Consider the following 111,773-nt stretch of genomic DNA (forward strand, 5'->3'; position numbering starts at 1 on the left):
ATCGAAAACCCTGCTCTGCCCATCGAAGCATGATCACCACACAAGCCCTGGTCACCACACCGACAGACCGGTCAGTGTCCGTGAGGTCCTGAAACATCAACTGTCCGACATGTCCTGAACTCAGACAGACGGTTAGAGCGAGGTGGATTCATGCGATCGTCGCAACATGCTCCTGTTAGGACAGTAGCTTGTTGAGTCGTTCGGCTGGGGTGTCCCAGTCGAGGGTTTTGCGGGGGCGGCCGTTGAGTTCGGCGGCCACCCTCGCAAGGTCTTCCCGGCTGTGTGTGGCGAGGTCGGTGCCTTTGGGGAAGTACTGACGGAGCAGGCCGTTGGTGTTCTCGTTCGAGCCTCGTTGCCAGGGTGAGTGCGGGTCGCAGAAGTAGATGTCGAGGTCGGTGGCCAGGGTGATCTGGGCGTGCTGGGCCATCTCGGTTCCTTGGTCCCAGGCCAGTGACCGGCGCAGCTCGGCGGGCAACCGCTGAATCGTCTTGATCATCTCGTCGGCGACGGTGGCGGCGTCTTTCCCGCCGGGCAGGTGCAGCAGCAGGCAGAACCGGGTCGAGCGTTCGACCAGGGTCCCGATCGCCGAACGATTGTCCTTGCCCATGATCAGATCGCCTTCCCAATGCCCCGGGATCGCCCGGTCCGCGGCTTCGGCGGGGCATTCGGAGATCGGGACCATCCCGGCGATCTTGCCCTGACGGGTCCGGCGCCCATCGGGCATCCGATGCGGCCGGCGGATCACTCGCCCGGTCCGCAAGCACTGCGCCAGCTCACGCCGCAGCACGCCCCGGCCTTGGACGTAGATGGCCTGGTAGATCGTCTCGTGACTCACGTGCATCCTCGGCTGGTCGGGAAAGTCCCGGACCAGCCTCGCAGTGATCTGTTCCGGCGACCACCGCGCCCGCAGATCCGCCTGCACTCTGTCCCGCAGCACCGGGTCCACGGCCAGCTTCGCCGGTTTCGGCCGTTTCGCCCGCAGCTCGGACAACTGCTGGGCACTGCTGGCCCGATAGCCCTGCCCGGTGCTATTACGGTCCAGTTCCCGCCCGATCGTGGAGCGATCCCGGCCCAGCCGGCGCGCGATCTCCGCTCTCGGTACTTCCTGGGCCCACAGGATCATGATCTCCTCCCGCTCGGCCAGCGAGAGATAGCGGCCCGACCCCGCCTTCGGCGCATTACTGATCACACCGCCAGCCTCGTCGAACCACCGTCTCCCGCTGGCCCGCGACACGCCCACAGCCACCGCCGCCCGCTCCACCGGCAACCCGGCCCGAACCCGGTCCCAGAACGCCACCCGAACATCCCGCGGCAACCAACGACGACGTATCCCAGCCATCACAACACCTCCACATCAGATGCTGCGACGACCGCTAGAACCCAAGCGATCCTTATCACTCACGACCCCTGCGCAAGGCCGGGTAAAGCGCCCGAATCGGACCTCTCGCCTCGCGCGGGAGTCCCTTGTGGACGGTCAAAGAACCGCGTGTCACGCCTGCCGTCGCACCATCTCGGCGATCCAGGCGGGCGCGAACGGCGACGTGCAGTTCGGCGGGGTCGGATAGTCCTTGAGCACTTCGAGGCGCTCCCCGATGCCGATCGCCCGGGCACGGTGCTCCGCGTGGTCGATCCCGATCTGCGCCAGGCAGTGGTTCATCGCCCACTGCAGGCGGTCCGGCGCGGTCTTCATCTCCGCTTCGATGACGTCGAGCAGCTTGGCGAGATCGAGACCGTCGGGCTTCTTCGCCACGCGTTCGGTGGTCAGGGCCCAGCCGGCGCTCGCGACCACGGGGTCCGGATCCGCGGACCACGCCAGGCGCAGCTCTTCGGCGTGAGGGTTCTTCTTGACCACGTAGTTCACGAGCCAGTCGTGCACCTTCGGAGTACGCGCCTCGCGCACCATGCGGTCCAGCTCGTCGCGGTCGAACGCCTTCGGGCGGCAGATCAGGAGCGCGAGCAGTTTCGCCGCCGTGTCGTCCGTTTCCCACAGTTCGCGCGCGAGGTCCTGCTGGGTTTTCAGCCGCTTCGCGATCGCACGAAGCTTGCCGAGGTTCACCCCGTGGTCGTCGCCGTGTTTCTCGTTCACCTGCCGCGCGCGCGGATCTTCGAGCGCGGCCAGTTCGGCCAGCACCTCGGCCGTCGTCGTCCCGGTCATCTGGCCAGCCTAGAGGCGCTCCGGGCGGACGAGCCGTCCACCCGGAGCGCCGCGACGTCAGCCGCGTCGGGCCAGTTCGTCGGCGTGCTCACGCAGGAGCGCGGCCACCCGCGGCCAGCCGACGTTGATCCGCCGGGCCCAGCCCCGATGCCGCTGCGCGAGCTCCCCCGAGTCGCCGTCCTGGACGGTCAGACCGGTGGCGAAACCTTCCCGGAGATACCCGCCGTCGGCGACGTCCAGGACGTCCCGGACCGGCTCCGGCGGCCATCCGCCGTCGGGAACGGGGGAACCGCTCGCCAGCAGGGTGCCGATCGTCCGGTCGCCGAACGCCGCCCGGCCACGTTCGGCGAACTCCGTACGGGCGCGCGAAACCCAGGCCTTGAGCGCGACACCGTCGAGACCCGAATCGGTGGCACCCGGCATGGTGCGCGTCTCGAAGATCGTCAGCCACGCGTTGACCAGTTCCACGCTCGGGGCGCCGTCGTCCGCGGGCTGGATCCGGGTGCAGAGCTCGACGAACGCGCCGGGGTCCTCGGCGAGGATCCGCTGGAGGCTCCGCGGTTTCCGGTGGTGTTTGAGCGCCGCGTGGAACCGCAGCTCCAGCCGCGCGACCGCGACGTCCGAACCGCCCGCCTCGGTCAGGTGGTCCAGCAGCGGCCCCACGTGCGCGACGGCCTTGCGGTCGGGTGCCTCGACTCCGTCGGCGGATGCCTGGAGCAGCACGTCCTCGACCAGGGACACGGGCAAGGACGGAGGTTCGGCGGCGCGCACGGCCAGCGCGAGTGCCTTGACCGCGGCCCACGGCCGTCGCCGCGCGAGTTGCGTGACGAAGAACGATTCCTGTCCTTCGGGGAGCGGCCACGGGCCGACGTGCGTCCAGTAGCCCTCGAGGACCGCGTCGTCGGCGGCTTCGAACAGCGCCGGCGCGTGCTCCACCGGAATGGCGAGGAGATAGTCGACCAGCCTGTCCTGCTCCTTGAGCTGCGTCGCGATCCCATGCCGCCACTCTTCACCCTGGCGCCGCGCCATCTCGCCCGCCCAGCCCGCCGCCCAGTCCTCGCGCCCGAGTTCCGCGAGCGCGTCTTCCTGGAGGTCGTCCCCGGCGACCTGGGCCGCGACCACTCCGACCAGCCTGGGAAGAGCGCTTTCGGCGGCGAGGGCGCTCAGCCCGGCGGCACCGTGTTCGCGCAGGACACCCCCGACCGCGTCCCGGCGAAGACGCCCGATCTCGGCGTCACGCGCGTCCGGGTCGAGGGAGTCTCCGCCGTCCAGGTACGGGTTCCCGCCGAACAGCAGGCCGTGCCGCCCCGGGTTGACCGCGGGCTCGACCATTTCGGCGCAGGATTCCAGCCACTGCAGCAAGTCCTCCGGCAGCGTCCAGCCCGCGCCGTCGTGGTGACGATGCTCGGCGATCACTCCGGTGAGCAGGCCCCACAGGCGAAGGCGTTCGTCCGGCGAGAGCCGTTCGGCGTCCAGCCTCGTGAAGGCGTCCACGACGCGATCCCACTGCGCGCTGTTCAGCTCGGGCAGCCGCTCGAAGAACTCGCACCACCGGTGAGGCCGTTCCGCCAGGGCCGACAGCGCCGAGGCGAGCAGCTCGTCTTCGAATTCCGGCCCGTCGGCGACGGCGACCGGCGGCGCCGGGACCGTCCATTCGAGACGGACCTGGGGCCGCTTCGGGCTCGCGAGAAGGTGTCCGCGCGGGCCGCGCAGCAGCGCGAGGGCCAACCGCCAGCCCGCTTCCGGCGACCGGCGGCCGATCGCCTTGACCAGTTCGGTCCGCTGACCGGCGGGCAGGTCGAGATACGGGTACCAAGGCTGCACCAGGGTGATCAGGGATTCGAGCGGCTGGTCACCGGTCTCCCGGCCGGGCCGCGTCAGCTCGGCCAGCAGTGAGACCACCATCGGCAAGGCGTCATCGGACCAGCTGACCGTTTCCAGCGCCGCGATCAACCCGTCGGAAGTACCGCTCAGTGGTGACGGGTCGCTGGTCAGCGCGTGATCGACGGCGCCGAGGAACTCGTGGGGAGCGGCTTCCGCGAGCAAGGGCAGCACGTCCGCGAGCGACCGCCAGAGCACGCCGTCCGCGTCGTCGTTGGCTTGACCGAGCAGCTCGCGGACGAAACGCGTGGCGTGGTCGGCGCACGCGACTCCACCCGACAGCGTCGTCTCCCCCTCGGAGGCCAGCAGCGCCGCGCTCCGCGCCAGCCCGTGCCGCAGTTCCGCCGACCACTTCCGCCCTGGCTCCCGCTCCGTGAGCACCTTGACGGCTTCCTCGTGCCAGCGCCGCAGATCCTGCGCGCCGAGCCTGCCGTGGAGCAGCGCCCAGGCATCACGCGGATCCGCCAGCCGCACCGTGTCCCCCGACCGGGCGAGCAAGGGGTCGTCGCCTGCCTCGGACCTGGCGAAGAAACGCGTGAGCTCGTCGATCTCCCGCCCGGCGATCACGGCGATCTCGTCCAGATCGTGCCGCGATCCCGCCGACCACCGGCCGATCAGCAGGAGCGGCGCGGCGAGATCGCGCTCCAGCGGGTTCACCCACTTCGGGAGATCACCGGCGACGGTCAGTTTCCGGCGCAGGGCGCCGAGGCTCAGCCGCGCGATGTCCGCGTAGGCCGTCGCGTCGGCGGGCGGAACCCCGGCCGCGGCGAACGTCTCGGCCGCCTCGTCACGGGGAATCCCGGGCAGTTCCAGGAGATCGGCACCGTTCCGGTCCGGCGTTCTCCGCACGACGACGACATGCCCGCCACCGGTGTCCTCCCCCACCTCGACACCGTCCACCACGGCGACGAAAGGGCCCTCCAGGTCGCGGCAGTGACGCCAGCCCTGCTCACTGGACACACGGACCGCGCGAAGCCCCGGCCGCTGGGCCGCCGCCGCGGTCGCGACGAACGCCGCGGCCTCGGTCCGGCTGCCGGCGTAGACGGGCAGGATCGACGGCGCGGCGTCCAGCCAAGCGCAAAGCCGGTCCATTTCTCGGGCCCGGCCGAGCACCGGGAGTGTCTCGGGCAGGACGGGACGCGTCTCGTTCCGCCAGGATTCGAGCCACTCCCCCAGGTCTTCGAGACCCTGGACGATGCCGATGCCCAGCTCCGGGGCGATCCGGATCAGCTCCATGACCAGCCCCGCGATGTCCTGTTCCGCCGTGCGACCGCCGAGCCGCCGGTACCGCAGGCGGGCGAGCCCGGCGATTTCGGACGGCAGTTCGCTTTCGGCGGGCATGACGGTGTCGTCGACAAGGACCGGGACGATCTTCTTCCCGAGCCGCAGTGCTTCGGCGATCTCCTCCCCGACTCCGTCGTCCAGCCCCTCGGCGCCGATCGGCACCACCAGGACGGACGCGGAGCCGCCGGACCGCACGACCCGGTCCCTTCCGAACACGTGACCGAGACTCCGGCCGAGACCGTCACCTTCCCGGGCGGTGATGAAGATTCCTGCCATGATGCGAAATCCTTTCCAGCGAGCACAGTGGATGAGGCGTACGGGCGGTGTTTCACTCGGCTTCGCGGCGGGCGCGGGCGAGCACCTCCTCGACGCTGAGCGGGCTGGCCGGATGGTGGGTGAGGCACAGCGGGGTGGTCACCCGCTGGAAGCCGAACGCCTCCCCCGACACGTAGAACTGGGCGCGTTCCAGCCGCGAGATGTCGTCGACGGGGCTGCCCTTGGCCCTGGCGAGTTCGTTGGCGGCGGCGATCTGGGCCGGGCTGTTGAGCCTGCCGAAGAACTGCGTCATCGCGTTGCCGACGACCTGGTTGTGCAGTCCCTTGGGCGCCTGGGTGGCGAACAGCAGTCCCAGGCCGTACTTCCGCGCCTGCGAGGCGAGCACGATGGTGCTGCGGGTGCTCGCGGTGAGCGTCCCCGACGCGGCGAGCATCTGCGCCTCGTCCATGACGAAGAGGGCGCCGAGTGGCCGGTCACCCGCCGGATTCCGCTTGGCCCAGGCGAAGAGCTCCATCTGGAGCTGGTTGACGAAGTTCTGCCGCTGTTCCTCCGAAGGCAGCCCGACGAAGCTGACGACCGAAACCCTCGCTCGCTTGCCTTCCCCGGGAGCGAGCAGGAGCGCCGGGTCGACGGGCACGCCACCGCCCGCCAACAGGGGATCGTTGACCATGGAGGCCTTCAGCAGCTCGGCGAGCTCGGCCGCCCGCCTCCTCCCGTCGTTCAAGGTGCTCACCCCGTCGGGCAGGTCTTCGAGCACCTCGATGAGTTCGGGCAGGCTCCGTGACCCGGTACGGGCGTGGTGCACGACCGCCTGCCGCAGCACCGCGAGCCCGACGGTGGTCTTCGCCGTGCCGCCGGTCAGCTTCACCTGGGGCGCGAGGGTCGCCACCGCGACCTCGACGGCCGCGTTGAACTCGTCCTCGTCGTCGAGGACACCGGCGAAATCGGGCAACGGCTGGAACGCGAGCGGCCGCCCGCCCGCTCGTCCCGGCGTCCACACGACGACGTCGGTCTCGGCCAGATACCGCTTGGCGAGCTCGGCGTCGTCGGCTCCCCACGCCTCGGGCGGCTCCGGCCAGGCGTCCCCGAGCCGGGCGAGGTCGTTGTTCGGATCCAGCACGATCGCCGAAACGCCCTGCAGCGCGCATTCCTCCACGATCCGCCGCAGCAGCACCGTCTTCCCGGATCCCGAACCCGCGAACACCGCGGCGTGCTTGCGCAAGGCCGCCAGTTCGATCCGGACCGGTTTCCCGCTGCCGGTCACGACGCCCAGGGTGATCTCCCCGTCCGCAGACGATGTTCGAGCCTCGTCGGGCGCGGATCGGGGAAGGGGCTCCGGCAGGACTTCCGCCAGGAGTTCCGAGCGCCCGGCGGGGCGCCGGTCGACGAGCCACTCGTGGAGTTCCCGGCTACCCTCGGCGAACATCTCGTCCAGTGCCCAGAACGTGCGAATGTCCGCATCGGACAGTTCGCGCGCCCGGCCACCGTCCTTCTTGAACGCCTTGAGTTCCGCTTGGGTCTTGACACCTCGCGACCAAGCCAGATTGCGGATCACGACCAGGTGCCTGTTCTCGGCTCCCTTTCGCACTCCGGCCGCCGAACGCGCCTTGCGGAAGCGGTGCAGCACGGCGACGGGATTCGGTGCGGCGATGGCGCGGAACGCCCAGTGCTCCTCCAGATCGGAGGCCTCGTCCACCGTGCGGGTGAGCCAGGCGTGCAGTTCGTTCCGGTCGCTCTTGGCCCCGTAAACCCATTCCAGGTTGTCGTCGCCGACCTCGGTGATCCATCCCCGGAGTGCCGCGGCCAGCAGGCGGGGCATCACCTGGTCCTCGACCTTCGCGTCGAGCAGAGCGGACGGGTCGGCCTCCGAGCGGAGCTCCTCGAACCGTTTGTCCAGCTCGGCGAACCGATCGGCGGCCATCGCCGGACGCGGCGGCCCGGCCGATCGCGCCCCGCCCTCGTCGAACGTGGTCAGCTCGGCGATCCGGCCGGCGCGGACGCAGGCGTCGATGTGCGCGCCGATCCGCTTCAGCACGTCCCGCGGGGACATCTCCTCCCACTCCCCGTCGAAAGCGGACGGCGACACCGGCCAGGTGGGGTGCGGCGGCACGAAGTTCATCGCCTCGTAAGCGACTCCGAGACGCTTCTCCACCAGCGCCCTGCCGACTTCGGCATCCCTCACCCTGCCGAGGATCAGGGCTTCCCGGAAGCGATCCGGAACGGTGTCGGTGGCCTTCTCCTTGAGCAGTTCCCACGTGCCGGGGAGGCAGGCGAGCACCGTCATGGTCCGTTTCGTCGTCTCCCGCAGCCCCATCAGCCCGTCCGCGATCTGCGCGACGAGCAGGTCTTGTTCGTCGCTGTCCCGCACTTTCTGGAAGCTCACGGCGGAACGGGCCACCAGGGTGTCGAGCTGGTCGACGGCGATCACGATCGGGCCGGTGAGCGCGAGCAACCGCGTGATGTTCCTGACCTGGGTCTTCGCCGACTTGGGGTCCGACCGGATACCCCATTTGCGGCGATCCCCGGACTTCGACTCCGGGAACACGCCGAGGTAGTCGTCCCCGACGTAGTTCTTGTTCGGATCCTCGCTCGCGTAGAGCACCAGCGCCCGTGCCGTGTCGGCGCATTCCCTGGCGACGTCCCGGTCGAAGGCGCGCAGACCTTCGACGAACGTGTCCACATCACCCCTCGACAGCCCGCGCCCGTCCAGGATCTTCTTGGTGACGTTCGCGTCGATGCTCGCGCGGAGGCAGACGCGCCGGAGAAAGCTGGTGAGCTGCGGTACGCCGGAGCCGTCGAGCCGCGAAAGGCCCCGGCGCATCGCCTCCGCGGTGTTCTCCCAGAACGCGTCGCCCGCCGTGAGGTCGTTGAGGAAGAAGTAACCGCGGGCACCATGGGCCTGTTTCCGGACCAGACCGAGCAGGTGGGTCTTGCCCACGCCCTTCTTCCCTTGGAGGACCAGCCCGATCGGGCTCGGGCCGTCACTGGCGACGGCCTCCTTGATCCCCGCGCTGACCTGCGTCAGGACGCCGGTGTGCAGACCGTCGACGTGATACGGCGAATCACGCCACACGTGATCGGGTGTGTCGGCCCAGTCGAAGCGCAGCGCCGCGAGCGCGCTCAGCTCGTCCATCACGGCGCCTCGATCGAGATCAGGTGGTTGTCCTCACCACCGACGCGGACCGCCGCCGCGTGGTCCGCGGCGGTGAGCGCCTTGCGGTTCGACTCCGGCACGAGGTCCGCCTGCCCCGAACGGCTGAGTTCCTTCAGCACCGCGTCGACGTCCACAGTGGACGCTTCGCCGAGCATCGGGCGCAGCTCCACCAGCGCGACCCAGTCCCGGGGCGAACGGGCGAGTTTGCGGTAGGCGATCCGGATCCGGGTCTCGATCTCCTCTGCCGTCACTTCGACCTCGGGCATGAAGAGGTCGGCGAGCCGGAGTTTCTCCCGCCGCAGGTGTCTGCCGAGCCCGCCGAGCACGACGTACAGGGCGCTGCCCAGGCTGGTCCGGGGCAACGGCGGCTCTCCCGCGCTCAGTTCCTCCTCGCACCAGGCCCAGCCGCGCTCGGTCAGCTCGTGGAAATAGGGACGGCCGCGCTGTTCGCTGGCCACCAGGTCGAGGCCGTTGAGCTGACGGCGTTCCTTGCCGTCGAGGGCGAAGCCCACGATCTCGCGCAGCTCCGGGTTCGACACCTCGCGGGCGACCACCATCAGCGCGAGCATCGCCGCGATCTGCTTCTGTCCCAATCGATCCGTCATCCGTGATCCTTCCGTACCTGGTTGCTATTGATCGAGGAATCCGCTGAATCCTTGGCGCGTCACCCTGGCCTCCGAGGTCCGCACGGCCCACTCGATCGCCGTGCGGGTGTCGGGCGGCGCGAGCACGCGGCGTTCCGGATTCGTTTCGGTCGTGCGGGTCCGCGTCACCGACATCAGTTCCTGGGCGAGGTCCTGTACCCGCTCCCGGTCCCCCGCGCCGATCGCGATCTGCAGCTCGGCGACGATCTCGTCCACCAGCCCCCACATCAGCGGGCGCAGCCGGGCGTGCGCGGCCTGCCGGAGCACGCCCGCCACGTCGAGCTCACCCGGATCGACGAGCGCCGTCGTTCCGGTGAGCTGGTCCACCAGGCTTCGGGCGATCTCCATCGGCCCGCGGGACGGGCCGAACTGGAGATGCCGCAGATTGCCGACGTAACCCGGCAGGGTGTTCGGCTTGGTCTCCTCGGTGAGCACCGGGACGACGCGGCGATCCTGGCCGAGCGTGCGGTGCAGGAACAGCTCGACCTCGGCCGACTGCCACCGGCTCACCTCCCGGTCGACGATCAGGCACAGATGTTTCGCGTCGTCCTCGGCCTTCTCGAGCATCGACCGTTCGCCGGAGAACGACAGCACCGGCCGGACGCCGAGCTCCACCAGGTACTTCATGAGTTCCTCGGCGAGCCGCATCGTCGGCCTGGTCGTGCTGACCCGGACGTCGTGGGCGAAGGTGTGCTTCTCCGCGCGGACCGCGGCGACGTAGGCGTCCCGGTTCTCCGCGAGCAGATCCGTCCGGTCGAAGTCGTGCGCGACGACCGCCGCGACCGTCTCCAGCGCGAAACTGATCTGGTCGGCGGTCGGGCTGAGTTCCGTCATCACCGGGAGCTGCTCGCCGAAGGTCCAGAACGAGACATACGGCAACGTCAGATGACGGGACATCACGTCGGGAGAGACGTCGCGGTCGAGCCAGCTGCGGAACAGGCCCTTGGTCTCTTCGAGACAGATGCGGCGCCACTCCTCCGAGCGGGCGTACTCCTCGCGGGCGTCGAATCTGGACAGTACCGGGAGGACGGTCAGCTGCGGCCGGTCGTAGGGCATGCGGTCGCGGGCGGCGTTCGCCCGGTCGGCGATCTCGACCGCGCCCCGCATGCTCTGCACGTTCGCCGTGAAGAGGACGACGAGCCGGTCCGGCAGATGGGCGGTGCAGATGCCCCCGATGTCGGAGATCCCGGTGCGGCTGTCGATGAGGACGTAGTCGTAGGCGGCCGTCCACTGTTCCCGGCACAGTTCGAGGTAGTCGCCGAAACCCTGTTCGTACAAGGCTTCCCAGTCGAGGTCCTGCACTCGCCGGACGTAGGCGTCGTCCGCCCGGCCGGCGGTGATGACGTCGAGCTTCACCTTCCCGGTCAGCCGCGTCGTATGCGCGCCGGGACGGAGCCTGCCCTCGCGGAAATCGTCGATCAGGTCCACGACGCCGCCCGACGGGGGCGCGCTCATCATCGGCCGGAAGTAGGTGTCCAGCCCGGGCGCTTCGAGGTCCCAGTCCAAACACAACACCCGGTTTCCCCAGCGTGCCAGGAGAACGGCGATGTTGGCCAGGGTGAAGCTCCGCCCGACGCCGCCCTTGTAGGAGTAGAAGGTGACCACGGTTCCCGGCATGGGTCAGAACCTCGGCAGCTTCGACGGCCTGGGCGGGTCGGGTGGCGGCGGCGTTTCGACCGGCCACTCGGGAGACCACGGCGGCGCCTGCGCGATGACCTCCACCAGGTCCTCCACCATCAGCGCCAGCTCACGGTCGAAGTCGAGGTACTCGGGGGTGTTCTGGTACTGCGGATGGGGTTTGTTCCAGTCCCGGAAACTGTGCATACGACGTTCGCGGGCGTAGCCGGGAAAGTTTTCCGAGTCACTGAAGATCACCGGATAGATCAACCTGCCGGGCTTCGCCGAGCCGCTGCAGGCGACGATTTCCTCCCGTTTCGCCATCGTGTGCCATTCGGCGAGGCACCACTCGTCGCGAAAGTACTTCGGGGAGCAGACCGGGATCAGGATCCGGGCGCGCTGTAACGCGTCACGAGCCGCTTGCGGCCACCTTTCTCCGACCGGAACGCTGTCCTCCAGAAATATCTTGACGTCATAGTCGACATTGTCGTCCAGAAGTCTCTGCAACCGAGGGTGGAAGTGATTCCGGACCCAGTCCGGGGCGTCGCCACCGCCGCGGCGATAGCTGATGAACACGTCGTACTCGTACACGAGCGCCATCGCCCCTTCGCACCCCGATCCATTTGACAGCACCGATCGTAGGGGTCCACGACGCCTTCGAAAAAGGTACAAAAACACGACAAAAACTGGACACCGAAGCGCGCACGAGCCCGAAAACGACAGAAAGATGACAAGCGGGCGACAATGGGTGCCCCAGGGTCTTGGGATCGCCGAGAATGCGACCCACCCGGCGGGCCGGGTTCCTTCGACCGACAGGAGTTCCGATGGCCGACAACGAGCCGCCGCACGTGTTCGTCACTTACGCACATGATTCACCGGAGCACAAAGAGCGGGTCCGCCTCTTCGCGGAATTCCTGCACGGCAGGATCGGCCTCGAAGTACATCTTGATCAATGGGACGACGGCGAACGCCGCGACTGGTCATTGTGGGCGTTGGACCACCTCGACACGGCGGATTTCGTGGTCGTCATCGCTTCGCCGGCGTACAAACGCCGCGCCGAGGGCAGGGCGGCGTTCGACGAAGGCCGCGGCTCCCAGTTCGAGGCGGCGCGGATCCGCGACCGGATGACCAGGAATCTCGGCGGCGAGATCAAACGGATCCTCCCGGTCGTGTTCTCCGGGCAGTCCGTCGACGACATCCCGAACTTCCTCAACCCGCACTCCACCACGAGATACCCGATCGAGGTGTTCACCGAGGAGGGGGTGGAGGATCTGCTGACCGCGATCACCGGCAGGGCCCGGCACCAGCGGCCCGAACGCGGCCGATGGCGTGGCGGCGCGACGAGCGGGGCCGGACCAGGCAGGACGTCGCTGGCGACCGGCCTGGAATGGCGCGCGTGCAGCAGCGGCATCCGCACGGAAGGCGCGCGGATCAACGACATGCAGTACTCGGACAGCATCGTCCTGCGCGCGGCCGAGCGGCTCGCCTTCGTCGAGGTGAGCCTCGGAATGACCTACCGGCGGCTGACCGCCGTGGTCGGTGTCCTCGACGACGCGGTCGAGCCCTTCCAGGTCGGGCACTTCCGCGTACTCCTGGACGGGAGACCGTCACCCGAAGTCAAGGTGGCGCTGGGGAAACCGGCGGAGATCGACCTCGACGTCACCGGTGTCCTGACGCTCCGGCTGGAATTCCACCGTCCGGGTACGACGGAGAGCAGGTGGCTCCCGGAACTGGCGTGGGGCGACCCGGCCGTGGAGTAGCCGGTGAGGACGGCTTCCGCTGGCACCGGGAGTCACGGCACGGCCGACGTCCACCAGCCCCACGATGTTGCGAAAGCCACTTTCACAACCTTCAACGTTGCGAAAGTGGCTTTCGCAACACGCGCGGGAGTAGCCGTCCCGCCCCTCAAGAGAAGTCCTCCTCCTTCACCAGTTCGCGAAGCTTCACCAACGCACGGTGCTGTTTGACCCGCACGTTCCCCGGAGTCAGCCCGAGCGCGGCGGCGGTCTCGGTGGCGGTCAGCCCGACGACGATCCGCAGGGTGAGCACCTCACGCTGCAGCTTCGGCAGCAGGGCGACGAACCTGCCCAGCCGGGCGCCGAGGTCGACGCCGAGCGCGTGGTTTTCCGGCTCGTTGCGGGCGGATCCGGCCTCCGGCAGTTCGGCCACGGGGTCGGATCGGTCGCGGGACACCACGCGGAAGGCGTCGGCCACCTTGTTGGCCGCGATGGCCCGCACGAGGTAGACGAAGGAGCCGCCTCGATCTTCGTACCCCGGCAGCAGTGTGAAGACAGCGAGGCAGACTTCCTGCGCGACGTCGTCGGCCGACAGGTAGGAGAGGTCGCGGCCGCCCATCCGCGCGCGGCAATAGCGCACCAGCATCGGCTTCACGACGGCCAGCAGCGCGTCCACCGCGTCGGGGTCGCCGGTCTTCGCCGCCGCGACGAGTGGATCGAGCGCTTCCTTGGTCAGGCGGCCCGACGGGCGCGGCAGGGCCGCCAGCGCGCGGTAGCCCCGGAGTTCGCCGTCGATCGGGCGGGTGTCGAGGGTCGGCATCGGTTCAGCCCCTCACTTTCGCGGTGGAGTCGAGCCGACGGACCTGCGCGAGAAAGGCGTTCATCCGCCATCGCAGGCTGTACGCCTTCGCCGTGTCACCGAAGAGCTTCTTCTTGTGGAGGATCGCGGCCAGCTCACCGACCGTGCGCCCGTCCGCCTCGGAGATCTCGAGGGAGATGCCCTGCCGGACCCGGTCGAACTCCGGCGAGCGGGCGATCATCGGATTACCGTCGTCCGCCACGGACCAGCCCTTCCCCGCGATCTTCTTCTTGAAGACCTGGCGCAACTGCTGCCCGCTCAAGGCCGTTTCCACCCGCCGCGGCCGGAACCCGTGTCTCTTGAGGGCGGCGTAACCCAGGTACAGAACGGCGATCACGAGGAGGATCAGGGCGACGGCCGTGCCGTTCCCCTCGGTCGTGGTGTCAGTGGCGATTCCCATGCTCTCTCCCGGGCGTTCGCGGTCCGAATGCCCGGTAATCGAGGAGCGCGGTGGCGGCGTTGCGGAACGGAGTTTGTTGTCCTCGTTTTGTCCGTTGCCGGAATACGCGAAGCGGGCAGATCAAGGACAGTTGTCCCGGCCGCGCGACCATCGGTAGCGAAATCGTTCCCGGGATCGATCCCTGCGCTGGCGAACCGGCACGATCACTGGGAGCGAGCGCTGATGATGGATCGTTTCGATGTCTTGTTGTGTTTCACCGCGGCGGATACGGACGGCGTCGCGCGGATGGGCGAGGTCGAAGCGGCTCTTCGCGACGCCGGGCTCCGCGTTCTCCAGGACACGGTCGTCGACGGGATCACCCGCGAACTCGCCGACGCACTCGCGAATTCACGGGTCGTGCTCGTCCATTACTCGCGGGCCGGCCGTGTGCATGTCCTCGATCCGGATGCCGGCGGCGAGCACGGGGATCCGAGGGACCCGGCGGCTCTTGTCGAACTCGTCCTGCGCAAGGTGGCCCACCGTCCGCGCGGCGGCGGGAACCGGCTGATCGGACGGTATCGGGAACTGTCGGCGATCCATCACGGCCTGCGTGCCCGGCCGGTCCTGATGGTGCGCGGGCTGCCGGGTGTGGGCAAGACCGCGCTGGTCGAACGGTACGCCGACCTCTTTCGGGACGCCTTCGACGGCGGTGTGCTGCGGCTGGGTCCTTTCGGGCATCACGCTCCCGAAGAGGTCCTGTCCCAGTTCCACCTCGCGTTGGCTCGCGCGGCCGGGGATCGGCTGGGCACCGACCTGACCGGAATGGACTTCGACCGGCTGCGCGCCCACATCGCCGAGCGGATCGGGGCCGCCGGTCACCGCGTTCTCGTCCTCATCGACGACGTACCGGCGGGACTCCCGCCGGACGTGCTGGACCGGCTGCTGCTCCCCACGCCCGAGGTGTCCACGGTGCTCACCTGCCGGACAGGGCAGTCTCCGTGGGACGTCGAGACGCTGGACCTCGCCGGGTTGTCACCGGCTGAAGGTCTCAGGTTGTCCGGCGAGCACCGCGCACCGGCTGACGACGCCGAGCGACAAGCGGTCCTCCGGCTCATCGAGCATTGCGACGGGCATCCGATCACGGTGCGCGCCAACGCTTCCCCGGGTGCCGATCGCTCCGGCTCGCGTCCGGACACCGCGCCGCCCGCCATCCGTGTCCTGCTCGCGGACCGCGGACCGATCGCCGCCGGGATCGTCCGGCTGGGCGGGCTACTGGCGCCGGTCCCCTTTCCGCTCGGTATCGCCCGTGACGTTCTCGGCGCCGGACCTGGCCTCACGGAAGCCATCGACGAAATGCTGACTTGGGGCCTTGCCTCCCTTGTGGACGGTGGGCTGCGGCTGCAACCACTCGTGGCGGAGGTCGCCGGTGCCGGGCCCGATCCGGGAACACTGCCGGAGTCCGCGGCGGAATCCCTGCTGCGCCTGCTTTCCGACGACCACGCCGGATACCGGGACTTCCTCCTCCAGCACGCCCGTTTTCTCGCCGAGCGCACGTCCCCGGCGTACCGGATCCGGCTGCTTCGCCCGATCGCGGCCGCGCACGAACGGCACCTGGACTTCTTCGCGGCGGGTGAGATCCACGCGATGATCCTGGCCACCGAAGGAGCGACGAGCACGGACTTCGTGGCGGCGGCACGGGTGGAGATCGCCTGCGGTCTGTTTCCGGAGGCCGCCGGGCACGCCCGGCACGCACTGCTGTCGGCGGACGACGACGACGAGCGGTCCGTGGCCGGGCTGGTCGCCGCGCAGGCGTCCGACTGCCAGGGCGACTACGCCGCCGGTGAGCGGATGTTCTGGCACAGACCACCAGGCCAGGGCGAAACCCGATTGCCCGCGATCGTGGCGAGCGCGCAGGCCTTGCGCCTGCGGGGGCGCCCCAGGGAGGCCATCACGGCTCTCACCGCGATCCTGCCGGAGCTCCATGCCTTGCCGAACGGGCAACTGCGCGAAGAACTCCTGGCGTCGGCACTGCTGGAATACACGCGAGCCCTCCTGCTCGACGGCCGGCCGCGACCGGCACGCGAGGTCGCGGCCGAGGTGGTCGCGGCCTTCCACGCCGCCGGCCGGACGCGGCACTTCCGGTGCACCGAAGCCGAATTGCTGTGGGCGGAGGCGACGGTCACCCTCGACCTGCGAGACCTTCACGCGGACCGCACCACGCTGCGCGAACTCGCGAACGGCTACGGACGACGCCACGGACCGGCGAGCGCGCCGGCCTTGACGGCCGCGGCCATGGCCGATCGCGCACTGCTGATTGCCGGACAGCCGGAGCAGGCCTTGCGCGCACTGAGCGCGACGGAGCGAACCGTGGTCCGCGTTCTCGGCGGTGACCACCGGCTCCGCTACCGGATCAGGCACGGCATCGCCCTGGCGCACGGGCAGATGCGCGAATTCGGCCGCCAAGCCGAACTCCTCGAAGAGATCCTCCAGCCACAGATCCGGCTGCTGGGCACGACCCATCCGGAAACCCTGGAGAGCAGGCTCGACCTCGGTCTCGCGCTGGCCTTCAGCGGGCGCGACCGGGACCGGCGTGCCACGGAACTGGTCGACGGCGCCGCGGACGACATCGTCGCGACGCTCGGGAGCGCGACCGATCTGTCCGAGAAGGCGGTCGCGGCGCAACGGGTGCTGCGGCACAAGACGGTCGCGGCGTGGCCTGCCGGGTGGTCTTGATTCTCTGGTGAGGGAAGGTGCCGGCAACGGCCGTCAGAGACCGCACCACAGAGGAGCTCAGGCCCCGCTCGACGGCCGCCAGCGCACCCCGTAGGCGAAACCCGGTGTCAGATGCCGGAACTGGACGTGGACCTCGCCGGAAGCGTCCGGCGTCAACGGGAATCCGCGCGCCGCCTCGTCACTCGCGTCGTCCTGGAAGACCCGTTCGAGTTGCACGACCTCCACCGGGATCGGCAGGGCGAACCGGACGTGCAGGTCGAACAGGTCCACCGGGTGCCGGGGAACGCAGACGAAATGCGGATGCCTGAATTCCGCCCGGAACCGCAAGGCGATTTCGTGTTTGCTCGACCGTTTGAGCGGTCGGGGCAGCCGTAACGCCAGCCCGACCCGATCGGTGGACTCCATCATCCGGCCGGTCAGCCGTCCACCGTGGAACACGTCCACGCGCAGATCGTCGCTGCCGATGGCTTCGCCGCGGTAGACCGAGTCGGTCAACGTCAGCGCGAGATCCAGTTCGGCGATGTCGTCGGCGTCCGCGACGATCCGGCGGGATTCCAGGACCTCCGGGACCGGCTGGTCCAGCGCCACCGCCACGCGCAGCTCCTCCGTGTGCCACCTTCGGCTGGGCTCGGCCGCTTCGCCCTCGTCGGATTCGCTTGTGGACGCCACGGCGACCTCGGCGAGCCGATCGATGCCTTCGTCGATCCGGCGGCGGGCCGTCCGGTCGTCGCGTTGCAGATGCCTGGCCAGCCAGCGCACCCGATCCTGGTAGAAGGGGTGCACCGCCTCCGGATGCAGCCCGAGCGCGGCCAGCACCGCGGTGCCCAGGTCCTCGGGCAGCGAACGCGCCCACCCGGACAGGCTCTCGCCCAGCGCCCGCCGGATCGCCGCGTTCCCGTCGCCCCCGGACGCGCCGCAGACCGCGCGCAACGCGGGGCCCGCTCGTTCGGCGAGCTGTGGTGCCGCAATTCCCCTGCCCCGCCGAAGCAGCTTCAATTCGACGGCCAGGTCCGCAGCGCTGACGGTCACCAGTCCTCCCCTAGTGGTTCGAGCACGGTCGTCAATAGTCGTCAGCCCGGCGGCCCGTGTCCAGCCGATCGCGGCCGTGTAGCGCCGATCGTTATTTTGGGTTTTCCTTTCCCGCTCATACGGGAAACAGGAAACTCCTTGTCGCTCACGGACCGGCGACGCATTCTTGGTGAGCCGCCCCAATTAGCGGCGAATAACACACCAACCAGCGGTTTTCCCGCGTTGTCGAGTGCTGCCCGGACGCGCATACCGAAGGAGTCGAAATGCAGGTCATGTGCTCGTTTTCGCTGCTCTTACGGCTGGCTTTCTGGCTGTGGGTGGTCGCGCTCGTCCTCGGGCTGGCAATCGGCAGCGCGCCGGAAACCGCGCCCGCGAACCCGGTCTCGCCCGCGGTCGCCACACACGGAAAGGAGGTGGACTGACATGCAGACCCACGCCATCGACCTGATTCTGGCCCTGCTCGGCCTCGTGTTCGGCTGAGGACACGGGTGACCGACGACATGAGATGCCTCTGCGTCCGGCGGCCGGGTCCGCGGATCCGGCCGCCGGACGGAGGCCGCTGCCGAAACACCGTCCACACGGCCATACTGATCCTCCGACGAGGGTGGGGGCCGATGAACGAGAGAGCCACATTCGGAGCGGAGCTGAGACGCCGCCGCAAAGCGGCCGGCCTTTCGCTCACCGAACTCGCCGCTCGCACCCACTACAGCAAGGGTTACCTCAGCAAAGTCGAAACCGGGCTTTCCGCGCCGAACGCGGCGCTCGCCGCTTTGTGCGAAACCGAACTCGACGCGGAGGGAGAACTGCGACCGCTGCTGCCCGGTGAACCCGCGCGGCGCAGGACGCGGCCGGACGTCCGGCCGTCCGGTCTGCCGCCGGCGACGTCCTCCTTCACCGGCCGGGCGGGCGAGTTGCGGGCGATCCGCACGGCGCTCGAAGCCGACGGCGGTGTCTGTGTCGTGTCCGGCATGGGCGGTGTCGGCAAGACGGAACTCGCGGTGCGGTGCGCGCACCGGCTGGAATCCGGATTCGCCGACGGGTGCCTGTTCGTCGACCTGCGCGACGAATCCGGCGAGCCCGCCGCGGTGCACGACAGGTTGCTGCGCGTGCTGGGGGTTCCCGCGGATCGTGTCCCCGCCGACCCCGCCGATCGCGCGGCGCTGTACCGGTCCCGTCTTCGCGGCCGCAGCCTGCTGCTGGTGCTCGACAACGCGGTCAGCGCGGCCCAGGTGCGCCCGCTGCTTCCCGCCGAGCCGAAATGCCGGGTGCTGATCACCAGCAGGTCCAGGTTGAGCGCGCTCGACGACGCCGTGCACGTCTCCCTGGACATGCTGCCGCTCGCCGCGGCGGTCGAACTTTTCACCACGGTCACCGGTCTGCCCGCCGGAACCGCCGTCACCCGGGTGGTCCAGCGGTGTGCCCGGCTCCCCCTCGCGATCCGGATCGCCGCGGCGCGGCTTCGCGCGCATCCGGCGTGGGATGTCACGGAACTCGACCGGCGCCTGGCGGACGAAACGGCCCGCCTCGGCGAACTGGACGACGGTGAGCGCTCGCTCGCCGCCGCGTTCCGGTTGTCCGTCCATCAGCTGAGCGCCGCCGAGTCGAGACTTTTCGGGCTGCTCACCGTCCATCCCGGCACCGATGTCGACATCCATACCGCGAGCGCGCTGGGCTCGCTTTCGTTCCGGGAGACCGATCGGCTGCTGGACCGTTTGCACGAAGCCCATCTGCTCACCCAACCGGAGGCGGACCGCTACGGATTCCATGACCTGTTGCGGGCGTTCGCGACCGAATTCGTACTCACCGACGCGGAGGACGGAATGAAAGCATTCAGCAGGCTGGCCGCTTTCGCGGTACGGACCGCCGCTCAGGCCGACAAGGAACTCACGCCGCACCGCTTCGTCCCGGAAATCGACTTCGCCCCGGGACTTCCGGAACCGGCCAGGCTGGACGACGGCGAGATGGCGATGTCCTGGTTCCGCGCCGAATGGCCGGGTCTGGTCGCCCTGTGCCGGGCCGCGCGGGACCGCGGCGAGCACGAGCGATGCTGGCAGCTCGCCTTCTTCCTGCGTGACTACTTCTTCGTGGCCAAACTCTGGGATCCCTGGCTGGAAACCCATCGGTGGGCGCGCGCGTCCGCGGAGGCGATCGGGGACCTGTGGGCGCTCGCCACCACCACGGCCAACCTCGGGGTCGCGCACGTCGATCGCGGCGACCTGGACGAGGCTTCGGCGTGTTACGGCGAAGCGCTCGCGCTGTTCCGGCGGATCGGCGACGGGCACGGGGAAACCACCACGCTCGCGCACAGCGGCTGGGCCGAGCACTACCGGGGCGACCACGAAGGCGCCTTGAGGGATCTCCGGCAGGCCCACGCGTCCTACGTCCGTGACGGCAACCGCCGCAACGCCGCGATCACCGAACGCGGGATCGCGCTGGTGCTGACCGCGCTAGGGCAGGCCGTCGAAGCCGCCGCGCTCGCCACCGGGACGTTGGCCGTCTTCGACGAACTGGGCCTGGATCTCGACGCCGCGATGGCCCTCAACTGTGTGGGCTGGGCCTGGTACAACGCGGAGCGCCACGACCTCGCCGCCTCGGCCTATCGTGCCGCCGCGGACCGGGCCGAGGCCTGCGGGAGCCGGTACGAGACGGCGCGCGCGTACGTCGGCCTCGGCAATGTCGCGGCCGCCGAAGGCTCCGCCGAGAGGGCGGCCGACCTGTGGAATCGAGCCGACGAGGTCCATCCCGACCTCGATCAGGTCATGGTCGGCGAAGCCCGGGCGCGGAGGGCGTGACGACCTGCCGGGCACCGCTCATCCGGCGTGCCGGGTCACGAGGCTGCTACGGTTGACCAGTCGCGGTTCAGACACCAGCCGCCGGGTCCCTTCTTCTGGGTCCGGCCTGTCCACCGGGGCAGTTGCCGGCCCCCAAACCGGCAAGGAGTCAACTTGACCGACTACCGCGTTCCCGCTTCCAGCCCGCCCCTGTCGACGCGGAGATTCGTGTCGCCGCTCGACATTTCGATCACCGCCTCCGCCGAGGACACGGTGGTCGCCGTATCGGGTGAAATCGACCTTGGCGTCTCGGACGACCTGCGCCGGGCACTGGACGAGGAGCTCCGTTTCAAGCCGTCGGCGCTGATCGCGGATCTGTCCGCGGTGAGCTTCTGTGACTCGTCCGGCTTCACGGTCCTGGTCCAGATCCGGGCGAAGGCCGAGGAAGCCGGAGTTCCGTTCATCCTGGTCACCCAGGAACGGGCCTTGCTGCGTCCGATGGCGCTGCTCGGCCTCGACGCCGTCTTCACCGTGCACCCGACCCTCGATTCGGCACGGGACATGCTCGTTCGCTGACCGGCTGTCATGATGGGCGGTTGTGACGAGTGACAAGGTCTCGGGCTTCCGTATCGGCGGCCGTCCGCTGGCGGAACGGCTGACCGAAACCCTGCCGTCGCTCGCGAAGACGATGCTCGCCGAGATCGTGTCCCGGATCCCGGAGTACGGCCTGCTGCCCGCCGAAGAACTCAGCGGCGACATCACCCGGGTGATCGAGCAGAACCTGCGTTCGTTCATCGACACTCTGCGCACCGGGTCCACGCCGACACGGGCGGAACTCGACTTCCTCCGTGAGTCGGCGGCCCGGCGCGCGGAGGAGGGCATCCCGATCGACATCGTGCTGACGGCGTACCACATCGGCATCCAGGTGGTCTGGGCGTCGCTGACGCGGGACGCGCGTCCGGAGGAGGTCGGCGACGTCCTGGCGGTCAACGCGCTGACCCTGCGCTACCTGGAGGTGGTCACGCCCGCGGTCGGCGCCGGATACCTCGACGAGCGGCAGACGATGTTCGACGACGAGCGGTCGGCGCGGCACACCCTGCTTTCCGCGCTGCTCGACGGTGTGCCCGCGGAGGTCATGGCGGGACAGGCCGGGCTGCGGCTGCCGCCGTGCTACCTCGTCCTCGCGGCGTCGGTCGGGGCGCATCCGGACGAGGAGGTCGACGGGGTCGACCCGCTGGTCGCCGGACGGCGGAAGCTCCGCCGGCTGCGGGTCGAACTGGAGCGCCAGATCCGGGGCACCGTCCTGACCTCGCTCACTCCTGAAGGCGGCATCGCCCTGCTACCGCACGAAACCGCGGCCTGCGACCTGACGACTCGCGACTGGTCGTGGCTGGAACGCGTCCTCGCCGACGTCGCCCGTACGACGGGCGCGGAGGTCGTCGCCGCGGTGGCCGCCGCCGAACCGTCCGGCGTGCCCGCCGCGGCCCGGCTGGCGCAGGACGTGCTCGCGGTCGCCGTCGGATCCGGACGGCCACCCGGGCTGTACCGGCTCGACGACGTCCTGCTCGAATACCAGCTTTCCCGTCCCGGTCCCGCCCTCGACCGGCTGGCCGCCAGGCTGGCGCCGCTCGACGGCAACGAGGAACTCCTGCAGACGCTGGAGACCTTCCTCCGCCGCGGAGGGCGACGGCAGACCGCCGCGGCCCTGCACGTCCACCCCAACACGGTCGACTACCGGCTGCGCCGGATCGCCGACCTCACCGGGCTGGATCCCACCCGGCTGGAACACGTCGCCCTGGTGAGCGCGGCGCTCGCCGCTCGCGCCACCCTCTTGTGACGTGTCACCAACGAGCGCCTACAAGACGTTCAGATTCTCGCCGTCACGGAGGTCGAGCAGCCGGCGGGCGCAACGGCACTCGCCGGGGAAGATGAAGAGGAGCGTGTGCTTCTCCTCGGCGAGCAACTGCGCTCGTTCCAGCACCCGGATGCCCGTCGCGCCGAAGAACTCGAGTTCGGACAGGTTGAGGATCACCTTGGTGCCGCTGCCGTGGAGCCGCTGACTCAGCATCTCCCACAGCCTCGGCGCGGTGCCGAGGTCGACCACGCCGTTCGCCTTGACCACGGCCGTCCCCGTGGTCGGCCTGCTCACGTGCAGCCGGAGACGGCCGGGGGCTTCACGTGCCACCTGGTAGGCGCGCTTCTCGTCAAGCGCGCGGGGCGTTGACAAGGAGGTCATGACTGGAAGTACCCCGGCACCGCGTCCGATGAAACGGTCGCTTACTCCTTCGCGATCTCCTTGTTCACGCCGCTCGGGCCTTCGTACTCCCGGTCGGGCAGGTTGCGCAGCAGGTCGAGCGTCCGATCGTCGGCGCCGTTGACCTCGGCGGCCCGGACGAGATCGTCCCTGCCCGCCGGGTAGTCGACACCCGAGAGGCACTTCTGGATTTCGATCGGGTTCGCTTTGCTCACGGTTTCTCCTCGCTTCCGATGGGCTGTCCCCACGGCGTACCCGGCGGGCGGCCGGGGAAACGCCGCGCTTGAACGCCGGGGAAAGCGGGTATCACCAGCGCGTCGGAGGTGATGTTCCATGTCCGCTGCACCAAGCGGCACCGGGCCGGTCGTGACCGGTTTCGACGGGTCGCCCGAAGCCCGCCGCGCCGTCCGCTGGGCGGTCGCCGAGGCGAACACCCGCGGCCTGGGCCTGGTCCTCGCGTACTGCACCCGTGACCGGCTTCCCCCGCCCGGCTCGGATCCGGTCGCTACACCGCTGAACGAAGCGGTTCCCGAGGCCGCCGACGACGCGGCGGAAGTGGAGCCCGCCCGACGGCAACTCGCTTCGATGGCCGAAGCCCTCAAGCGCTCCGATCCCGACCTCGACGTCCGCACGGTCGTCCGCGGCGGCACGCCGGAGCAGGTCCTGACCTCGGTCGCCGACGAGGTGGACGCGGCGATGATCGTGCTGGGTGAATCCCACACCGGGTTGTTCACCAGGGCGGTCCTCGGCTCGACGGAGTCCGGCGTGACCAAGACCGCCGGACGTCCCGTCGTGGTCGTGCGCGGGGACGAGCCGCCGCCGGGCGGGCCGGTGATCCTCGGTACCGACGGCTCGGAGCAGAGCGCGCAGGCGGCGGGGTTCGCGTTCGACTTCGCGGCCCGTCACGGGCTCACCGTGCACGCGGTCCACGTCGCGCGGATGCCGATCTGGGGGCCGGCGAGCGAGCCCCTGCTCGGCGGCCCGGTACTGGATCCGGCGCCCGGCCTCCCCCAGGAGGTCGCCGACGAACTCGTCGCCCGGCAGCTCGAGCCGTGGCGTGAGCGCTATCCGGATGTCCCCGTGGAGACGGTGCACGGGGTGGGGCCCGCCGCGCAGGCGCTGACCGTGCAGTCCAGTGAGGCCGCGCTGCTGGTGCTCGGCCGGAGCGATCACGGCGATCTCCGGCGTCTGCTGCTGGGTTCGGTCAGTGACGACGCGTTGCACCACGCGCACTGCCCGGTGGCGGTGGTCCGCGCTCAGCCGGTCGGCTGAGCGCCGAGCGTCACGACGAGGTCAGTTCTCCGAGTGTCCGCTGGGAAACGCGCAGTTCGGCGGCCAGCAAGAGGCCGCCCGTGCGCGCCTGCGCGAGCGCGTAGCCGACCTCGGAGACCTTGTCCCAGGCCTCGCCCGGCGTGTCCCCCGCGCCCACTTGGCCGGCCAGCAGGCTTTCTTCGAGCTGCTTCTGCAAACCCGGCAGGACGTTGGCGAGGTCGTCGGCGAGCCGCTGCAACGCCCCGATGGTGCGGCAGAGGTCGGCGGGCGTGGCGGGCTCGTCGTCCCGCAACCTGCCGTACAGGTGACGCACGACGGCCCCGGCCTGTGCGGCCAGCAGGTACGACGGCTCCTCCGACTTCGGTCTCATGCCCTGAAGTACCCCGCGCACGACCTGCGAAAACAAGTTTGTGCCGAGAGGGCCGGGGGTATCAGCGGTTGTGAACAAGGACGCGCTCACCTTCGGGGTCGAGGAAGAGTTCTTCGTGGTGGACCGGGCCGGTCATCTCTCCCCCGCGGGCGACGCCGTCGTCGACGCCGCGGACGAGGACGAAGAAGAGGGCGAACTCCAGCAGGAGCTCACCCGCTCCCAGGCCGAATCGGCCACCGGTATCTGCACGACCCACGACGAGGCCGAGCGGCAGCTGACGGCGATGCGGGCGGAACTGGCCAAGGCCGCCGCGCGGCGCGGTTGCCGCCTCCTGCCCAGCGGCAGCGCGCCGCTCGCGGAGACGGATTTGCCCGCCATCACCCCGAATCCACGCTACGAACGGATGTCCGAACATTTCGGGGCGACCGCGCGGACGTCGCACACCTGCGGCTGTCACGTCCACATCGCCATCCCGGACCGGGAAACCGGGATCCGGGTGATCAACCACGTCCGGCCCTTCCTGCCCGCGCTGCTGACCGTGACCGCCAATTCCGCCATCTGCGACGGGTACGACACCGGGTACGCCAGCTGGCGTTACCAGCAGTGGAATCGCTGGCCTTCGGCCGGTTCGCCGCCGCTGTTCACCTCGCTGGACCACTACGAAAGCGTCGTCGACGCCTGGCTGCGGGCGGGCGCCATCCTCGATCGCGCGATGGTCTATTGGGACGTGCGGCTTTCCGAGAAGCAGCCGACCGTGGAGTTCCGGCTCGGCGACGTCGCGGCCACCCCCGGTGAAGCGGTTCTGTTCGGCGTGCTGATCCGCGGGCTGGTCGGCACGATCCTCGCGGCGGAGGAGCACCCGCCGAGCCTGTCCAACGAGGTCCTTCGGGCGCAGATCTGGCGGGCGTCGCGGGAAGGCCTCTCCGGCCGCTGCCCGCATTTCCGGACCGGTGATCTCGCTCCGGGGAGCGAGGTGCTCGACGACGTCGTCACCTTCGCGGCCAGTGCCCTCGAAGAGACGGGTGACCTCGATTTCGTCCGCGACGGCTGCGCCCGGCTCGCCGCCGAAGGCAGCGGCGCGGACCGCCAACGGGCCCGGTTCGAGAAGAGTCGACGCCCGGAAGACGTCGTGGACCTCCTCGCCGTCAAGCCGTAACTCGTGAGTTACGCCTCCGATCACGCGAGATACGCCTTCAATCACGCGAGTTGCGGCTCGGCGCACGTGTGGTCAGTTCGGGCGGGCGGCGCAAGGGGCCCCAGTCCGCGTCGTGCCGGGCCCGGTCCCGCAAGAGATCGCGAGCTTCGCCGAGGACCGCGGTGGAGATCCTTCCGACGGGTTCGGGATCGGTCAGCAGGGGCTCGTTGTCCGGGCCGGAGCCCACGATCCGGCCCGCCAGCACCCAGGGTTTGGTCTCGCGGCGGCGTTCGTGCCGAAGGTGGCAGTAGTCGTAAAGCCGCCTGGCCAGCCAGAGTTCGAGTGGCTGGTCGCGCCACCAGGGTTCGGGATCGAGGGGGTTCACCGACAGTCCCGGCAGTTCCGCGCCGGTGAGTTCGTCCCGGCTCGTGCCGGGCCGGTGTTCGGGCGTCGGCGCCCAGCGGACGTACAGGCCTTTCCGCCGCCGGACCAGCGCGGCGAGCTCCCCCAAGGAGTCCAACTGCTGCATCGAGCGCTCCCCAACGAAGGATGGACACGGTGACCGGCGCGCCGGCGTCCCTGCTCCGCCGGGGCTGCCCACGCCGGTCCACCTCACGGCCGGCGGACGTACAACCTCGCTGCACCGGCCGTTGCCTTCCGGTTACCCACTCTTCACCCGGCTACACCGCTTTCACCAGCGCTCGATCCACGAGATGCGCGATGCCCTCCAGCGCCAGCCGCGCTTCCGGGATCGAGGCCAGCATCCACGCGTGGATCATGCCTTCGTACTCGTGGTAGCTCAGCGGTACGCCCTGCTCGGTGCACAACGTGTGGAGGCGGCGGGCATCGGACAGGAGGACGTCCTTGGTTCCGATGTAGACGGTGAGTGCCCCGAGCCCGGAAAGGTCGCCGGACAACGGGCTGAGCCTGGGATCGGTGCGCGGCAACGGTCCGCTGTAGAGCCTTGCGGCCTCGTTCAGGCCGGTGAGCGCCAGGTACGGGTCGCGCTCGTCCAGCGCGGGTTGCGCCGGATGACTCATCGTCAGGTCCAGCCACGGCGACAGCAGGACGGTCTCCTTGGGCACCGGCCTGCCTTCGTCCCGTAGCGCCTTGGTGAGCGCCAGTGAGATCCCCGCGCCGGCGGAATCGCCCATCACGATCTGGTCCTCCGGGTCGACACCCGCGGAGAACTCGTCGTAGGCGCGGCGGACGAACGCGGTGGTCTCCGGGCACTGGTGTTCCGGGGCCAGCGGGTAGATCGGCACGGTGACCGAGCAGCCGGTGCGGTCGATCAGCCGCCCGAAGAACCGCCAGTGGTCGTGCTGGATCTGGTGCACGTAGGCGCCGCCGTGGAAGTACAGCACCTTCCTGCCGTCCCCGCCGCCGGGCGGCTCGATGGTGTAGCAGGGTCGTCCGTCCACTTCGGACCGCCGGACGTCGAACCTGCGCCTGATCGAGCGGATCGGCCCCTGATCCCCCTTCGCCTGGCTGCTTTCGATGCTCCGGCGGAATCGGTCGAGCTCGGCGTAGGTGCGCTTCCGGTTGGTGAGGCGCAGCCACGCGAGCAGCGACTTCGCCGGGAGGCTCGTCTTAGACCAGGTCACGGGGTACCGTCCGATGCCAGTTGCGGGAGAACGTCCTTCGCTCCCCTTCGTATGCGTCGAGCTGCGCGTCGATCACGAACTCGGTGGGAGTGCAGGAAACGCGGGTGCGGGTCTCGGACCTCGCTTCCCAGTCACCGCGGCCGAACGTCATCGACCACGACGTCTCCGCCACCGGGGAACAGAAGTCGTCGGCCACCCACGAGTAGCACTCGAAGACGTTCCTGGTGACGTCGAGATCGATGTCGTCGAACCGGACCTTGCCCTCGTTCTTGACGATGTCGAGCGAGGACCGGTAGTCGATCAGGTCACGCGAGACCGTCCAGCGCTGCTCGCCGGGCTCGATCTGGGTGGCGGGCAACGGTTCCGCGCCCTCGGGTTCGCCGAACGGCCGTGCCGGGACCTCGTCCGCCTCCGCCAGCGGCCGCACCGGCAGCGTGAGCGTGCTCTGTCCGGTGTGGACGGTCACCATCGCCGGTTCCGGCGGCGGCCACGCCAGCGGCCAGTACGACGACGAGATCGACAGCCGGATGCGGTGCCCGGCCGGGAACGCCTGTGCGACGGCGTTGAGCTCGACACGCACCCGGTACCGCTTGCCGGGTTCCAGCGGCTCCGGGTCTTCGTGGCCGTCCCGGTGGGTCAGGTTCAGCAGCCCGTAGGTCACGCGGGTGGCCCTGCCGTCCGGCGCGACGTCCGACAGCCGGACGGCCACCTGCGCCACCGGTTTGTCCGCGGAGACCTCCAGATCCACCACCGGCGACCCGAGGATTTCACACGGCTCGGTGAGTTCGTCGGTGTCGAAGACGAGCGAACCGCCGTCCTCCTCCCGCTGGTCGTACGGCAGATCGGGTGGGGCGCTGTAGGAAGCCCACTTCCCGGCGAACTGGCCGACCGACAGCGGCGACTCCACCGACAGGTTCTCCACCGGGACGTCTTCACCCGGCCGGGCGAGCCGGTGCCGGGCGAGCCGGTGCTCCGACGGGTGCACATGCGGCGACGGCCAGGACGGCTCGCCCACCCAGCGGCCGGGACGGTCCTCGTACGACGTCGACGGGGGCACGCTGTCCTGCATCCAGGTCTGGAGCATCGGCCCGTCCATGACGCCGTTCTCGACGTCCTTCAGCCAGTGGTCCCACCAGCGGACCAGTTCCTGGAGATACCCGATGGCGGGGCCGGGCCGTCCGAGATGCGGGTACTTGTGGGACCACGGCCCGATCAGCCCGCGCCGGGGCACGTCGAGGTTGGCCAGCAGCCGCGAGACCGCGTTCGAGTATCCGTCCGCCCAGCCACTGGAGGCGAGGACGGGCACCTGGACGTCGCTGTAGTTCTCGCAGACCGACGCGTGCCGCCAGTAGTCGTCCCGGCGCTGGTGGCTCAGCCATTCACCGGCCCAGAGGCTGCAGTTCTCCAGCCGTTCGTGCCACAGCTCGCGCCACCGCTCACCCGCCAGCGCGGGGTCGGGCGGCAACGTGGCGTAGGCGAACATCGTGGAGGCTTCGGCGACGTTGTCCGAGAGCAGGCAACCGCCCATGTAGTGCATGTCGTCGGAGTAGCGGTCGTCGGTGAACGACGAGATCGCGATCGCGGTCAGGCTCGGCGGTTTGCGCGCCGCCACCTGCAAGGCGGCGAATCCGCCCCACGAGATCCCCATCATGCCGGTCCGGCCGGAGCACCACGGCTGCGCGGCGATCCACTCCAGGACGTCCTCCGCGTCGAGTTGCTCCCGTTCGAGGTACTCGTCGGTGAGAACGCCCTCCGACTCCCCCGAGCCGCGGATGTCGACGCGGACACAGGCGTAGCCGTGCCCCGCGAGGTACGGGTGGTGCACGGAGTCCCGCACCGAGGTCAGGTCGCGGTGCCGGTACGGGATGTACTCCAGGATCGCCGGGACGGGTTCGCCGTCCGAAGCGACCGGCCGCCAGATCCGGGCCGACAGTCGGACGCCGTCGGAGACCGGGATCCAGACGTGGTCCTCCTCGGTGATCTCGTACGGCAGCGAAGCCACCGTCCGCATGGGCTATCCCTCCTCGAAGTCGAACCGCAGCGCCTCGACGCACCGCCGGTACTTGCTCTCCATCTCCCGTTCGGTCTGCGCCGCCACGAAGATGTGCGCGAGCTCGTAGCTGTAGCTGTCCTGCTCGGGCAGGTCGGAGAGCCGGATCCCCTTCTCGGCGACCGGCTCGATCTTCACCCCGGGGATCTCCGACTCCAGGTCCGCGATCTCGCCACGGGTGGGCACCCGGGTGACCAGTCCGTCACGGAAGCGGCGGTAGTACCACTTGCCCGCGATCCGGTAGTCGCCCCGGTTCCGCCGCGTCCGGGGATCCTGGCCGAGGCCGAGCTGGACCATGATCTGGTGGTTCGCCACCCCGTCGACGTATTCGAACAGCTCCGCGTGGGACTGCGAATGCCGCGGGTTGATCTCCAGCAGGCAGGCCTGCCCGGATTCGGGGTGGCAGAAGAACTCGATGCTGAACGTCGCGTTGTCGAAGCCGATCTGCTCCATCACGCGGACGGAGATCTCCTTCATCCGCTCGACGGCGTCCTCGGGCAGCTGCGACGGGTACTGATGCCGCTGGAACGAGGCGGTGTCGGGGTAGTTGATCGAATCGAGGACACCGTAGACCGTGACCTGTCCTTTGTAGACATAGCCTTCGGTCGCGGCCTGCACACCGTTGAGTTCGCCTTCCGCGAGACAGGCCGCTCCCCCGGCCTCGGCCACCTCGGTGGGAAGATCGACCGTGGCGAGAACGCGTTCGAAAGGCTTGCCGACCCTGTCCACACCCGCCCGGATCTCGGCGACGGCCTTGTCGAACTCGTCCTCGTCGGCGACGTGGAAGGCCAGCTCCGACGAGAAGGACTTCACCGGTTTGAGCCACATGGGGTAGTCGACGCCTTCCGGCGGCCGGGGATCCTCCTCGTCCAGGTCGACGATGCCGAACGCCGGCACCTCGTCGATCACCTTCGACTGTTCGAGGCGGCTCCAGTACTTGTGCTCGCATTTCAGCACGGCCTCGAGCGGAACACCGGGGAGACCGTACTTCTCGCACAGCATGGCCACCATCGTCGAAGACGGGAAATCCCAATAGCTGACGATCGCGTCGATCGAGCCGTCGAAGGAGTCCAGCTGCTGCTCCGCCTTCTCCACGAGCTCCACGATCGGGATCTCGCCGTGCTGGAGTTCGTCGGGTGACAGCAAGGCATGGAAGCGATACCGGTCGGCGCCGGGGATCCGTCTCAGCACCTCTTCGTTGCTGTCGTCGAGGCCGATGACGAAGATGTTCTTTTCCTCTGTTGGGGGCCTGGAGGATGTGGTCATAGGCCAGTGCTACCCGCTCCGAAGTCCCGGAAAACCCTGGTTTGCCCCGCTCGCCGCCCGGGAATCCGGCGGTCATGACGGAGTTGCCCGGAACGCGTTCACTGTGGCTCGACACCGCTCCCGCTCCCGACCGCACCGGAACGCCGCTGCCGTCGGAAGTCGACGTCGCCGTGCTCGGCGGCGGTATCGCCGGACTCACGACGGCGTACCGGCTGGCGCGGGCCGGGCGCTCGGTGCTGGTACTGGAAGCCGGCCGCCTCGCGGCGGGGGTTTCCGGCCACACCACGGCGAAGGTCAGCACCCAGCACGGGCTCAAGTACGCCACGCTGGCGAAGACCAAGGGCTCCGAAGCCGCCGCGACGTACGCGTACACGCAGGCGGCCGCGTTGGACTGGATCGCCGCGGCCTCAGCCGAACTCGGTATCGAGTGCGGTTTCACCCGCGCCGACGGTTTCGTCTACACGACCCGACCCGGAACCGTCGAAAGCCTCGAGCGTGAGGCGGAAGCGGCCGCCGAGGCCGGTCTCCCCGCGTCCTACGTCACCGAGGTCGACCTCGACGTGCCGGCCCTCGGCGCGGTGAAGTTCGCGTCACAGGCGCATTTCCACCCGCGCCGGTGGCTGCTCGGCCTGGCGGCCGAGATCGAACGCGCGGGAGGGACGATCGTCGAGGGCGTGCGGGCCGAGGGGATCGACGAACTCGGCGGCACCACGGTGCGCACCAGTTCCGGCGACGTCCGGGCGGGCGAGGTCGTGGTGACGACCCACTACCCCGTGTTCGACCGCGGGCTGTTCTTCGCCCGGCTCGACCCGGTTCGGGACCTGGTTGTCGCCGGGCCGGTCCAAGACAACCGGCCACCGGAGGGGATGTATCTCGACGCCGACACCCACCACTCCGTGCGGAGCTACCTCAAGGACGGCGTCCCGTACGCGGTCGTGGGCGGCGAGCACTACCGTGTCGGCGACTCCGTCGACGTCGAAAGCCGCTACGAGCGGCTGGCGAGCTGGGCGAGCGAGCACGCGGCCGTGCACCGGGTCACCCACCGGTGGTCCGCCCATGATCTGTCCACTTTGGACTCCGTACCGTACGTCGGCCGCTATCACCCGGCGAGCCGTCACCTCTGGGTCGCCACCGGCTTCGGCCAGTGGGGCATGACCGGCGGCACCGCGGCCGGGCTGCTGCTCGCGGATCTCCTCACCGGACGCGACAACCCGTCGGCGAGCCTGTACGACCCGAACCGCTTCGACCTCCGGTCCGCGATCTCGTCCGTGGAGAACAACGCCACCGTGGCGAAGTTCCTGGTCGGCGACCATCTCAGCGCGCTGCGCAAACCCGCCGCCGTGGACGAGATCCTGCCCGGCGAGGCGAAGGTGACCCGTGACGGCGGCGAACTCGTCGCCGCCTACCGCGATCCGGGCGGCGAACTGCACGCGGTCGGCGCCCACTGCACCCATCTGGGGTGCCTCGTCGCGTTCAACAACGCGGAGAAGACCTGGGACTGCCCTTGCCACGGTTCGCGGTTCGGTCTGGACGGGTCGGTGATCCAGGGGCCGGCCGTCCGCGCGCTGCCGAAGAAGCGGGAGCGGTGATGACCGGGATCGGCATCGAAGAGGAGTTCCTGCTGGTCGATCCCCGCACCGGGGTGAGCTGTCCGCGGGCCGAGGCCGTGCTCGAACGGCACCGGATCTGCTGTCCGCTGCCGGACGGCGCCGCCGCCCACCGGGAACTGCGGCCGACGCAGATCGAAGCCGCCACCGGTGTCTGCGAAACCGCCGACGAGCTGTACGAACACCTGACCGCCGGGCGCCGCACGCTCGCCGAAGCGGCCGCGGGCGAGGACTGCGCCATCATCGCCGCCGGCACTCCCCCGCGTCCCTCGCCCGAGCGCGACTACGGTTCCGACGACCGGTTCGGCAAGGTCGACGCGCTGTACGCGGGCGTGGTCAAGGCGTACGAGGCCTGCGGGTGTCACGTGCACGTCGGCGTGCCCGACCGGGAGACCGCGGTCGCCGTCGTCAACCACCTGGGTGAATGGCTGCCGACGCTGCTGGCGCTGTCGGGCAACTCGCCCTTCGAGGGCGGCCGCGACACCGGCTACGAGAGCTGGCGGATGGTCGAGCAGAGCCGGTTCCCCGGTTCCGGCGTCGCACCGTACTTCGTGGACGCCGCCGCCTACGAGGAGCAGGTCGGACGGCTGGTGGACTGCGGTGTCCTCGTGGACGAGAACCAGACCTTCTGGCTCGCGAGGCCGTCCACGCGATGGCCGACGGTCGAGGTCCGCGCCGCCGACACCGCGTCCACAGTGGACGAAGCGGTCCTTCAGGGCCTGCTGACCCGCGCGCTGGTGCGCACCGCCCTCGCCGACCTGGACCGCGGTGTGGAGGCCACGCCGCTGGATCCGCAGATCGCCGCCGCCGCGGTGTGGTCGGCCGCGCGTCACGGTCTTTCGGGACCGGCCGTCGACCCGGTGGCGGGAAAGCCGGTCCCCGTCGGCGACCGGGTCGCCACGCTGCTGGCGCATATCAAGCAGGCGCTGGAGGACACCGGTGACGCGGGCCTCGTCCGCACCCTTCTCGGGCAGCTGGAACGGGAGGGCACCGGCGCCGAACGGCAGCGCCGGGCCGCCGCCGACGGCGAGATCGCGGTCCTGCGGATGCTGACCGAAGAGACGGTTCCGCACGCCTAGACCGGGTACTCCCGGGGCATGACGACGATCGACCGTGAGGTGGCCGCGAGGCTGCCCGAGATCCGCGGCCCGCTCTCGGCCGCCGTGGTGGACACCCTGGCGGGTGGCCGCCGTGACGACTTCGACCTCGAGACGGCGACCGACGCCGATCCGTTCGGTGAAGACCTGCAGCTGGCGCTGCACGTCTGCTACGAGCTGCACTACCAGGGCTTCGACGGCGTCGACTCCGCATGGGAATGGGACTCCCGCCTGCTGGGTTTCCGGGCCGTTCTGGAGCACGCGTTCCTGGACGGGGTCCGCGCCGCCGTCCCCGGCGGGGACGACGTCGGCGGGCTGCTGGACGAGTTGCTCGTCGAACCGGTCGACGGCGGCGGCGTTTCGCACTTCCTGCGGGACGAGGGCGAATGGTGGCACGTCGAGGAGTACTTCGCGCATCGGTCGATCTACCACCTCAAAGAGGCCGACCCCCACGCCTGGGTGATCCCGCGGCTGCGGGGCAGGGCCAAGGCGGCACTGGTCGCCGTGGAGTTCGACGAGTTCGGCGGCGGGCGTGCCGAGCAGGCGCATTCCCGCCTGTTCGCGGATCTGCTGACCGCGGCGGGCCTGTCCTCCGGGTACCTCGCCTACCTCGACCACGTCCCGGCCTCCATGCTCGCGACGGTGAACATGATGTCGCTGTTCGGCCTGCACCGAAGCCTGCGCGGCGCGCTCGTCGGGCACTTCGCCGCCGCCGAGATCACCACCGCGCCCGCCGCCAGGCGCATGGACCAGGCGCTGGAACGCCTCGGCGGGCCAGCCGAATGCCGGTACTTCTACACCGAGCACATCGAGGCCGACGCCGTGCACGAACAGGTGCTGCGGCACGACGTCGTCGGCGACCTGCTCGACCGGGAACCGGAACTGGCGGCGGACATCGCGCTCGGCATCCAGGCCACCGACCTGCTGGAGGGCCGGCTGACCCGGCACCTGCTCGGCGCCTGGTCCGCCGGGGAGAGCTCACTCCTGAGGCCGCTGCACCCCTTGCCGTGAACGACGGCGGTGACTGGTGTCGCAGAACGGGTAGCGCTTGCTGCGGCGGCAGGCGCAAAGGGCGACCACGAAGCGATCCGAGGTCACCGTTTCGCCGTCTTCGGTGACGATCTCGACCGGCCCCTCCACCAGGAGGGGCCCGCCGGGTTCGATCCGGACCCTCGTCTCACGGCCGGTCGGCACGGATCACCACCAGTTCCTCGTGGCGTTGCTCGGCGCCGATCAGACCCGCCGCTTCGAGGAAGGCCGCCCGCGCCCGCATGACGGGTCCGAAGGGGATCGACCGGGTGGCGACCACCGAAGGCGTCATTCCCGCCGCCCGCAACTGCTCCAGCGACTTCTCGGGGCCGGCGACCGCGGAGTGGACCATCATCAAGTAGCCGCCCGGCGCCACCAGGGACGCCGCCCCGGCGCACACCTGGTCGAGCACGATCCGGCCGTCCGGCCCGGCGTCCCACGCCCGTGCGGCCCCGGCCGCGGGCACCGGCGACGGCACATACGGCGGGTTCGCCAGCACGACGTCGAACGGCCCGCCGCGCGCCGCTTCGGCCAGGCCGCCACGAAGCGGCCTGACTTGGAGCCGGCGCAACCGCGAATTGAGCCAGACCGCGGCCAGCGCCCGCCGGGAGATGTCGACCGCCGTGACCGAACCCGCGCCGTGCGCCGCGGCAGCAAGCGCGAGAGCGCCGGTCCCGGTGCAGAGGTCGAGAACTCTTGCCCCGGCGGGCATTCCCGATGCACTCAAGGCGCTCGCCAGCATCCAGGTGTCGTGTTGCGGGCGGTACACCCCCGGCGGCCGCAGCAGCCATGGCCGCGCCGGGACGAGTGGAATCGCTGCTGCGTTGGAGATCGCGGTCATGTCCCCTCCGGGTTCGCCGATGTTGCTCCCGGCTACCCCTGCCGGGTGGTGCCAAACGTCCACAATGGCCTGCGATCCGAGGATTGGACGCGCTCGGAACGGGGTAGCCGCAGGGAAACGACCGAAGGAGGCCCCGGTGGAGAAGAAGGCCGACCCCGGCGAGAAGCAGGACGAGGAAGAACGCGAAGAGGTTCGCGGGGAGCAGGGCACTTCGTCCGGCGATCCCCACGACGACACCGACCCGCAATCTGGCTGAGCCGGTGCGCGGAACTCCCCCGGGCCGCCCGGCCGGGGGAGTTTCGCTGCGTCTCCTAAGGGGTATCCGGCGGGCTTGTGGTGGAACGGAGGCGTTTCCGATGAATCTGCGTACGACAGGCTTTCTTGTGCGACCGGTGGTGCTGGTCATCGCACTGGTCCATCTCGTCTTGGGTGTGCTCGGCTTCTTCTTCCTCCCCGAGGCGAACCAGGCCGGCGCGAACACTCTGTGGATCTTCAGCGCGACCGGGATGCTCGACGTCATCCGCACCGTGCTCGGTGTGCTCGGTCTGGTCGCGGTGTTCAAACCGTCCGCGATCCCGGCCTACTGCTGGCTGGCTTTCGTGGCATTCGCGGGTTTGACCGCGTTCGGGATGCTCTCCGCGGGGACCGACACGGCCGGTGACGCCGTCAACTTCAGCTGGGCCGACAACACCCTCCACGGGCTGACCTCGCTCGCCGCACTCGTGGTGGGCATCGCCGCCACTCGCGTCTCGCGGCGAGAGCAAAGTAACGCGGCGGAGAACGTTTAGTCCGTCCACAACGGGCAACTTGGCGGGTATGACGAAAGAGGCCCCGCTCCGGATTCTCCTGTGGCACGTCCACGGGTCCTGGACCGAATCCTTCGTGCAGGGCGGCCATCACTATCACTTGCCGTTGCTCGCCGAGGGCGGGCCGTGGGGACGCGGTCTCAGCGGCCGCGACTGGCCCTCCGCCGAGGAGACCCCGGTCGACGATCTGAAAGACCTCGACTTCGACGTCGTCGTTCTCCAGCGGCCCGAGGAGATCCAGCTGGCGGCGCGATGGCTGCGCCGCCGACCCGGCAAGGAACTGCCCGCCGTCTACGTCGAGCACAACACGCCCCGGGAACACGCGGCCACCACCCGGCACCCACTGGCCGATCGGGACGACATCCCGCTGGTCCACGTCACCCATTTCAACGAACTGATGTGGGACTCCGGGATCGCGCCCACGGTGGTCGTCCCGCACGGGATCCCCGATCCGGGTGAGCGTTACACCGGGGAACTCCCCCACGGCGCCGCCCTGATCAACGAACCGGCGAGGCGTGGGCGGATCACCGGAACCGATCTGCTGCCCGCTTTCGCGGAGATCGCGCCGGTCGACGTGTACGGCATCGGCAGCGAAGACCTCGAAGGCCGTCACCCCGCGGTGAATCCCGGCGGCGACCTGCGCAGCCGGGAGCTGCACGCCGAGGTCGCCCGGCGCCGGGTCTACCTGCACACCGCCCGGTGGACGTCGCTGGGGCTCTCGCTGCTCGAAGCGATGCACCTCGGTATGCCGGTCGTCGCACTGGCGACCACCGAAGCCGTGCTCGCGGTTCCGCCCGACGCAGGCGCCGTCTCGACGGACATCGAGGTGCTCGCGCGGGCCTACCGCGAATTGATCCATGAACCCGATTTCGCCGTACTGGCGGGGAAATCCGCGCGCGAATTCGCTTTGAGCCATTACGGGCTCGACGCGTTCCTCGACCGCTGGAACGCCCTGCTGACCGAGGTGACCGCTTGACCACGCCGATCGCGGCGGGAAGGAGTCCGATGAGGATCGCGATGGTTTCCGAACACGCCAGCCCGCTCGCCGCGCTCGGCGGAGCCGACGCCGGGGGCCAGAACGTCCACGTCGCCGAGCTCTCCGCCGCGCTGAGCAGGCAGGGCCACGACGTCACGGTCTACACGCGCCGTGAGAACCGCCGCGTCGCCGCGACGGTCGAGACGCCGGACGGCTACCGCGTCGTCCATGTGCCGGCGGGCCCGGCGAGGAAACTGCCGAAGGACGAACTGCTGCCGCATATGGGAGAGTTCGGCCGGGTGCTGCGCTCCCGCTGGGCCAAGGAGCGGCCGGACGTCGTCCACGCGCATTTCTGGATGTCCGGCCTGGCTTCGATTCTCGCGGCGAAGGATCTCGGCATCCCGGTGACCCAGACGTTTCACGCGCTGGGCGTGGTGAAACGGCGCTATCAGGGCAAAAAGGACACGAGCCCGCCCGACCGGATCCGACTCGAACGGATGATCGCCAAACAGGCCGACCGGGTGATCGCGACCTGCTCGGACGAGGTCTTCGAACTCGTGCGGATGGGCCTGCCGCGGTCCCGCGCCTCGGTCGTCCCCTGCGGAGTGGACCTGACCGAGTTCACCCCGGACGGCGAGTGTGCTCCCCGCACGGCCCGGCAGCGGATCGTCAGCGTCGGCAGGCTGGTGCCGCGCAAGGGTTTCGACCTCGCCATCGCCGCGCTGCCGTCGCTCCCGGACACGGAACTGGTCATCGCGGGCGGCCCGGACTCCGGCCCGCTCGCCGAGGCTCCGGAAGTGCGGCGGCTCCGGAAGATCGCCGACCGGGCCGGCGTCGCCGATCGCGTGCACCTGCCGGGACTGGTGTCCCGCGAGAACATGCCCGCGCTCCTGCGCTCCGCGGACGCGGTGGTCTGCACACCTTGGTACGAACCGTTCGGCATCGTGCCGCTGGAGGCGATGGCGTGCGGCGTCCCGGTCGTGGCGACCGCCGTCGGCGGGCTGACCGACACCGTCGTCGACGGCGTCACGGGCCTGCTGGTCCCGCCTCGCAGCCCGAAGGAGCTGGCGGGAGCGTTGCGGCGGCTCCTCGGCGACACTTCGGCGCGCGAGTCGTTCGGGATCGCCGGGACCGACCGGGTGCGGGCGCGGTACTCGTGGGACCGGGTGGCCGCGGACACCTTGCGCGCTTATGGGCGCGTTTTGAGCGGGGAGACGGAAGTGGCGACTGCCGCTTCGCCTTCCTGACCCTGCTTCTGTGCGCGGCACTCATGTCGCGAAAGCCACTTTCGGGACATCAGACGTCGCGAAAGTGGCTTTCGCGACGTGCCCCGACCTGTCCCGGCCCCCGCCGACGTTGCGAAAGCCACTTTCGCAACGTTAAAGGTTGCGAAAGTGGCTTTCGCAACACCGACCGAGAAGGTGTGTGGAAATAGAGACACTGAACGTCCCTATTCCCACACACCCGTCACGCTAGGCCACCCAACAGGCCATTTGCCATACGCTGAGTCATTCTCATCCGTGATCGGTGCCGCATGCGCCCCCTCGAAGCCTGGGCGCGAGCTCGCGACACCGGCGAAGCGAACCGGCTCACCCCACATACCGGCGCGCGACCGACTTCCGCTGCGACTCCTCCAGCAGCACCAGCCCGCGCTCCACCCCAGCCGGCACCACCGCCCGTTCCCGCAGCACCCACGGGATCCCCCGCACCGCTTCCGCCACCGCCGCGAAGGTGGCCCGGTCGAAGGGCGCCGAACGCAGTACCGCGACCATCCGGCGCACGATGCTGCCGAGCGGACGGCGCAGCCACAAGGTCCACAGCGTGTTCCGGATGCCGAGCTGACGGCGCCGCCGCGGATCGCGGACGGCCGAAGGGGCGTGGTGGATCACCATTTCCTCGTCCCAGCACATCCACCAGCCCTTGGCCGCGAGGTCGAGGGCGAACAGCTCTTCCTCTCCCCCGAGCCACATCCGGTCGGAGAAGCCGCCGACGTCGTGGAACGCGCGGACGCGGACGGCCGACAGGCCCGCCATGACGCCCAGCAGCGCCGGGCCGGGCAGCCAGTCCGGGCCGGGGACCGGGGAGTGCCGCAGTTCCGGGGTGATCGGGTCCTCGGTCAGCGACGGTTCCACCAGGCACCGACCGGTCACCACCCCCAGTCCGGGGTAGGCGTCGAGCTGCTCGACGGCGCGCCGCAGAGACCCTGGCTGCCACCGGGTGTCGTCGTCGCAGAAAGCCACGTATGGCGTCTCCACCTCACGGACGGCGAGATTGCGCGCGACCGCGCCGAGGTTCCGCGGCGAGCGGATCACCCGGATCGAGGGGAACCGGTCTTCGACGGTGTCCGCCGTGCCGTCGCGGGAAGCGTTGTCCACCACCACGATCGGTGCCGCGTCGGGCAGCGCGGTCATCGAGCCGAGGGTCTCCAGCAGTTGCTCGCGCCGGTTGTGCGTGATCACCACGACCGTGATCCGGTCCGTCACTTCATCCTCCATGGGCGTGTTCCAAGACACGGATGCGGCGCTCCACCGAAGCGGGCAGCCGTTGCCGGTCGGCGAGCGCACGGGGCAGCCGCCGGAGCACCCCGGCGAGCGCGCCGAGCACGTGTGGTTCCCGGGGAACCCTGGCCAGTGCGCGGAATCCTTCGGCAAGACACCGGCGCACGGGCCGTCTCATCACCGTGATCAGCATCCGGTTGCGGAGTTCGGCGCGCTCGCGCCACGACGGCGACGGCCGCACCGGCGACGGGTGGTGGTGTGCCCGCACGTCCTCCGCGTAGCAGAGCCACCAGCCGCGCGCCGCCAGGTCGTAGGACAGCAGCCGCTCCTCGGCACCGAAATGCAGCAGGGGGTGGAAACCCGCGGCCTGCAGGTAAGCGGTCCGGCGGACGACCGCCGAGCAGGCGAGGAAGCCGAGCACCGCCGGTCCGGGTAGCCCGTCGGGCCTGCCGAGCGGGCTGGCGGCCATCAACGAGACGACCGGGTCCTCCCGTTCTTCCTCCCCCACCAGGGTTTTCGCGGCGACCAGGCCGACGTCGCCGTGGGTGTCGAGGATTCGCTCGGCCTCGGCGAGCGCATCGTCCGCCCACCAGGAATCGTCGTCGCTGAAGGCGACATACGGCGTCCGCGCCACCGCGACCCCGAGATTCCGCGCGGACACGCCGATGTTGCGAGGCAACCGGACGACGCGCACACCCGGGAAAGCGTCGGCCATGGCCGCGGTGCCGTCGGACGAGCCGTTGTCCACCACCACGATCGGCGGTGGTGGTCGCAGCGCCGTGAGCCGCCGCAACGTCCGTTGCAGTTCCGGTGCCCGATCGCGGGTGGCGATCACCACCGTCGTCGCGGCCGCGCTCATCGCACCGGCCGGGTCTTGAGCGCCTTCACCATGTCCCGCACGAGCCGGTCGTCACCGGGCAGCGCGCGCAGCGCGGCCACCGCCCGGCCCTGCACCGAGGAACACCAGCGCCACCACGAGTCGAGCACTTCCCGATTGCCCGCTTCCTCGGCCGGGACGAGGGCGGGCCAGCCCAGCGCGTCGGCCTGGGCGGTGACCTTGCCGCCGCCCTGGACCGGGTCGATCGCCAGCGCGGGCACTCCCGCCTGAAGAGCCAGTACCAGCCCGTGCAGCCGTGTCGTGACCACGACGTCCAGATGCGACAGGATCGACGTGAACTGGTCCGGCGTCTCACAGCGTTCCCAATCCGACGCCGCCAGCCTCGTGTCGAGCGGCACCCGGGCGCAGTCCACCCCGGCGATCCAGTCCTTCACCGAGGCGTGCACCGCCTCATGGCGGCCGGAGTCGCCGTACTCCCGCTGTTCCGGCGCCAGGATCACCCCCGTCACCAGCACCGTGTCGGTCGGCACGCCGAGGGAGAGATCCGGCGTGCCGACCCCGTCGTGGTCCCGCGCGAAGACCTGATCGAAACCCGTGACCGTGTCGTCCTCCGGATCGATCACCGACACCCCGACGGCGATCCGATGGCAGTGGGCGAACCTGCGGTGCACCTCGCGCACCTGCCTGCCGTGCGCGGGCCCGCAGACGAACACCACGTGGCTGTACCGTGCCGGATCCACCTCTTCGTAGTTCACGTCGCCCGGCCGGTACACCGGGCTCCACGCAAGATCGTGCGGAAGCCCCATCGTCGACAGCGCTTCGTCGACCCTGCGCATGCTGAGAACGTCCCCTGCCGTCGCTTCGCCGTGCCGGAAGCTCGCCCAGCCGATCACCAATGCACGCATATCCGAGGCTTACCCGGCATCTCCCGATTCACACGGTTTTTCCGGCCCTCACCGCGGGTAGCCGGTCGCCATGAACAGAGTGCTGGTGACCGGGGGCGCGGGTTTCGTCGGGTCGCATCTGTGCGAACGTCTGCTGGACGCGGGCACGGAGGTCGTCGCGGCCGACAATTTCGCCACGGCCGTCACGGCCAACGTGGCGCATCTCCTCGACCGTCCGGGGTTCCGGCTCCTCTCCCGTGACGTCACCGGGCCGATGAGCGCGCCCGGCCCGTTCGACGCCGTCTTCCACCTGGCGTCGGCCGCCTCGCCCCGCGACTACTTCCGTCTTCCGCTGGAGACGCTGCGCGCGGGCTCGCACGGCACCGAGCGGGCGCTGGACATCGCCGAACGCGACGGCGCCCGATTCGTCCTCGCCTCGACGAGCGAGGTCTACGGCGATCCGCGGGAACACCCGCAGCGCGAGGAATACTGGGGGCACGTGAACCCGATCGGACCGCGCAGCGTCTACGACGAGGCCAAGCGGTACGCCGAAGCGCTCACCTCGGCCATGCGCCGGGAACGGGACGTGAACACCGGTATAGCCCGGATCTTCAACACCTACGGCCCGCGTATGCGCCCCGACGACGGCCGCATGATCCCGACGTTCATCGGCCAGGCACTGGCGGGCGAACCGCTCACCGTGACCGGTACCGGCGACCAGACCCGTTCCCTCTGCTACGTCGACGACACGGTCCGCGGTCTGATCGCGCTGGCGGACTCCGACGTGCCCGGTCCGGTGAATCTGGGCAATCCGCACGAATTGACCGTGTTGCGGATCGCGGAGGAGATCCTGGCCGTCACCGGAAGCGCGTCGCGGATCGAGCATATCGACGCGGCGGTCGACGATCCGGCCCGCCGCTGCCCGGACATCTCCCGCGCCCGCCGGGAACTCGGCTGGGAGCCGGAGATCCCGCTGACGGAAGGACTTCCGCGCACCGTCGCCTGGTTCGCGCGGCCGCGGTCCGGCCCGTACCCGGCCGCCGGCGCCTGACCACCAGGCCCCGAATCCCCGGAGAGACGCTTCGCTCAGTAGCGACGTCCTGGGCTTTTGCGCCGCGTCGTTTATCACCGACTGCACCGGGTAGCGCTACGGGAGTAAGCGCGGGTCACGGCCCGCATCCCCGACCGGAGAGGTGGCCCGGTGCGCATACTCGGTGTCAACGCCGTTTTCCACGACCCGGCGGCGGCCCTCGTGGTCGACGGCGAAATCGTGGCCGCGGCGGAGGAAGAACGGTTCAGCCGTCGCAAACACGGCAAGCGGCCGGTGCCGTTCTCCGCTTGGGAACAGCCGGCCGAAGCCGCCGCGTGGTGCTTGGCGGAGGCGGGAATCTCCGCGCGGGATCTCGACGCCGTCGGCTATTCGTACGATCCGGCGCTCGTCGAGCCGGGTCTCGCGGGGCATGACGGGAAGAACGAATGCCTCCGCACGGACTTCGCCCGCCGGGCTCCCGCGTTCCTCAAGGCGGCCTTGCCGGGGCTGGATCCCGCGACCGTCCGGTTCGTCCGGCACCACGTCGCGCACGCCGCCTCGGCCGCACTCGCCGCGCCGTTCGAGGACTGCGCGGTGCTGGTGGCCGACGGCCGCGGCGAGAGCACGTCGTATCTCGCGGGCGAGTACCGCGACGGCAAGTTCGAGGAGCTCACCGAGCAGCGGCTCCCCCATTCGCTCGGGCTGATGTACGAGGACCTGACCGAGCATCTCGGGTTCGCCCGGTCCAGCGACGAGTACAAGGTGATGGCGCTGGCCTCCTACGGGAAGCCCCGGTTCCTCGACCGGATCGCGGAAAGCGTGCACACCAACGGAATGGGGTTCCGTACCGATGACATCGACTGGGCCTCGTTCGCGCCCGCCGTCGAGCCGGGGCAGGAACCCGGGCAGGTCCACGCCGATCTGACCGCGAGCGTCCAGCGCTGCCTGGAGGACGTGCTCCTCGAACTCGCGGCCAAGGTCCACGAGCACACCGGGCACACCGACCTCGCGATGGCGGGCGGGATCGCGCTCAACTGCGTCGCCAACACCCGGCTCCACGCCGAGGGTCCGTTCGACCGGATCTGGGTCCAGCCCGCCGCCGGTGACGCCGGCACCGCGCTCGGCGCGGCGCTGCAGCTCGCGGCCGACTTCGGTGAACGCGGCGACCCGATGACCGGCGCGGACCTGGGCCGCGGCTTCACGGACGACCAGCTGGAGAACGCGCTCAAGACCGCGAACGTGCGCTACGAACGCCCGGACGACGTCGCCGAAGCCGTCGCCGAAGCGCTGGCCGAAGACCGGATCGTCGCCTGGTTCCAGGGCCGGTCCGAATTCGGCCCGCGCGCGCTCGGGCACCGGTCGCTGCTCGCGCATCCCGGGCACGAGGCAAATCTGGAACGGCTGAACGACGTGAAGGGCCGTGAACAGTTCCGCCCGGTCGCCCCGATGGTGCTCGCCGAACGCGCGGGCGACCTCTTCTCCCGCGGCCCGCTTCCCAGCCCGTACATGCTCTTCGTGCACGACGTGGCGCAGGAGTGGCGGAATCGCATCCCCGCCGTCACCCACGTCGACGGCACCGCCCGCGTGCAGACCGTCGACGCCGCCGCCGAACCGCTCGTGGCGAGGATGCTCGGCGCGTTCGAACGGCGTACCGGACTGCCCGCCGTGGTCAACACCAGCCTCAACACCGCGGGCAGGCCGATGGTCGATTCCCCGCGGGACGCGCTGGAGTGCTTCGGTTCGGCCCCCATCGACCTGCTCGCCCTCGGACCTTTCGTGGTCCGCCGTCCCTGACCTTGGAGGTGTGTCGTGATCGAAGAACACTTCGCCGCATTGAGCGAGGCCGCCGGGAAGTCCGCTTCCTGGTCGCCGAAGATCCGTGACTGGGGTGAGCATCTGGCCACCGTGCTGTCGTCCGGCGGACGGCTGCTCGCGTGCGGCAACGGTGGGAGCGCCGCCGAAGCACAGCACCTCACCGGCGAGCTGGTGGGCCGCTTCCGCAACGACCGGCAGCCGTTCTCGGCGATCGCCCTGCACGCGGACACCTCCGCCGTGACGGCCATCGTCAACGACTACGGCGAGCACGAGGTCTTCGCCCGGCAGGTGCGCGCGCACGGCCGTCCCGGCGACATCCTCGTCTGCCTTTCGACCAGCGGGGGCAGCCAGAACGTCGTCGCGGCGGCGAAGGCGGCCCACGAACTGGGCGTGACCACCTGGGCGATCACCGGCCCCTCCCCCAACCCGCTGGCCGCGCTGTGCGCCGACGCGATCCCGGTGGAGGCGCCGTCGATGGCCACCGTGCAGGAGGTCCACCTCGCGCTCGTGCACGCCCTGTGCACCGCGTTCGACCACGCGCTCGGGGTGCCCACGTGAGGCCGCTGGTCGTGCTGGGCGACGCGCTGCTCGACGTCGACGTCGACGGCACGTCGGATCGGCTCTGCCCGGACGCGCCCGTCCCCGTGGTCGACCTCGCCCGCGAATGGCGGCGGCCGGGCGGCGCCGGGCTGGCCGCGTTGCTCGCGGCGCGGTCCACCGCCGAGGTCGTCCTCGTCACCCCGCTGGGTGGCGACCAGGCGGGCCGGACCCTGTCCGGGCTGCTGGAGCGCGAGGTCCGGGTGGTGCCGATGCCGTTGTGCGGCACCACCGTCACCAAAACCCGCGTGCGCGCCGCCGGGCAGTCGCTGGTCCGTCTCGACAGCGGTGACGGCAGGGCGGAGTACTCGCCGCTCACCGCCGACGTCCGTGAAGCGCTGCGCTCGGCGGGCGCGATCCTCGTCGCCGACTACGGCCGCGGCGTCACCGGCCATCCGGAGATCCGCAAGCTGCTCGCCGAACTGGCGGGCACGATCCCGATCGTCTGGGATCCGCATCCCCGCGGAGCGGAGCCGGTGGCGGGCATCCGGCTCGCCACCCCGAATCTCGCCGAAGCCGAGCAGCTCACCGAGTCCCACGCCGACGCCGAGAACCTCGCGAAGCAGGTGCACTCGCTCTGGAAGGCCGACGCGGTCTGCGTCACCACGGGTTCCCGCGGCGCGGTGCTGACCGAGGGTGGCTCGTGCACGACGTTCCGGCCGCCATCGGGCGTCGTCGCCAAGGACACCTGCGGCGCGGGTGACCGCTTCGCGTCCGCGGTCACCGCCGCGCTGCTCGACGGGGCGTCGATCGCCGACGCGGTGGCCACCGGGGTCGAGTCGGCGGCCCGGTTCGTGGCGACCGGCGGTGCCGCCACACTGTCCACTGTGGACAATGAACCGCGGCCGGAGACCGGCCACCACGGAGCTTCGGCGTTCGACGTGGCCGCGCGGGTCCGCGCCCAGGGCGGCAGGCTCGTCGCCACCGGTGGCTGTTTCGACCTGCTGCACCCCGGCCACGCGAGTCTGCTCCGGCAGGCGCGCGCTTTGGGCGACGCCCTCGTCGTCTGCCTCAATTCCGACTCCTCGGTGCGCGGCCTGAAAGGACCGGGGCGGCCGATCGTGACCGCCCGCGACCGTGCCCGGCTGCTCACCGAACTCGCCTCGGTCGACGCCGTCGTGGTGTTCGACGAACCCGATCCCGCCGCCGTGCTGGACCGCCTCCGCCCCGACGTCTGGGTCAAGGGCGGCGACTACGCGGACACGGAGCTCCCGGAAAGCGCCGTCGTGCGCAGGCACGGCGGCGAGATCGTCCTGATCCCGACCATCCGCGGCTATTCCACCTCCCGGCTGGTGGCCGCGGCGGAAGGAGCATGATGCGCTCACTCGGCAACGTCCTGATCACCGGCGGCGCCTCCGGACTCGGTGCCGCGACCGTCGAAGCCGTCCGCGAAGCGGGGGGTACTCCCCTGGTCATCGACCGTGTCCCACCGACGGCCGACGTCACCTTCGTCCAGGCAGACCTGGCCGATTCCGCCGCGGCCGCGAGCGCCGTGGACGAGCTCGCCGAACGGGCGGGCGGACTCGACGGCGTCTTCACCGCGGCCGGGACCGACGCGTGCGGCGCGCTCGACGAAGTGTCCACAGAGGACTGGGAACGCGTGGTCCGGGTCAATCTGCTCGGCACGGCCGCGGTCGTCCGCGCGGCGCTGCCCCATCTCCGGTCGAGCCACGGCACGGTGGTGACCTGCTCGTCGACGCTGGGCCTGCGGGTGGCCGGGGACGCGAGCGCCTACTGTGCCTCGAAATTCGGCGTCGTCGGCTTCACCAGGGCACTCGCCATGGAGCTGGCGGGCCGGGTCGGGGTGACGCTGCTCGTCCCCGGCGGCATGCACACCGCGTTCTTCGACGACCGGGCCGAGCAGTACAAGCCGCCGCCGGACGCGAAACTCAACCAGCCCGAGCACGTCGCGGCTTCGGTGGTGTTCGCGCTCTCCCAGCCGCCCGGCTGCGAGGTCCGCGAACTCGTGGTGTGCGCTTCGGAAGAAGGGTCCTGGCCGTGACCGGCGGCATCCTCGTGCTGCGCGCCCTCGGCCTGGGGGATCTGCTGACCGCGGTTCCGGCGCTGCGGGCCCTGCGCCGTGCCTTCGACGGCGAGCGGCTGGTGCTCGCCGCGCCGGAGAACCTGCGTGACATCGTCGAACTGATCGACGCGGTGGACGAGTTGCTCCCGACGGCCGGGCTCGGCGAACTGTCGTGGCCCGGCGAGCCGCCGCGACTGGCGGTCAACCTGCACGGCCGCGGCCCGGAGAGCATCCACGACCTGCTCGCCCAGGACCCGCTCGAACTGATCACGCACCGGCATCCGGACTTCCCCGGCGTCGACGGCCCGGACTGGCCCGCCGAAGCGCACGAAGTCGACCGCTGGTGCCGTCTGCTCGAGGCCGCCCGCATCCCGGCCGATCGCACCGATCTCGCGCTGCCACCGCCGCCCGGACCCAGCCCGGCGGCGGGCGCGGTGGTGATCCACCCCGGTGCCGCGTTCGCCGCCCGGCGGTGGCCGCCCGACCGGTACGCACGGGTGGCCAGGGAACTCGCCCGGCAGCACCGGGTGGTCGTCACGGGAAACGCGGCGGAAACGCCGCTCGCCCGCGAGATCGCCGAAACGGCGGGACTGCCCGCCGAGGCGGTGCTCGCCGGCGACGCGGGACTCGCCGAACTGGCCGCGACCGTGGCCGAAGCGCGGCTGGTGATCTGCGGCGACACCGGTGTCGGGCATCTCGCGACCGCGTACGGGACGCCGTCGGTCCTGCTGTTCGGGCCGACCCCGCCGCGGCTCTGGGGCCCGCCTCCGGAAGCCCGGCAGCATACGGTCCTCTGGGTGGGCGACGTCGGCGATCCGCACGGCGAAGCTCCGGACCCCGGGCTGCTGCTGTTGCGCGAGGAACGTGTCCTCTCCGCGGCCGAAGAGCTGCTGGCGACGGAGGCTTCCCGTGGTTGAGCGGGTGGGGGTGATCGGCGCCGGCTACGTCGGGCTCACGAGCGCCGCGTGCTTCACGCATCTGGGGCATCAGGTGGTCTGCGTCGACAACGATCGGTCCAAAGTGGACGCTTTACGGCGCGGCGAGGTCACGATCGTCGAGCCGGGGCTCGCGGAACTCGTCCAGGACGGGCTGGGCCGCGGACGGCTCCGGTTCACCACCGAGCCGGACGAACTGTCCGATGTGGACTTCGTGTTCCTCTGCCTGCCTACCCCGGAGGGCAAGGACGGCGCCGCCGACGTCCGGGTGCTGGAAGAGGTCGTGACCACGCTCCCCGGCCTGCTGCGGCCCGGCTGTGTCGTCGTCACGAAGTCCACCGTTCCGGTCGGCACCGGCACCAAGCTGGCGGAGTTGCTCGGACGGCCGGATCTGCCCGTGGTGAGCAATCCCGAATTCCTCCGCGAGGGGCACGCCGTCGAGGACTTCCTCCAGCCCGACCGGATCGTCCTCGGCTCGCTGCCGGAGAACCGGGCGCCCGCCGAACGGGTGGCCGCGTTGTACGGCGAGGCGAACGCGCCGGTGTGGTTCACCGATCCGGCCAGCGCCGAACTCGCGAAGTACGCCAGCAACGCGTTCCTGGCGCTGAAAGTGTCCTATGTGAACGTCCTCGCCGAACTCTGCGAGCACTACGGCGCCGACATCCGCGACGTCGGACGGCTCATGGGGCTCGATTCCCGGATCGGCCCCGCCTTCCTCGTGCCCGGCCCCGGCTGGGGCGGCTCGTGCCTGCCCAAGGACACCGCCGCGCTGCTGCGGACCGCCGAACACGCGGGCGTCGACTTCGGCATCCTGCGTGACGCCATGAAGGCCAACGCGCGCCAGCGGGCGGCCGTCGTACGGAAGATCCGCCTCGCGATCACCGGGGTTTCGGACGGCTCGCTCTCGGGCATCCGTATCGGGCTGCTCGGACTGGCGTTCAAGGCGGGGACCGGGGATCTGCGCGAGTCCCCCGCGCTCGCGGTCGCGCGGGAGCTCGCCAGGAGCGGCGCGGTGCTGACCGCGTACGACCCCGGCGTCGAGTCCGTCGAACCGGACATCGTCCAGGTCGTCGACGACCCGTACCTGGTCGCGAAGGACGCGGCGGCGCTGGTCGTGCTCACCGAGTGGCCCGAGTTCCGCGAGCTCGACTGGGACCGGCTCGCCGCCGCCACCGAACGCGCCGTCGTCGTCGACGCCAGGAATCTCCTGGACCCGGCGACCGTCGGCGAAGCGGGCTTCACCCATACGGGGCTCGGTACCGACCCGAACAGGAGGACAGGATGACCCAGCCGTTGAAGGCCCTCGCACTGGTGTGCTCGCTCAAACCGTCCCCCGCGCCGTCGAGCAGCGCGCTGATCGCCCAGCAGCTGCTCGACGAACTGGCCGGGCACGGCGCCACCGGTGAACTCGTGCGCGTGGTCGACCACGACGTCAAACCCGGCGTGGAAGGCGACATGGGCGACGGCGACGCCTGGCCGGGGATCCGCCGGAAGATCGCCGCCGCCGACATCCTGCTGATCTCGACGCCGACCTGGGTCGGCCACATGTCCAGTGTGGCCCAGCGCGTGCTGGAACGGCTCGACGCCGAACTGTCCGAAACGGACGACGAGGGCAGGCCCGCGATGTTCGGCAAGGTCGGCGTCACCGCCGTCGTCGGCAACGAGGACGGGGCGCACAAGATCACCGCCGACCTGTTCCAGGCCCTCAACGACGTCGGTTTCACCGTGCCGGCCCAGGGCGGGACCTATTGGAACGGCGAGGCGATGAAGGGCGGCGACTACAACGACCTCGACGAAACGCCCGAAGCGGTCGCCTCGACCAACGCGACTCTCGCGCGCAACGCCGTCCACTTGGCGAACCTGTTGCGTGAGAAGCAGTACCCCGCTTCCTGACTCAAGGTGTGAACCACGCCACGGCCGGGTACCCCGTTTCCGTGATCGTCAAAACCCTGGCGTTCGGTGTGTGTTTCCTGCTCGCCGGCTGTACCGGAGCGAGCGGGCAAGAGCCGGTGAAAGAGGCCGCCGCGCGGTTCCTCGGCGCGCTCGCGTCGGGTGATCACCGCGCGGCGTGCGCGCTGCTGGCACCCCGGGCACAGGAATCCTGGGCGCCGGAAAGCTGCGAACGCGGCCTCGCGGGCGCGGACGTCCCGGACGGAACACCCGAGACGGTCTCGGTCTGGAGCGAAGAAGCCCAGGTGAAGACCGCCCGCGACACCCTCTTCCTGCACGAATCGTCCGCCGGATGGGTGATCACGGGCGCGGGCTGCCGTCACCGGAACGAACAGGTCTACGACTGCGCGGTGGGTGGACCGTGAAAGCGCGCCCGGTGTTCACCGTCTACCTCGTCTTCGTGGTGGCCGTCCTAGGCTATTGCGTCCTGCTGGGCCTGCTCCACCGGTGAAGGAGGCGGATGATGCGGCGCTTTCTCCGGGACAACGCCCTTTCCCTGGCGTTCGGGCTGCTGTTCCTGCTGAGCCTCGCGGGGCAGGCGTTCGCGGGCCTCGCCGACTACAACGACCGGCGGCTCAGCCACGCCGCCGAACCGATCGGCCTGCTCGATTACCTGGCGTCCGCGGACTTCGCCGTAGACGTCGCCGAAAACTGGCAATCGGAATACCTGCAGTTCTTCCTGTACGTGTTCGCGACCGTGTGGCTGCTGCAACGCGGCTCCCCCGAATCGAAACCGGCGGGCCGGGTCGGCCTGGAAACGGACGAGGACCAGCAGGTCGGCAGGCATTCGACGGCCGATTCACCGAAATGGGCGAGGGCGGGCGGCTGGCGCACGGGGATCTTCTCGATGTCACTCGGATTGGTGATGCTGGGACTGTTCCTGCTGTCCTGGCTGGCCCAGTCCGTGGCCGGGATGAGCGCCTACAACGCCGAGCAGCTCACCGAATTCGGTGATCCGGAGTCGTGGTTCGGCTATCTGGCGTCATCGGACTTCTGGAACCGCACGCTCCAGAACTGGCAGTCGGAATTCCTCGCCATCGGCTCGATGGCGGTGTTCAGCGTGTACCTGCGCCAGCGCGGCTCCCCGGAATCCAAACCCGTGGGCGCGCCGCATCATGTCACCGACGAATCCGGGTGATTGAACCGCGTGGAACGGGTATCCGTGCGGCGTCGGACTGACGACCCGGACAGGAGTGTCCATGACCACCACCACGAAACATGACCTCGTCTCGGTGATCACCGAAGACCACCGAGCCTTCGAACGGATCTTCAAGGAACTCGAATCCGGCAAGGGCGGCGATCAGCACCGCAAGGATCTCGCGGACCACGTGATCGCCGAACTCGTGCGGCATTCGATCGCCGAAGAGCAGCACATGTACCCCGCCGCGCGGAAGAACCTCCCCGACGGCGACAAGGTCGCCGACCACGAGATCGAGGAACACGCCGAAGCCGAACGCGTGATGAACGACCTCATCGGCCTGGAGCCGACGGACAAACGGTTCGACCAGCTGGTCGGCAAGCTGATCGAGGACGTCCGGCACCACATCGAAGAGGAAGAGAGCGACCTGCTGCCGAAACTGCAGGCCGCCTGCTCGCCGGAGGAACTGCAGGAGCTGGGCGAGAAGGTGTTGCGGGCCAAGGAGATCGCCCCGACACGGCCGCATCCCGCCGCCCCGGACCGGCCGCCGGCGAACCGGATCCTGGCACCGGGGACGGCGTTCATCGACAAGATCCGGGACGCGCTGACGGACCGCGCCACCTGAGCTTTCCGGTGGGGTGGCGGTTCTGGTGGGGTGTCGCGAAAGCCACTTTCGGGACGTCTGATGTCCCGAAAGTGGCTTTCGCAACATGCTCCGACCCTTGTCCCTCAGGTGGGCGGCGAGAGTTTCCGGCCGCCACAGGGGTTGCGAAAGCCACTTTCGCAACGTTGAAGGTTGCGAAAGTGGCTTTCGCAACGTCCGGCGACAGCGCGCGCGGCTCCACCCAGGACGGCCAGCGCGTGAAGGCCCCCTTCCCTCGGCTGAGCCGAGGGAAGGGGGCCTTCACGCGCAAAGCAACCTCAGAGCTCGGCAGGAACATCCCGCACCGAGGATTCGGGCAGTTCCCCCGTGAGCGCGAAGTCCACCCGCCGCGCCACCGAAACGGCCTGGTCCGCGAACCGTTCGTAGAACCGCGCCAACAGCGCCACCGAGATCGCGGGCGCGACGCCGTGCGGCCAGTCCGGCTCGGTGACCAGCGTCATCAGTTCCTCGTACAGCGCGTCGACACGCTGGTCGGACCGGGCGAGCGAGTGGAAGACCTCCGCGGTCGGTCCCTCGATCGCCGCGCCGAGGTCTTCCGCCATCGAGCAGACGAGCCCGGCCATCTCGCCGAACCGGCCGGCGAGCGCGTCGGGGACGGCGAATTCCGGCGCTCGCGCGGCCTGGTCGGCGATGTGCTGGGCTAGGTCGCCCATCCGCTCCAGCCGGTCGGCGCAGTACACCGCCGCGAGCACGGTCCGCAGGTCGCGCGCGACCGGCGCCTGCAGGGCGAGCAGTTTCTGGGCGGTCTCCTCGCACGTGGTCCGTGCCGCGTTCAGTTTCGCCTCGACCGCCGCCAGTTCGGTGGCGGCTTCGGCGTCCCGGTCGAGGAAGACCCGGTTCGCGAGGCGCAGTTCCTCGCAAGCCATGCCGCACATGCTCGACAGGAGCTCGCCGAGGACGCTCAGTTGACCATGGAATCGATCCCTCATGTCAGCACTTTCGCAGGTTCGAGGACGTACGTCGCGTACGCCGCGCGGATCACCGGCTGGGCGACGTTGCGCACGGGGACGCCGCCCGGGCTGACGCCTTGCTCGCTGCCGTAGTGCGCGTGCCCGTGCACGGCGAGCGCCACCTGGGCGTCGTCGATCGGCTCGCACAGCAGGTACGACCCCAGGAACGGGTGGATTTCCGGTGGTTCGCCGTGCAGGGTGCCGGGGATCGGCGAGTAGTGCGTCAGCGCGACGGTCACGTCGGGCTCCTCGTGTTCGAGCCCCTCCAGCGCGGTGCGCAGGCGCTTGGCGGCCGCCATGGTGTGTTCGACGAAGTCCTTCATCTCGCGCTCGCCGAACCGGCTCGCGCATTTGCCCGCGAACCCGCCGCCGAAGCCTTTCACCCCGGCGACGCCCAGCTTCCCGCCGTCCAGTTCCAGGGTGGTGGCCGAACCCTCCAGAACGGTGATTCCGCTTTCCGCCAGCAGCCCGCTGACGGCTTCCGCCTCGTCCGAGTGATAGTCGTGGTTGCCGAGCACCGCCACCACGGGGACGTCGAGCCCGGCGAACTCGTCGGCCACGACCCTCGCCTCTTCGACGCTGCCGTGCCGGGTGAGGTCGCCCGCGAGCAGCAGCACCTCGGCGTGTTCGGCGATGTTGTCCAATGCCGGCCGCAGCAGGCCCCGGTTGTCCTCCCCGAGGTGGACGTCCCCGACCGCGGCGACCCGGATCACCGGATCTCCTCGGCGTGCGACGGCTCGCGGACGTCCGCCAGCCGGACGTCGTTGTGCACCAGCTCGGCCGCGATGTGTTCGCAGACGACCGCCTCGATGTCGGCCTTGCGGTTGGCGCAGGGGACCTCGCCGCTGAGCCGGACCTGGTCGCCGCGCACGGTGACGTGCACGCCGAGTTCGGCGGTCCTCGGATCCTCCGCCAGCGCCTTGGTCAGCCTGGCGACCAGGTACTGTGGCGCTTCCTCGGGCATCGGAAGCTCCTTTCCGTCGATGATGGACAGTGCCGCGAGCAGGGTCAGGAACGACCAGGCGTACGGCGATTCGGCGGTCTCCTCGGCCACGCGGTGCCAGTCGACCTGCTCGCGGAGGTCACGGGCGATCCGCAGCAGCGGCCCGAAATCGCAGCGGTGCGGGCTGAGCACGAGCATCTTGTCGACGAGCAGGTCGGTCCCGTTGAGCACGGGGGCGGCGGTCGCCCCGACCCGCATCAGCGAGGCGCGGTCCAGCATCTCGTCGGTGACCGGCCGATGGTTGGGCCGGAAGATGAGGTCGACGAGACAGTCACCGTCGTAGACCTTGGTGAGCCAGTCCTCGGGCGGATGCACCCGTCTCAGCCCCGCGGCTTCCAGCGCGCTCGCCGCTTCCTCGATGTCCTCGTGCTTGAGGAAGAGGTCGACGTCGTGATCGGACGGCGGGCCGCCCCGCGCGTACACGGCGAGACCGCCCGCGACGGCGAACCGTACCGAAGTTCCATCCAAAGTGGACACGACCTTGGTCAGTGTGTGCAGCAGTTCCTTCTCGTTCACGGCCGCTCCCCCACTCCGGTGGCCAGTTCGTGAACCCGGCCGACGTCCGGTTTCAGCGGCTCGGTCGGGAACCCGTCGCCTTCCCGCAAACCCTTGAGGAACGCCTCGATCGCCTCCTCCGACGAGTATCGCGGCGTCCAGCCCAGCTCTTCCCTGGCGCGCGTGCAGTCCATCACCGGGAGGTGCAGCACGGCTTCGAAGAGCCCTGGCGTGGCCGGAATCAGGTGCAGCGACCAGGCCGCGGCGAGCGCGTTCCGGACGAAGGAGGCCGGGACCTTCACCGGCCTGGCACCGAAGATCCGTGCCAGCGCGCGGGTGTCCAGCACCGGGTCGGCGGCGATGTTGAAGGCGCCCTTGACGTCCTGGAGCGCGCAACGGCGGTAGGCGTCGGCGACGTCTTCGATGTGCGCGGTCTGGATCCTCAGTTGCGGGATGTCCGGAAGGATCGGGACGAGCGACGGCCTCAGCAGTTTGCCCGGAACGAGCGGCCCGCCGAAAAGGCGGCGCTGTTCGGGCGCCGCGGCCTTCTGGAACAGGAATCCCGGACGCACCCGGACCACCCGCATCCTGGGATGACTGCGGTCGAAAGCCTCGAGAACCCGTTCCACATAAGCTTTTTCCCGGGTGTACGCCGCGGTGGGCGAGCCGTGCGTCGGCCAGTCCTCGGTCACCGGATGGTCGTCGTCCCTCGGCGAGTACGCCCCGATCGACGACGCGTACACCAGCGACGGCACCCGCATCGCCTGCGCGGCTTCGAACACCCGGATCGAACCCAGCACATTGGCCCGCCAGGTGACCTCGGGCCGATGGGTGGGCTGGAAGAGCCAGGCCAGGTGGATCACCACGTCGGCGCCGTCGAACACGGCCCGGAGGTCGTCGCGGGCGACGTCCGCGGTGACGAACTCGGTCTTCGGGCTCTCCCAGCGGCTGGGGCGCCTCGCCAGTCCGACGATCGAGCCGACCTCGGGGTCGGCACCCAGCGCGCGCACCACCGCCGTCCCGACGTTCCCGGTGGCGCCGGTGACCACGATCCGCTTGCCACTGCTGCTCATGGGTACGGTTACCCACCGTCGCCCCGGCTTAATCGGCACGGAGCCGCTGGACGAGGCGGCGGGCGGGCAACGCCATCGCCCCCAGGCCGACCGTGGTGGCGACCTCGTCGGTGGGCGTGACGAGCAGGTGGTCGATCTCGTCGAGCAGCCTGCGGCATCGATCCAGTTTGTCCGCGTCACCCGAACGGGCCACCTCGGCGAGTGCTTCGAGCAGGTCGCCGACCACCCCGCGCGCGTACTCGCCGGGATGCCGGAACGGCTGCTCGCTCTGGGCGGCCTCGCGGACGCCGTCGATCAGCTGGGCGAGCGGCTGCCACAGGGAAATGAGGTTCGACAAGGGTTCCTCGCGGATCTCACGCCGTCCGCGGAGGTTCAGATACCGGCCCTCCCGGGTCCAGCCGATCGCGTCCTCCGCCTCCGCGGCCAGGCTTCGGACGTCCCGAAGGCGGCTGTCCAGGGCGTCGGTCACCTCGCCGGCGCGGACCAGTTCCGCGGTCTCGTCGAGGAGGTCGGCGATCGCCGCGGCCAGCCGGGAGGTCGCCGCCCGCAGGCGTTCGCCGTGCAGTGGCGGCAGGACCACCGCGTTGAGGACCGCGCCGATCGCCGCGCCCAGCGCGGTCTCGAGCAGCCGGTCGGCGAGCAGGACCGGTTCGGTCGCGCTTCCATACGAGATCAGCAGCATGCCGGTGATGCCGACCCACACCCCGGAATCGCCGAACCCGCGCCATGAGCCGATCAGCAGCCCGGTGAAGACGGCCAGTCCGAGCGCGACCGTCACGGACGGGACGAGCTGACCGGCGCCCGCCGCGAGCAGCACCCCCACGCTGACCGCGCCGACCTGCTGCGCCCAGCCGCGCAGGGAGCGGTAAACGGTGGCCTGTACCAGGAACACCGCGGCGTACGGCGCGAGAAAGGGCTGCGGCAGCCGCAAGACCGACGTCGCGACGATCCACGCGATCACCGCCGCGGCCGTGGCCTTCGTGGTCTGGATGAGACTCCGGCGTTCCTCCCCCGGAACCCGGAACGCCCTGGCGACCCAGGCGAACGGAGCCGTCCAGCGCATCAGAGCCCCGGAGGCGCCAGGTGGACGACCTTCGTCTGGGTCATCTCGTCGAGCAGTTCGGGCCCGTAGCCGTAACCGCTGCCGCTCGCGCCTCGCGGATGGGCGGCTCCACCGGGCGCGCCGCCGAAGACGTTGTTGATCTTCACGGTCCCGACCGGGAGTTCGCGCCATGCCCGCTGCGCGTGCGCCATCGAGGAGGTCAGCACCGTGGCGGCGAGACCGTACTCGCCGTCCGCGGCCTGGCCGAGCGCCTGCTCGAAGTCCGCGACCACTGTCACCGGCGCGACGGGGCCGAATGTCTCCTCGCGGAGAATCCGCATCCCGGAGGTACATCCGGTGAGGACGGTCGCCGGGTAGAAGGCGCCGGGACCGTCCGGCACGACGCCGCCGACGAGCGGATCGGCGCCTTGCGCGATCGCTTCCGCGACCTGGGCATGCACACCCTCTCGGTGACGCCGGTCGACGAGCGGCGCCAGTTCGCGACGACCCGCTTCGGAGACCAGCGCGGTGAGGAAGGCGTCCGCGACGTCCTGGTGCACCAGGATCCGTTCGACCGAGACACAGATCTGCCCCGAGTTGGCGAACGCCCCGGTCGCCGCCTGCTCGGCCGCCCAGACCGGATCCACCCCGGCGTCCACGACGAGCGGATCGTTGCCGCCGTTCTCCAGCAACGCCTTGGCACCGGTCCGCGCCGCGCTCGCCGCGATGGACCGGCCCGCGACGGTACTGCCGACATGCGCGATGACGTCGACGTCCGGGTGGGCCGCGAGTTCGGCACCGACACTCCCGTCACCCTGCACGGTCTGCAGCACACCCTCGGGAAGCGCCTCCGACAGCACGTTCCCCAGCCACGCGCCGGTGTGCGGGCACCGTTCACTCGGCTTGTGCACCACCGTGTTGCCCGTGACCACCGCGGCGCCCAGCAGCCCGCAGGCCACGGCGACGGGGTCGTTCCACGGCGTCAGCGCCACGACCACGCCCCGCGGTTCGGGCACCATCAGGTCGGTGGCCGACGGATCGCCCAGCAAAGACCGGCCGCGGTGCACCGGGCCCAGTTCGGCGTACTGCTCCAAGGTCCCCGCCCCGGCCAGGACACCTTCCTCGGCCTCGTCGCGAGGCTTTCCGGTCTCGCTCTCGATGAGAACGGCGAGTTCACCCGCGCGCTCCCGGAGCGCCCTGGCCGCGTCCTTCAGCGCGATCCCGCGTTCGGCCGCCGGCGTGGCGGCCCAGTCCGGCGCCCGCCTCTTCGCCGTGGCGATCGCCGTTTCGACGCCGTCGGGGGTCGCTGCCTTGACGTTGCCGACGAGCCGGTCGTCGGCGGGGTCGCGGATCTCCAGCACGGCAGGCCGGTCCACCGTCGTCATTCGCACCTCCTCGAAGTCTTTCGCAAGCCGGTTACCCGGTGTCGTTTCGCCGAAACAGTGCCGGGGTAGCCGCGAGGGAAACCACCACCGCGAAGGGGCGAGATCTGTGGCACAACATCGAGAGGACGCGAAGGACGAGCAGCTGGGCGCGAACCGCGTGGATCCGGAGCGGTCCGCGCTGACGACGCAGCAGGGTGTCCGCGTCGATCACACGAACGACTCCCTGACCGCCGGAGCCCGGGGGCCGACGCTGCTGGAGGACTTCCACGCACGCGAGAAGATCACGCATTTCGACCACGAGCGCATCCCCGAACGGGTCGTCCACGCGCGCGGCGCGGGCGCCTACGGCTTCTTCGAGGCCTACGACGACGCGCTGGCCGACTACACGGTCGCGGAATTCCTCACCAGCGGCGAGAAGATCCCCGTGTTCGTGCGGTTCTCCACCGTCGCCGGTTCGCGCGGTTCGGCCGACACCGTCCGCGACGTCCGCGGCTTCGCGACCAAGTTCTACACGCGCCAGGGCAATTACGACCTCGTGGGCAACAACATGCCGGTGTTCTTCATCCAGGACGGCATCAAGTTCCCCGACTTCGTGCACGCGGTCAAACCCGAACCGCGCAACGAGATCCCGCAGGCGCAGTCCGCGCACGACACCTTCTGGGACTTCGTGTCGCTGCAACCGGAAAGCCTGCACATGGTGCTCTGGCTGATGTCCGACCGCGCGCTGCCGCGCAGCTACCGGATGATGCAGGGCTTCGGCGTCCACACGTTCCGGCTCGTCAACGCCGCCGGTGAGGGCACCTTCGTGAAGTTCCACTGGAAGCCCGTGCTCGGCACGCATTCCCTGGTGTGGGACGAATGCCAGAAGATCGCGGGCAAGGACCCCGACTTCAACCGGCGCGACCTGTGGGACGCCATCGAGGCCGGGCAGTACCCGGAATGGGAGCTGGGCGTCCAGCTGGTGGCCGAGGACTCCGAGCACGACTTCGACTTCGACCTGCTGGACGCCACGAAGATCATCCCCGAGGAGCAGGTGCCGGTGCGGCCGGTCGGGCGGATGGTCCTGGACCGCAACCCCGACGACTTCTTCGCCGAGACCGAACAGATCGCCTTCCACACCGCGAACATCGTCCCCGGCATCGATTTCACCAACGACCCACTGTTGCAGGCGCGGAACTTCTCGTACCTCGACACGCAGCTGATCCGGCTCGGCGGCCCCAACTTCTCCCAGCTCCCGGTGAACCGGCCGATCGCTCCGGTGCACACGAATCAGCGCGACGGGTACGGGCAGCAGAACATCCACAAAGGACGGACGAGCTACTTCCCGAACTCGCTCGGCGGCGGCTGCCCGGCGATCGCCGACTCCGGTGTCTTCCGGCATTACACCGAAGCCGTGGCCGGCCACAAGATCCGGGAACGCAGCGAGAGCTTCAAGGACTTCTACAGTCAGGCGACGCTGTTCTGGAACAGCATGTCCCAGGTCGAGCGCGAGCACATCGTCGCCGCGTTCCGGTTCGAACTCGGCAAGGTCGAGGACCGGGAGGTCCGGGCGCGGACCGTCGCCGAACTCAACAACGTCGACCACGACCTGGCGGCCCGGGTGGCCGAGGGGATCGGCGTGAGCGTGCCCGCCGCTCCGGCCACTCCCCACCACGACCGCACGTCCCCCGCGCTTTCCCAGCTCAACCAGCCCTCGGTCGCCCCGACCAGCCGGAAGGTCGCGGTGCTGGCCGCCGACGGGGTGGACACGGTCGGCGTCGGCCGCCTGGTCGAGGCGCTGACCGAGCAGGGCGCGATCGCCGAGGTCCTCGCGCCGACCGAAGCCGAACTCCGGCCAGGCGGTGACGGAGACCCGCTGCGGCCGGACAGGCAGCTCAACACCATGGCTTCGGTGCTCTACGACGCCGTCGTCGTCCCGTGTGGCCCGAGCGCGATCAACGTCCTCGAACGCGACGGATACGCGGTGCATTTCGTCGCCGAGGCGTACAAGCACGGCAAACCGGTGGCCGCCTTCGGCTCCGGTTTGGACCTGCTGCGCCGGGCCGGGGTGACGTCGAAGCTGGCCGACGACACCGAAACCCTGATCGACCAGGGCGTGGTGACCACCACGGCGGCCGAGGCGACCCTGCCCGACGGCTTCTTCGCCTCGTTCCTCGCGCAGCTGGGCGAACATCGCTCGTGGGTGCGGAAGACCGACGCGATCCCGGCGTGACCGGAGTTTGCGGCGGTGGCTCCCGGGTACCGGAAGAGGGTGAGCGACCTCGACTACACGATCGTGATTCCGACGACCGGCCGGGAGAACCTCCATACCCTCCTGGCCGCGATCGAAGCCGCCGGGGAACCCCGGCCCGCGCGGATCGTCGTCGCCGACGACCGGCCCGGCGGCGACGAACTGCGGCTTCCCCCGTCCAGCACGGAAATCGAAGTGGTCCGCTCCGGCGGACGCGGTCCCGCCGCCGCCCGTAACGCGGGCTGGCGGCGCGCCCGGACCGAGTGGATCGCCTTCCTCGACGACGACGTGGTGATCGGCTCGGACTGGCCGCGGAAACTCGCCGAAGACCTCCTCCCCCTCGGGCCGGAGACGGCGGCGTCCCAGGCGAGGCTCGTCGTGCCGCTGCCACCGGACCGCCGTCCGACCGACGACGAGCGCGGAACCGCCGGGCTGGAGACGGCCCGGTGGATCACCGCCGACATGGCGTACCGCCGGTCCGTGCTCGCCGAGGTCGGCGGCTTCGACGAGCGTTTCCCCCGCGCCTACCGGGAGGACTCGGATCTGGCCTTGCAGGTCGCCAAGGCGGGTTACCTCATCGCGCGCGGTGAACGCGTCACCGTCCATCCGCCCAAACGGTCGGGGCCCCTGGCCAGTCTCCGCGCCCAGCGGGGCAACGCCGACGACGCGCTCATGCGGCACAAGCACGGTGTCCTCTGGCGACAGCAGACCGGAGCGGGACACGGACGGCTCGAACGGCACGCGCTGGCCACCGTGAGCGCGGCGAGCGCCGTGGCGCTGTTCGCGCTGGGACGCCGTAAGGCCGCGGCCGCGGCGGCCGGAGTGTGGGCGGGAGTGACCGCCGAGTTCGCCGCGCGCCGGATCGCCCCGGGGCCGCTCACCCCGGGAGAGGTGTCGCGGATGCTGCTGACCAGCGTCCTCATCCCGCCCGCGGCCTGCTATCACCGGCTGCGCGGGGAACTGCGGCACCGGCTGTCACGGCGGCCGCAGGCTTTGCTGTTCGACCGGGACGACACCCTCATCGTCGACGTGCCCTACCTCGACGATCCCGACGGCGTCCGCCCCGTGCCCGGCGCCAAGGAACTCCTGCACGGCATCCGGGCGGCGGGGATCAGGATCGGCGTGGTCAGCAACCAGTCCGGGGTGGCGAAAGGACTCATCACCCCGGATCGGCTGGCCGCCGTGAACGCCCGCGTCGAACAGGTCCTCGGTCCGTTCGGCACCTGGCAGGTCTGTGTGCACGACGACGGCGACGGCTGTGCCTGCCGCAAACCCGCGCCGGGGCTGGTGCGCCAGGCCGCGGAGGCGCTCGGTGTGGACGTCCGCCGTTGTGTGGTCATCGGCGACACCGGCGCCGACGTCGACGCCGCACTCGCCGCCGGAGCCCGCGGGATCCTCATCCCGACCGCGCGGACCAGGCCGGAGGAGATCGACCGCGCCCGTCGCCGGGCGACCGTCGCCCGGGACCTCGCCGAAGCCGTGCACCTGGCCGTCGCGGGCAGCCGATGAACGTGCTGGTCGCGAGGATGGACAACCTCGGCGACGTCCTGCTCGCCGGCCCGTGCGTCCGCGCGGTCGCGGCCGGGGCGGACCGGGTGGTCCTGCTGACCGGGCCCCGGGGCCGCGCCGCGGGCGAACTGCTGCCCGGAGTGGACGAGGTCATCAGCTGGTGCGCGCCGTGGATCGACCCCGAGCCGCCGCCGGTCACCCAGGAGGACACCGACGCGTTCGTCCGGCACCTGCGCGAGTTCTCCTTCGACGCGGCCTTGATCTTGACGTCGTTCCACCAGTCCCCGCTCCCGCTGGCGCTGCTGCTGCGGATGGCGGGCGTGCCGTGGATCGGCGCGGTCTGCGAGGACTACCCCGGGTCGCTGCTGGATCTGCGGCATCGCGTTCCCGGTGATCCGCCGGAGCCGGTCCGGATGCTTTCCCTGGCCGAGGAAGCCGGCTTCTCGTTGCCGCCCGGCGACGACGGCGGTCTCGCGATCCGCGAACCACTGCCCCCGGTGGACGGGCTCGTCGGCGATGAGCGTTACGTGGTCTTCCATCCGGCCGCGTCGGTCCCGGCCAGGCAGCCGTCGGCCGATCGGTCGGCAGCGATCGCGCGGGCGCTGTCGGACGCCGGGCACCGCGTGGTCGTGACCGGGTCACCGTCGGAAAGCACGCTGACCAAGGAAGTCGCCGGGGACGCGCTCGACCTCGGCGGCCGCACCGGACTGGCCGAACTGGCGGCCGTACTCGCCGGGGCGGATGTCGTGGTGGCGCCCAACACCGGCCCCGCCCACCTCGCGGCCGCCGTCGGGACGCCGGTGGTCTCGCTGTTCGCCCCGGTCGTGCCGGCGTCGCGCTGGGCGCCGTACGGCGTGCCTTCCGAAGTGCTCGGCGACCAGCACGCGGCATGCAAAGGCAGCCGGGCGCGGGTCTGCCCCGTGCCCGGCCATCCCTGCCTGGACCGTCTCGCGCCTGACGCGGTCGTCGACGCCGTGGCGCGTCTCAGCCGGGTGTCGTCTCGCCGCCCAGCGCGGCGATGACCTCGCCGCTGTAGTACGACGAAAGCCGGTTGGACGCCAGGAAGACGTACGACGGCGCGAGGTCGTCGGGATGCGCCGCCCGCTCGAACGGGACCTGGAGACCGAACTTCTCCACCTTCTCGGGCGGGAAGGTCGACGGGATCAGCGGTGTCCACACCGGACCGGGCGCGACACAGTTGATCCGGATGCCGCGATCGGCCAGCGCCTGCGCCATCGCATACGTCCAAGCGTGCACGGCGCCCTTGGTCGCGGAATAGTCGATCAGCGACTTGTTGCCCCGCAACCCGTTCACCGAGCCGGTGTTGATGATGACCGACCCCTCACCCAGATGGGGCAACGCGGCGTTGGTCACCCGGAAGAAGCTGTGGATGTTCACGTCGAAGGTATGCGTCCACTGCTCGTCGGTGAGCTCCTCCGGGGAGTCGACCGGCCACTGCGTGGCGACGTTGTTGACCAGGATGTCCAGGCCGCCGAGCTCCTTCACGGTCCGATCCACGATCTCGCGGCACTGCGCCGCCTCGGCGAGATCACCCGGTAGGAGGAGACACTCGCGGCCTTCAGCGCGTACGCGTTCCTCGGTGTACTTCGCGTCTTCGTGCTCATTGAGGTAGGCGATCGCCACGTCGGCGCCTTCCTTCGCGAAGGCGATGGCGACCGCGCGGCCGATCCCGGAGTCACCGCCGGTGATCAACGCACGCTTGCCCGCCAGCAGCTCGCGCCCCTCGTAGTCCTCCATGGAGTCACGGGGCGGCGGGTCCATTTTCGACGTCACGCCCGGTGGCTCCTGCTGCTGCGGCGGCCGTAACTTTTCTGCCATCGGTTCCCTCCCGTCGGGTGCTTTCGCCGAGGGTTACCCGGATGGCCGCTTTCTCGAACATGCCCGGTCTCGTGCCCCGGGCGGGATGTCGCGAAAGCCACTTTCGGGACGTCTGATGTCCCGAAAGTGGCTTTCGCGACATGGTCACCGGCCGGGCCGAGCGTTGAGAAAGCCACTTTCGCAACGTTGAAGGTTGCGAAAGTGGCTTTCGCATCACCCGCTGCCAAGCGCGGTTTCGCGTGACTAGACGGACGACACTCGTGACTGGACGGACGACACGCGTGTCCAGACGGACGACTCACGGCGGCTCCCGGCCGCGCGTCGTGTCGTCCGCCGGATCACGCGTGTCGTCCATCGGATCACGCGTGTCGTCCGTTAGGTACGGGTGGTCCGAGAGCCTTCAGTGCACCCGCCGGTCCGCCGCCGTCCCCCGGTACCGGATCGTCCACAGGCTGCGCCGGATGTACGTCCGCTGCAACCACCGGTCCCGCCCGTTGTGCCGCGCGAAGAACTGCGACCGCGCGTGCAGGCCCTTCCGGTTGTTGATCAGCAGCGCCGTCCCCGGCTCCAGCTTGACCTGGTGCGCGACCTCGCGGCAGATCCGCTGCAACTCCTCCAGCGTCTGTTCCGCTTCGACGGTCTCCCCCACCACGCCGTTGGCCGAGATCGCCACTTCCGGGGAATCCGCCGGCCCGGAGATGACCGGCACGAGGTCGGAGAGCACGTCGGCCCCGTTGGCCACGTCACGCACGTAGCTGCCGGGCGCGTTGAGCCGGAACAGCGGGCGCCGCAGGACGTCGAGCACCTCCGGGTCCAGCGCGGCCGAGATGTCCCTGCCGTCGGCGTAGTAGGTGACGGCTTCCTTGTTCCCGTCCTGGCGCACGCAGTTCAGCACCAGGAAGTCCGGATTGGACACGTCGTAGCGGCCCACCTCGTCGTGCACGATGTCGTTGTGGAAGTTGAGGAACACGTGCGAGCTCTGGTTGGTCTGGCTCCGCGCCCCCGCCGAGACCGGGACGACGTCGTGCACGAGCCGCCCGCTCTTCTCGGTGGTGAACCCGACGGGCTCGCCGAGCAGCTGGCTCAGTCCCAAAAGGACGGTCTCGGCGACGAACGTCTTCTTGTCCTTGCTGGGTTCGCCGTCGATCGGCGTCTCGGGCAGCTCCGGGTCCACCGGCAGGTTGCGCACGAGCGCGACGCCGGGGGTGTCGACGTGCCTGCCGAAGTCCAGGATCGTCTGCGATTGGTCGATCGGCAGCTTCGAGAACGCGACGCGGAGCATCGCCAGCGAGCGGTCGATGTCGTCGACGGGGTTCGGGAAGGACCGCAGCTCGCTCCCGATGGTGTCCCGGACTTCGTCGTCGAGGACGACCTCGGCGAAGGTGCTGACTAAGGTTTCCTTGCTGGTCATGGTGTCCTATCCACTTTCCGCCGCCGCTGGACCGGCGGTCTCGTCTTGAACTTGGCGATGAAGGCGAGCGCGGGGGCCGTCGCGATCGTCGACACGAGGGTCATGATCACGAGCATCGCGAACACCGCCGGGCTGATCACCTTCAGCTGGAGGCCGACGTTGAGCACCACCAGTTCCGTCAGTCCCCGGCAGTTCATGAGCGCCCCGAGCGACAGCGATTCGCGCCAGCCGACACCGGTCAGCCGCGCCGCCGTGGTGCTGCCCGCCCATTTCCCGAACACCGCCACCGCCGTGATCACCACGGTCCACAGCCACAGCGATCCGGAGCCGAGCAGGCTGAACTCGGTGTGCAGCCCGGTGTAGGCGAAGAACAGCGGCAGCAGCAACGTCAGGGTCACGCTGCCGAGCTTCCCGGCCGCGCGGGTGACGACCGGATCGTTCCTCGGCGCGATCACCCCGAAGAGGAAGGCGCCGAAGATCGCGTGGATGCCGATCTCGTTGGTGGCCAGCGCCGACAGCATGACCCCGCCGAGCAGGATCGCGAGCACCGCGGACTCCGGCACGCGGGTGAGCGCCTTCGCCAGCAGCGGCCGGACGACGTAGAGCATCACCACGACGAACGCCAGCGTCAGCCCGACGGTCAGGAAGACCTCGGACGGCGTCCCGCCCTGGCTGACGGCCACCACGACGGCCAGCAGGCACCACGCGGCGACGTCGTCGACGGCGGCGCAGGTGAGGGCCAGCGCCCCCAGCGGCGTCTTCGAGAGGCCGCGGTCGGTCAGGATCCGCGCCAGCACCGGGAACGCCGTCACGCTCATGGAAACCGCGATGAACAGCCCGAAGGCGAGGAAGCCGACGTCACCGCCGAAGGTCGGGTACATGCCGAGCGCGAGCACGATGCCGCAGACCATCGGCAGCGCGATGCTGACCTGGCTGACCGTCACCGCGGTGAACCCGCGTGCGCGCACCGCGGCGAGATCGATCTCCGAACCGACCAGGTACATGAAGAAGATCAGGCCCAGCTGCGAAAGGATGTTGATCGCCGTGACCACCCCGCCGGGGAACAGCCAGCCGAACGCGCCGGGCCAGACGAGCCCGAACAGCGACGGTCCCAGCAGGATGCCGGCGACGATCTCGCCGATCACCGCGGGCTGGCCGAGCCGCCGGGCCAGGACGCCCGCGAGGTGGCAGGCGCCCAGGATCACCGGCAGCGCGACCAGCAGGCGTGCGTAGGTGTCGGGCCCGCCGCCCGCGGCCTTGGCGCCCGTGCTCGCGACAGGCGCGTAGGCCGACCCCAGGCCGAGCACCACGACGACGACCACCGCCGGAACCGCGATCAACGCCGTCCCGACGACGATCCGGCGCAGCGTGGTGCGCCCGCCCCGGTCCCGCACAGCCGAATCCATCGAGTCTCTCTCCCTAACCGGCACGCAGTTCCAGCGTGCAGCACTTGACACTGCCGCCCGCCTTGAGCAATTCCGACAGGTCGGCACCGATCGGTTCGAAGCCGTGTTCCCGCAACCGCGCGGTCAGCGCGGTGGCCGCCTGCGGCAGCACGACGTGCTTGCCGTCGGAGACGGCGTTGAGGCCGAAGACGGCGGCGTCTTCTTCGGAAGCCAGGATCGCGTCGGGATAAAGCTCCTTCAGCAGCAGACGGCTCTCCTCGGCGAACGCGCCCGGGTAGTACATGACCGTGTCGTCGTCGAGGACGGCGAGCGCCGTGTCGAGGTGGTAGTAGCGCGGGTCGATCAGCGTCAGCCTGGTCACCGGACGGCCGAAGAACTCGCGCGATTCGTTGTGCGCCTCCGGGTTCGTGCGGAACCCGGTACCGGCGAGGATCGTCTTCCCGGCGACGAGGTAGTCGCCCTCCCCCTCGTTGACCCACTGCGCCTGCCGCACGTAGCGATATCCGTTGCCCCGGAACCACTTGAGATACGCGTCGGACTCGCCCGCCCGCTGCACGTGATGGAACCGCGCCACGAGCACCTGTCCGTCGACCACGGTGGCGCCGTTGGCCGCGAACACCATGTCGGGCAGGCCGGGCAGCGGTTCGAGCAGCTCGACACGGTGCCCCAGGTCGACGTACAGGTCTCGCAGCCATTCCCACTGCGCGATGGCCAGCTCGGTGTCCGTCGGTTTCTTCGGGTCCATCCAGGGATTGATCGAGTACTCGACGTCGAAGTACGTCGGTCTGACCATCAGGTAGTGCCGTTGGGTGGCAGTCCGTGACACGCTTCCTCCACGCGATTCTGTGCTACTTCTGGGTTTCGGAAAGTTTGACCTCGATCTTCCCGGCGAGATCGTTGGCGTTGCGCATGGCTTCGTCGAAGGACGCCCCGAGTGCGCCGATGCCGCCGAAGATGTTGTTGCCGAGCGGCGGGCGCTTGATCAGGTCACCCGGCTTGGCGAAGATCTTGAGGTAGTACAAGGAGGACGATTCGTTCACCGCGGGCGGGACGTCGATCGAGGCGATCACACCCCCCGGGCAGATCAGGCACATCGCGGCGGTGTGCAGCCCGGTCGGGCTGAAGTGCCCGACGTCCGGCCGCACCCCGCGGGAGACGTCCATGAGTCCCTTGATCGGGTCGTATCCGGCCGAAAGCCGGGCCATGTGGTCGAGTCCCCCGCCGCCGGGACGAACGGCGATCTCCAGCAGGAACGGTTTGCCCTGGTGGAACCGGACCTCGGCGTGCAGCGCGCCGCGCGTGAGCCCTTGCGCCCGCACTCCCGCGGTCACCACCGCGTGCACTTCGGCCACCTGCTCGGCCGTGAGCGACGTGGGCGCGTGGTGCACGTCGTCGTCGAAGGTCTCGCCCTCCGAAGTGACTCGGTCCACAATGGACCCGAGGTAGACCTCGTCGTCCCAGGCGACCGCTTCGATGAGGTGCTCGTGACCGTCCAGAAAGGACTCGACGAGCAGGCCGTGCGGGCCGAGGTCCAGCCCTTCGGCCTCCATGTTGTACCAGGACATCCCGTCGATGCCTTCGCGTGCCTGCGCGTAGCGCTCCCGCATCTTCTCTTCGTCGTCGACCCGGAAGACGAAGTTGCTGGCCGCGCCGAGGGTCGGCTTGAGGATCACCGGATAGCCGAAGTCCTCGGCGGCCCGCAGGGCCGAGTCGAGGTCTTCGACGAACCGGAAGTCCGGATGCGCGGCCCCGCCCTTTTCGTGCGCCTGCCGCATGATCAGCTTGTTCCGGCTGGTCCTCGCCGCGTCGACGCCGATACCGGGCAGGCCGAGCGCTTCGGCGACCGCGGCGACCAGGACCACGCCGGACTCGGAGAAGGTGAGCACGCCGTCGAACGACTCCTCGGCGTGCCAGGCCTTCGCGTGCCGGATCAGGTCGTCGATGTGGTTGCTGCCGGCGATCCGGTAACGCTCGGACGGCCAGAGATCCTCGGTCCCGATCCCGTTGAGCACGTACAGCACGCCGCCGAAGTCCTCGATCTGCTGATACCGGGGCAGGTAGTAGTAGGAGTTCTGGCTGGCTTCCAGCGCGAGCAGTTTCACGACACACCTCGTAGGGCAGGACGGATCGGGTGGACACCGCCCGCTCGCACGAGCGGCCGGTCGAGCGGTTCGAGTCCGGTCGGGACCGGGTCGGCGCCGGTCAGGCGCGCGGCCAGGGACCGGGCGATCAGCGGGGCGAACTTGAACGACGAGCCGCCGCACGCCGCGTAGGTCAGGACCCGGTCGCCGAGGACGGCGAGCATCGGGCCGAGGGTGGAACGCCGGGCCAGGTAATGACAGTCCCGGGTGTCGACCAGCCAGTCCCGGCGGAAGCCCGGGATCAGCGTGGCGAACGTGTCGATCAGATGCTCACGCCACCACGAGGGCACCGTGGCGCCGCCGATCTCGTCGACGACGCGGCACGCGCTCGCGGCGCTGAGCTTCAACGGTGTCCCGGCGACGGGCGGCACCAGCCACGCTCCCCCGTCGGACCCGAGCGACGTGATCGCCGGGGTCGCGGCCCACGCGGCGGCGTCGGCGGGCGGGACGTCGCAGTAGAGCATCGTCTGCCGGTGCAGCACGAGTTCCCTGGACAGCGCGGGGGCCAGCAGTTCCCGGGACCAGGGGCCCGCCGCCACCAGGACGGCGTCACCGCGGAGGGTCCCGCCGTCGGCCAGCCGGACCTCGGCCCGGTCGGCGTCGATCCCGGCCACCTTGCGATGCGGATGGAGTTCCGCGTTCGCGTGCCATCGCAGCCGCGTGGCGCACGCGGTCAGGACGCGATCGGCGAGCAGGACCCCTGCGTGCGACTCGAAGATCGCACCCGTCCCGGGCACGAACCCGGCGTGCGGGAATTCCGCGGCGAGTTCGTCGGCGCCGAGCACTTCGGCCTTCGATCCCGCCGCGGACAACAGATCCCGCGCGGCCACCGCCTCTTCCGGCGGCATAGCGGTCAGCGCGCCGACCTGTTCGTAGAACGACGTGGACAGCAGGTGTTCGAGCTCGATCCAAGCGTGATGCGCGCCGACGGCGGCCGCCGTGGTGGCCGGGTCGCCGGTATGCAACGCACGCAGCACGCGGTGCCGGTCGAACGAGGTCGCGCCGGAGAACGGGATGTCCGCCTGATCGGCGAGCACCACTTCGTGCCCGGCCGACACACACTCCAACGCGGTCAGCAGCGCGATGACACCACCGCCCGCGAACACGACGCGCATGGTCTTCCCCCTCCGGGCGAGACTTCTTTCGGGCACCACGAGGTACCCGGATGCCACTGCTGGGTGGTGGCATCCGGGCCTTGCCCCCGTCGGGCAAGGATTTCAGGAGGCGCGCGGGGTCACGAACGTGTCGTTGATGACGTAGCCGTCGAGGCCGTACGTCTCCCCGTACTCGATGAGATCGCTGGTGCGGTTGAGGAAACCGCGCCCGTTGTTGTTCAGCGACGTGTTGCACAGCACGCTGAACCCGGTCTGCTCACGGAACGCCTCGAGCAGGTCGGTGATGCCGGCGTTGCGCTCCCGGGTCACCGTCTGGGTGCGCGCGGTGCCGTCGACATGCGTGATGGCCTTCAACTCGTCGGAAGTGACGTGGTTGAAGTACAGCATGTACGGGTCCTGCACCGAACCGACGAACCACTGGGGGGCGTCGGATTCCAGCGCGATCGGGGCGATGGGGCGGTAGTCCTCGCGGCGCTTGATCTTGTTGAGCCGCACGGTGGTGTCCACGGTGAACGGCGCGGCGAGGATCGACCGGTTGCCCAGCGCCCGCGGGCCCATCTCGTACCGGCCGCGCGCCCAGCCGATGATGTTGCCGTCCTTGAGGTACTTCGCGACCTCGCTCGCCACGAGCGGCCGCGTCTCGTACTTGGCGGGATCCGGGACGACGTCCTCGACGAAGTTCTCCCCCGCGTAGACGTCCCATTCGATGGTCGCCTGCCCGGTGTAGAACCACTGCGCGTCGATGGCGGTGCCCAGCGCGGAACCGCTGTCGTTGGGACACGGCGGCACGAACACCGACGAGAACAGGCCGCTCTCCCGCCACAACCGGTTCCAGTCGCAGTTCAGGCCGCAGCCGCCGGAGATCAGCAGCGGCAGGCCTTCGGTCAGGTTCTTCTCGGCGTAATCGTGGAACCGGCCGAAGATCGCCTGCGAGTGCTTCGCCGCGGCGTTGCGGTATTCCTGCGACCAGACACCGGCGTTGTACAGATGGGACCAGGACATCTCCTCTTTGGACAGACCGAGGATGATGCCGTCGCGGTCGAGGATGAAGTCGATGGTCTTCTGCTCGTCCGGCGTGAGCGGGCCCGGTTCGGCGAACCCGGTCAGCGCCATCTGCTTGCCGGCGTCGTTGAACCGGAACTTCCCCTTGCCCAGCGGGAAACCCGGGTCGGCCAGCGCGAAGAGATAGGCGTACTTCGCGCCGGGGTCGGTCAGGACGTGCTGCAGATGCGTGGCCTCGCCGCGCTCGTCGATCCGGTAGAAGTCACCGATGTTCCCTTCCCACACCAGGGAGTAGTACGCCTGGCCGGGCGCCGCGGGGGCCATCCCGAGGGAGGTGTAGATATGCGAGCGCTCGTGGGTCGAGGAGAAGTACCGCACGTCCTTGCCGAAGAACTTGCCGGCCTCGTCGGAGATCGCGCCCTCGCCGACACCGAAGTATCCGGTGCGGGACGGCGGTTCCACCGAGAACTCCCCCTTGACCCAGCCGCCGAGCGCGACCACGTCGGGCTGCCTGTCGAGCATGCCCGCCGCGCGCGCCATCAGCTCGCCGGTGATCCGGTCGTAGCGCGGGTAGTTGTCCTTTTCCGACTCCAGCGCGAACAGCAGCTTGCCGTCCTCGATCGCCACGATCCCGCCATCGTGACCCTCTTTCATCGACAGAATCAGCATTGTGTCACCGAATTTCGCTCGCCTTCATTCGTCGACTCATTCAAGCCGCGCGGCCCGTTGACCGGAAGCGCCGCGCGGGGAGAACAATCAACCTTCGGACGAGCCGCCCGGCAGGGTGCGCACCGCCTCGTGGCGCAGCGATTCGAACGCGTTCTTGCGCGTCCGGCGGCCCGCCATCGAGACGGCGGCGGCGAACGGGCCCGGTTCGCGTTGCCGTTCGGCGGCGAACGCGCTGACCAACCGGGACACCGCGTAGCGCCCGGCGACGTTGGCACGCTGGAGAAGTCCGGCGTCCACCACGGATTCGAGGAGTTCGTCGGCGGTCTCGATCATGATGCCCATCGCGGCGGCGATGCCGATCGAGGTCGTCCAGCCCGCGCCGCTCTGCCCGAAATGCTGGATGGCCTCCCGTTCGGTGGGCGAGAGATGTTCGTACGCCGCCGAGAACCGGTCGCGCACGTTGACGTCACCGACACAGAGACTGTCCATGAGCCGTTCGCGATCGGCGAGCTGGCCCGCGGTGTACGCGATCGCCCATTCCGGGCGCGCGGCGATCTTGCGGCCGACGATGTTGACCGCCAGCGGAAGATCCCCGCACAGTTCGGCGATCGTGTCGGTGGCGTCGTGCTCCGCCCGCACCCGGCCCGGTCCGGCGATTCGGCCGATCAAGGCCAGCGATTCCTTGCGGGAGAACGTATCGAGCTCGATACGGTTTGTGTCCTCCAAACCGAGCAGCCGCGCGCGGCTCGTCACCACGACCTGGCTGTGCGGGGCCTGGCCCAGCAGCGGCCGCACCTGCCCCTCGTCCCGGACGCCCGTCAGGAGCACGAACAATCTGCGTTCCGCCAGCAGGGACCGGTACAGCCCGATCCGCTGCATCGGATCGTCGGGCACCAGATGGGCGGGCACGCCGAGCGCGCGCAGGAACCCGCGCACGATCCCGTTGGCCGACCGGCCGCCGGAGCCGCTGTCACCCAGATCGGCGTACAGCTGCCCGTCCGGGAAGTCCGCCGCCACCTCTTCCGCCAGCCGCAAGGCGAAAGCCGTCTTCCCCACCCCGATCGGGCCGCTGACGAGCAACGGCACCTTGACCGGTCCGCTCGCCCCGATCATCTCGGCGGCGTCGGCCAGATCCCTTTCCCTGCCGACGAAAGTCCTCGACGCCATCGGCAGCTGGGCCGGACGGGCGAGGCGGAGGACGCCGGTTGCCGTCGCATGCGCGCCGTCCGGCGGAGCGTCGGACGGCGCGGGCGCGCGATCCTCCCGTGTCTCGGCGCCGGCCCCCGGCTGCCCGGCGACGCTCCGCCAACGTCGTTCCCACACCGCACGGTCCCCACCGCACGCGGAGACGAACGCCAGCGTCACGGCGAGCGTCGGCAAGCGGTGGCCGCTCGCCGCGCTGGACAGCACGGAAGGTGCGAACAGTGCGGTCCTGGCGAGTTCCCGGTAACTCGGGTTTCCCGCCCGGTTCCTCAAAACGCGCAGATCGTGAGCGAATGCGGCGATCGGACCAGTGGAGCCGTCCAACGGTCGCTCGGGTCTGCCCATGCCCTCTCCTCCCCTGGATGGGGTAACGCAATCGCGCTGCGTGACCGCCATCCTTGTGGCCTTCCTGGCCACAACCCTAAAGGACCAATGAACCATGCAGCAGATACAAATAGGTGACTCAATGTACAAAGTCCAATAGGCGGACGCGGAAATTCACCCCCTTGGTGGCACCGGATAGGGTTCGCCCATGTCTGACCCCCTACCTCCACTCGCCGAACTCCGGCGGGCCGCCGAAGTGTTCAACGGCTTCGCGAATGTGGACACCTCTTGGCTTCGGCTCCTTGAGGAAACGCGGTCCGCGATCGACCTGTCACAGCCCGCGCATCGCACAATTCTTCTTCGCTGGCTGAACTCGTGGGGATGCCGTATCCGGTACCCGCGGGACGGTGAACCCGCCCCCTTCGACGACGGCGTCCGGGCCTGGTGGGAGACCTGGGGCACCACGCTCCCATCGGCCGATCTGGCCGGCTTGACCGACGCGGAGATCGACACCGCCGCGAAGGCCTACGCGGATCTCTCGGGTGTCGTCGTCTCAGCGGGACGGACGAGGCGTACGCTGGGCCCGACCGCCGCGGCCAAGGCGCTGTATGCGTTGCGGCCCAACACGATCATGCCGTGGGACGCCGCCATCGCGGCCGCCCTCCACGGCGCCCGTGACGGCGCCGCGTTCGGCGCGCACCTGCGGCTCGGCCGCGCGTGGGCCGCCGCGGTGATCGCCGAGACGGGGGACGGCGGGACGGGAATCCCCGCACTGGTGGGCAGGCCCGTGTCACTGGCGAAGATCCTCGACGAATACCTTTACGTCGCCTTCACCATGGGCGCCAAGGGTGACTGGGGAACAGACAGCGGAGAATGGTGGAAAAATGGTAACCGGGGATGACGTCAGACGGATCGTTTCGGACCTGCCTCGCGCCTATGAAGCGCTGGTCCGCGACCGAGCGAAGTTCCGCGTGGGGCGAATCGTGTTCCTTTCGCTCTCGCCGGACGAAACCGTGATGGGATTCGGCTATCCCAAAGAGGAGCGGGAAGCGCTCGTGGCCGGCGAGCCGGAGAAGTTCATGATGCCGATTCCGTCCGATATGCGCTATCAGTGGGTCCGCGTCCGGCTGTCCGCGATCGATTACGAAGAGTTACGAGAACTCATCGTCGACTCGTGGCGAATGTGCGTCCCGAAGAAGGTATGGACGGAATACCTGGAAAAGAACCCGAGCTGAACTACTCCTTTCGGCGTGCGCCGTTCAGCCCCCTCGCTTACCCTTTTCGGTCGCGTGAATTCGCCTCTCGGGCGATAAAGCGGGTAGAAATCCGGTGCCGCCTCGGCCCAGGGCCGTGTCCGAAGACGCAACACGCGTGCTTGGAGGCGTAACTCGCGTGTCTGGAGCCGCAACACGGCCAGTGCGAGAGTTACGCCTGCCGCAGGCCAAGCCGGGCGCAGCCCGCAAGAACAGGAAGGCCCCCTTCCCTCGGCTGAGCCGAGGGAAGGGGGCCTTCACGCACGAAACGACCTACTCGGCCACCTCTTCGATGGCGGAGGTTCCACGGGAGCCGGGGTTCCCGTACCGCTCCCACACCTCGTTCAGCCGGATCCGCCCGTCCGGCAGGAACTCCGGCGTGTTCGTGCTGTGCCCCGCGATCACCTGACCACTGGCCAGCACCATCGTGTAAGCCATGTCGATCGTCCCGTCCTCACCGCACTTCCCGGTGAGCGACCCGAGCCGCACACCGCCGCCGGTCAGCTCGGCCCACACCAGATCGTCCTTCTGCCGGTACAGGGTCACCGGCGCGTTCGGATCCGTGCTGACCTTGCGGAACCGTTTCCCGTCGTAGTTGATCATCCGTTCTGCTCCGTCCGAGTCGGGAACCAGAGGTCGTCCGAGGTGAGATCCGCGAGGTCGTACTTCCCGAGCGCGCTGGCGAGCAGCCGCAGTTCGAGTTCGAGGCAGCGCACCAGCCGCACGAGCCCTTCGGTCGCGTCCTCGTCGACGGCGAGCAGCGCCGCCCGGCCGAGGCCGACCGCCGAAGCGCCCATCGCCAGGCATTTCAGCGCACGGGCCCCTTCCCAGATCCGTCCCGACACCAGCAGCGACGCGTCGTGTTTGCCGACCCGGCGCAGGCATTCCACCAGCGGCAACCCCACCTGGTCGAGGAAGACCGACGGCGCCCAGCCGGTGCCGCCCTCGGCACCGTCCACGGTGACGGCGTCCGCTCCCGCCGCCCACGCGACCCGCGCCGCCTCGCCGACGTCGCGGCCGGGGTGCAGTTTCACCCAGGCGCGCGCCCGCGGGTAGTTGTTGCGCATCAGGTGGATCTGCTGGCGCAGGATCTCCCCGGTGAAGGTGCCGGGACTGCTGGACCGCAGCACCATGGCCTGATCCTTGCCGAAGGCTTCGTCCACTGTGTACTGTTCCGCGATCTCGCCGGCGGCCGTGCGCGAGAGCACGGTCATCCCGCCGAGCCCCGGTTTGGCGCCCTGCCCCACCTTGAGCTCGAACGCCAGCCGCCCGGTCTCCAGCAGTTTCGTCGCGGACGGGTCGCTGTAGACGAGGTTCCACACCTCCGCGTCGGCGTCTTCGGTGCTCTGCTGCACGACGACACCGCCCAGCCCGTCCGGCACGGCACCGGCGTACGCGCGGATCCGGCCGAGCAGGCCGTCTTCAGCGCTTTCGCCCATCCGGCCGTATCCGTGCATGGGCACGACGTTCTCGCCGATCACCATCGGCATCCCGAGCCTGCCGGCCTGCTCGCTCGCGGCGATCCCGAGCCCGCTGCCCGCTACCTGCGTGGACCCGAACGCGCACAGGAACACCGGCGACGGCGCGGTGAAGCCGCCGAGGACGGTCGACAGCCCGACGTCGCCGTACACCGGTTCACGCGCGAGGTCGAACATCTTCTCCAGGCGCCGCGGGACGAACACCGGCGGCACGATCCGCGCGCGGTCGAGTTCGTCGATACCCGGGTCGGCGTCCGCGCCGAACAGCGACCGGCCGTATCCCGCGACGTCGGGGAAGATCGCCGCACTGCCTTCCCGCGCCCTGGCCCGGATCGCGTCTTCGGGAAGCTGCCGTGCGGTGATCACGGCGTCGCGATCCCGGGCAGCTTCGGGTACGCGTTCGCCTGCCAGATCGCGTCCAGCCCGGCGATGTACCGCGTCACCCGCTCCAGCCCCATCCCGAAGCCCGCGCTCGGCGGCAGTCCTTCGCGCGCGAGGTCGAGGTACCAGGCGTACTTCGCCGGGTTCTCCCCCGTCTCCCGCATCCGCTCGATCAGCCGCCGGTACTCGTGCGTGCGCTCGCCGCCGCTGCAGAGTTCGCCGAACCCGTCCGAGGCGATGAGGTCGAAGTTCCGCAGCACCCCCGGTTCGGTGCTGGACTCGCCGTCGGTGAACCCGCGAGACCCCTTGGGGTAGTCGACGATGAAGAACGGGCGGTTCGTCTGCTCCGAGATGATCCGCTCGCCCTGCCAGTCGATCTCGGCGTCGGCGCTCTGCCCGTGCTGCAGGCCTTGCAGCCGCGACACCGCCTCGCGGTGCGTCATCCGCTCGAAATCCTCTTCCAGCAGCGCCGTGAACGCTTCCGGATCCCGCCCGAGGGTGGCGAGGTCCACTTTGGACTCTCGCAGGGTGTGGGCGACCACGTGCCGGAGGAGACCCTGAGCGACGTCGAGGACCTCCTCGCGGCTCGCCCGCGCGACCTCGACGTCGATCTGGGTGAACTCGACCAGATGCCGTCCGGTGGTCGAGGTCTCCAGCGGCTCCAGCCGCACGTTCGGGGCGACGTAGAAGATCTTGTCGAACGCGAGCAGCGAAGCCTGCTTGTACAGGATGACGCTGGTCATCATCTTGTACTTGTGCCCGTAGTAGTCGACGTCGACCTGCTTGGCCCCGCGGCATCCCGGGTCGGTGACCGGCCCGATCAGCGGCGGTTGCAGTTCGACGAACCCGTTCATGCCGAGGTACTCGCGGGTGCCCGCGGTGATGCTGTTCTGGACGCGCAACGCCGCCTGCGTCACCGGCGACGTCAGATGCTCGCGGGTACCCGGCGGCAGCGCCGCGGCCGATGGTGCGGTCATGTCCTACTCCCCTGTGTCAGTCGGTTCACGGGCTCGATTCCCGGCAGCCCGTACTTCTCGTCGAACGACCGCTCGACGTAGCGGAGTGCGTCCAGCAGATCGCCCGAGGTCATCCGCCGTTCCGCGGGCAGGTCGACGAGGTCGCCCAGCGGCATCGCGCCGATCCGCTGCCACTCCAGGCGGCCGCCGGCGTCCAGCCGTCCGCGCGCGCGGCCCGCGTTGTCCGGGTGCAGGCAGAACGGGACGTCCAGCTGACCCCGCGCGAACGCCGTCACCAGCGCCCTCCCGAGGTCGGTGTGGAGCGAAAGAACGTTGTCCACCAACGCTTTCGCCTGCGCGTAAATGCCGGTGTCGCCGAGCCTGCCGATCCGGGACACGCCCCGCGCGGCCTCGGCGGCGTGTTCCAGCGCGGTGACGTTCTCCGCCACGGTCGGCAGCCGGTGGGCTTCGGCGGTGGTCTTGACGATCAGCCTGCTGGCCCCGGTGCGGGCGGCCAGCCGCGCGGACTCCGCGATCAGCTCCAGCGCGCCGCCCGGTGTCCTCGGGTGGACGCCCATGTAGCCGTAGATCACCACATGCGTCCGCGCGTGCGGCACGTATTCCCCGATCAGGGCTTGCAGCGCGGCGACGGCCTCCTCGTCCTGACCGGCGTGCGTCTGCTGCGCGTAGCTGAAGGACAGACAGCGGATCCCATGCCGCCAGAAGAACATCCCTTCCAGCACGCTCAGCGCGACCAGCAGCGCCGGCGGGCACAGCTGGCCCATCATGCAGCCGCCGAAGGTCTCCAAGTGCGGCTCCAGTTCGGGACCGCGGGCCTCGGCCAGCGTTTCGCACGAGCGCCGCCAGTTGTCGACGGCCGCCGAAAGCGGCATCCGGCTGTACGGCAGGCAGTACGACACCGGTCCGCCCTCGGTCGCGTGCAGCCCGAAGTCCAGCAGGGACCGGACGATCCGGCGGGGATCCGCCGAACCGTGCCGGACCTGCACCGGGAAATCCCCGGTCAGCACGCCGTCGAGCAACGCCGTCGTCGTCGCGGGATCGTGGTCGACGAGCGGGTACCCGTTGAGATCGGCACCGGCCGCCAGCGCCGCGCGGGCCGCCTCGTGGTCGCCGACCCTGGTGTAGCTGTCGATCGTGATCGTGCCGACCGTCGCGGCCCGCGCCGCCCTGGTCGCCAGCAGTCCCCTGGTCATCCGCCCCGGATCCGCGAAACCCATCCGGGGCTGGACGACCAGGTCTCCCCTGGCGTGATGGCGCGCGACCACCTCACCGAACGAATGTCCCCGCCGCGGGGTGAGCACGCTCATCCTGCACCCAGTGGGACACCAGGGGCGCGCACCGACAGGGTGCGGAGGAACGTCCGGAACGGGGTCAGCCCGCCGGAGTCCTCGAACACCGCGTCGAAACCGGCCTCCAGCAGCCGCACCGCGTTGCTTCCGCCCGTGACGTCGAGCTTCCCGCCGATGACGACCGGCATCGTGACCAGCTCGGCCCGCGCGCGGAAAGTTTCCATCAGCCGGACGCCGTCCTGGCGGCCGTGCCCGTTGAGGCTGCTGATCACCAGCAGGTCCGGCCGCCGGGTGACGCATTCGCGCACGATCGTCGCGTCCGGGACGCAGGCACCGAGGTTGGTGACCCGGCAGCCCAGTTCCTCCAGCAGCAGCTCCAGGTACACCAGGTTCCAGGTGTGCGCGTCGGACGAGAGCCCGGTGACGAGCACGTCGAGACCGGCGGCCGGGAGCGTGGACTGGACGGCTTCGATGGTCATGGTGCGGCGCTCTCCCTCTCTCCTCGGTCCGGCCGCACGTCGATCTCGATCAGCGCGACCGCCTCTTCGGCCAGGCGCGAGGCCTCAGCCGGGCTGTCCGCGGTCACCATCAGATCGCCGACGCGGTCCCACGAACTGCGCAGCCCGTCGAACCGGTCGCCCGCCGAAACCTCGACGTCGCACAGGAACACGCCTTCGGACTGCGACGCCTTTTCCACGCCGCGCACGTCCTCGATCAGGCCCGGTTCGATCGAGAGGAACCGGACCGCGGCCCCGCGTTCGGCCTTGCGCGGCAACACGTCCGCGACCGGCTCGTCCTTCATGACCGAGAAGTAGGCGCGGTTCAGCTCCACCGGATAGGCGCGCTGGATCAGCTCGATGATGCCGTCGCCCGCGAACCGGCCGGCGCATTCGACCAGGTACGGGACGCCGTCCGAGACGATCCATTCGCAGTGGACGATCCCGGTGCGGAACCCGGCCGCGCCGGTGAGCCGGCGGGTCTCCACGGTCAGCGTCGCGGTCAGCTCGTCCGAAATGTCGGCGGGGACGATATGCGCGAGCTCGATCGGACGCGGCCCGGGGAACAGCCGTTTGCCGGTGACGTTGGCGAACAACGGCTCGCCGTCCCGCAACAGCATCTCGACGCTGTACTCGTCGCCCTCGACGAAGCTCTCGGCCAGCATCTTCAGTTCCATCGCGCGGTCCGGGACGAAGATCCCCTCGTCCTGCACGACGCAGTTCGCCCACGCCTGCTCGGCTTCCGCCGGATCGGTGAGCACCTGCGTCCCGACCGACGCCTGCCGGTTCGCCGGCTTGAGCACGGTCTTCCCGGGATGCCGCGCCATGAACTCGCGGACCTGGTCCGGGCTTTCGACGCGCGCCGACGCCGGATTCGCGATCCCCGCCGCCCGGCTGACCAGGCGCAGCACCGCCTTGTCCCGCAGGATCTGCGCCGCGCCGAACCCCGCGCCCGGCAGGCCGTAGCGTTCCGCGAGCCGGGCCGCGAACGGGGTCGCGTACTCGGTCAGCGGGACGACGGCGGCCGGGTCGAGGTCGTGGTGGACGTGGTAGAACTCGTCCGCCTTGCCGGGCAGGTGGAATTCCCACTCGATCAGCTCGCGCACCAGCGCCGAACCGGCCACCGTCTTCCGTGCGTCGCGTTTGCGGATGACGTCGGGTTCTTCGACGAAGATGACCGACCCGTCGGGCTGGAAGTCCTTGATGGACGAACCCAGCGCGGCGGCCACGAACCCGACCAGCACCACCGGCCGCGTCATGACTCGTCCCGCACGTAGTACCAGTTCTCCGGGTTGATCAGCCCGTACGGGTTGATCGGCGAGAACCCGCGCAGGTTGCCCGCGACCTCGAACAGCCGCCGCGGGAACGTCGGCATGAAGATCACCGGGGCCTGGTCGGCGATGTACTCCTGGTACTCGTAAAGCGCCTCGAGGGAGTCGGTGGTGACCGTCTTCGCGATCAGCTCGTCCGCCTTGGCGTCCCGGTAGTTGCTGAAGTTGCAGGCGGCGCCGCTCTGGAACAGGTTCTCGCCGGTCGGATAGTTGTAGACCCAGCCGCCGCCCCAGCAGGACAGCTGCCACATCCGCTTCTCACCAGGTCCGTCCTCCGCCACCAGGACCGACCCCATCACCTCTTCGAGGCGGATCTCGATCCCGGCCTTGGCCGCGTCGTCCCGGAACTGCGCCATGAGCCGCGCCAGGGAGGGCCGCCCTTCCCAGTAGCGCAGGGAAAAACTCAGCTCCGTGCCGGCCGGGATGCCCTCGCCCGCTTCACCGGGGCCGGTGCCTGGCCTGACGCACACCGCGGGCGAAGCGCTGACGTCCCAGCCGTTGTCGGCGAGCAGCTGCCGTGCCTTCTCCAGGTCGAACGGCCAGAACCCGCCGCGCTCGGCGATCTTCGGCGACACGAGGTCGCTCTTGGGCAGCACCGGGATCGACCCCGTCTGGCTCCAGCCGTAACCCTGGTAGACCTCGCGGGCCCCGTACTCCTGGTCGAAGCAGCTCTGCAGCGCCTGCCGGACGTAGGGCTGCCTGATCAGGTTCCCGGCGACGGTCGGGTTGCTGAAGTTGACCGCCATGAAGTTGATGTTGAACAGGATCTGCGGTTCCAGCTGGAAACCGTCGCCGAGCGGGTTGGGCCCGCCCTTCGTCGGGTCGCCGTCCGGCTGGACACCCATTCCCGGCGGCAGGAAGCCGACCTGGACGTCACCGGACTGCAGCAGCTCGTACTGCTGCTCGTCCGACGTCGTCGACACCTGGCGCAGCTCGTCGAGATGCGGCGGGTTGGGCCCGCTGTAGTGCTCGTTCGGGACGAAGGTGACGACGCCTTCCTCGGTGTAGCTCTTGAGCCGCCACGGCCCGTTGACGACACTCCACACAGGACTGTCGGCCCAGCGCGTGCGGTGCGAGTTGTCCTCCTCGACGACGTCGCCGTTCTCCGCCATCAGGAACTCGTAGACCGCTTCCGCCTGATCGATGTCGTGTGTCGCGTCGGCCGGGCCGTCCGCGGTGCGGTCCCACGCCTTCGGCATCGGCGTGATCATGGTCAGCTGGTTCAGCAGCACCCAGTTCTTCGAGTACGCCTTGTCGAAGGTGAAGCTCACTGTGTCGTCCGCGACCTTTTCGAACGACACCAGATTGTCTGGGAAGTAGCCCTCGGAGTAGGCGCCGAACCTCGGCCCCTTCACCTTCAGCATGTTCATCCAGAAGATGACGTTGTCCGCGCAGACCGTCTCGCCGTTGGACCACTTCCACGGTTTGATCCGGACCGTGCAGGTGCGGCCGGTCTCGTCCCACACCGGCGCCTCGCCGACGCTGAGGTCGTAGTCGATCTCCGGCGCGCCGTCCCGGCCCAGCCAGTAGAGCGGCCGGTACATCAGCATCTGGAACTCGTAGAGGCTCCGCACGCCGAAGCGCTCGCCCGGGGTGAAGGGGAAGATCACCGCGGGCGGGAACCCGGGCAGGCAGGCCCAGGTGGCGACGCCACCCTTGATCGGCTTTTCCGTCATGACTTTCGTTTCCTCCGCTCGTCGCCGCGCTCAGGCGGCGGTCGCCTCGAGAACCTCGGCCGGCTGCTTCTTCTCCTGTGCCGACAGCGGTTTCGCCAGACTGAAGTAGGTGCCGATCACGATCGCGCCCTGCAGGATCGCCAAACCCCAGAAGGCGTAGGGCACCGCCGTCGCGTCCGCCAGTGAGGACAACGCGACCGTCGCGCCGACGCCGAGCCCGAGGCCGACGGCCTGAGTGCCGCCGAAGATCCGGCCGACGCGGTCTTCCGGGCTGGCCCGCATCAGCAGCGTGCGGGCGGCGATCCGGCCCTGCGCGAAGCAGAATCCGGCGAACGGGATCGCCGCCATCAGCGCGATGTAGTGCAGTGGCTGGATCGCGAGGCAGATCAGGTTCCCGAGCGTGCCGAGCACGGCCAGATGGATCCCCTTGAACCGCTTGCTGACCTTGCCGTACGCGGCGGCGCCGACGATGAACCCGACCCCGGCCAGCGCGTCGACCACACCGATCATCCAGGCGCCCTGGTCGAAGGTCTGCAGGATCAGCGTCGTCAGGATGACGTTGGCGACCATCAGGCCGATGTTGCCGTTGGCGTACAACAGCGCGAGCCGCTTGATCGGCTGGCGCACGGGGACTTCGACCGGCGCCGACGGGTCGGTGGCCGTGGTCTCCTCGGTCACCGGCGCCTTGGCGGGTTTGCGGCCGATCGCGTAGACCAGCACGGCCGACAGGACGAAGCTCAGCGAGTTGAACACGAACAGCGGCGTCGCGCCGAACCAGATCACCAGGAAGCCCGCGAGCGAAGACGCCAGCAGCATCCCGGAGTTGCTCGCCATCTCGAAGTGGGAGTTGAACTTCCCGAGCCGCTCGTCCCGGATCCGTTCCTTGATCAGGCCGTTGCTGGCGGGCATGAACAACGCCGCGGTGCAGGCGAGCATGAAGTTCGCTATGTAGGAACCGAGGTTCGCCGGACCGCCGATCCACAGCCACACCGGCAGCGCGAACGCGGTCATCGCGCTCACCAGGTCCGCCGCCACGCACAGCATCCGGCGATCGACCTTGTCGACCAGCTTGCCGAACATGACCGCGAGCGCGACCTGCGGGATGGACACCGCGATGAACAGCCAGCCGACCGCCAGGGTGGTCTGTTCGGCGTGGAAGACCAGGATCGCGGCGGCGGTGATCTGGAACGCGTTGCCCGCCGTGGTGATGAATCCCGCCGGGACCAGCAGGCGTTCGGCGAGCCGGGAACTCCGGGCCGCGTCGGTGGAGAGGGTGCTGTCGAGTGACATGGGGTGTCAGACCTCGCTCGTCGGAGGGAATTCCAGTGGTGGCACGGTGAAGGCCGTGGTGTGCGTGACGTCGAAGGCGGCCGGGGTGATCCGCGGTTCGAATCCGCCCGCTTCGGCGGCACGTTCGGCGAGGTCGATCAGGATCGGCGAGGCACAGCCGATCAGCGCCCGCAGTTCGAGGAACAGGTCACCCAGCCGCGCGCGGAGCATCTCCTGGTCGAGGTTGCCCTTCAGCGTGCGTTCCGTCGCCGAGCGCAGGCGTTCGACGTGCTGCACCACCAGATCGGCGGCACGGCTGAGGCTGAAGTCCTCGAGTTCGTAGTTCAAGGCGAACCGGGAGACCATCGCCGCCGCGCGTTCCGTGGCTTCGGTCGACACCGGGAGCGAGCCGTTCTCGCCGCCGACCTCGGCGGTGAGTTTCGCCAGTGTCTCGGCGAGTTCGTTCCAGGGCGTGACCAGCCGCTCCCCCGCGACCTTCTCCAGCGCGGCACGGGAGAAGTTGGTCCGCGCGAACTCGGGGGCGGTGAGGTTGAGGTGGAACCGCGCGATGTCGCGGGGCACCTCGGCCGCCAGGTCACGGGCCCAGACCACGTGTCCCTTGCTGGTGGAGAACTTCTCGTTCTCCAGCTCGTAGAACTCGTTGACGAGCAAGGTGTCCGGGAGGACGTAGCGGCCTTCGAGGGCGATCAGCTCGGCGACGTGGACGACACCCCAGGTGAACAGCGGGTCGAACCCCATGAACACCACGACCCGCGCGTCGTTCTCCGCGAGCCAGGCGTCGTCGTCGGCGACCTTCGGCTTTCCGTTACGCCGCAACGCGTACTCCGTGCAGTACATCGAGGCGGGCATGCCCTCGACCCAGGCGTTGAGCCGTTGCCCCGGGGTCTGGAGGAACGGCGCCGGCAGGCCCCATTTCACCGGGTACGTGATCGCGAAGTCGGGCAACGGCCCGGACAGCAGTTCCCGCATCAGCCCGAGCACGTGCGGCCGCCACGCGGGACCGCGTTCCTCGTAGTAGGCGAGGAGTTGCTCGCGGTACTCCGACACCGGGAAGACCATGATCTCGGTTTCGCGGTAGGTCACCTCGTCGGCCGGATCGAGCACCGAGTACGGGTCGATGAGCGCGTCGAAGTCGATCGGATGCCCGCACCCCTCGCAGAACCCGCCGCGGCTGTCGGCGAGGCACGTCGGGCAGCCACCGCCGACGAAACCCTCGACCAGGAACTCGCCCTTGCTCTCGCTGTAGGGCAGCCGCACCTTGCGCAGGCGGAGCTTTCCCTTGTCGTAGAGGCGTTTGACGTAGTCGTAGACCAGCGCCTTGTAGCCTTCGTCGGTCGGCGAGAACCCGTCCACCTCGACACCCATCGCCTTGAACGTGCGCTGGATGTTCTCGGTCGACTGCTTCACCAGTTCGGGCGGCGTCAGCCCGACGCGGGCCGCGCTGGTGACGAGGTAGGTCTGGCTGTCGTCGGTGCAGGAGGCGAACACGGCCTCGCGGCCCGCCGCGCGCAGGTATCGCCGGTGCACGTCGGCGCCGAGGTACGGGCCGGCGATATGCCCGACGTGCAGATCCCCGTTGGACGTCGGCGGACCGCCGATGATCACCACCGGTCGTTTGTCGGCCATGGTCACGCCCCTGCCTGGTCGGACGCCTGCGCTGCGTGCCGGGCGGCGAACTTCGCCGTCATGTCGGAGTCCCACCAGATCGCGTACATCTCGAAGTCCTCCGCACCGTCGTTGAGGATCCGGTGCTCGGTGCCGGGCCGGTGGAACTCGATGTCACCGGGTTTGAAGGCGCGGCGCTCTCCCCCGGACTCGACGACCGCTTCGCCGTTGACGGCGATGAAGATCTCGTACTCGTGGTGGGAATGCGCACCCGTCGCGCCGTGCGCCGGCACCGTCACCCAGGCGCCTTCGAACGGCGCGTTCAGTGCCGCCCACGGCAGGAGCCGCTGGCCGTAGGCGCCGTTCTCGAAGACCATCTTTTCCCGCTCAAGCGGACGGATCTCCATGACTTTCTCTTTCTTCTCGGTGGTCAGCGGGTGGCGACGATGGGGGCGGTTTCCGAAGTCGGCTGTGGTGGCACCGAAGGGTTTTCGCCACGATGGGCGAGGATGTCCTGCAGGATGTCGTTGGCGCGCGGGGCGAGGACGCTCAGCAGCGAGTCCGCGATCCCGTGCGTGGCCTCGTTGACGCCCTGGAGATACACTGCCGCGGTGGCGGGCTGGTCGATCTCCAGCCGGTAGTCGCGGGTCACCTTGATCTCCGACAGGCCGATCGACTTCGCGATCTCCTGGACCATCCTCGGCATCTCCGGCGAGAAACCGGTGCCGAGCAGCACGAGATCGGTGCGCAGTTCCTGGATCTCGCCGGTGCGCCGGTCGGTCAGCTCCAGCACGATCTCGTCGCCCTCGTCACGGGCGTCGGTGATGTCGTTCATCGTGATCATCTTGAGCCGGGAACGGCCGGAAAGACGGTCCAGGTAGACGGAGCGATAGAGCGCGTCCATCGTGCCCGGCGCCAGCCCGGAGTAGTTCGTGTGGTGCATCTCCTTGAGCATCTGCTCGCGGGCTTCCGGCCGCGCCTCGAAGAACTTGTCCACATGGGACGGGAAGAACAGCTCGTTGTTGAACTTGCTGCTCTCGTAGTAGTTCAGGCCGATCGAGCGCATCACCATCGTCGGCTTGCATTCGGGCAGATCTGCCTGCACCGAGCCGAACAGTTCCGCCGCGCTCTGCCCGGCGCCGATCACCGCGACGCGGTACGGAAGGTCCTTGCGCAGCTTGGCGATCCTCGGCAGGTACTGCGTGCTGTGGATGACGCGATCCTGGTTCACCGTCCGGAGCAGGTCCGGGATCCGCGCGTCCCGGCCGGCACCGACCACCAGGTACCGGCTGCGGATGACCTCGCCGTCGGCGACCCGGGTGTCCCAGCCGGTGAGCGTTCCGTCCGTCCACACGGGAGTGATCTCTTGGCATTCGCGGCCGCGCTGCAGGTCCACCAGGGAAAGCGAGTCGGCCGTCCACTTGAGATAGTCGGCGAGCTCCACCCGGTACGGGACGAAACTGCCCATGTTCACGAATTCGTTGAGCCGGTTCGTGGCGTGCAGGTAGTTCAGGAACGAGAAGCGGCTGCGCGGGTTGCGCAGGGTCACCAGATCCTTGAGGAACGAGACCTGCGACAGCGCCTCCGGCAGGAGCATGCCCCGCTGCCAGGAGACTTCTTCGTCTCGCTCGAGCAGGACCGATTCGCGGGCCAGGCCGGGCGCGAGCTCTTCCAAAGCCACTGCGAGCGCCAGGTTGGACGGTCCTGCTCCGACTGCGAGCAGCTCGACATCACGGTTCGCCATTTGTTTGCTCCGCCATCGTTGAGAGTGCTGGGAAGGTTGTGCTGCGGTGCCGGTGCGCGGTCAGGCGCCGGCGGCCACCGAGGGCAACAGGGGATGCGCGGTCAGCCGGACCTGGGCCATGGCCTTGTCCAGCACCGCTTCGCAGTCGTCGGGGTCGGTGCCCGCGCAGATCACGTACGCGTGCCGCGAGATGAACTCCGCCGGCGGCAGCCGCATCCGCGCACCCGGCTCGACGAGTACGTCGGCGGCGAGGATCCCGTTGTCGCGAAGGGAATCCGGGACGGACACGGACTCGACGACGCAGTCCTGTTTCGGGTAGCCGAACCGTACGCCGACCCACCGGGGTTCGGCCTCGTGCGGCAGGTGCGGACGCATACCGAGCGCGACGTCGACCGCGGCCGCGCCCGGGTCGACCCCGGTCGCGAACTTGGCGAGCAACGGGATCAGGTCCCCGCCGAGCCTGCCGTTGATCTCCACGATCACCGGTCCGCGCGCGGTGAGCTTGAGCTCGGTATGCGTGATGCCGTACCGGAAGTCGATCGCGCTGTGCGCGCGGGTCAGCGTCGAGCGCAAGGCCGGGTCGGCGAGCAGTGCGTCCGCGGAGCTGACCAAGTGGCCGAGCTCCTCGAAGTACGGATGCATGCCGACCGTCTTGTGCGCCACGAACATCGGCGTGTACTCGCCGTCCACGACGGCGCCGTCGACGCTGATCTCCGGACCGCTCAGGTACTCCTCGACCAGCGCACCGCCCTTGTAGGCCGGGGAGCCGCCGAAGCTGGCGTCCTCCGCGGTCCGGAACGCCTTCCGCACCGCCTCGGCGTCTTCCGCGAGGCTGACGCCGATGCTGGCCCCGCCCCCGCGCGGCTTGACGACGACCGGATACCCGATCCGTTCGGCCACGCGGACGGCCTGATCGTCGTCGTGCACGAACCCGAACTCGGGCTGTGCGACGCCGGCCGCGGTCAGCGTCCGGCGGCTGAACCACTTGTCACGGCAGCCTTCGATCGCGGAGATCCCGGCACCCGGCACCCCGAGTTCGTCCGCGACATGCGCCGCCGCCACGATCAGCGCCTCGTCCCAGGACACCACGCCGAGCACCGGCGTGGTCGCGTTCAGCGCCCGGGCCGCGGCCAGCACGGCGTCCTGGTCCCGCGTGTCCAGCACCGTCGCGCCGGTGATGTAGCGCTCCTGCCAGGTCGGCTCGGTCCCGGTGAACAGCCACAAGGGATGCCGGTGCCCGGCCGACGCCAACAGGTACTCCCGGTACGGCCGCATCCCGCAGCCGATCACCAGGACAACACCCTCCGCTGAGCTCATTCCCTCTCCCCACCAGCCCGTCGCTCCGTCGCGGGCTACTACATCCCGGGGGCGGGTTGACCGGAACCCTTGATTCGGGAAGAACAATCAACGGGATACGTGGTGAGGAGGGCTTCAGAGGGCCGCTTCGTAAGCGGCGGCCAGGCGCTGCAGCACGCCGGGACCGTCCTTCTCCGGTGCCGGCTCGCCGAGGTGGACGACCCGCAGTTCCGCCATGAACTCCGACCACAGTTCCGGCCCGCCCGCGGCGAGCAGTTCGGCCCGAACCCTCAGGCGCTCGGTCGTCGGACGATGCTCGAGACCCCAGGAACCGAGGTGCGCGAACACGGGCACCAGCTGGATCGACGCCTCGGTCAGGCTGTACGCGGCCCGTTTGCCGGGCCCGGCGTCCTCGCGGGTCAGCAGTCCTGCCTTGACCAGCCTCTTCAACCGGTCGGCCAGGATGTTGGACGCGATCCCCTCTTCGGACCCGGCGAGCAGCTCCCGGAAGTAGCGCCGGGTGCCGAACATGATGTCCCTCAGCACGAGCAGGCTCCAGCTGTCGCCGAACGCCTCGACCGCGGCGTTGATCGGGCAGCCGGAACGGGCGGGTTCCGCCATCCCTTCACCTCCGCAAGAAGTGGTTGCAATCCACCATCGGCCACTTTACCGTGAACCAACCGATTGCAGAACGCAAGCACTAGGAGGCCGGGATGTTCGCACCACAGACCGCGGACGGGAAAGTGCTGTGGCACTTCACGATGTCCCTCGACGGCTTCGTCGCGGGCCCGGGCCACGGCATGGACTGGATGACCGGCGTGACCTTCCGGCCGGACCTGATCGACGAATACGCCACGACCACCGGCGCCGTCCTCGGCGGCCGCGACGGCTGGGACGCCTACCCCGACCCGAGCGGTATCTACGGCGGCGCCTGGAAAGGGCCACTGTTCGTCCTGACCCACCACCCCGAAGACGCCACGCCTACGGACGGGGTGACGTTCTTGAACTGCGGCGTGGAAGAAGCCGTCCGGATCGGGCTGGAGGCCGCGAACGGGAAGAACCTCGAAGTGTTCTCGCCGGACATCGGCCGTCAGCTGCTCGCGCTCGGGTTGATCGACGAGATCGACCTGCACATCGCGCCGGTCCTGCTCGGCGACGGCATCCGGCTGTACGACAACCCCGGCGGGGCGCCGATCCACCTTCACGGACTCGGCCGGGAGGACCCGCGCGGCGTACTGGACGTCCGGTTCCGGGCAGCCTGATCACGTGCCCCGGTCGCGCGTGATCAGACGGACGACACGCGGCAGATCCCGGCCGCAGTCGTGTCGTCCGTCCAGACACGAGACATCGCCGGTACTGGACTTCTCGAGCGGCAAGGACGGTCAGAACGACCCGGACCACTCACGACCGGGCGCGAATCCCTAGGACAGAACGACGTTCACCATCCACGAGATGCCGAACCTGTCGATACAGGCACCGAATTCGTCTCCCCACATCTGCTTTTCGAGAGGAACCGAAACGGTGCCGTCGGCGGAGAGCTTCTCCCAGTATCCGCGCAATTCCTCGCCGTCGTCGCCACTGAGGCTGATCGACACGTTGGTGCCCGGATTGTGCTCCATTCCCGGCGGCGTGTCCGACGCCATGATCGTGTAGCCGCTCGGGGAATCGAGCTGGCTGTGCATGATCTGGTCCTCCGCCGGCGTTCCGGCCATACCGGACTCGCCGAACGTATTCAGCGTCAGTTCCCCGCCGAACACCGACTTGTAGAACTCCATGGCCTGCCGGGCATCGCCGGCAAAGCTGAGGTAGGGATTGAGACGGGAAGCCATGGGAACGCTCCTTCTGGTCGGGTCACGAGCATCCTGACAGACGCCTCCCGGCGCGACAACGGCTGGACTACCGCCGGGTGAATTCCGTCGCGAACCAAAAATTCAACCCTGTTCACCGAATGCGGTGAGCGATTTTCCGAATGCCGCTTCAGGGTCCCGTATGCCCGCGTTCCGGATCCACTCGACGACGGCTGATGCAGCTCGATCTACGCGCCGGCTCGAGGGCAGCCGACCAGCGGCAGGGTGGGTCGCGAAAGCCACTTTCGGGACGTCAGATGTCTCGAAAGTGGCTTTCGCGACACGCTCGGACGGGGCGGCGGCGAGCACCCACCGCGGAGCAGGGTGAGCAGGGTTGCGAAAGCCACTTTCGCAACCTTCAACGTTGCGAAAGTGGCTTTCGCAACCCCTCCCAGAGCGCACCCCCCACCGCCGCGACCCGAAGAAGACCCGAAGGGCCCCTTCACCGCGTCAGATGCGGCGAAGGACGCTTTCACCCCACCCAACCCATCGACAACCGAGAGCTACCGATTGACTTTCGATAGATAACGCGCGAAACTCGATGCATGATCACAGGGCAACGGGCGGTCGCGCCTCTCCGAGTGTTCCTCGTGCTGCTGTTCGGGGTCCTCGTCCTCTTCCAGACGATGTCCCTGCCGGCGCAGTTCGCGTACCTGGCGCGGCATGACCCCGAAATGGCGTACCTGCGCTGGCCCGCGACGGCGATCTCCATCTTCTGGGTGCTCTGCGTCCAGGCCGTGATCGTCGCCACCTGGCAACTGCTGACCCTGGTCAAGAAGGACCGGATCTTCACCGAGGCGTCCCTGAGATGGGTCGACGCCATCGTGTGGGCGATCCTCGCCGGCTGGGTGGTGCTGGCGGGCGTGTTCCTCTACGTCGGCTTCAACGCCGAAGACCCGGCCCTGCCGCTGCTGTTGTTCCTGGCGTTGGTCGGCGTCGCCGTCCTGGGCCTGGTCATGGCCGTGATGCGCACGCTGCTGCGGCAGGCCACCACCCTGCGATCGGACATGGAACAGGTGATCTGATGCCGATCGTCGTCCGCATCGACGTCGAACTGGCCAAGCGGAAGATGAGCGTCGGCGAATTCGCCGAACTCGTCGGCCTCACCCCGGCGAACGTGGCGGTGCTGAAGAACGGCCGCGCCAAGGCCGTCCGGTTCAGCACCCTCGAAGCGATGTGCCGCGTGCTCGAATGCCAGCCCGGCGACCTGCTCGAATGGGTCGACGACTAGGCCACCGAGAACTTCAGGTGGAAGTTGTCGAGCGTCGCGGGCAGCGGCCGCTCCGGACCGAGGACGGCGCCGGAGGCCAGCTCGAAGCGCCGGTCCTTGATCAAGTGCGCCAGCATCGTGCTCGCGCAGAACAGCACGAGGTCCCGGCCCGGGCAGATGGCTGGTCCGGCGCTGAACGGAACGAGCGCCGGATTGGCCGCCGCGGTGCCGTCCAGCCAGATCCCGGGTTCGAACCGGTCGGCGTAGGGCAAGGACTCGGGGTCCCGGTGGAAGAACGGGGCGAAGATCAGCACCGTGGTCCCCGCCGGTCCCCAGGCGGTCTCGGCCGTGCTCTCGCGCAGCAGCGCGGGCGTGGTCGGCCACAGCCGGACCGATTCGAGGGCGCAGGCGCGCAAGTACGCGAATTGGCCGGGCGCGGTCAGATCGGCGGCCGCGACCTCTTCGTCGGCACGTTCCCGTGCGCCAGGGTGGGTGGCCAGCAGCGCGAGCGCGCGGAAGGTGACGATCCCGGCGGCGTCGAACGCGAAGAGCCAGTGGGCGACCTGGTCGGCGACGACGTCCATCGTGCGCTCGCCCGACGGGCCCGCCGCCGCGATGGCCTCGGCGAGGCTCCCCGGCTCCGCCCGTTCCAGGTGGCCGATGAGCCGGGTGCGGAACTGATCGTGGAGCCGGTCGCGCCGGGGGTGCGCGTACGCCCAGTTCGCGTCCTTCCGCAGGCGGGCCAGCGCGTCCGTGAGGCCGTCGTCGCTCGCCGCGGATTCGCCGAGCGTGACCCGGCGGACCATCCGCCACCAGGCCACGGTGAAGGTGTCCCAGTCCAGCGTGCCGCCGTCCCAGAGCGACGCCGCCTCCTCGGCGATCGCCGAGGCGAAGGGAGCGGCGAGATCGTGCAGCGGCTTCCCCGGTTCGAGGACGTCCTCGTTGAACCGGCGGCGCGGCGCACGCTCCGTCGCGTCCGAGATCAGCACGCCGTGCGGCTGGAAATGCCCCAGCGCCGCCCGCTTCTCCTTGGTCGAAGGGCTGAACGGGACCGGCGCGGCGGCGAGCACCTCGCCGACATCCTCCCCGGACAGCGCCAGGTCGATCGTGCGGCCGGGCACCCGCAGGCGCAGCGGGCCAGGACCGTAGTGGGACCGGAGCCGCCCCAGCAGCCGCACGGCGGAACGGTCGAACTGGAGTTTCTGCGCCGCCGCCATCCCCAGCGGCCGGCGTTTGATCACCCCGCCGGCGAGCGTGGGCAGGACGACCCGCAGCGCGACGCGCACGGTGTCCTGAACGGAAGCGGTGGCCGGTTCGGTCGAAGTCGCCATAGCCGAGGGCTACCCGCCGCGGCCCGCGCATAACCCGTTTGTCCCACGTCCGGGCGGGGAATCCGGCCGCCATGGCGACCAAGGCACCCGGGGCGGCTCCGCCCGAGACCGCGGATCTGGACAAGCTTCGTTCGGCGGCGTCGGGCTGCCGCGGCTGCGATCTCTACCGCGACGCCACTCAGACCGTCTTCGGTGAAGGCTCCCGCGCGGCGGAGATCATGGTGGTCGGCGAGCAACCCGGCGACCAGGAGGATCGGCAAGGCGCCCCGTTCGTCGGGCCCGCCGGACGGCTGCTCGACCGGGCCCTCGACGAAGCGGGTTTCGACCGCCGGAAGATCTACGTCACCAACGCGGTCAAACATTTCAAGTTCAAGCGGGACGAACGCGGCAAACGGCGGATCCACAAGACGCCGTCCAAGACCGAGATCGTCGCCTGCCGTCCGTGGCTGCACGCCGAACTGGCGGCGGTGCACCCGGAGCTGCTGATCTTTCTGGGCGCGACGGCGGCGAAGGCGCTGCTGGGCGACGACTTCCGCATCACCCGGAGCAGGGGCGAGCGGATCGACCTCGCCGAGTTCGCCACCACCGCGGTCGCGACGGTGCATCCGTCCGCGGTGCTGCGCGCGCCGGACCGCGACGAGGCCTATCGGGCCTTCGTCGCGGATCTCGTGGCGGCGCGCGGCGGCCGCTGAATCACGCCACTTCGGAGCTGCGGCCGCGGTCGTGCAGGCCGAGCATGTCCAGCAGGGTCGCGCAGTCTTCGGCGCTCGTCGCCCGCGAAGCCACGGCGAGGGCCGCCTTGCGACGGATCGCCTCCTGCTCCGGCGTGTCCTGGCCTTCCGGCAGCAGGTCCGGGACGGGATGGAGTCCGAGTTCGTTGTTCATCTGTTCCCCCTTGGCTGAAGGATGTGTCGCTCTGGTACCCGCGGTCCGCGGGTTTGAACACGGGTGCCCCCGTTCGGGGGTGCGTCAGCTCCGCAGTGCCGGGAGCAGCGTGTCCTCGGCGAACCGGAGGAAGCCTTCCTGCTGGTCGCCGCCGATCTGGATCAGGGCGAGGTCGGTGAACCCGGCCGCCTCGAACTCGCCGGCCTGCTTCACGATCCGGTCGACGTCGGGGCCGCACGGGATCGCCTCGGCGACGTCCTCCGGTTTGACGTACTGGGTGGCCCCGGCGAACCCCGCGGGCCCCGGCAGTTCGGCGTTGACCTTCCAGCCGCCACCGAACCAGCGGAACTGCTCGTGCGCCCGCCGGATCGCGGCGTCGCGATCCTCGCCCCAGGACACCGGCAGCTGGGCGATCTTCCTGCCGGGCGGCCCGAGTTTGGTCGCGTCCCACTCGCGGCACAGCGAGCCGTCCGGCTCCACCGCGATCATCGCGTCGGCGATCGGCGCGAACCGGGTCACCGACTGCGAGCCGGACACCGCGACCCCGATCGGGACACGCTGCTCCGGCAGGTCCCACAGCTTCGCCGAGTCCACCCGGAAGTGGTCACCCTTGTAGTTGAAGTAGCCACCGTCGAACAGCCCGCCGATGATCTGGACCGCTTCGGCGAGCATTTCGTGCCGGACGTTCGCCGGTGGCCAGCCGCGGCCGACGACGTGTTCGTTGAGGTTCTCCCCCGCACCCAGCCCGAGGGTGAACCGGCCGTCCGACAGCGCCTGGACGGTCGCCGCCTTCTGGGCCACCACCGCCGGGTGATAACGCATGGTCGGGCACGTCACGAAGGTCATCAGTTCGACCCGTTCGGTGCTCTGGGTGACCGCTCCCAGCACGCTCCACGCGTACGGCGAATGCCCCTGCTCGTCCAGCCAGGGCGAAAAGTGGTCGCTCATCACCTCGAAGTCGAAACCCGCCTTCTCCGCTCCGGCGGCGTATCCCACCAGGTCTTTCGGGCCGGCCTGTTCGGTCATGAGGGTGTAGCCGATGCGCATAGAAGCCTCCTTCGCGTCCGACCCCCGCGTACCCGCCCGTTCCCGGGCTCAACCGGACGTTTATCCGGCGAATCGAACGGGGTACCTGACCGGGGGAAGGAAGGAGCCGCGATGCCGCAGCAGGCTTGGAGCGACAAACGAGAACGCCAGTACGAACACATCAAGGACTCGGCGAAGGATCGGGGCGCGAGCACCGACCGGGCCGAGGAGATCGCCGCCCGCACGGTCAACAAGAACCGCGCGCAGGCAGGCGAGTCGCGCGAGGCCAGCCGTACGTCCCTCCAGGACATGTCACCTCAGCGGCGGGGTGGCAAGCGGTCCGGGAACCGGTTGGGCCCGAACGGCCCGACCAAGGACCAGCTCTACAACGAAGCGAAACAGCGCAACGTCGAGGGCAGGTCGAAGATGTCCAAAAAGGAGCTTCAGCGAGCCCTGGGCCGTTGATCACGCGTCACGCGGCGGAGCACCGCCGCGGTCACCCCACGGCCACGGACGGATGGGTTTCGTAATGGATGCACACGGACGGGGTGGCCTCACCCCCCAGACCCGGCCTCAGTCGGACGGTCTGTCCGACCGGGTCGAACTCCGCCTTCCCGCGGAGGCGGAGCAGATCCCTCTCGTCCGCACGCTCACCCATGGTGTGGTGGCCCGTGCGGACTTCGGCTTGGACGCCATTTCAGACGCGAAGATGGCCGTCGACGAAGCCTGTTCCCAACTTGTCCAGCCCGCTGAACTGGGAGCCGTTCTTTGTTGTGTCTTTCACGAGATACCGGAAGGAATCGCCGTCTCGATCTCGACGCGGACGAGCAGGCCTTACCTGCCGAGCGAGACGACGTTCGGCTGGCACGTCTTGACGACGTTGACCCACTCGGTGCGGGCGCGGTGCGAACCGATTCCCGGCGAAACAGGGGGCACGACGACGATCGACCTCGTCCTGGCCCCGGGAACGAGCGACGGGTGAGTGGCGAGCGCAAGACACTCACCCGGCAGGCGGACGACTACGCCCATTGCGAACCGCTCTTCGAGGAGATGACCTCCCTGCCGGAGGACTCCTCGCGCCGCCGGGAGCTGCGTGCCAACCTCGTCACCGAGCTGCTGCCGCTCGCCGAGCACATCGCCACCAGGTTCTCCGGCCGCGGCGAGCCGCGCGAAGACCTGGTCCAGGTGGCGCGGATCGGCCTGATCAACGCGGTCGACCGGTTCGACCCCGGCCGTGGGCACGACTTCCTCTCGTTCGCCGTGCCCACGATCATGGGCGAGGTCCGGCGGCACTTCCGGGACACCGGCTGGTCGGTCCGGGTGCCGAGGCGGCTCAAGGAACTCCACGTCTCGCTCAGCCAGGGCACGGCCGCGTTGTCCCAGCAGCTCGGCCGCGCGCCGACCCCGACCGAACTCGCCGAATACCTCGGGCTCGAGGTCAACGACGTGCGGGAGGGGCTGCTCGCCGGCCAGGCGTACCAGACGTTGTCGGTCGACAAACCGGTGCACGACAACGCTACCGAGGCCCTCTCGCTCGCCGACACGATCGGCAAGGAGGACCACGACATGGCGTTGGTGGAGACGCACGAGGCGCTGCAACCGCTGCTGCGGGAGCTCCCCAAGCGGGAACGCGCGATCCTCGTGATGCGCTTCTTCGGGGGCTACACCCAGACGCAGATCGCGGAACGGATCGGCATCTCGCAGATGCACGTTTCGCGGCTCCTGTCGCAGACGCTGGACCAGCTGCGCGGGAAACTCTCCGAGTAACCAAAGGCGTAACTCGCGTGTTTGAAGGCGCAACTCTCTCATACGCCTTCAAACACGCGAGTTACGCCTACAATCACGCGAGTTACGACTCCAGACACAGGACCCGAAGTACGTGAAGGCCCCCTTCACTGCGTCCAGCGCAGTGAAGGGGGCCTTCACGTACTTCGGTCACGCGGGTTTCAGTGGGTCGTGCCCCATCGACATCAGCTTGTGCCGCCAGTGCGCCTCGCCCGCGACGGGTTCGAGGTCGTCACGCCGCTGGTCCTCGACGCGCCGGACGACCGAGCGCATCACCCGCTCGTCCTCGGCGGTGAGGTCGGTCCGGCGCTTGCCGAGGATGCCGAGCACATGCCGCCCGGTCGGCGTACCCGCCTGGTCCGGCAGTGCCTCGTCCTCGGCGTCGGCCGACCTCGTGCGCAGCCAGTCGGCCAGTTCCCGCGAAGTCATGTTGACCACGCGATGGAATTCGTCCCACAGTTCGTCATCGATCTCGTGCACGGCGAAACCTCCTGCCAGCACTCGACTTCTCACGGCGTCGTGTACGGCGCCTGCTGTTCGATGGACGGGCTCGCGGCCGGGTAACGGCCGTCCTGCCCGGGCACCGGCGTCACCGTCGTGCCCTGTTGCTCGGGCTCGACACGCCTCGGCCGGTTGATGACCGCTTCGGCCTCCTGCTCACCACGGATCCGCGAAAGCACGCTGAGCGTGATCGCGTGGGCGATGGCCAGAACCAGCAGCAGAACACCCAGCCTGCCCACCACACCAGGAAGGTCGCTGCCCCCGATGTCGACGGTCGACAGCAGCGCCAACACGCCCAGCGTCGCGAGATGGAACAGCACCGTCACGAGCCACGTCATGGAAGCGCCCGCGGCCGGATCGCCGTGGGAACCTCGCAGGTAGCGCTTACCGCTCTGGTAGATGATCAGACCGTCGAGCATGACCAGCGCCACCCCAATGACGAGGAAGGCCACGTATGCGTTGGTAGTCATGCCGGAACGCTCCCTTCGTAATGGACCTCACCCCAGGAGATACCCGGGACCTCCCCCAGGAAAACGCCGTCTTCCAGGGGAGGTCCCGGGTACTCTCAGCTGCCGGGGCGGTCCACGTCACCGCGCCAGGCGCCGGATTCGTGGCCGCGGCTCTCGATGAACTCCTTGAACCGCTTCATGTCGCCCTTGACCCGGCGGTCGAGTACGCCGAGTTTGTCGGCGACGTTCTCGGCGAACCCTTCCGGATCGATTTCCATCTGCGCCGTGACCCGGGTCTTGTTGTCGTCCAGGCGATGGAAAGTGATGACGCCCGCGTGGTCGGGACCGGAGTCCGACGTCCACGCCACCCGTTCGTCGGGATGTTGTTCGGTGATCGTCGCGTCGAATTCCCGGCTCACCCCACCGAATTTGGTCACCCAGTGGGTGTGGGTCGCGTCGATCTGACGGATCTCCTCGACACCTTCCATGAACTGCGGGAAGCTCTCGAACTGAGTCCACTGGTTGTACGCGGTCTTCACCGGGACTTCGACGTCCACCATTTCGGTGATCGTGCTCATGCATCCTCCTGTCGGTTGGGTGCTTTTCGAGCCGGCACTCCCCGGCTACCCGGCGCTCAACGGGGCGAAACACGCCGTGATTGACCCGCCGGGCCGCCGGGTACCCGGCGGGCAGAACGCTCCGAGGAGGTGCCCCATGATCGAAGAGACCCACCGGAAGCCGTCCGCGGAAAAGTCGGTCGGCGAACTGGTTTCCGATCTCAGCGACGAGGTCAAACACCTCGTCCGCGACGAGATGCGGCTGGCCGTTTTCGAGTTGCAGCACAAAGGTAAGAAGATGGGCTTCGGTGCCGGATTGTTCGGCGCCGCGGGTGTTTTCGCGCTTTTCGGCCTGGCGACCCTGATCGCCGCGGTGGTGCTGGCGCTCGCGCTGGTGATGCCCGCGTGGCTGGCGGCCGTGGTGACGGGCGCGGCGCTGCTGCTGATCGGTGGCCTTTCGGCCGTCGTCGGCAAGAAGGAGGTCTCCAGCGCGACACCGCCGGTGCCGGAAGAAGCCGTCGAAGGTGTCCGTAAGGACGTCGACACCGTCAAGCAAGGAGTGCGGTCATGACCGATTTCCCCAAGAACGCCGAAGAAGCCCGCGCCGATCGCGACGTGACGCGAGAGGAACTCACCGAGACCCTCGACGCGCTGGGCAAGAAAATGGACGTCAAGGCGAGGGTGAACGACAACCTCGACACCAAGGTCGACGAGGCGAGCGCCAAGATCTCCGAGAAGGTTTCCGAGCCCGCGGCGGAGAAGTTCCGTCAGGGCACCGAGGTCGTCCGCGCGAACCCCCTGCCGATCTTCGCCGGTGTCCTGGCGTTGCTCTTCACCATCCGGCTGATCATGCGAAAGAGGTCTTCGTCGTGAACAAGGTTCTCTACAAGCCGCTCAACATGGTCGTGAGCGCCGCGGGCGGTGTGCTCGCCGGGATCGCGTTCAAGCAGATCTGGAAACGCGTCAGCGGTGAGGAAGACGCGCCGAACGCCACCGACCGGGACTTCACCTGGACCCAGGTGATCGTCGCGGCCGCCGCGCAGGGCGCGATCTTCGGCGCGGTGAAGGCCGCCACCGAACGGGCCGGTGCGGTCGGCTACCGCAAGGCGACCGGCGACTGGCCCACGGAGGACTGACGATGCGCGTGGTGATCATCGGAGGCGGGTTCGCCGGCTACAACGCGGCCAAGACCCTCCTCAAATCGGTCGGCGGCGACACGGAAGTCGTCGTGCTGAACCCGACCGACTATTTCCTCTATCTCCCCCTGCTCCCCGAAGTCGCCGCCGGGATCCTCGAACCGCGGCGGATCTCGGTGTCGATCCCCGGCACGTTGCGCGGTGTGCGCCTGGTGCTCGGCACCGCCAAATCGGTCGACTTCGACGACCGCAGCGTGAGTTACACCGACCCCGAGGGCCGCGAACACTCGCTCGGCTACGACCGTCTCGTGCTCGCCGCGGGCAGCGTCAACAAGCTGCTGCCGATCCCCGGCGTGCCCGAGTACGCCCACGGCTTCCGCGGTCTGCCCGAGGCCCTCTACCTGCGGGACCACGTCACTCGGCAGATAGAACTCGCCGCCTCGGCGCAGGATCCGGCCGAACGCGACGCGCGGTGCACGTTCGTCGTGGTCGGCGCCGGTTACACCGGCACGGAGGTCGCCGCGCAGGGGCCGGCGTTCACCGCCGCGCTCGCCGCCCGGCATCCCGAGCTGAAGGACCAGAAGATCCGGTGGCTGCTGCTGGACGTGGCCGAGCGGGTCCTGCCGGAACTCGACCGGCGGCTCGGCGCCACGGCGGACGAGGTCCTGCGCGAACGCGGCGTCGAGGTGCTGATGAAGACGTCGATCGACAACGCCGGCGAAAAGGGGGTCACGCTGACCTCCGGTGAATCCGTGCCGACCCACACCCTCGTGTGGTGCGTCGGCGTCCGGCCGGACCCACTGATCGAGGACCTGGGGCTGAAGACGGCCAAAGGAAGGCTCGTCGTGACAGCGCAGCTGAACGTTCCCGGACGGCGTGACGTCTACGCGTGCGGGGACGCGGCGGCCGTCCCGGATCTGACCAGGCCCGGCGAATACACGCCGATGACCGCCCAGCACGCCGAACGGCAGGGCAAACTCGCCGGGCGGAACGTGGCGGCGTCCCTCGGGCACGGCTCGCACGGCACCTACCGGCACCATGACCTCGGCTTCGTCGTCGACCTCGGCGCCCACCGGGCCGCGGCGAATCCCTTGCACATCCCGCTTTCCGGGTTCGCCGCCAAGGCGGTCACCCGCGGCTACCACCTGCTGGCCATGCCCGGCAACCGGCTGCGCACCGCCACCGACTGGGCGCTCGAAGCGGTGACGAAGCGGCAGACAGTCCAATTAGGACTAGTCCGCTCGGGTTCGGTGCCGCTGGACACGGATTCCCCCGAGCTCCCCCGCACGAACTGCTAGAGGAGAGACGCCCATGACCGCCGAATCCGATCCCATCCGCGCCGAAGGCCCCTCGGTCGTCACCGACGGCGGTCCTGAAGGGGCGAAGCTGCTGGTCCTCGACCCGGCGGGTGAGGGCAAGCACGGTGAACTCCCGGCGACGTGGCGGCCGCTCGCGGCCCAGCGCCAGATCATCTGGTGCAGGCTGCCGGTGGACGGCGCGCTCAGCCAGGCCGAAGACGTGCTCGGCGACGCGGAGCCCGGCGGCCCGCCGATCGACGTCGTGGCCGCCGGAGACTCGGCCGAGGACGCGCTGCGGCTGGCCGAACGCCACCCCGGCGCCGCGTCCCATGTCCTGCTGATCGACCCGGTGCCCGACGAGTCGTCCGAACTCGCCGAACGGGTGCGCTCGTCCGGGACCGCGGTGGACGTGCTCCCCCACAGCACCGGTGAGCCGTACAACCGGGTCCCGCCGCCGCTGCCGCTCGGGCATCCGGACGTCGTCGCGGGGATCACCAAGATCCTCGAGGACGTTTAGCCGCCGGAGGGCGGCGGTATCCGGCGACCATGAGCGAAACCGTTGCGGACCATGTTCTGACCAGGCTGCGCGAATGGGACGTGGAGCAGGTCTTCGCCTATCCCGGGGACGGGATCAACGGGCTGGTGAGCGCGTTCGGCACGGCGGAGAACAAGCCGCGTTTCGTGCAGACGCGGCACGAGGAGATGGCGGCGTTCGCGGCCGTGGGCTACGCGAAACTCAGCGGACGGCCCGGTGTCTGCATGGCGACGTCCGGCCCGGGGGCGATCCACCTGCTCAACGGCCTCTACGACGCCAAACTCGACCATGTGCCGGTGGTGGCGATCGTCGGGCAGACGGCGCGCAGCGCGATGGGCGGCAGTTACCAGCAGGAGGTGGACCTGCAGGCGTTGTTCAAGGACGTCGCGAGCGAGTATCTCGTCGAGGTGAACGTCCCCGAACAGCTGCCGAACGCGCTCGACCGTGCCCTCCGCACGGCCATCGCGCAACGCGCGCCGACGGCGCTGATCATCCCGGCCGATCTGCAGGAGGAGACCTACCAGCCGCCGCAGCACGAGTTCAAGCACGTGCCGTCCTCCCCGCCCGATCATCCGCGGGCCAGTGTCATCCCGCCGTCGGAGGAAGTCGCCCGCGCCGCGGAGGTGCTGAACGCGGGCGAGAAGGTCGCGATCCTGCTCGGCCAGGGCGCGCGCAACGCCGTCACCGAGCTGCGCGAGGTCGCCGAGCTCACCGGCGCCGGAGTGGCGAAAGCGTTGCTGGGCAAGGATGTCCTCCCCGACGACCTGCCGTACGTCACCGGATCGATCGGTCTGCTCGGGACGCGGCCGACGTACGAGATGATGCGGGACTGCGACACGTTCCTGATCGTCGGGTCGAATATGCCGTACGCGCAGTTCCTGCCGGAATTCGGGCAGGCCCGCGCGGTCCAGATCGACATCGATCCCCGGTTCCTTGGGCTGCGGTATCCGACCGAGGTCAATCTGCTCGGCGACGCGAAGAGCACGCTGCAGCAGCTGATTCCGTTGCTGCAGCGTAAAACCGACCGCGGCTGGCGGGAAAAGATCGAGAAGAACGTCGACGAGTGGCACGAGACGCTGACCCGCCAGGCGATGCTGGACGCGGACCCGGTCAACCCGATGCGGATCGTGCACGAACTGTCCGAGCGGATCCCCGAAGACGCCATCGTCACCGCCGACTCCGGTTCGGCCACCAACTGGTACGCCAGGAATCTCCGGATGCGCGGCCGCATGCGGGGCACGCTCTCCGGCACGCTGGCGACGATGGGCTCCGGCGTCCCGTACGCGATCGGCGCGAAGTTCGCCCATCCCGACCGGCCGGTGATCGCCCTGGTCGGGGACGGCGCGATGCAGATGAACGGGATGGCGGAGCTGCTGACCATCGCCCGGTACCGCGAACTGTGGGCCGATCAGCGCTGCGTCGTCTGCGTGTTCCACAACGGCGATCTGAACCAGGTCACGTGGGAACTGCGCGCCATGGGCGGCTCGCCGAAGTTCGAGCCGTCACAGACCCTGCCGGAAGTGTCCTATTCGGACTTCGCGCTGGAGATCGGCCTTGGCGGGATCGCCGTCGACGATCCCGCCCAGCTCGGCGAAGCGTGGGACGTCGCGCTGTCGGCCAAGGTGCCGACCGTGCTCGACGTCCGCTGCGATCCCGAGGTGCCGCCGATTCCGCCGCACGCCACCTTCGAGCAGGTGAAGGCCATGACCGAAGCCGTCCTGAAGGGCGAGCCCGACGCCTGGCATCTGGTGACGCAGGGGATCAAGACGAAGATGCAGGAACTGCTGCCCTCGCGGCGCTGATCCTCAGGCGCTGGCGCCGCCGTCGAGGACGATGTCGTGCCCCACGACGTACGCGGACTCGTCCGAAGCCAGCCAGAGGACCGCCGCGGCGATCTCTTCGACCGCGCCGATGCGGCCGAGCGGGATGACCGCGCCGAGCCGTTCGGCGCGGTCGGCCTCGGATTCGCCCGGCCGGAACGACATCCCGGTGTCGGTCGCGCCGGGGCTGACCGCGTTGATCCGGATGCCCTCGCCGATGTGGTCGCGGGCCGCGGTCCGGGTCAGCACGTCCACGGCGGCCTTCGAAGCGGCGTACGCGGCCATTCCCGGCAGGCGGGTGTGCGAGCCGATGTTGGAGGCCATGTTGACGATGACTCCCCCGCCACCCGCCCGCATCTGGGCGATCTCGTGCTTCATCGACAGCCACGTGCCCGTGAGATTCGTCCGCACGACGGCGTCGAAGCCCTCTTCGTCCAGATCCGCCGCCGGCGCGGGACTGCCGAGCACCCCGGCGTTGTTGAACGCGATGTCGAGTTTGCCGTGCCGCCGCACGGTCTCGGCGACGAGACGCTCGACTTCGGGGCCGGCGCTCACGTCGGCGGTCACCGCGTCGGCCGTTCCGCCGTCGGCCTCGATCTCCTTCACCGTCTGACGCAGCTTCTCGCCGTCTCGCCCGGAAACGACGACCTGAGCGCCTTCACGCGCGAAGGCAGCCGCCGTGGCGCGGCCGATCCCGGAACCTCCGCCGGTGACCAGGACGACCTTGCCACTGAATCGCTTCCCCACAGTACTGCCCACTTTCTGGTCTGATCGTTCCATTATGAGTGTTTGCGAGCGGCTTCGAGCACCGCGATGGCCTGCTTCGCGGTCGCCCTGACCCGCGGCGCGGGATCCGGCCCCTTGCCCAGCACCCGCATGCCCTGCAGGACGGTGAGCAGGAAGCCGGCCAGCTCTTCCGGGTCCGCGTCGGCGTCGAGTTCGCCCTGCGCCTTCGCGCGGCTCAACGCCATCCGCACGGCCAGCTCCAGCGCGTCCCAGCTACGCTCGACCACCCGCGCGACCTCGGGATCCTTCGGCAGCATCTCCATGGCGGCGTTGACCACGAAGCAGCCTTTACGCCCCGATTCGCCCAGTATTTCGGCGAGATAGCGGTCGATGAGCCGTCGCACGCCCGCGAGCGCGGGCCCCGGCCCGGCGAAGTCCTCGACGAACCGCTCGTTGCCCCTGGCGATGTAGCGGTTCAAGGCCGTCAGGTACAGCTCGTGCTTGGTGCCGAACGTGGCATAGAGACTCGCCTTGCCGATGCCGAGCTCGGCGACCAGGTCGCTGACCGAGGTGGCCTCGTACCCCTGCCGCCAGAACAGTTCCAGCGCGGCTTCGCAAGCCGCGTCGACGTCGAATTCCTTCACTCGGGACACGAGAGAAGCTTAGCCACATCTGGACCGATCGGTCAAGAAAGCGCCTCGCCGTACTTGGGTGCCTAGGTACATGAAGGCCCCCTTCCTGTACCTAGGCGCAAGGAAGGGGGCCTTCATGTACTGGGCTCGACCGGACGACACACCTCGATGCGCAGGACCTCGCCGTGCCGTCCGCCTGATCACGCGAGTCGTCCATGCAGTCACGCGTGTCGTCCGTTTCGAACGAGCCACCGCTTCGTGGCGGCGACCGGCTCAGGAAGCGGAGTCGTAGGCCGACCGGGCCTCCTCCACCTTCGGCAGGTTCTCCGTCGACCAGTCCGCGAGGGTCGCGAAGAGCGGCGCCAGGCTCCGGCCGAGGTCGCTGATCTCGTACTCGACCCGGGGCGGCACCTCGGCGTGATAGGTCCGGGTGAGCAGGCCGTCGCGTTCCAGTTGCCGCAGCCGTTGCGTCAGCACCTTCGGCGTGATCGACCCGATGCGCCGCTCGAGTTCGACGAACCGCTGCCTGCCGAATTCGTTGAGCGCCCACAGGATCGGCGTGGTCCAGCGGCTGAAGACGAGGTCGACCACCGGGGCGATCGGGCAGGCCTGTTCGGGGGTCGTCGAGGCGTCGGCGCGCATGCCGCCAACGTACGCCGGGTTGCCGAGTTGTCATGATCCGGACACCCCACGGCCCCGCCGGTGCGCGTAACGTTCTGTTATGGACTTGACCACCGAAAGGCTCGTCGTCCGCGAGTGGTCCGAGGACGACGCCGAAGCCGCGCTGGCGATCTACGGCACCACCGACGTGACCCGGTGGCTCACCCCGGCGATGGACCGGGTGACCGACGCCGCGGCCATGCGTTCGGTTCTGCAGGCCTGGCAACAGGCGCAGCCGAATCTCGTGCCGCCGCGCGGGAGATGGGCGGTGCAGCGCAAGGAGGACGGCGCGGTCGTCGGCGGGCTGGGCATCCACCTGCTGCCACCGTACGAAGAGGACCTGGAGATCAGCTGGCAGCTGCATCCGGACGCGTGGGGCGAGGGCTACGCCTCCGAGGCCGCCCGCGCGCTGATCGGCTGGGCGTTCACCCAGGACACGGACGAACTCTTCGCCGTCGCGCGGCCGAACAACGTGCGTGCCATCGCGACCGCGAAACGGCTCGGGATGATCTGGGTCGGGGAGACCGACAAGTACTACGGGCTTCGCCTGCAGGTGTACCGGATCCGGCACACCGACATCGTCTAGGCGCTGTCCACACGGGACGCTTCGCCCGAGACGGCGTGTCCCGCGCCGCGCCCGTCCGCCGTGGCGACGATCCGGCCTCGTTCGACCCGGATCGCGACCTCGGTCTCGTCACTGACCGCGAGCACTCCCGCGGCCGCCGCCAGGGTCCCGGTCGCGTCGCACACCACGCGCAGCCGCGGCCAGGACGGTTCCGGGAAGGCCTGCCGCAGACCACCGCACACTTCCGCGACGATCAGCCGGGTCAACGGCACCAGCTCGGCGGGCTCACTGGTCACGACGACGACGGTGACATCGCCGCCGGACGCCCGGACCGCCTCTTCCGCGGCGGCCAGCCGATGCGTGCCCAGGACGGCGACCACCCCGTCGCCGGGAACGAAGGATTCGGCGCGCACGAGGTCGACGGCCCCGGGCGGTGACCACGGCCGGTCGGTCGCCTGCGCCACGGGCGCGATCACCGGTGGCGCCCACCAGTCGTTGAAGGCCAGCCCCGCCAGCCGTTCGCAGGCGCTCACGACGTCGAAGGGTTCGACGAACCCCGGCGCGGCGGCCGCCAGCTGGCCGGCGCCGTGCAGGGTGGTCAGCACGGTCTCCGCGAGCCGGACCCGGCGCGGGATCGGCGACCCCGGCGGCCGCTCCGGCGGGTCGAGCCGCTCGAGCGCCAGCCCCAGCAGCAGCCCGTTGAGCTTCACCAGCTGAGCGAACGGGAGCCGGACGCGCTCGTCCGCGAGCACTTCCGGCATCAGGTCGCGCGCGAGGCCTGCCTGCTCGTCGTCCAGCGGAAACACCGCCACTCTCGACCTGGCCAATGCGCCCAGCGCGCCCTCGAGCGTCTCGCCGGGCGCCGCGTGCGGCGCGCCCACGGACTGTTCGGCCAGCTCGGCCAAGACGGCGAAGTACAGCGCGCGTTTTCCCGGGAAGTTCGAGTAGACCGCGCCGCGGGTGAGCTCCGCCCGCTCGGCGATGACGTCGATCTTGGCGTCCCGGAAACCCTGCTCCGCGAACTCGTCACGCGCGGCGGCCAGCACCTTCGCGCGGTTGCGCTCCTGCGTCTCCGCCCTGCTCAGCCGGACCATCGGCCTCCCGTCTGCCGGCACGTTGCCCTCGGACCCGGATCAAGATACCTTGACCATTCAGATGATGAGAACATCTGACTTGAACATCCGAACTGGGAGAGCCACCTTGTCCGACGTTCCCGAGATCCTCCTGACCGACCCCGAGGTCCTGCGTGACCCGTTCACCGCCTACGGGCCGGCCCGCGAGCGCTCCCCGATCGCCAAACTCAGCGCGCCCGGGTTCTCCATGTGGGCGGTACTGCGCCACGAAGAGGCGCGGAAGATGCTGAGCGACCCGCGGTTCGCCCTGAGCGCGAACAGCTACCAGCGGATGGACATCCCCGACCACTGCCGCCCGTACATGCGGACGATGCAGGAGGTCGAAGGTCCGGAGCACCTCCGGCTCCGGCGGCTCGTCGCGCCCGCGTTCACCCCGCGCAAGGCCGCCGCCCTCCGCCCGGGGATCCAGCGGCTCGTGGACGACCTCCTAGACGAGCTCGCCGGGGAAGACCGGATCGACCTGGTCACCGCCTTCGCCCGGCCACTGCCGGTCGACGTGATCTGCGCACTGGTCGGCATCCCCGCGGCCGACCGCCCGCGGTGGCGCGAATACGGCGCGCTGGTCTCGGCAGGAGACGGCGCGGGACTCGCGAAAGCGGTCCCCGGGATCGTCGAGGGCGCGCTCGCCGCCATCGCGGACCGGAAACTCGACGCCGGCGAGGACGTCGTCTCGCAACTGCTCCGGATCCAGGCCGAGGACGGCGACCGGCTCAGCGAAACCGAACTGGTCGCCCTGGTCTGGCAACTCGTGCTCGGCGGGCAGGTGCCCGGCAACCTCATCGCCAACGCCGTCGAAATCCTGCTCTCCCACCCCGAGCAGCTGGCCGAGCTGCGCGAAGACCCGGCGCTCATGCCCGGCGCGGTCGAGGAAGTGATGCGCTGGCAGAGCCCCCAGCTGCTGACCATCCCCCGGTTCGCCACCACGGACGTCCGGATCGGCGACGTCCTCATCCCCGAAGGAGAACCTGTTACCGTCGCGATCGCGGCGGCGAACCGGGACCCGCGGGCCTTCGGAGACCCGGACGTCTTCGACATCCGCCGGGCGGCGGGGCCCGCCTGGCATCTCGCCTTCGCCCACGGGCCACACTTCTGTCTTGGCGCTTCCCTGGCCCGGGTTCAGGTCGAGGTCGCGCTGACCGCACTGCTGCGCAGGTTCCCCGATCTCGCACTCGCCGACGGCCTCCTGCGGATCCCGGACCCGGGCACCTGGCGGCTGAACGCCTTGCCGGTCACGCTACGCACCACGGTTGCGAACTGAAACACGTTCTAATAGCGTGACCGGCTGTGAGACATGGGATCGTGCTGTTCACCAGTGACCGGGGTATCAGTCCGGCGGCCGCCGCGCGGGCGGCCGAAGCCGCGGGCTTCGACACCTTCCACGTGCCGGAACACACGCATATCCCGGTCAAACGGGAGGCTCCGCATCCGCGCACCGGCGACTCGTCGCTCCCCGACGACCGCTACCTGCGCACGCTGGACCCGTGGGTCGCGCTGGCGACGGCGGCCTCGGTGACCTCACGGATCCGGCTCGCGACGGCGGTGGCCCTCCCGGTCGAGAGCGATCCGATCACGCTGGCGAAGACGATCGCCAGCCTCGATCACCTCTCGGCCGGGCGGGTCACCCTCGGCGTCGGCTTCGGCTGGAACGTCGACGAACTGGCCGACCACGGCGTCCCCGGCGGCAAACGGCGGACGGTCCTGCGCGAGTACCTGGAAGCGATGCGCGCGCTCTGGACACAGGACGAAGCTTCGTACGCGGGAGAGTTCGTGTCGTTCGGCGCCAGCTGGGCGTGGCCGAAACCGGCGCAAGCGCATATCCCCGTGATCGTCGGCGCCGGCGGGACGGAGAAGACGTTCCGCTGGATCGCGAAGTCGGCCGACGGCTGGCTCACCACACCCGGCGACACCGACATCGAGGACAAAGCCCGGCGGCTACGCGAGATCTGGCGCGACGAGGGCCGCACCGGCGAACCGGAGATCTCGGCGCTCGGCGTCCGCCCGGATCCGGAGAACCTGGCCGAGCTGGAGGCGGCCGGGGTCACCGAGACGATCTTCGGTCTCCCGGACCGCTCCCCCGAAGAGGTCGAGGCCTGGCTCCAGCGCCTCGCCGGGAAGCTCAGCCTGCCCGCTGGGAGTCGATGAGGTACCGGCCGCCCTGCTCGACCAGGACGAAGGTCTCCCGCTCCGTCGTGGTCCCGCCGGAGGCACGCACGTAGGTGAGCGTCGCCGACACCGTGGTGCCGGATTCGGTCACGTTCGACACGGTCACCGCGCTGAACTGCTTCCAGTAGTTCGAATACCGCTCGAAGCTCTGGTTCCTCTTCTGCTTGAAGTTGTCGGTCAGCGTCGCGAACCCGGCCTGGAGGTTCCCCGGGATGAGCGAGTAGTACGCCGCGAGCGCCGCCCCTGGCGTCTGCGCCGGAGGCGACGCGGACGAGGAGGACGAAGACGGTGTCGAAGGCGGCGCGGAAGACGGCGACGGCGGCGGCGCGACCGGCTCCGACGTGGTCGGGACGGCGGGCTGCGACTGTGAGGCCGGCGGCGGCGCCTGGCCGGACGGGGTCTCGTCCTCGCGGCTGAGCACCACGACCACGGCCGCGGCGGCGGCCGCCGCGAGCACGAGGAACACGGCGATCACGCCGATCAGCATTCCCCTGCGCGCCTTCGGCGGCGGTTCTTCGGCGACGAGCGTCGTCGGCTCCCCCGCCGCGAGCGCCCGCAGCTCCCGCTCGGTCTCGGCCATCGTCGGCCTGCTGTCCGGCCGGACGTCGAGGAGCCGGTTCAGCAGCGGCGTCAGGATCCCCGACTTGGTCGGCGGGGTGATCTCGCCGCTCGACGCGCGGTACAGCAATGCGATCGGGTTCTCGGCCGTGCCGTACGGCGTGCCGCCTTCGAGTGCGGTGTACAGCGTCGCGCCGAGCGAGAACACGTCCGAGGCGGACGTGGCGTCCTCGCCGCGGGCCACCTCCGGCGCCAGGAACGCCGGTGTTCCGGAGATCTCGCCAGTCGCGGTGAGCTGGACGTCGCCCATCGCCCGCGAGATCCCGAAGTCGGTGATCTTGACGGTGTCGTCCTCACCGAGCAGGACGTTGCCGGGCTTGATGTCGCGGTGGACGATGCCCGCCCGATGCGCGGCCGCCAGCGCCGAGCACAGCTGGATGCCGAGGCGGATGACGTCGTCGACCTCCATCGGCCCTTCGCGCAGTTTGTCCGCGAGACTGGTCGAGGGCAGGTACTCCATGATGATCCACGGGCGGTCCTGCTCGTCGATCACGCCGAAGACGGTGATGGCGTGCGGATGCACCAGCCGCGCGGCGATGCGGGCTTCGCGCAGCGCGCGGTTCTTGGCCTCGTCGGCCTTCTCCTCACCGGCTCCGTGCGGCAGAAGGAGTTCCTTGACCGCGACCGTGCGCTCCAGGTTCTCGTCGCGCGCCCGCCACACGGTGCCCATGGAGCCACCGCCGACGGGCTCGATGAGATCGAACCGGTCGGCGAGGCGGCGGATCTCCTCCATTATCGACGTCCCCCTGGAGCTGTGATGTTCGCGCGAACCTTGCCAGCATGCCAGGAACGCGCCGGGAGGCAGGACCCGGCAGGGTGGTTCGCGGCGCGGTGTCGGTCACGTCCGCGGATGGGCCGTTCAGCGGAACACCACCCCATCGGCTGCCCGAAAGTTCGTATCCCGGCCTGCCGGGGGCGCACTTTACTTCTCCGGTGTGACCTTTTTCCGGGAAAGGGCGGCGATGCGGGAACCCCTCGGCGGACGCGGCGTGCTCGAAGGCGCGTTCGCGTTGCTCGAAGCACTCGACGAACAAGGCGGGCAGGCCGGGCTGACCCAGCTCGTGCGGGCCACCGGGCTGCCGAAGACCACCGCGCACCGGCTTCTGGACCAGCTGGCCGACCTCGGCGCGGTCGAGCGGGCGGGCCGCGGCTACCGGATCGGCTCGCGGGTGTTCCGCCTCGGGCGGTTCTGGCAGCCCGAACTCCGGGACCTGGCCAAGGAACGGCTGCCGTCACTTTCGGCGCGGATGCGCGCGAGCCTGGTGCTCGTGGTCCCGAGGGAAGGTCGCGCGCTGGTCGCCGCGGGCGCCGTCCTCCCCGCCGACGACGTCCCCGTGTGGCCGGGCCGCCCGCTTCCGCCGGGGACCGCCGCCGGGCGGCTCCTCGCCGCTCATCACCCCGCGCTCGCCGAACCGGACTCGGACGCGCTGGAGATCCGCGAAGCCGGATACGCGGCCGAATCGGAGACGATCACGGAAGGACTCTGTTGCGCCGCCGTCGGCATCAGGACCCCGGACGGCCGGGTCGGCGCGGCACTCGCCGCCGTCCTGCCCGCGCGCCGCGACCCGGCTTCCGCGGTGGCCGGGCTGACGAGCACCGCACGGTCCTTCGGCGCCGCGCTCGCCGAATGCGCACGGCAGAACCGAGCGGGATGATCGGCGAACCGCGAACAATCCGCGATCAACGCGGAACCGGATACCCCGCCGAGATCAGGCGGAATATTTCCGACGGAATCACCACTATCGCCTCACCGTGCGTCCACGACCGGCGGCACCCAGTGCCGAAATCAAGATCACCCTTGGCGGACAGACTGTTTGCGTGACCGAGCGCCTACCGGACCGGCGGTCACGCGGCGATCAAATCACCGTTCACCGTTTTTTCGAGGTGCTTCCGAAACCGAGTGCCACCCGTACTGTTCAGGAATTCTTTCGAACAGGAGGGAATTCCTTGAAAAGACATTCCTGGAGAAGGCGCGGCGTGGCCGTGGCCGCGTTTCTCGTCATGGCGTCGGCGGCGTCGGCCACCACGGCCGTCCCGGCGTGGGCCACGGGACCCTCCGGCCGCCCCGTGGTGGCCGGGATCGACCTGGAGCGGGCGACGATCCCCGACCTGCAGCGGGCGATGCGCTCCGGGCGGCTGTCCTCGGTCGAGCTGACCGCCTTCTACCTGCAGCGGATCCGCAAGCTGAACCCGACGCTCCACGCGGTCCTCAGCACGAACCCGGACGCGCTGCGGCTGGCCGCGGAAAGCGACGTGCGGCGGCTCCGGCACCGGTCGAAGGGCCCCATGGACGGCATTCCGGTGCTGCTCAAGGACAACATCGACACCGCGGACCGGCAGCCGACCACGGCGGGCTCGACGGCGCTGCTGGAATCCCGCCCCTACCGGGACGCCGGAGTGGTCGAAAACCTGCGCGAGGCCGGGGCGGTCATCCTCGGCAAGGCCAACCTGTCGGAGTGGTCGAGTTACCGCTCCACCAGTTCGTCGAACGGCTGGAGCCCGCTCGCCGGGCAGACCGCCAACCCCTACGTCCTCGACCGCAACCCGTGCGGCTCGTCGTCCGGCCCGGGCGTGGCCGTCGCGGCGCACCTGGCGACCGTCGCCGTCGGGACCGAGACGGACGGTTCGATCAGCTGTCCCTCCGGCGCCAACGGCATCGTCGGGGTCAAGCCGAGCCTCGGGCTCGTCAGCCGCAGCGGGATCGTGCCGGTGTCGAAACAGCAGGACACGGCGGGCCCGATGGCGCGCAACGTGGTCGACGCCGCGATCCTGCTCGCCGCCCTCAACGGGGCCGACCGTCGTGACCCGATCACCGTCGACGCCGCCCGGCAATCACTCGACGACTACACGCGATTCCTGCGCCCCAACGCTTTGCGCGGAAAGCGCATCGGCGTCTGGCGCGAGGTCTACACGCCGGACGACACGACGAAGGCGGCGTTCGACCAGGCGCTGACCAGGCTGCGCAAGCTCGGCGCGACCACGGTCGAGATCACCATTCCCTATCTGGACGTGATCGCGGCCAACGAGTTCCCCGCGATCAGAACCGAGTTCAAGCACGACATCAACGCCTATCTCGCTTCCACCGGCGGAAAGCATCCCGCCGACCTGGCGGGGCTGATCCAGTACAACCTGGACAACGCGGCGGTCGAAATGCCGTACTGGACCCACAACCTGTGGGACCGATCGCAGGCCACCACCGGCGATCTCACCGATCCGGCGTACCGCGCCATGCGGGAAGCCGCGACGAGCGCCGCCCGGCGGGGCCTCGACGAAACACTGAGCGGCGAGAAGCTCGACGCGATCGTGGCGCCGACGAACAACGCCGCGTGGAAGACGCAGCTCGGTGTCGGTGACGGCGCGCTCCTGATCGACTCGTCCGGCCCGGCGGCCGTGTCGGGCTACGCCAACATGACCGTTCCGATGGCGTACGCCGGACCGTTGCCGCTGGGGCTGTCGATCATGGGCGGACGGTTCAGCGAACCGTCGCTGCTGGCCATCGCCTACGCCTTCGAACAGGACACGAAGGTCCGGCGGCTGCCGACCTTCATCCCGTCCATCGGCTGAACCGGGGTCGTGGGTGGCCCGGGCCACCCACGACTTCAGCCCTGGGCACCGGCCAAGAGCCCCAGGCTGCGCTCGACCTCGGCGACCGCGGCCTCGCGCTCGACGTGACCGTCGATCACGAGCGTGGCCAGCCCGTGGAGCAGGCACCAGAGCGTGACGGCGAAACCACCCGGATCGTTCCGCTCCCCCACCCCGTCGGCCAGCACCGCACAGGTCACCCGGTGCGCCTCGGCCAGTTCCGGATACGCGGCGCGGTCACCGATCCCGGCGCCCGCCATCAAGCGGTACAGCGCCGGATTCTCCAGGGCGAAGCCGAGGTAGGACCGTCCGAGCGCGGTCACCGTCCCGGCGCCGCAGGCCCGCAGACGGTCCTGCACTTCGGCGTGCCCCTCCAGCGCGACCGCCACCAGCAGCGCGTCCTTGTCGCGGAAATGCCGGTACGGCGCCGCGGTGGACGCACCCACCTTCGCGACCGCCGCGCGCAGACTCACTCCCTCCGGACCTCGTTCGACGAGGAGTTC

110 protein-coding genes (1 of these 110 running past the window's edge) are annotated in these 111,773 nt (G+C 69.6%); 48 read left to right on the top strand and 62 right to left on the bottom strand.

The features are described 5' to 3' along the window. Nucleotides 1-175: 175 nt before the first annotated feature. The 7 genes from DMH01_RS07165 to DMH01_RS07195 all read right to left on the bottom strand — a co-directional run bounded on the left by DMH01_RS07165 (nt 176) and on the right by DMH01_RS07195 (nt 11,611). Entirely contained in the window at nt 176-1,339 is a 1,164-nt protein-coding gene (locus tag DMH01_RS07165) for an IS30 family transposase (RefSeq protein WP_233621437.1), read from the bottom strand. Between the two features lie 150 nt (nt 1,340-1,489). Next, nucleotides 1,490-2,155, bottom strand: coding sequence for a DNA alkylation repair protein (locus tag DMH01_RS07170; RefSeq protein WP_125674442.1), 666 nt, complete (start codon nt 2,153-2,155; stop codon nt 1,490-1,492). Between the two features lie 57 nt (nt 2,156-2,212). Continuing rightward, a complete protein-coding gene (locus tag DMH01_RS07175; RefSeq protein WP_125674444.1) occupies nt 2,213-5,596 on the bottom strand; it encodes a hypothetical protein in 3,384 nt (1,127 codons plus the stop codon). Nucleotides 5,597-5,648: 52 nt separating this feature from the next. After that, nucleotides 5,649-8,729 (bottom strand): ATP-binding protein, encoded by a 3,081-nt coding sequence (locus DMH01_RS07180; protein WP_233621438.1) that lies wholly within the window; start codon nt 8,727-8,729, stop codon nt 5,649-5,651. After that, the gene (locus DMH01_RS07185; protein WP_125674447.1) at nt 8,729-9,355 is read right to left on the bottom strand and encodes a hypothetical protein; all 627 of its coding nucleotides are present in this window, start codon (nt 9,353-9,355) and stop codon (nt 8,729-8,731) included. The genes DMH01_RS07180 and DMH01_RS07185 overlap by 1 nt, the downstream gene beginning before the upstream one ends. A gap of 24 nt (nt 9,356-9,379) precedes the next feature. Further along, a complete protein-coding gene (locus tag DMH01_RS07190) occupies nt 9,380-11,011 on the bottom strand; it encodes a CATRA system-associated protein (protein WP_125674449.1) in 1,632 nt (543 codons plus the stop codon). 3 nt (nt 11,012-11,014) lie between these two features. Further along, a complete protein-coding gene (locus DMH01_RS07195; RefSeq protein WP_233621439.1) occupies nt 11,015-11,611 on the bottom strand; it encodes a toll/interleukin-1 receptor domain-containing protein in 597 nt (198 codons plus the stop codon). A gap of 224 nt (nt 11,612-11,835) precedes the next feature. Between DMH01_RS07195 and DMH01_RS07200 the strand changes: the two genes are divergently transcribed. Continuing rightward, nucleotides 11,836-12,771 carry an SEFIR domain-containing protein gene (locus DMH01_RS07200; RefSeq protein ID WP_158633195.1) on the top strand — a complete coding sequence of 312 codons (936 nt, stop codon included), beginning with the start codon at nt 11,836-11,838 and terminating at the stop codon, nt 12,769-12,771. Between the two features lie 145 nt (nt 12,772-12,916). On the opposite strand, the gene shbA is transcribed toward DMH01_RS07200, so the two are convergent. After that, complete coding sequence (shbA, locus tag DMH01_RS07205; protein ID WP_125674453.1) at nt 12,917-13,567, bottom strand: RNA polymerase sigma factor ShbA; 651 nt, start codon at nt 13,565-13,567, stop codon at nt 12,917-12,919. A 4-nt stretch (nt 13,568-13,571) separates the two neighbouring features. Then, a complete protein-coding gene (locus DMH01_RS07210; protein WP_125674455.1) occupies nt 13,572-14,006 on the bottom strand; it encodes a hypothetical protein in 435 nt (144 codons plus the stop codon). A 222-nt stretch (nt 14,007-14,228) separates the two neighbouring features. Here DMH01_RS07210 and DMH01_RS07215 point away from each other — a divergent pair, with 222 nt between their 5' ends. Continuing rightward, nucleotides 14,229-16,718, top strand: coding sequence for an ATP-binding protein (locus DMH01_RS07215; RefSeq protein ID WP_125674457.1), 2,490 nt, complete (start codon nt 14,229-14,231; stop codon nt 16,716-16,718). A 57-nt stretch (nt 16,719-16,775) separates the two neighbouring features. Here the strand turns inward: DMH01_RS07215 and DMH01_RS07220 are convergent, their stop codons facing one another. Then, nucleotides 16,776-17,747: a hypothetical protein gene (locus DMH01_RS07220; RefSeq protein WP_125674460.1), complete on the bottom strand. Its 972-nt coding sequence runs from the start codon at nt 17,745-17,747 to the stop codon at nt 16,776-16,778. 263 nt (nt 17,748-18,010) lie between these two features. Here DMH01_RS07220 and DMH01_RS42675 point away from each other — a divergent pair, with 263 nt between their 5' ends. From DMH01_RS42675 to DMH01_RS07235, 4 genes are all read left to right on the top strand, one after another. After that, a complete protein-coding gene (locus DMH01_RS42675) occupies nt 18,011-18,169 on the top strand; it encodes a hypothetical protein (RefSeq protein WP_158633196.1) in 159 nt (52 codons plus the stop codon). A 192-nt stretch (nt 18,170-18,361) separates the two neighbouring features. Continuing rightward, nucleotides 18,362-20,539: a helix-turn-helix domain-containing protein gene (locus DMH01_RS07225; RefSeq protein WP_125674462.1), complete on the top strand. Its 2,178-nt coding sequence runs from the start codon at nt 18,362-18,364 to the stop codon at nt 20,537-20,539. A gap of 153 nt (nt 20,540-20,692) precedes the next feature. Beyond that, nucleotides 20,693-21,094 carry an STAS domain-containing protein gene (locus DMH01_RS07230; RefSeq protein WP_125674464.1) on the top strand — a complete coding sequence of 134 codons (402 nt, stop codon included), beginning with the start codon at nt 20,693-20,695 and terminating at the stop codon, nt 21,092-21,094. A 22-nt stretch (nt 21,095-21,116) separates the two neighbouring features. Further along, nucleotides 21,117-22,355 (top strand): CdaR family transcriptional regulator, encoded by a 1,239-nt coding sequence (locus DMH01_RS07235; protein WP_125674466.1) that lies wholly within the window; start codon nt 21,117-21,119, stop codon nt 22,353-22,355. Between the two features lie 18 nt (nt 22,356-22,373). Here the strand turns inward: DMH01_RS07235 and DMH01_RS07240 are convergent, their stop codons facing one another. Further along, nucleotides 22,374-22,754, bottom strand: coding sequence for an STAS domain-containing protein (locus DMH01_RS07240; protein WP_233621440.1), 381 nt, complete (start codon nt 22,752-22,754; stop codon nt 22,374-22,376). Nucleotides 22,755-22,795: 41 nt separating this feature from the next. After that, a complete protein-coding gene (locus DMH01_RS07245; RefSeq protein ID WP_125674468.1) occupies nt 22,796-22,987 on the bottom strand; it encodes a DUF2795 domain-containing protein in 192 nt (63 codons plus the stop codon). 118 nt (nt 22,988-23,105) lie between these two features. Here DMH01_RS07245 and DMH01_RS07250 point away from each other — a divergent pair, with 118 nt between their 5' ends. Beyond that, nucleotides 23,106-24,044 (top strand): universal stress protein, encoded by a 939-nt coding sequence (locus DMH01_RS07250; protein ID WP_125674470.1) that lies wholly within the window; start codon nt 23,106-23,108, stop codon nt 24,042-24,044. 10 nt (nt 24,045-24,054) lie between these two features. On the opposite strand, the gene DMH01_RS07255 is transcribed toward DMH01_RS07250, so the two are convergent. Continuing rightward, nucleotides 24,055-24,414 carry a hypothetical protein gene (locus DMH01_RS07255; protein ID WP_125674472.1) on the bottom strand — a complete coding sequence of 120 codons (360 nt, stop codon included), beginning with the start codon at nt 24,412-24,414 and terminating at the stop codon, nt 24,055-24,057. A 70-nt stretch (nt 24,415-24,484) separates the two neighbouring features. Here DMH01_RS07255 and DMH01_RS07260 point away from each other — a divergent pair, with 70 nt between their 5' ends. Further along, complete coding sequence (locus tag DMH01_RS07260; RefSeq protein WP_125674474.1) at nt 24,485-25,570, top strand: glutamate--cysteine ligase; 1,086 nt, start codon at nt 24,485-24,487, stop codon at nt 25,568-25,570. A 37-nt stretch (nt 25,571-25,607) separates the two neighbouring features. On the opposite strand, the gene DMH01_RS07265 is transcribed toward DMH01_RS07260, so the two are convergent. From DMH01_RS07265 to DMH01_RS07280, 4 genes are all read right to left on the bottom strand, one after another. Continuing rightward, nucleotides 25,608-26,078 carry a DUF6098 family protein gene (locus DMH01_RS07265; RefSeq protein ID WP_125674476.1) on the bottom strand — a complete coding sequence of 157 codons (471 nt, stop codon included), beginning with the start codon at nt 26,076-26,078 and terminating at the stop codon, nt 25,608-25,610. Nucleotides 26,079-26,229: 151 nt separating this feature from the next. Beyond that, complete coding sequence (locus DMH01_RS07270) at nt 26,230-27,153, bottom strand: alpha/beta hydrolase (RefSeq protein WP_125674478.1); 924 nt, start codon at nt 27,151-27,153, stop codon at nt 26,230-26,232. Then, nucleotides 27,140-29,164, bottom strand: coding sequence for a CocE/NonD family hydrolase (locus DMH01_RS07275; RefSeq protein WP_125674480.1), 2,025 nt, complete (start codon nt 29,162-29,164; stop codon nt 27,140-27,142). The genes DMH01_RS07270 and DMH01_RS07275 overlap by 14 nt, the downstream gene beginning before the upstream one ends. A 3-nt stretch (nt 29,165-29,167) precedes the next feature. After that, nucleotides 29,168-30,469: an acetyl-CoA carboxylase biotin carboxylase subunit family protein gene (locus DMH01_RS07280; RefSeq protein ID WP_125674482.1), complete on the bottom strand. Its 1,302-nt coding sequence runs from the start codon at nt 30,467-30,469 to the stop codon at nt 29,168-29,170. A gap of 74 nt (nt 30,470-30,543) precedes the next feature. Here DMH01_RS07280 and DMH01_RS07285 point away from each other — a divergent pair, with 74 nt between their 5' ends. Genes DMH01_RS07285 through DMH01_RS07295 form a run of 3 tightly spaced genes read left to right on the top strand, consistent with a single transcriptional unit; the run spans nt 30,544 to nt 34,184 of the window. Continuing rightward, nucleotides 30,544-32,058, top strand: coding sequence for an FAD-dependent oxidoreductase (locus DMH01_RS07285; protein ID WP_125674484.1), 1,515 nt, complete (start codon nt 30,544-30,546; stop codon nt 32,056-32,058). After that, the gene (locus DMH01_RS07290; RefSeq protein WP_125674486.1) at nt 32,058-33,155 is read left to right on the top strand and encodes a glutamate--cysteine ligase; all 1,098 of its coding nucleotides are present in this window, start codon (nt 32,058-32,060) and stop codon (nt 33,153-33,155) included. Before DMH01_RS07285 ends, DMH01_RS07290 begins: the two co-directional genes overlap by 1 nt. 18 nt (nt 33,156-33,173) lie before the next feature. Then, nucleotides 33,174-34,184: an iron-containing redox enzyme family protein gene (locus DMH01_RS07295; RefSeq protein ID WP_125674488.1), complete on the top strand. Its 1,011-nt coding sequence runs from the start codon at nt 33,174-33,176 to the stop codon at nt 34,182-34,184. On the opposite strand, the gene DMH01_RS07300 is transcribed toward DMH01_RS07295, so the two are convergent. Both DMH01_RS07300 and DMH01_RS07305 read right to left on the bottom strand, forming a co-directional pair. Further along, nucleotides 34,152-34,367 (bottom strand): CDGSH iron-sulfur domain-containing protein, encoded by a 216-nt coding sequence (locus tag DMH01_RS07300; RefSeq protein ID WP_034322975.1) that lies wholly within the window; start codon nt 34,365-34,367, stop codon nt 34,152-34,154. The two genes, DMH01_RS07295 and DMH01_RS07300, sit on opposite strands and share 33 nt — an antisense overlap. Beyond that, nucleotides 34,351-35,043: a methyltransferase gene (locus tag DMH01_RS07305; RefSeq protein ID WP_125674490.1), complete on the bottom strand. Its 693-nt coding sequence runs from the start codon at nt 35,041-35,043 to the stop codon at nt 34,351-34,353. Before DMH01_RS07305 ends, DMH01_RS07300 begins: the two co-directional genes overlap by 17 nt. A 392-nt stretch (nt 35,044-35,435) precedes the next feature. On the opposite strand from DMH01_RS07305, the gene DMH01_RS07310 reads away from it, so the two are divergent. From DMH01_RS07310 to DMH01_RS07320, 3 genes are read left to right on the top strand one after another with little or no spacing between them, the layout of a single operon-like run. After that, nucleotides 35,436-35,831 carry a DUF4383 domain-containing protein gene (locus DMH01_RS07310; RefSeq protein ID WP_233621441.1) on the top strand — a complete coding sequence of 132 codons (396 nt, stop codon included), beginning with the start codon at nt 35,436-35,438 and terminating at the stop codon, nt 35,829-35,831. A 28-nt stretch (nt 35,832-35,859) separates the two neighbouring features. Continuing rightward, nucleotides 35,860-36,825 (top strand): glycosyltransferase, encoded by a 966-nt coding sequence (locus tag DMH01_RS07315; protein ID WP_125674494.1) that lies wholly within the window; start codon nt 35,860-35,862, stop codon nt 36,823-36,825. Between the two features lie 29 nt (nt 36,826-36,854). After that, on the top strand, nt 36,855-38,072 hold the full coding sequence (locus tag DMH01_RS07320) for a glycosyltransferase (RefSeq protein WP_125674496.1): 1,218 nt from the start codon (nt 36,855-36,857) through the stop codon (nt 38,070-38,072). Nucleotides 38,073-38,414: 342 nt separating this feature from the next. On the opposite strand, the gene DMH01_RS07325 is transcribed toward DMH01_RS07320, so the two are convergent. From DMH01_RS07325 to DMH01_RS07335, 3 genes are read right to left on the bottom strand one after another with little or no spacing between them, the layout of a single operon-like run. Further along, nucleotides 38,415-39,320: a glycosyltransferase family 2 protein gene (locus tag DMH01_RS07325; protein ID WP_125674498.1), complete on the bottom strand. Its 906-nt coding sequence runs from the start codon at nt 39,318-39,320 to the stop codon at nt 38,415-38,417. Beyond that, nucleotides 39,310-40,182, bottom strand: a complete 873-nt coding sequence (locus DMH01_RS07330) for a glycosyltransferase family 2 protein (RefSeq protein ID WP_125674500.1) — start codon at nt 40,180-40,182, stop codon at nt 39,310-39,312. Before DMH01_RS07330 ends, DMH01_RS07325 begins: the two co-directional genes overlap by 11 nt. After that, nucleotides 40,179-41,066: a polysaccharide pyruvyl transferase family protein gene (locus tag DMH01_RS07335; RefSeq protein WP_233621442.1), complete on the bottom strand. Its 888-nt coding sequence runs from the start codon at nt 41,064-41,066 to the stop codon at nt 40,179-40,181. Before DMH01_RS07335 ends, DMH01_RS07330 begins: the two co-directional genes overlap by 4 nt. Nucleotides 41,067-41,136: 70 nt before the next feature. Here DMH01_RS07335 and DMH01_RS07340 point away from each other — a divergent pair, with 70 nt between their 5' ends. From DMH01_RS07340 to DMH01_RS07390, 11 genes are all read left to right on the top strand, one after another. Then, the gene (locus DMH01_RS07340; protein ID WP_125674502.1) at nt 41,137-42,096 is read left to right on the top strand and encodes an NAD-dependent epimerase/dehydratase family protein; all 960 of its coding nucleotides are present in this window, start codon (nt 41,137-41,139) and stop codon (nt 42,094-42,096) included. A gap of 150 nt (nt 42,097-42,246) precedes the next feature. After that, entirely contained in the window at nt 42,247-43,869 is a 1,623-nt protein-coding gene (locus DMH01_RS07345) for a carbamoyltransferase C-terminal domain-containing protein (protein WP_125674504.1), read from the top strand. Between the two features lie 15 nt (nt 43,870-43,884). After that, nucleotides 43,885-44,448 (top strand): SIS domain-containing protein, encoded by a 564-nt coding sequence (locus DMH01_RS07350; protein ID WP_199745396.1) that lies wholly within the window; start codon nt 43,885-43,887, stop codon nt 44,446-44,448. Next, a complete protein-coding gene (locus tag DMH01_RS07355) occupies nt 44,445-45,803 on the top strand; it encodes a PfkB family carbohydrate kinase (RefSeq protein ID WP_125674506.1) in 1,359 nt (452 codons plus the stop codon). Before DMH01_RS07350 ends, DMH01_RS07355 begins: the two co-directional genes overlap by 4 nt. Then, nucleotides 45,803-46,489 (top strand): SDR family oxidoreductase, encoded by a 687-nt coding sequence (locus DMH01_RS07360; protein ID WP_125676572.1) that lies wholly within the window; start codon nt 45,803-45,805, stop codon nt 46,487-46,489. The genes DMH01_RS07355 and DMH01_RS07360 overlap by 1 nt, the downstream gene beginning before the upstream one ends. Next, nucleotides 46,486-47,427: a glycosyltransferase family 9 protein gene (locus tag DMH01_RS07365; RefSeq protein WP_370323354.1), complete on the top strand. Its 942-nt coding sequence runs from the start codon at nt 46,486-46,488 to the stop codon at nt 47,425-47,427. The genes DMH01_RS07360 and DMH01_RS07365 overlap by 4 nt, the downstream gene beginning before the upstream one ends. A 4-nt stretch (nt 47,428-47,431) precedes the next feature. Further along, nucleotides 47,432-48,730 carry a UDP-glucose/GDP-mannose dehydrogenase family protein gene (locus DMH01_RS07370; protein WP_125676574.1) on the top strand — a complete coding sequence of 433 codons (1,299 nt, stop codon included), beginning with the start codon at nt 47,432-47,434 and terminating at the stop codon, nt 48,728-48,730. Continuing rightward, nucleotides 48,727-49,338, top strand: coding sequence for a flavodoxin family protein (locus DMH01_RS07375; protein ID WP_125674508.1), 612 nt, complete (start codon nt 48,727-48,729; stop codon nt 49,336-49,338). Before DMH01_RS07370 ends, DMH01_RS07375 begins: the two co-directional genes overlap by 4 nt. Before the next feature lie 41 nt (nt 49,339-49,379). Further along, nucleotides 49,380-49,760 carry a hypothetical protein gene (locus tag DMH01_RS07380; protein WP_125674510.1) on the top strand — a complete coding sequence of 127 codons (381 nt, stop codon included), beginning with the start codon at nt 49,380-49,382 and terminating at the stop codon, nt 49,758-49,760. A gap of 98 nt (nt 49,761-49,858) precedes the next feature. After that, nucleotides 49,859-50,533 carry a DUF6766 family protein gene (locus tag DMH01_RS07385; protein WP_199745398.1) on the top strand — a complete coding sequence of 225 codons (675 nt, stop codon included), beginning with the start codon at nt 49,859-49,861 and terminating at the stop codon, nt 50,531-50,533. Nucleotides 50,534-50,594: 61 nt separating this feature from the next. After that, nucleotides 50,595-51,158, top strand: coding sequence for a hemerythrin domain-containing protein (locus DMH01_RS07390; RefSeq protein ID WP_125674514.1), 564 nt, complete (start codon nt 50,595-50,597; stop codon nt 51,156-51,158). A gap of 296 nt (nt 51,159-51,454) precedes the next feature. Here DMH01_RS07390 and DMH01_RS07400 read toward each other — a convergent pair whose 3' ends face one another. The 6 genes from DMH01_RS07400 to DMH01_RS07425 are packed head-to-tail and all read right to left on the bottom strand — an operon-like array spanning nt 51,455 to nt 57,145. Beyond that, nucleotides 51,455-52,126, bottom strand: coding sequence for a PhoU domain-containing protein (locus tag DMH01_RS07400; RefSeq protein WP_125674518.1), 672 nt, complete (start codon nt 52,124-52,126; stop codon nt 51,455-51,457). Next, a complete protein-coding gene (locus DMH01_RS07405) occupies nt 52,123-52,860 on the bottom strand; it encodes a metallophosphoesterase (protein WP_125674520.1) in 738 nt (245 codons plus the stop codon). Before DMH01_RS07405 ends, DMH01_RS07400 begins: the two co-directional genes overlap by 4 nt. Continuing rightward, entirely contained in the window at nt 52,857-53,666 is an 810-nt protein-coding gene (locus tag DMH01_RS07410; protein ID WP_125674522.1) for a BON domain-containing protein, read from the bottom strand. The genes DMH01_RS07405 and DMH01_RS07410 overlap by 4 nt, the downstream gene beginning before the upstream one ends. Continuing rightward, nucleotides 53,663-54,718: an NAD-dependent epimerase/dehydratase family protein gene (locus DMH01_RS07415; RefSeq protein ID WP_125674524.1), complete on the bottom strand. Its 1,056-nt coding sequence runs from the start codon at nt 54,716-54,718 to the stop codon at nt 53,663-53,665. The genes DMH01_RS07410 and DMH01_RS07415 overlap by 4 nt, the downstream gene beginning before the upstream one ends. A gap of 28 nt (nt 54,719-54,746) precedes the next feature. Then, on the bottom strand, nt 54,747-55,781 hold the full coding sequence (locus tag DMH01_RS07420; RefSeq protein ID WP_125674526.1) for an aromatic acid exporter family protein: 1,035 nt from the start codon (nt 55,779-55,781) through the stop codon (nt 54,747-54,749). Beyond that, the gene (locus DMH01_RS07425) at nt 55,781-57,145 is read right to left on the bottom strand and encodes an aldehyde dehydrogenase (RefSeq protein WP_125674528.1); all 1,365 of its coding nucleotides are present in this window, start codon (nt 57,143-57,145) and stop codon (nt 55,781-55,783) included. The genes DMH01_RS07420 and DMH01_RS07425 overlap by 1 nt, the downstream gene beginning before the upstream one ends. A 106-nt stretch (nt 57,146-57,251) precedes the next feature. Here DMH01_RS07425 and DMH01_RS07430 point away from each other — a divergent pair, with 106 nt between their 5' ends. Genes DMH01_RS07430 through DMH01_RS07440 form a run of 3 tightly spaced genes read left to right on the top strand, consistent with a single transcriptional unit; the run spans nt 57,252 to nt 61,906 of the window. Then, the gene (locus DMH01_RS07430) at nt 57,252-59,357 is read left to right on the top strand and encodes a catalase (RefSeq protein WP_125674529.1); all 2,106 of its coding nucleotides are present in this window, start codon (nt 57,252-57,254) and stop codon (nt 59,355-59,357) included. 39 nt (nt 59,358-59,396) lie between these two features. Beyond that, nucleotides 59,397-60,884, top strand: coding sequence for an HAD-IIIA family hydrolase (locus DMH01_RS07435; protein WP_125674531.1), 1,488 nt, complete (start codon nt 59,397-59,399; stop codon nt 60,882-60,884). Continuing rightward, nucleotides 60,881-61,906 carry a glycosyltransferase family 9 protein gene (locus tag DMH01_RS07440; RefSeq protein ID WP_125674533.1) on the top strand — a complete coding sequence of 342 codons (1,026 nt, stop codon included), beginning with the start codon at nt 60,881-60,883 and terminating at the stop codon, nt 61,904-61,906. The genes DMH01_RS07435 and DMH01_RS07440 overlap by 4 nt, the downstream gene beginning before the upstream one ends. Here the strand turns inward: DMH01_RS07440 and DMH01_RS07445 are convergent. The 8 genes from DMH01_RS07445 to DMH01_RS07480 all read right to left on the bottom strand — a co-directional run bounded on the left by DMH01_RS07445 (nt 61,869) and on the right by DMH01_RS07480 (nt 72,015). Then, nucleotides 61,869-62,723 carry an SDR family oxidoreductase gene (locus tag DMH01_RS07445; protein ID WP_125674535.1) on the bottom strand — a complete coding sequence of 285 codons (855 nt, stop codon included), beginning with the start codon at nt 62,721-62,723 and terminating at the stop codon, nt 61,869-61,871. The two genes, DMH01_RS07440 and DMH01_RS07445, sit on opposite strands and share 38 nt — an antisense overlap. Nucleotides 62,724-63,123: 400 nt before the next feature. Beyond that, nucleotides 63,124-64,134, bottom strand: coding sequence for a TauD/TfdA family dioxygenase (locus tag DMH01_RS07450; protein ID WP_125674537.1), 1,011 nt, complete (start codon nt 64,132-64,134; stop codon nt 63,124-63,126). After that, nucleotides 64,131-65,540 carry a cation:proton antiporter gene (locus tag DMH01_RS07455; protein WP_125674539.1) on the bottom strand — a complete coding sequence of 470 codons (1,410 nt, stop codon included), beginning with the start codon at nt 65,538-65,540 and terminating at the stop codon, nt 64,131-64,133. Before DMH01_RS07455 ends, DMH01_RS07450 begins: the two co-directional genes overlap by 4 nt. Before the next feature lie 13 nt (nt 65,541-65,553). Beyond that, complete coding sequence (gene ddaH / locus DMH01_RS07460; protein ID WP_125674542.1) at nt 65,554-66,366, bottom strand: dimethylargininase; 813 nt, start codon at nt 66,364-66,366, stop codon at nt 65,554-65,556. A 22-nt stretch (nt 66,367-66,388) separates the two neighbouring features. After that, nucleotides 66,389-67,642, bottom strand: coding sequence for an ATP-grasp domain-containing protein (locus DMH01_RS07465; RefSeq protein ID WP_125674544.1), 1,254 nt, complete (start codon nt 67,640-67,642; stop codon nt 66,389-66,391). Further along, complete coding sequence (locus DMH01_RS07470; RefSeq protein WP_125674546.1) at nt 67,639-68,796, bottom strand: FAD-binding oxidoreductase; 1,158 nt, start codon at nt 68,794-68,796, stop codon at nt 67,639-67,641. Before DMH01_RS07470 ends, DMH01_RS07465 begins: the two co-directional genes overlap by 4 nt. A 102-nt stretch (nt 68,797-68,898) precedes the next feature. Further along, nucleotides 68,899-70,467 (bottom strand): carbamoyltransferase C-terminal domain-containing protein, encoded by a 1,569-nt coding sequence (locus DMH01_RS07475; RefSeq protein WP_125674548.1) that lies wholly within the window; start codon nt 70,465-70,467, stop codon nt 68,899-68,901. Between the two features lie 87 nt (nt 70,468-70,554). Then, on the bottom strand, nt 70,555-72,015 hold the full coding sequence (locus DMH01_RS07480; RefSeq protein ID WP_125674550.1) for an NB-ARC domain-containing protein: 1,461 nt from the start codon (nt 72,013-72,015) through the stop codon (nt 70,555-70,557). A gap of 187 nt (nt 72,016-72,202) precedes the next feature. Between DMH01_RS07480 and DMH01_RS07485 the strand changes: the two genes are divergently transcribed. Further along, the gene (locus DMH01_RS07485) at nt 72,203-72,895 is read left to right on the top strand and encodes a hypothetical protein (RefSeq protein WP_125674552.1); all 693 of its coding nucleotides are present in this window, start codon (nt 72,203-72,205) and stop codon (nt 72,893-72,895) included. Beyond that, nucleotides 72,879-73,229, top strand: a complete 351-nt coding sequence (locus DMH01_RS07490; protein WP_034319694.1) for an MmcQ/YjbR family DNA-binding protein — start codon at nt 72,879-72,881, stop codon at nt 73,227-73,229. The genes DMH01_RS07485 and DMH01_RS07490 overlap by 17 nt, the downstream gene beginning before the upstream one ends. Nucleotides 73,230-73,520: 291 nt before the next feature. On the opposite strand, the gene DMH01_RS07495 is transcribed toward DMH01_RS07490, so the two are convergent. The 13 genes from DMH01_RS07495 to DMH01_RS07555 all read right to left on the bottom strand — a co-directional run bounded on the left by DMH01_RS07495 (nt 73,521) and on the right by DMH01_RS07555 (nt 87,432). After that, nucleotides 73,521-73,850, bottom strand: a complete 330-nt coding sequence (locus DMH01_RS07495) for a hypothetical protein (RefSeq protein ID WP_034319691.1) — start codon at nt 73,848-73,850, stop codon at nt 73,521-73,523. Then, on the bottom strand, nt 73,847-75,091 hold the full coding sequence (locus DMH01_RS07500; protein WP_125674554.1) for a glutamate synthase-related protein: 1,245 nt from the start codon (nt 75,089-75,091) through the stop codon (nt 73,847-73,849). Before DMH01_RS07500 ends, DMH01_RS07495 begins: the two co-directional genes overlap by 4 nt. Continuing rightward, nucleotides 75,088-76,083 (bottom strand): asparagine synthetase A, encoded by a 996-nt coding sequence (locus DMH01_RS07505; protein WP_125674556.1) that lies wholly within the window; start codon nt 76,081-76,083, stop codon nt 75,088-75,090. The genes DMH01_RS07500 and DMH01_RS07505 overlap by 4 nt, the downstream gene beginning before the upstream one ends. Beyond that, the gene (locus DMH01_RS07510; RefSeq protein WP_125674557.1) at nt 76,080-77,390 is read right to left on the bottom strand and encodes a methylaspartate mutase; all 1,311 of its coding nucleotides are present in this window, start codon (nt 77,388-77,390) and stop codon (nt 76,080-76,082) included. Before DMH01_RS07510 ends, DMH01_RS07505 begins: the two co-directional genes overlap by 4 nt. Next, nucleotides 77,387-77,851, bottom strand: coding sequence for a cobalamin B12-binding domain-containing protein (locus DMH01_RS07515; RefSeq protein ID WP_125674559.1), 465 nt, complete (start codon nt 77,849-77,851; stop codon nt 77,387-77,389). The genes DMH01_RS07510 and DMH01_RS07515 overlap by 4 nt, the downstream gene beginning before the upstream one ends. After that, nucleotides 77,848-79,128 carry an ATP-grasp domain-containing protein gene (locus tag DMH01_RS07520; RefSeq protein WP_125674561.1) on the bottom strand — a complete coding sequence of 427 codons (1,281 nt, stop codon included), beginning with the start codon at nt 79,126-79,128 and terminating at the stop codon, nt 77,848-77,850. The genes DMH01_RS07515 and DMH01_RS07520 overlap by 4 nt, the downstream gene beginning before the upstream one ends. Then, nucleotides 79,125-80,876: an ABC transporter substrate-binding protein gene (locus tag DMH01_RS07525; protein WP_125674563.1), complete on the bottom strand. Its 1,752-nt coding sequence runs from the start codon at nt 80,874-80,876 to the stop codon at nt 79,125-79,127. The genes DMH01_RS07520 and DMH01_RS07525 overlap by 4 nt, the downstream gene beginning before the upstream one ends. Before the next feature lie 30 nt (nt 80,877-80,906). Further along, nucleotides 80,907-82,166: an MFS transporter gene (locus DMH01_RS07530; RefSeq protein ID WP_125674566.1), complete on the bottom strand. Its 1,260-nt coding sequence runs from the start codon at nt 82,164-82,166 to the stop codon at nt 80,907-80,909. Between the two features lie 6 nt (nt 82,167-82,172). Beyond that, entirely contained in the window at nt 82,173-83,792 is a 1,620-nt protein-coding gene (locus DMH01_RS07535; protein ID WP_125674568.1) for a class I tRNA ligase family protein, read from the bottom strand. 2 nt (nt 83,793-83,794) lie between these two features. Continuing rightward, nucleotides 83,795-84,178, bottom strand: a complete 384-nt coding sequence (locus DMH01_RS07540; protein WP_125674570.1) for a cupin domain-containing protein — start codon at nt 84,176-84,178, stop codon at nt 83,795-83,797. A gap of 23 nt (nt 84,179-84,201) precedes the next feature. Further along, nucleotides 84,202-85,515: a lysine N(6)-hydroxylase/L-ornithine N(5)-oxygenase family protein gene (locus DMH01_RS07545; protein ID WP_125674572.1), complete on the bottom strand. Its 1,314-nt coding sequence runs from the start codon at nt 85,513-85,515 to the stop codon at nt 84,202-84,204. 60 nt (nt 85,516-85,575) lie between these two features. Then, entirely contained in the window at nt 85,576-86,832 is a 1,257-nt protein-coding gene (locus tag DMH01_RS07550; protein WP_125674574.1) for an ATP-grasp domain-containing protein, read from the bottom strand. A 114-nt stretch (nt 86,833-86,946) separates the two neighbouring features. Then, on the bottom strand, nt 86,947-87,432 hold the full coding sequence (locus DMH01_RS07555) for a helix-turn-helix domain-containing protein (RefSeq protein ID WP_125674576.1): 486 nt from the start codon (nt 87,430-87,432) through the stop codon (nt 86,947-86,949). Nucleotides 87,433-87,524: 92 nt separating this feature from the next. On the opposite strand from DMH01_RS07555, the gene DMH01_RS07560 reads away from it, so the two are divergent. Continuing rightward, nucleotides 87,525-88,073 (top strand): dihydrofolate reductase family protein, encoded by a 549-nt coding sequence (locus DMH01_RS07560; RefSeq protein ID WP_125674578.1) that lies wholly within the window; start codon nt 87,525-87,527, stop codon nt 88,071-88,073. 159 nt (nt 88,074-88,232) lie between these two features. Here the strand turns inward: DMH01_RS07560 and DMH01_RS07565 are convergent, their stop codons facing one another. Continuing rightward, nucleotides 88,233-88,640: a VOC family protein gene (locus tag DMH01_RS07565; RefSeq protein WP_125674580.1), complete on the bottom strand. Its 408-nt coding sequence runs from the start codon at nt 88,638-88,640 to the stop codon at nt 88,233-88,235. A 563-nt stretch (nt 88,641-89,203) separates the two neighbouring features. On the opposite strand from DMH01_RS07565, the gene DMH01_RS07575 reads away from it, so the two are divergent. Both DMH01_RS07575 and DMH01_RS07580 read left to right on the top strand, forming a co-directional pair. Continuing rightward, nucleotides 89,204-89,683, top strand: a complete 480-nt coding sequence (locus DMH01_RS07575) for a DUF2975 domain-containing protein (RefSeq protein ID WP_125674582.1) — start codon at nt 89,204-89,206, stop codon at nt 89,681-89,683. Further along, a complete protein-coding gene (locus tag DMH01_RS07580) occupies nt 89,683-89,889 on the top strand; it encodes a helix-turn-helix transcriptional regulator (RefSeq protein ID WP_125674584.1) in 207 nt (68 codons plus the stop codon). The genes DMH01_RS07575 and DMH01_RS07580 overlap by 1 nt, the downstream gene beginning before the upstream one ends. On the opposite strand, the gene DMH01_RS07585 is transcribed toward DMH01_RS07580, so the two are convergent. Beyond that, nucleotides 89,886-91,199: a cytochrome P450 gene (locus tag DMH01_RS07585; RefSeq protein WP_125674586.1), complete on the bottom strand. Its 1,314-nt coding sequence runs from the start codon at nt 91,197-91,199 to the stop codon at nt 89,886-89,888. The two genes, DMH01_RS07580 and DMH01_RS07585, sit on opposite strands and share 4 nt — an antisense overlap. Before the next feature lie 71 nt (nt 91,200-91,270). Between DMH01_RS07585 and DMH01_RS07590 the strand changes: the two genes are divergently transcribed. Then, complete coding sequence (locus DMH01_RS07590) at nt 91,271-91,891, top strand: UdgX family uracil-DNA binding protein (protein WP_125674588.1); 621 nt, start codon at nt 91,271-91,273, stop codon at nt 91,889-91,891. A gap of 1 nt (nt 91,892) precedes the next feature. Here the strand turns inward: DMH01_RS07590 and DMH01_RS07595 are convergent, their stop codons facing one another. After that, nucleotides 91,893-92,084, bottom strand: coding sequence for a hypothetical protein (locus tag DMH01_RS07595; RefSeq protein ID WP_125674590.1), 192 nt, complete (start codon nt 92,082-92,084; stop codon nt 91,893-91,895). A gap of 84 nt (nt 92,085-92,168) precedes the next feature. Then, nucleotides 92,169-93,131, bottom strand: coding sequence for a TIGR03557 family F420-dependent LLM class oxidoreductase (locus DMH01_RS07600; RefSeq protein ID WP_125674592.1), 963 nt, complete (start codon nt 93,129-93,131; stop codon nt 92,169-92,171). Nucleotides 93,132-93,242: 111 nt separating this feature from the next. On the opposite strand from DMH01_RS07600, the gene DMH01_RS07605 reads away from it, so the two are divergent. The 3 genes from DMH01_RS07605 (at nt 93,243) to DMH01_RS07615 (ending at nt 94,877) form a co-directional block, all read left to right on the top strand. Beyond that, nucleotides 93,243-93,575 carry a plasmid stabilization protein gene (locus tag DMH01_RS07605; protein ID WP_125674595.1) on the top strand — a complete coding sequence of 111 codons (333 nt, stop codon included), beginning with the start codon at nt 93,243-93,245 and terminating at the stop codon, nt 93,573-93,575. A 64-nt stretch (nt 93,576-93,639) separates the two neighbouring features. Further along, complete coding sequence (locus tag DMH01_RS07610; protein WP_125674597.1) at nt 93,640-94,092, top strand: anti-sigma factor; 453 nt, start codon at nt 93,640-93,642, stop codon at nt 94,090-94,092. Continuing rightward, on the top strand, nt 94,089-94,877 hold the full coding sequence (locus DMH01_RS07615) for a SigB/SigF/SigG family RNA polymerase sigma factor (protein WP_125674599.1): 789 nt from the start codon (nt 94,089-94,091) through the stop codon (nt 94,875-94,877). The genes DMH01_RS07610 and DMH01_RS07615 overlap by 4 nt, the downstream gene beginning before the upstream one ends. Before the next feature lie 168 nt (nt 94,878-95,045). On the opposite strand, the gene DMH01_RS07620 is transcribed toward DMH01_RS07615, so the two are convergent. From DMH01_RS07620 to DMH01_RS07630, 3 genes are all read right to left on the bottom strand, one after another. Beyond that, nucleotides 95,046-95,375: a DUF3140 domain-containing protein gene (locus DMH01_RS07620; RefSeq protein WP_125674601.1), complete on the bottom strand. Its 330-nt coding sequence runs from the start codon at nt 95,373-95,375 to the stop codon at nt 95,046-95,048. Nucleotides 95,376-95,404: 29 nt separating this feature from the next. Continuing rightward, complete coding sequence (locus DMH01_RS07625; protein WP_125674604.1) at nt 95,405-95,866, bottom strand: hypothetical protein; 462 nt, start codon at nt 95,864-95,866, stop codon at nt 95,405-95,407. 95 nt (nt 95,867-95,961) lie between these two features. Beyond that, a complete protein-coding gene (locus DMH01_RS07630; protein ID WP_125674606.1) occupies nt 95,962-96,423 on the bottom strand; it encodes an SRPBCC family protein in 462 nt (153 codons plus the stop codon). A gap of 136 nt (nt 96,424-96,559) precedes the next feature. Between DMH01_RS07630 and DMH01_RS07635 the strand changes: the two genes are divergently transcribed. Genes DMH01_RS07635 through DMH01_RS07660 form a run of 6 tightly spaced genes read left to right on the top strand, consistent with a single transcriptional unit; the run spans nt 96,560 to nt 101,173 of the window. Continuing rightward, nucleotides 96,560-96,973 (top strand): phage holin family protein, encoded by a 414-nt coding sequence (locus DMH01_RS07635; RefSeq protein WP_125674608.1) that lies wholly within the window; start codon nt 96,560-96,562, stop codon nt 96,971-96,973. Further along, the gene (locus DMH01_RS07640) at nt 96,970-97,275 is read left to right on the top strand and encodes a DUF3618 domain-containing protein (protein WP_125674610.1); all 306 of its coding nucleotides are present in this window, start codon (nt 96,970-96,972) and stop codon (nt 97,273-97,275) included. Before DMH01_RS07635 ends, DMH01_RS07640 begins: the two co-directional genes overlap by 4 nt. After that, nucleotides 97,272-97,538 (top strand): DUF4235 domain-containing protein, encoded by a 267-nt coding sequence (locus DMH01_RS07645; RefSeq protein ID WP_007030245.1) that lies wholly within the window; start codon nt 97,272-97,274, stop codon nt 97,536-97,538. Before DMH01_RS07640 ends, DMH01_RS07645 begins: the two co-directional genes overlap by 4 nt. 2 nt (nt 97,539-97,540) lie before the next feature. Next, nucleotides 97,541-98,836, top strand: a complete 1,296-nt coding sequence (locus DMH01_RS07650) for an NAD(P)/FAD-dependent oxidoreductase (RefSeq protein WP_125674612.1) — start codon at nt 97,541-97,543, stop codon at nt 98,834-98,836. 13 nt (nt 98,837-98,849) lie between these two features. Then, nucleotides 98,850-99,353, top strand: coding sequence for a hypothetical protein (locus tag DMH01_RS07655; RefSeq protein WP_125674614.1), 504 nt, complete (start codon nt 98,850-98,852; stop codon nt 99,351-99,353). Between the two features lie 29 nt (nt 99,354-99,382). Continuing rightward, nucleotides 99,383-101,173, top strand: coding sequence for a thiamine pyrophosphate-requiring protein (locus tag DMH01_RS07660; protein WP_125674616.1), 1,791 nt, complete (start codon nt 99,383-99,385; stop codon nt 101,171-101,173). 3 nt (nt 101,174-101,176) lie between these two features. Here DMH01_RS07660 and DMH01_RS07665 read toward each other — a convergent pair whose 3' ends face one another. The 3 genes from DMH01_RS07665 to DMH01_RS07675 form a co-directional block, all read right to left on the bottom strand. After that, nucleotides 101,177-101,938: an SDR family NAD(P)-dependent oxidoreductase gene (locus DMH01_RS07665; protein ID WP_125674618.1), complete on the bottom strand. Its 762-nt coding sequence runs from the start codon at nt 101,936-101,938 to the stop codon at nt 101,177-101,179. 32 nt (nt 101,939-101,970) lie between these two features. Continuing rightward, the gene (locus DMH01_RS07670) at nt 101,971-102,570 is read right to left on the bottom strand and encodes a TetR/AcrR family transcriptional regulator (protein WP_125674620.1); all 600 of its coding nucleotides are present in this window, start codon (nt 102,568-102,570) and stop codon (nt 101,971-101,973) included. A gap of 252 nt (nt 102,571-102,822) precedes the next feature. Continuing rightward, nucleotides 102,823-103,191 carry a helix-turn-helix domain-containing protein gene (locus DMH01_RS07675; protein WP_125674622.1) on the bottom strand — a complete coding sequence of 123 codons (369 nt, stop codon included), beginning with the start codon at nt 103,189-103,191 and terminating at the stop codon, nt 102,823-102,825. Between the two features lie 79 nt (nt 103,192-103,270). Here DMH01_RS07675 and DMH01_RS07680 point away from each other — a divergent pair, with 79 nt between their 5' ends. After that, nucleotides 103,271-103,795: a GNAT family N-acetyltransferase gene (locus tag DMH01_RS07680; RefSeq protein ID WP_125674624.1), complete on the top strand. Its 525-nt coding sequence runs from the start codon at nt 103,271-103,273 to the stop codon at nt 103,793-103,795. Here DMH01_RS07680 and DMH01_RS07685 read toward each other — a convergent pair. Next, a complete protein-coding gene (locus DMH01_RS07685; RefSeq protein ID WP_125674625.1) occupies nt 103,792-104,868 on the bottom strand; it encodes a TetR/AcrR family transcriptional regulator in 1,077 nt (358 codons plus the stop codon). The genes DMH01_RS07680 and DMH01_RS07685 overlap by 4 nt on opposite strands. A 106-nt stretch (nt 104,869-104,974) precedes the next feature. Between DMH01_RS07685 and DMH01_RS07690 the strand changes: the two genes are divergently transcribed. Together DMH01_RS07690 and DMH01_RS07695 are read left to right on the top strand one after the other, a co-directional pair. After that, entirely contained in the window at nt 104,975-106,165 is a 1,191-nt protein-coding gene (locus DMH01_RS07690) for a cytochrome P450 (RefSeq protein WP_125674627.1), read from the top strand. 26 nt (nt 106,166-106,191) lie between these two features. After that, nucleotides 106,192-107,049 carry an LLM class F420-dependent oxidoreductase gene (locus DMH01_RS07695; protein WP_125674629.1) on the top strand — a complete coding sequence of 286 codons (858 nt, stop codon included), beginning with the start codon at nt 106,192-106,194 and terminating at the stop codon, nt 107,047-107,049. On the opposite strand, the gene DMH01_RS07700 is transcribed toward DMH01_RS07695, so the two are convergent. Next, on the bottom strand, nt 107,024-108,421 hold the full coding sequence (locus tag DMH01_RS07700; protein ID WP_125674631.1) for a serine/threonine-protein kinase: 1,398 nt from the start codon (nt 108,419-108,421) through the stop codon (nt 107,024-107,026). The genes DMH01_RS07695 and DMH01_RS07700 overlap by 26 nt on opposite strands. 229 nt (nt 108,422-108,650) lie before the next feature. Here DMH01_RS07700 and DMH01_RS07705 point away from each other — a divergent pair, with 229 nt between their 5' ends. Both DMH01_RS07705 and DMH01_RS07710 read left to right on the top strand, forming a co-directional pair. Then, on the top strand, nt 108,651-109,343 hold the full coding sequence (locus tag DMH01_RS07705) for an IclR family transcriptional regulator (protein ID WP_125674633.1): 693 nt from the start codon (nt 108,651-108,653) through the stop codon (nt 109,341-109,343). A 346-nt stretch (nt 109,344-109,689) separates the two neighbouring features. Then, nucleotides 109,690-111,252: an amidase gene (locus tag DMH01_RS07710; RefSeq protein ID WP_125676578.1), complete on the top strand. Its 1,563-nt coding sequence runs from the start codon at nt 109,690-109,692 to the stop codon at nt 111,250-111,252. Nucleotides 111,253-111,287: 35 nt separating this feature from the next. Here the strand turns inward: DMH01_RS07710 and DMH01_RS07715 are convergent, their stop codons facing one another. Beyond that, a protein-coding gene (locus tag DMH01_RS07715) for a TetR/AcrR family transcriptional regulator (protein ID WP_125674635.1) crosses the window boundary here: on the bottom strand, nt 111,288-111,773 show its 3' portion. Its footprint extends 63 nt past the window's final position; the window shows 486 of its 549 coding nt (coding positions 64-549); its start codon lies beyond the right edge, outside the window; its stop codon occupies nt 111,288-111,290.

The sequence above is a fragment of the Amycolatopsis sp. WAC 04182 genome (genome assembly GCF_003947465.1).
Taxonomy (GTDB): Bacteria; Actinomycetota; Actinomycetes; order Mycobacteriales; family Pseudonocardiaceae; genus Amycolatopsis.

Coding starts and splice junctions, on each gene's coding strand:
- DMH01_RS07565 (WP_125674580.1), bottom strand. CDS start 88,640: ATGGCTTCCCGTCTCAATCCCTACCTCAGCTTTGCCGGCGATGCCCGG.
- DMH01_RS07210 (WP_125674455.1), bottom strand. CDS start 14,006: ATGGGAATCGCCACTGACACCACGACCGAGGGGAACGGCACGGCCGTC.
- DMH01_RS07455 (WP_125674539.1), bottom strand. CDS start 65,540: ATGGATTCGGCTGTGCGGGACCGGGGCGGGCGCACCACGCTGCGCCGG.
- DMH01_RS07390 (WP_125674514.1), top strand. CDS start 50,595: ATGACCACCACCACGAAACATGACCTCGTCTCGGTGATCACCGAAGAC.
- DMH01_RS07495 (WP_034319691.1), bottom strand. CDS start 73,850: ATGATCAACTACGACGGGAAACGGTTCCGCAAGGTCAGCACGGATCCG.
- DMH01_RS07685 (WP_125674625.1), bottom strand. CDS start 104,868: ATGGTCCGGCTGAGCAGGGCGGAGACGCAGGAGCGCAACCGCGCGAAG.
- DMH01_RS07445 (WP_125674535.1), bottom strand. CDS start 62,723: ATGGCAGAAAAGTTACGGCCGCCGCAGCAGCAGGAGCCACCGGGCGTG.
- DMH01_RS07505 (WP_125674556.1), bottom strand. CDS start 76,083: ATGACCGCACCATCGGCCGCGGCGCTGCCGCCGGGTACCCGCGAGCAT.
- DMH01_RS07610 (WP_125674597.1), top strand. CDS start 93,640: ATGGATGCACACGGACGGGGTGGCCTCACCCCCCAGACCCGGCCTCAG.
- DMH01_RS07525 (WP_125674563.1), bottom strand. CDS start 80,876: ATGACGGAAAAGCCGATCAAGGGTGGCGTCGCCACCTGGGCCTGCCTG.
- DMH01_RS07540 (WP_125674570.1), bottom strand. CDS start 84,178: ATGGAGATCCGTCCGCTTGAGCGGGAAAAGATGGTCTTCGAGAACGGC.
- DMH01_RS07280 (WP_125674482.1), bottom strand. CDS start 30,469: ATGACCACATCCTCCAGGCCCCCAACAGAGGAAAAGAACATCTTCGTC.
- DMH01_RS07545 (WP_125674572.1), bottom strand. CDS start 85,515: ATGGCGAACCGTGATGTCGAGCTGCTCGCAGTCGGAGCAGGACCGTCC.
- DMH01_RS42675 (WP_158633196.1), top strand. CDS start 18,011: ATGCAGGTCATGTGCTCGTTTTCGCTGCTCTTACGGCTGGCTTTCTGG.
- DMH01_RS07330 (WP_125674500.1), bottom strand. CDS start 40,182: ATGAGCGCGGCCGCGACGACGGTGGTGATCGCCACCCGCGATCGGGCA.
- DMH01_RS07340 (WP_125674502.1), top strand. CDS start 41,137: ATGAACAGAGTGCTGGTGACCGGGGGCGCGGGTTTCGTCGGGTCGCAT.
- DMH01_RS07175 (WP_125674444.1), bottom strand. CDS start 5,596: ATGGCAGGAATCTTCATCACCGCCCGGGAAGGTGACGGTCTCGGCCGG.
- DMH01_RS07680 (WP_125674624.1), top strand. CDS start 103,271: ATGGACTTGACCACCGAAAGGCTCGTCGTCCGCGAGTGGTCCGAGGAC.
- DMH01_RS07560 (WP_125674578.1), top strand. CDS start 87,525: ATGTTCGCACCACAGACCGCGGACGGGAAAGTGCTGTGGCACTTCACG.
- DMH01_RS07375 (WP_125674508.1), top strand. CDS start 48,727: ATGACCCAGCCGTTGAAGGCCCTCGCACTGGTGTGCTCGCTCAAACCG.
- DMH01_RS07510 (WP_125674557.1), bottom strand. CDS start 77,390: ATGAGCGTGCTCACCCCGCGGCGGGGACATTCGTTCGGTGAGGTGGTC.
- DMH01_RS07585 (WP_125674586.1), bottom strand. CDS start 91,199: ATGGCGACTTCGACCGAACCGGCCACCGCTTCCGTTCAGGACACCGTG.
- DMH01_RS07225 (WP_125674462.1), top strand. CDS start 18,362: ATGAACGAGAGAGCCACATTCGGAGCGGAGCTGAGACGCCGCCGCAAA.
- DMH01_RS07305 (WP_125674490.1), bottom strand. CDS start 35,043: ATGACCGCGATCTCCAACGCAGCAGCGATTCCACTCGTCCCGGCGCGG.
- shbA (WP_125674453.1), bottom strand. CDS start 13,567: ATGCCGACCCTCGACACCCGCCCGATCGACGGCGAACTCCGGGGCTAC.
- DMH01_RS07655 (WP_125674614.1), top strand. CDS start 98,850: ATGACCGCCGAATCCGATCCCATCCGCGCCGAAGGCCCCTCGGTCGTC.
- DMH01_RS07700 (WP_125674631.1), bottom strand. CDS start 108,421: ATGGAGGAGATCCGCCGCCTCGCCGACCGGTTCGATCTCATCGAGCCC.
- DMH01_RS07710 (WP_125676578.1), top strand. CDS start 109,690: ATGGCGTCGGCGGCGTCGGCCACCACGGCCGTCCCGGCGTGGGCCACG.
- DMH01_RS07555 (WP_125674576.1), bottom strand. CDS start 87,432: ATGGCGGAACCCGCCCGTTCCGGCTGCCCGATCAACGCCGCGGTCGAG.
- DMH01_RS07600 (WP_125674592.1), bottom strand. CDS start 93,131: ATGCGCATCGGCTACACCCTCATGACCGAACAGGCCGGCCCGAAAGAC.
- DMH01_RS07515 (WP_125674559.1), bottom strand. CDS start 77,851: ATGACCATCGAAGCCGTCCAGTCCACGCTCCCGGCCGCCGGTCTCGAC.
- DMH01_RS07705 (WP_125674633.1), top strand. CDS start 108,651: ATGCGGGAACCCCTCGGCGGACGCGGCGTGCTCGAAGGCGCGTTCGCG.
- DMH01_RS07530 (WP_125674566.1), bottom strand. CDS start 82,166: ATGTCACTCGACAGCACCCTCTCCACCGACGCGGCCCGGAGTTCCCGG.
- DMH01_RS07590 (WP_125674588.1), top strand. CDS start 91,271: ATGGCGACCAAGGCACCCGGGGCGGCTCCGCCCGAGACCGCGGATCTG.
- DMH01_RS07180 (WP_233621438.1), bottom strand. CDS start 8,729: ATGGACGAGCTGAGCGCGCTCGCGGCGCTGCGCTTCGACTGGGCCGAC.
- DMH01_RS07440 (WP_125674533.1), top strand. CDS start 60,881: ATGAACGTGCTGGTCGCGAGGATGGACAACCTCGGCGACGTCCTGCTC.
- DMH01_RS07635 (WP_125674608.1), top strand. CDS start 96,560: ATGATCGAAGAGACCCACCGGAAGCCGTCCGCGGAAAAGTCGGTCGGC.
- DMH01_RS07470 (WP_125674546.1), bottom strand. CDS start 68,796: ATGCGCGTCGTGTTCGCGGGCGGTGGTGTCATCGCGCTGCTGACCGCG.
- DMH01_RS07185 (WP_125674447.1), bottom strand. CDS start 9,355: ATGACGGATCGATTGGGACAGAAGCAGATCGCGGCGATGCTCGCGCTG.
- DMH01_RS07215 (WP_125674457.1), top strand. CDS start 14,229: ATGATGGATCGTTTCGATGTCTTGTTGTGTTTCACCGCGGCGGATACG.
- DMH01_RS07295 (WP_125674488.1), top strand. CDS start 33,174: ATGACGACGATCGACCGTGAGGTGGCCGCGAGGCTGCCCGAGATCCGC.
- DMH01_RS07165 (WP_233621437.1), bottom strand. CDS start 1,339: ATGGCTGGGATACGTCGTCGTTGGTTGCCGCGGGATGTTCGGGTGGCG.
- DMH01_RS07325 (WP_125674498.1), bottom strand. CDS start 39,320: ATGGAGGATGAAGTGACGGACCGGATCACGGTCGTGGTGATCACGCAC.
- DMH01_RS07480 (WP_125674550.1), bottom strand. CDS start 72,015: ATGGGCAGACCCGAGCGACCGTTGGACGGCTCCACTGGTCCGATCGCC.
- DMH01_RS07285 (WP_125674484.1), top strand. CDS start 30,544: ATGACGGAGTTGCCCGGAACGCGTTCACTGTGGCTCGACACCGCTCCC.
- DMH01_RS07625 (WP_125674604.1), bottom strand. CDS start 95,866: ATGACTACCAACGCATACGTGGCCTTCCTCGTCATTGGGGTGGCGCTG.
- DMH01_RS07200 (WP_158633195.1), top strand. CDS start 11,836: ATGGCCGACAACGAGCCGCCGCACGTGTTCGTCACTTACGCACATGAT.
- DMH01_RS07660 (WP_125674616.1), top strand. CDS start 99,383: ATGAGCGAAACCGTTGCGGACCATGTTCTGACCAGGCTGCGCGAATGG.
- DMH01_RS07400 (WP_125674518.1), bottom strand. CDS start 52,126: ATGAGGGATCGATTCCATGGTCAACTGAGCGTCCTCGGCGAGCTCCTG.
- DMH01_RS07630 (WP_125674606.1), bottom strand. CDS start 96,423: ATGAGCACGATCACCGAAATGGTGGACGTCGAAGTCCCGGTGAAGACC.
- DMH01_RS07240 (WP_233621440.1), bottom strand. CDS start 22,754: ATGACCTCCTTGTCAACGCCCCGCGCGCTTGACGAGAAGCGCGCCTAC.
- DMH01_RS07315 (WP_125674494.1), top strand. CDS start 35,860: ATGACGAAAGAGGCCCCGCTCCGGATTCTCCTGTGGCACGTCCACGGG.
- DMH01_RS07520 (WP_125674561.1), bottom strand. CDS start 79,128: ATGACGCGGCCGGTGGTGCTGGTCGGGTTCGTGGCCGCCGCGCTGGGT.
- DMH01_RS07190 (WP_125674449.1), bottom strand. CDS start 11,011: ATGCCGGGAACCGTGGTCACCTTCTACTCCTACAAGGGCGGCGTCGGG.
- DMH01_RS07425 (WP_125674528.1), bottom strand. CDS start 57,145: ATGACGACGGTGGACCGGCCTGCCGTGCTGGAGATCCGCGACCCCGCC.
- DMH01_RS07595 (WP_125674590.1), bottom strand. CDS start 92,084: ATGAACAACGAACTCGGACTCCATCCCGTCCCGGACCTGCTGCCGGAA.
- DMH01_RS07650 (WP_125674612.1), top strand. CDS start 97,541: ATGCGCGTGGTGATCATCGGAGGCGGGTTCGCCGGCTACAACGCGGCC.
- DMH01_RS07450 (WP_125674537.1), bottom strand. CDS start 64,134: ATGACCAGCAAGGAAACCTTAGTCAGCACCTTCGCCGAGGTCGTCCTC.
- DMH01_RS07420 (WP_125674526.1), bottom strand. CDS start 55,781: ATGCGCTGGACGGCTCCGTTCGCCTGGGTCGCCAGGGCGTTCCGGGTT.
- DMH01_RS07195 (WP_233621439.1), bottom strand. CDS start 11,611: ATGGCGCTCGTGTACGAGTACGACGTGTTCATCAGCTATCGCCGCGGC.
- DMH01_RS07275 (WP_125674480.1), bottom strand. CDS start 29,164: ATGCGGACGGTGGCTTCGCTGCCGTACGAGATCACCGAGGAGGACCAC.
- DMH01_RS07255 (WP_125674472.1), bottom strand. CDS start 24,414: ATGAGACCGAAGTCGGAGGAGCCGTCGTACCTGCTGGCCGCACAGGCC.
- DMH01_RS07485 (WP_125674552.1), top strand. CDS start 72,203: ATGTCTGACCCCCTACCTCCACTCGCCGAACTCCGGCGGGCCGCCGAA.
- DMH01_RS07265 (WP_125674476.1), bottom strand. CDS start 26,078: ATGCAGCAGTTGGACTCCTTGGGGGAGCTCGCCGCGCTGGTCCGGCGG.
- DMH01_RS07535 (WP_125674568.1), bottom strand. CDS start 83,792: ATGGCCGACAAACGACCGGTGGTGATCATCGGCGGTCCGCCGACGTCC.
- DMH01_RS07675 (WP_125674622.1), bottom strand. CDS start 103,191: ATGCGCGCCGACGCCTCGACGACCCCCGAACAGGCCTGCCCGATCGCC.
- DMH01_RS07320 (WP_125674496.1), top strand. CDS start 36,855: ATGAGGATCGCGATGGTTTCCGAACACGCCAGCCCGCTCGCCGCGCTC.
- DMH01_RS07640 (WP_125674610.1), top strand. CDS start 96,970: ATGACCGATTTCCCCAAGAACGCCGAAGAAGCCCGCGCCGATCGCGAC.
- DMH01_RS07335 (WP_233621442.1), bottom strand. CDS start 41,066: ATGCGTGCATTGGTGATCGGCTGGGCGAGCTTCCGGCACGGCGAAGCG.
- DMH01_RS07575 (WP_125674582.1), top strand. CDS start 89,204: ATGATCACAGGGCAACGGGCGGTCGCGCCTCTCCGAGTGTTCCTCGTG.
- DMH01_RS07415 (WP_125674524.1), bottom strand. CDS start 54,718: ATGAGCAGCAGTGGCAAGCGGATCGTGGTCACCGGCGCCACCGGGAAC.
- DMH01_RS07170 (WP_125674442.1), bottom strand. CDS start 2,155: ATGACCGGGACGACGACGGCCGAGGTGCTGGCCGAACTGGCCGCGCTC.
- DMH01_RS07250 (WP_125674470.1), top strand. CDS start 23,106: ATGTCCGCTGCACCAAGCGGCACCGGGCCGGTCGTGACCGGTTTCGAC.
- DMH01_RS07360 (WP_125676572.1), top strand. CDS start 45,803: ATGCGCTCACTCGGCAACGTCCTGATCACCGGCGGCGCCTCCGGACTC.
- DMH01_RS07475 (WP_125674548.1), bottom strand. CDS start 70,467: ATGCTGATTCTGTCGATGAAAGAGGGTCACGATGGCGGGATCGTGGCG.
- DMH01_RS07385 (WP_199745398.1), top strand. CDS start 49,859: ATGCGGCGCTTTCTCCGGGACAACGCCCTTTCCCTGGCGTTCGGGCTG.
- DMH01_RS07605 (WP_125674595.1), top strand. CDS start 93,243: ATGCCGCAGCAGGCTTGGAGCGACAAACGAGAACGCCAGTACGAACAC.
- DMH01_RS07550 (WP_125674574.1), bottom strand. CDS start 86,832: ATGAGCTCAGCGGAGGGTGTTGTCCTGGTGATCGGCTGCGGGATGCGG.
- DMH01_RS07580 (WP_125674584.1), top strand. CDS start 89,683: ATGCCGATCGTCGTCCGCATCGACGTCGAACTGGCCAAGCGGAAGATG.
- DMH01_RS07490 (WP_034319694.1), top strand. CDS start 72,879: ATGGTAACCGGGGATGACGTCAGACGGATCGTTTCGGACCTGCCTCGC.
- DMH01_RS07290 (WP_125674486.1), top strand. CDS start 32,058: ATGACCGGGATCGGCATCGAAGAGGAGTTCCTGCTGGTCGATCCCCGC.